This window comes from Mesorhizobium sp. LHD-90, assembly GCF_030929505.1.
Lineage (GTDB): Bacteria > Pseudomonadota > Alphaproteobacteria > Rhizobiales > Rhizobiaceae > Kumtagia.
This window is the reverse complement of sequence record NZ_JAVFVV010000010.1, coordinates 169,404-254,664: the sequence shown is the minus strand read 5'-3', so window position 1 is coordinate 254,664 and position 85,261 is coordinate 169,404. Positions and strand designations below refer to the sequence as shown.

72 protein-coding genes and 1 pseudogene (1 of these 73 running past the window's edge) are annotated in these 85,261 nt (G+C 65.0%); 39 read left to right on the top strand and 34 right to left on the bottom strand.

The window, feature by feature from the left end:
• Positions 1 to 215: 215 nt before the first annotated feature.
• On the bottom strand, positions 216 to 1,298 hold the full coding sequence (locus RB623_RS16445) for a calcium-binding protein (protein ID WP_308057975.1): 1,083 nt from the start codon (positions 1,296 to 1,298) through the stop codon (positions 216 to 218).
• 115 nt (positions 1,299 to 1,413) lie between these two features.
• Complete coding sequence (locus tag RB623_RS16440) at positions 1,414 to 1,710, bottom strand: hypothetical protein (RefSeq protein ID WP_308057974.1); 297 nt, start codon at positions 1,708 to 1,710, stop codon at positions 1,414 to 1,416.
• 155 nt (positions 1,711 to 1,865) lie between these two features.
• Here RB623_RS16440 and RB623_RS16435 point away from each other — a divergent pair, with 155 nt between their 5' ends.
• The 3 genes from RB623_RS16435 to RB623_RS16425 all read left to right on the top strand — a co-directional run bounded on the left by RB623_RS16435 (position 1,866) and on the right by RB623_RS16425 (position 6,809).
• Positions 1,866 to 3,815, top strand: a complete 1,950-nt coding sequence (locus RB623_RS16435) for a PrkA family serine protein kinase (RefSeq protein WP_308057973.1) — start codon at positions 1,866 to 1,868, stop codon at positions 3,813 to 3,815.
• Positions 3,816 to 3,939: 124 nt separating this feature from the next.
• Entirely contained in the window at positions 3,940 to 5,247 is a 1,308-nt protein-coding gene (locus RB623_RS16430; protein WP_308057972.1) for a YeaH/YhbH family protein, read from the top strand.
• Positions 5,244 to 6,809: a SpoVR family protein gene (locus tag RB623_RS16425; RefSeq protein WP_308057971.1), complete on the top strand. Its 1,566-nt coding sequence runs from the start codon at positions 5,244 to 5,246 to the stop codon at positions 6,807 to 6,809. Before RB623_RS16430 ends, RB623_RS16425 begins: the two co-directional genes overlap by 4 nt.
• Positions 6,810 to 6,905: 96 nt before the next feature.
• On the opposite strand, the gene RB623_RS16420 is transcribed toward RB623_RS16425, so the two are convergent.
• From RB623_RS16420 to RB623_RS16410, 3 genes are all read right to left on the bottom strand, one after another.
• Complete coding sequence (locus RB623_RS16420) at positions 6,906 to 8,021, bottom strand: alkene reductase (RefSeq protein ID WP_308057970.1); 1,116 nt, start codon at positions 8,019 to 8,021, stop codon at positions 6,906 to 6,908.
• 39 nt (positions 8,022 to 8,060) lie between these two features.
• Positions 8,061 to 8,351, bottom strand: a complete 291-nt coding sequence (locus RB623_RS16415; RefSeq protein ID WP_308057969.1) for a metalloregulator ArsR/SmtB family transcription factor — start codon at positions 8,349 to 8,351, stop codon at positions 8,061 to 8,063.
• Positions 8,352 to 8,556: 205 nt separating this feature from the next.
• On the bottom strand, positions 8,557 to 9,177 hold the full coding sequence (locus RB623_RS16410; protein WP_308057968.1) for a TetR/AcrR family transcriptional regulator: 621 nt from the start codon (positions 9,175 to 9,177) through the stop codon (positions 8,557 to 8,559).
• Between the two features lie 99 nt (positions 9,178 to 9,276).
• Between RB623_RS16410 and RB623_RS16405 the strand changes: the two genes are divergently transcribed.
• On the top strand, positions 9,277 to 10,488 hold the full coding sequence (locus RB623_RS16405) for a Rid family hydrolase (RefSeq protein ID WP_308057967.1): 1,212 nt from the start codon (positions 9,277 to 9,279) through the stop codon (positions 10,486 to 10,488).
• A complete protein-coding gene (locus tag RB623_RS16400) occupies positions 10,488 to 11,645 on the top strand; it encodes a Xaa-Pro peptidase family protein (protein ID WP_308057966.1) in 1,158 nt (385 codons plus the stop codon). Before RB623_RS16405 ends, RB623_RS16400 begins: the two co-directional genes overlap by 1 nt.
• Before the next feature lie 27 nt (positions 11,646 to 11,672).
• Here the strand turns inward: RB623_RS16400 and RB623_RS16395 are convergent, their stop codons facing one another.
• Entirely contained in the window at positions 11,673 to 12,434 is a 762-nt protein-coding gene (locus RB623_RS16395; protein ID WP_308057965.1) for an IclR family transcriptional regulator, read from the bottom strand.
• Between the two features lie 119 nt (positions 12,435 to 12,553).
• Here RB623_RS16395 and RB623_RS16390 point away from each other — a divergent pair, with 119 nt between their 5' ends.
• The 6 genes from RB623_RS16390 (at position 12,554) to RB623_RS16365 (ending at position 17,435) form a co-directional block, all read left to right on the top strand.
• A complete protein-coding gene (locus RB623_RS16390) occupies positions 12,554 to 13,225 on the top strand; it encodes an amino acid ABC transporter permease (protein WP_308057964.1) in 672 nt (223 codons plus the stop codon).
• A complete protein-coding gene (locus tag RB623_RS16385; protein WP_308057993.1) occupies positions 13,225 to 13,872 on the top strand; it encodes an amino acid ABC transporter permease in 648 nt (215 codons plus the stop codon). Before RB623_RS16390 ends, RB623_RS16385 begins: the two co-directional genes overlap by 1 nt.
• Positions 13,859 to 14,590 (top strand): amino acid ABC transporter ATP-binding protein, encoded by a 732-nt coding sequence (locus RB623_RS16380; RefSeq protein WP_308057963.1) that lies wholly within the window; start codon positions 13,859 to 13,861, stop codon positions 14,588 to 14,590. The genes RB623_RS16385 and RB623_RS16380 overlap by 14 nt, the downstream gene beginning before the upstream one ends.
• Positions 14,591 to 14,628: 38 nt before the next feature.
• Positions 14,629 to 15,420, top strand: a complete 792-nt coding sequence (locus RB623_RS16375; RefSeq protein WP_308057962.1) for a transporter substrate-binding domain-containing protein — start codon at positions 14,629 to 14,631, stop codon at positions 15,418 to 15,420.
• A 69-nt stretch (positions 15,421 to 15,489) separates the two neighbouring features.
• Positions 15,490 to 16,497 carry a succinylglutamate desuccinylase/aspartoacylase family protein gene (locus RB623_RS16370; RefSeq protein ID WP_308057961.1) on the top strand — a complete coding sequence of 336 codons (1,008 nt, stop codon included), beginning with the start codon at positions 15,490 to 15,492 and terminating at the stop codon, positions 16,495 to 16,497.
• Positions 16,494 to 17,435 (top strand): threonine/serine dehydratase, encoded by a 942-nt coding sequence (locus RB623_RS16365; RefSeq protein ID WP_308057960.1) that lies wholly within the window; start codon positions 16,494 to 16,496, stop codon positions 17,433 to 17,435. The genes RB623_RS16370 and RB623_RS16365 overlap by 4 nt, the downstream gene beginning before the upstream one ends.
• A gap of 85 nt (positions 17,436 to 17,520) precedes the next feature.
• Here RB623_RS16365 and RB623_RS16360 read toward each other — a convergent pair whose 3' ends face one another.
• On the bottom strand, positions 17,521 to 18,360 hold the full coding sequence (locus RB623_RS16360; RefSeq protein ID WP_308057959.1) for a hypothetical protein: 840 nt from the start codon (positions 18,358 to 18,360) through the stop codon (positions 17,521 to 17,523).
• A 565-nt stretch (positions 18,361 to 18,925) separates the two neighbouring features.
• Between RB623_RS16360 and nanR the strand changes: the two genes are divergently transcribed.
• From nanR to RB623_RS16305, 11 genes are all read left to right on the top strand, one after another.
• Positions 18,926 to 19,636, top strand: coding sequence for a transcriptional regulator NanR (gene nanR, locus RB623_RS16355; RefSeq protein ID WP_308057958.1), 711 nt, complete (start codon positions 18,926 to 18,928; stop codon positions 19,634 to 19,636).
• Positions 19,633 to 19,932 carry a putative quinol monooxygenase gene (locus tag RB623_RS16350; protein WP_308057957.1) on the top strand — a complete coding sequence of 100 codons (300 nt, stop codon included), beginning with the start codon at positions 19,633 to 19,635 and terminating at the stop codon, positions 19,930 to 19,932. Before nanR ends, RB623_RS16350 begins: the two co-directional genes overlap by 4 nt.
• Positions 19,933 to 19,982: 50 nt before the next feature.
• Positions 19,983 to 20,774 (top strand): aldolase/citrate lyase family protein, encoded by a 792-nt coding sequence (locus RB623_RS16345; protein WP_308057956.1) that lies wholly within the window; start codon positions 19,983 to 19,985, stop codon positions 20,772 to 20,774.
• A complete protein-coding gene (locus RB623_RS16340; protein ID WP_308057955.1) occupies positions 20,774 to 21,826 on the top strand; it encodes an NAD(P)-dependent oxidoreductase in 1,053 nt (350 codons plus the stop codon). The genes RB623_RS16345 and RB623_RS16340 overlap by 1 nt, the downstream gene beginning before the upstream one ends.
• A 133-nt stretch (positions 21,827 to 21,959) precedes the next feature.
• A complete protein-coding gene (locus RB623_RS16335; protein ID WP_308057954.1) occupies positions 21,960 to 23,615 on the top strand; it encodes an extracellular solute-binding protein in 1,656 nt (551 codons plus the stop codon).
• Positions 23,616 to 23,728: 113 nt separating this feature from the next.
• The gene (locus RB623_RS16330; RefSeq protein WP_308057953.1) at positions 23,729 to 24,670 is read left to right on the top strand and encodes a sugar ABC transporter permease; all 942 of its coding nucleotides are present in this window, start codon (positions 23,729 to 23,731) and stop codon (positions 24,668 to 24,670) included.
• Positions 24,670 to 25,518, top strand: a complete 849-nt coding sequence (locus RB623_RS16325; RefSeq protein ID WP_308057952.1) for a carbohydrate ABC transporter permease — start codon at positions 24,670 to 24,672, stop codon at positions 25,516 to 25,518. The genes RB623_RS16330 and RB623_RS16325 overlap by 1 nt, the downstream gene beginning before the upstream one ends.
• A 13-nt stretch (positions 25,519 to 25,531) precedes the next feature.
• Entirely contained in the window at positions 25,532 to 26,626 is a 1,095-nt protein-coding gene (locus tag RB623_RS16320) for a sn-glycerol-3-phosphate ABC transporter ATP-binding protein UgpC (RefSeq protein ID WP_308057951.1), read from the top strand.
• A 213-nt stretch (positions 26,627 to 26,839) separates the two neighbouring features.
• Positions 26,840 to 27,688: a MetQ/NlpA family lipoprotein gene (locus RB623_RS16315; protein ID WP_308057950.1), complete on the top strand. Its 849-nt coding sequence runs from the start codon at positions 26,840 to 26,842 to the stop codon at positions 27,686 to 27,688.
• A gap of 77 nt (positions 27,689 to 27,765) precedes the next feature.
• Positions 27,766 to 28,845: a methionine ABC transporter ATP-binding protein gene (locus RB623_RS16310; RefSeq protein WP_308057949.1), complete on the top strand. Its 1,080-nt coding sequence runs from the start codon at positions 27,766 to 27,768 to the stop codon at positions 28,843 to 28,845.
• Positions 28,826 to 29,482, top strand: coding sequence for a methionine ABC transporter permease (locus RB623_RS16305; protein WP_308057948.1), 657 nt, complete (start codon positions 28,826 to 28,828; stop codon positions 29,480 to 29,482). The genes RB623_RS16310 and RB623_RS16305 overlap by 20 nt, the downstream gene beginning before the upstream one ends.
• A 53-nt stretch (positions 29,483 to 29,535) precedes the next feature.
• On the opposite strand, the gene RB623_RS16300 is transcribed toward RB623_RS16305, so the two are convergent.
• Positions 29,536 to 30,561, bottom strand: a complete 1,026-nt coding sequence (locus tag RB623_RS16300) for a LacI family DNA-binding transcriptional regulator (RefSeq protein WP_308057947.1) — start codon at positions 30,559 to 30,561, stop codon at positions 29,536 to 29,538.
• 450 nt (positions 30,562 to 31,011) lie between these two features.
• On the opposite strand from RB623_RS16300, the gene RB623_RS16295 reads away from it, so the two are divergent.
• The 5 genes from RB623_RS16295 (at position 31,012) to RB623_RS16275 (ending at position 35,813) form a co-directional block, all read left to right on the top strand.
• Entirely contained in the window at positions 31,012 to 32,118 is a 1,107-nt protein-coding gene (locus RB623_RS16295; protein WP_308057946.1) for a fatty acid desaturase family protein, read from the top strand.
• 79 nt (positions 32,119 to 32,197) lie between these two features.
• Positions 32,198 to 32,512: a MocE family 2Fe-2S type ferredoxin gene (locus RB623_RS16290; protein ID WP_308057945.1), complete on the top strand. Its 315-nt coding sequence runs from the start codon at positions 32,198 to 32,200 to the stop codon at positions 32,510 to 32,512.
• A gap of 40 nt (positions 32,513 to 32,552) precedes the next feature.
• Positions 32,553 to 33,773, top strand: coding sequence for an FAD-dependent oxidoreductase (locus RB623_RS16285; protein ID WP_308057992.1), 1,221 nt, complete (start codon positions 32,553 to 32,555; stop codon positions 33,771 to 33,773).
• Between the two features lie 23 nt (positions 33,774 to 33,796).
• A complete protein-coding gene (locus RB623_RS16280; RefSeq protein WP_308057944.1) occupies positions 33,797 to 34,597 on the top strand; it encodes a 3-methyl-2-oxobutanoate hydroxymethyltransferase in 801 nt (266 codons plus the stop codon).
• A 760-nt stretch (positions 34,598 to 35,357) separates the two neighbouring features.
• On the top strand, positions 35,358 to 35,813 hold the full coding sequence (locus tag RB623_RS16275) for a MucR family transcriptional regulator (RefSeq protein WP_308057943.1): 456 nt from the start codon (positions 35,358 to 35,360) through the stop codon (positions 35,811 to 35,813).
• Between the two features lie 235 nt (positions 35,814 to 36,048).
• On the opposite strand, the gene RB623_RS16270 is transcribed toward RB623_RS16275, so the two are convergent.
• The 12 genes from RB623_RS16270 to RB623_RS16215 form a co-directional block, all read right to left on the bottom strand.
• Positions 36,049 to 37,884, bottom strand: coding sequence for a heavy metal translocating P-type ATPase (locus tag RB623_RS16270; RefSeq protein WP_308057942.1), 1,836 nt, complete (start codon positions 37,882 to 37,884; stop codon positions 36,049 to 36,051).
• A gap of 373 nt (positions 37,885 to 38,257) precedes the next feature.
• Positions 38,258 to 39,043, bottom strand: coding sequence for an ATP-binding cassette domain-containing protein (locus RB623_RS16265; RefSeq protein WP_308057941.1), 786 nt, complete (start codon positions 39,041 to 39,043; stop codon positions 38,258 to 38,260).
• Positions 39,037 to 40,023, bottom strand: a complete 987-nt coding sequence (locus tag RB623_RS16260) for an ABC transporter ATP-binding protein (protein WP_308057940.1) — start codon at positions 40,021 to 40,023, stop codon at positions 39,037 to 39,039. Before RB623_RS16260 ends, RB623_RS16265 begins: the two co-directional genes overlap by 7 nt.
• On the bottom strand, positions 40,020 to 41,042 hold the full coding sequence (locus RB623_RS16255; protein WP_308057939.1) for an ABC transporter permease: 1,023 nt from the start codon (positions 41,040 to 41,042) through the stop codon (positions 40,020 to 40,022). Before RB623_RS16255 ends, RB623_RS16260 begins: the two co-directional genes overlap by 4 nt.
• Positions 41,039 to 41,872 carry an ABC transporter permease gene (locus RB623_RS16250; protein WP_308057938.1) on the bottom strand — a complete coding sequence of 278 codons (834 nt, stop codon included), beginning with the start codon at positions 41,870 to 41,872 and terminating at the stop codon, positions 41,039 to 41,041. The genes RB623_RS16255 and RB623_RS16250 overlap by 4 nt, the downstream gene beginning before the upstream one ends.
• Positions 41,873 to 41,931: 59 nt before the next feature.
• Complete coding sequence (locus RB623_RS16245; protein ID WP_308057937.1) at positions 41,932 to 43,503, bottom strand: ABC transporter substrate-binding protein; 1,572 nt, start codon at positions 43,501 to 43,503, stop codon at positions 41,932 to 41,934.
• Between the two features lie 38 nt (positions 43,504 to 43,541).
• The gene (locus tag RB623_RS16240; protein WP_308057936.1) at positions 43,542 to 45,287 is read right to left on the bottom strand and encodes a hydantoinase B/oxoprolinase family protein; all 1,746 of its coding nucleotides are present in this window, start codon (positions 45,285 to 45,287) and stop codon (positions 43,542 to 43,544) included.
• Complete coding sequence (locus RB623_RS16235) at positions 45,274 to 46,731, bottom strand: hydantoinase B/oxoprolinase family protein (protein ID WP_308057935.1); 1,458 nt, start codon at positions 46,729 to 46,731, stop codon at positions 45,274 to 45,276. The genes RB623_RS16240 and RB623_RS16235 overlap by 14 nt, the downstream gene beginning before the upstream one ends.
• Complete coding sequence (locus RB623_RS16230) at positions 46,728 to 48,818, bottom strand: hydantoinase/oxoprolinase family protein (protein ID WP_308057934.1); 2,091 nt, start codon at positions 48,816 to 48,818, stop codon at positions 46,728 to 46,730. The genes RB623_RS16235 and RB623_RS16230 overlap by 4 nt, the downstream gene beginning before the upstream one ends.
• Before the next feature lies 1 nt (position 48,819).
• Positions 48,820 to 49,182 carry an OsmC family protein gene (locus RB623_RS16225; protein WP_308057933.1) on the bottom strand — a complete coding sequence of 121 codons (363 nt, stop codon included), beginning with the start codon at positions 49,180 to 49,182 and terminating at the stop codon, positions 48,820 to 48,822.
• 109 nt (positions 49,183 to 49,291) lie between these two features.
• Positions 49,292 to 51,208 carry a LuxR C-terminal-related transcriptional regulator gene (locus RB623_RS16220; RefSeq protein WP_308057932.1) on the bottom strand — a complete coding sequence of 639 codons (1,917 nt, stop codon included), beginning with the start codon at positions 51,206 to 51,208 and terminating at the stop codon, positions 49,292 to 49,294.
• On the bottom strand, positions 51,205 to 51,675 hold the full coding sequence (locus RB623_RS16215; RefSeq protein WP_374121690.1) for an Lrp/AsnC family transcriptional regulator: 471 nt from the start codon (positions 51,673 to 51,675) through the stop codon (positions 51,205 to 51,207). Before RB623_RS16215 ends, RB623_RS16220 begins: the two co-directional genes overlap by 4 nt.
• Before the next feature lie 111 nt (positions 51,676 to 51,786).
• Here RB623_RS16215 and RB623_RS16210 point away from each other — a divergent pair, with 111 nt between their 5' ends.
• Entirely contained in the window at positions 51,787 to 53,235 is a 1,449-nt protein-coding gene (locus RB623_RS16210) for an aminotransferase class V-fold PLP-dependent enzyme (RefSeq protein WP_308057930.1), read from the top strand.
• 184 nt (positions 53,236 to 53,419) lie between these two features.
• Here RB623_RS16210 and RB623_RS16205 read toward each other — a convergent pair.
• Positions 53,420 to 53,626, bottom strand: a pseudogene (locus RB623_RS16205) (transposase); the annotation flags it as partial.
• A 289-nt stretch (positions 53,627 to 53,915) separates the two neighbouring features.
• Here RB623_RS16205 and RB623_RS16200 point away from each other — a divergent pair.
• Both RB623_RS16200 and RB623_RS16195 read left to right on the top strand, forming a co-directional pair.
• Positions 53,916 to 55,037: a hypothetical protein gene (locus tag RB623_RS16200; protein ID WP_308057929.1), complete on the top strand. Its 1,122-nt coding sequence runs from the start codon at positions 53,916 to 53,918 to the stop codon at positions 55,035 to 55,037.
• A 420-nt stretch (positions 55,038 to 55,457) separates the two neighbouring features.
• A complete protein-coding gene (locus RB623_RS16195; protein ID WP_308057928.1) occupies positions 55,458 to 57,839 on the top strand; it encodes a phosphoketolase family protein in 2,382 nt (793 codons plus the stop codon).
• 183 nt (positions 57,840 to 58,022) lie between these two features.
• Here the strand turns inward: RB623_RS16195 and RB623_RS16190 are convergent, their stop codons facing one another.
• Positions 58,023 to 58,403 (bottom strand): hypothetical protein, encoded by a 381-nt coding sequence (locus tag RB623_RS16190; protein WP_308057927.1) that lies wholly within the window; start codon positions 58,401 to 58,403, stop codon positions 58,023 to 58,025.
• Positions 58,404 to 58,425: 22 nt separating this feature from the next.
• On the opposite strand from RB623_RS16190, the gene RB623_RS16185 reads away from it, so the two are divergent.
• Positions 58,426 to 60,033, top strand: a complete 1,608-nt coding sequence (locus tag RB623_RS16185) for a LuxR C-terminal-related transcriptional regulator (protein WP_308057926.1) — start codon at positions 58,426 to 58,428, stop codon at positions 60,031 to 60,033.
• A 162-nt stretch (positions 60,034 to 60,195) separates the two neighbouring features.
• Here the strand turns inward: RB623_RS16185 and adhP are convergent, their stop codons facing one another.
• The 7 genes from adhP to RB623_RS16150 all read right to left on the bottom strand — a co-directional run bounded on the left by adhP (position 60,196) and on the right by RB623_RS16150 (position 71,993).
• Entirely contained in the window at positions 60,196 to 61,236 is a 1,041-nt protein-coding gene (gene adhP / locus RB623_RS16180; RefSeq protein ID WP_308057925.1) for an alcohol dehydrogenase AdhP, read from the bottom strand.
• A 79-nt stretch (positions 61,237 to 61,315) separates the two neighbouring features.
• Positions 61,316 to 64,048 carry a cation-transporting P-type ATPase gene (locus RB623_RS16175; RefSeq protein ID WP_308057924.1) on the bottom strand — a complete coding sequence of 911 codons (2,733 nt, stop codon included), beginning with the start codon at positions 64,046 to 64,048 and terminating at the stop codon, positions 61,316 to 61,318.
• 73 nt (positions 64,049 to 64,121) lie between these two features.
• Entirely contained in the window at positions 64,122 to 65,306 is a 1,185-nt protein-coding gene (locus RB623_RS16170) for an acetate/propionate family kinase (protein WP_308057923.1), read from the bottom strand.
• Positions 65,303 to 66,703: a bifunctional enoyl-CoA hydratase/phosphate acetyltransferase gene (locus tag RB623_RS16165; RefSeq protein WP_308057922.1), complete on the bottom strand. Its 1,401-nt coding sequence runs from the start codon at positions 66,701 to 66,703 to the stop codon at positions 65,303 to 65,305. The genes RB623_RS16170 and RB623_RS16165 overlap by 4 nt, the downstream gene beginning before the upstream one ends.
• Positions 66,704 to 67,033: 330 nt before the next feature.
• A complete protein-coding gene (locus RB623_RS16160; protein ID WP_308057921.1) occupies positions 67,034 to 68,146 on the bottom strand; it encodes an ABC transporter permease in 1,113 nt (370 codons plus the stop codon).
• A gap of 2 nt (positions 68,147 to 68,148) precedes the next feature.
• Complete coding sequence (rbbA, locus tag RB623_RS16155; protein ID WP_308057920.1) at positions 68,149 to 70,962, bottom strand: ribosome-associated ATPase/putative transporter RbbA; 2,814 nt, start codon at positions 70,960 to 70,962, stop codon at positions 68,149 to 68,151.
• The gene (locus RB623_RS16150) at positions 70,926 to 71,993 is read right to left on the bottom strand and encodes an HlyD family efflux transporter periplasmic adaptor subunit (RefSeq protein WP_308057919.1); all 1,068 of its coding nucleotides are present in this window, start codon (positions 71,991 to 71,993) and stop codon (positions 70,926 to 70,928) included. The genes rbbA and RB623_RS16150 overlap by 37 nt, the downstream gene beginning before the upstream one ends.
• A 289-nt stretch (positions 71,994 to 72,282) precedes the next feature.
• Here RB623_RS16150 and RB623_RS16145 point away from each other — a divergent pair, with 289 nt between their 5' ends.
• Both RB623_RS16145 and RB623_RS16140 read left to right on the top strand, forming a co-directional pair.
• The gene (locus RB623_RS16145) at positions 72,283 to 72,423 is read left to right on the top strand and encodes a hypothetical protein (RefSeq protein WP_308057918.1); all 141 of its coding nucleotides are present in this window, start codon (positions 72,283 to 72,285) and stop codon (positions 72,421 to 72,423) included.
• A 159-nt stretch (positions 72,424 to 72,582) separates the two neighbouring features.
• Positions 72,583 to 73,938, top strand: a complete 1,356-nt coding sequence (locus RB623_RS16140; RefSeq protein ID WP_308057917.1) for a ferric reductase-like transmembrane domain-containing protein — start codon at positions 72,583 to 72,585, stop codon at positions 73,936 to 73,938.
• 27 nt (positions 73,939 to 73,965) lie between these two features.
• Here the strand turns inward: RB623_RS16140 and RB623_RS16135 are convergent, their stop codons facing one another.
• Positions 73,966 to 74,184, bottom strand: a complete 219-nt coding sequence (locus RB623_RS16135) for a winged helix-turn-helix domain-containing protein (protein ID WP_308057916.1) — start codon at positions 74,182 to 74,184, stop codon at positions 73,966 to 73,968.
• 5 nt (positions 74,185 to 74,189) lie between these two features.
• Complete coding sequence (locus RB623_RS16130) at positions 74,190 to 74,345, bottom strand: hypothetical protein (protein ID WP_308057915.1); 156 nt, start codon at positions 74,343 to 74,345, stop codon at positions 74,190 to 74,192.
• Positions 74,346 to 74,449: 104 nt separating this feature from the next.
• Here RB623_RS16130 and RB623_RS16125 point away from each other — a divergent pair, with 104 nt between their 5' ends.
• Positions 74,450 to 75,649 carry a GGDEF domain-containing protein gene (locus RB623_RS16125; RefSeq protein WP_308057914.1) on the top strand — a complete coding sequence of 400 codons (1,200 nt, stop codon included), beginning with the start codon at positions 74,450 to 74,452 and terminating at the stop codon, positions 75,647 to 75,649.
• A 39-nt stretch (positions 75,650 to 75,688) separates the two neighbouring features.
• Here RB623_RS16125 and RB623_RS16120 read toward each other — a convergent pair whose 3' ends face one another.
• Both RB623_RS16120 and RB623_RS16115 read right to left on the bottom strand, forming a co-directional pair.
• The gene (locus tag RB623_RS16120) at positions 75,689 to 76,606 is read right to left on the bottom strand and encodes an SMP-30/gluconolactonase/LRE family protein (protein WP_308057913.1); all 918 of its coding nucleotides are present in this window, start codon (positions 76,604 to 76,606) and stop codon (positions 75,689 to 75,691) included.
• A 175-nt stretch (positions 76,607 to 76,781) separates the two neighbouring features.
• Positions 76,782 to 76,931: a hypothetical protein gene (locus RB623_RS16115; protein ID WP_308057912.1), complete on the bottom strand. Its 150-nt coding sequence runs from the start codon at positions 76,929 to 76,931 to the stop codon at positions 76,782 to 76,784.
• Between the two features lie 226 nt (positions 76,932 to 77,157).
• On the opposite strand from RB623_RS16115, the gene RB623_RS16110 reads away from it, so the two are divergent.
• From RB623_RS16110 to RB623_RS16100, 3 genes are read left to right on the top strand one after another with little or no spacing between them, the layout of a single operon-like run.
• A complete protein-coding gene (locus RB623_RS16110) occupies positions 77,158 to 78,396 on the top strand; it encodes a phosphopentomutase (protein ID WP_308057911.1) in 1,239 nt (412 codons plus the stop codon).
• Positions 78,389 to 79,282 (top strand): bifunctional DNA-formamidopyrimidine glycosylase/DNA-(apurinic or apyrimidinic site) lyase, encoded by an 894-nt coding sequence (gene mutM, locus RB623_RS16105; RefSeq protein ID WP_308057910.1) that lies wholly within the window; start codon positions 78,389 to 78,391, stop codon positions 79,280 to 79,282. The genes RB623_RS16110 and mutM overlap by 8 nt, the downstream gene beginning before the upstream one ends.
• Positions 79,283 to 79,313: 31 nt before the next feature.
• Positions 79,314 to 80,087, top strand: a complete 774-nt coding sequence (locus RB623_RS16100; RefSeq protein ID WP_308057909.1) for an enoyl-CoA hydratase — start codon at positions 79,314 to 79,316, stop codon at positions 80,085 to 80,087.
• 63 nt (positions 80,088 to 80,150) lie between these two features.
• On the opposite strand, the gene RB623_RS16095 is transcribed toward RB623_RS16100, so the two are convergent.
• Positions 80,151 to 82,202: a calcium-binding protein gene (locus RB623_RS16095; RefSeq protein WP_308057908.1), complete on the bottom strand. Its 2,052-nt coding sequence runs from the start codon at positions 82,200 to 82,202 to the stop codon at positions 80,151 to 80,153.
• A gap of 463 nt (positions 82,203 to 82,665) precedes the next feature.
• Between RB623_RS16095 and rpsT the strand changes: the two genes are divergently transcribed.
• Together rpsT and dnaA are read left to right on the top strand one after the other, a co-directional pair.
• The gene (gene rpsT / locus RB623_RS16090) at positions 82,666 to 82,932 is read left to right on the top strand and encodes a 30S ribosomal protein S20 (protein WP_308057907.1); all 267 of its coding nucleotides are present in this window, start codon (positions 82,666 to 82,668) and stop codon (positions 82,930 to 82,932) included.
• A 793-nt stretch (positions 82,933 to 83,725) separates the two neighbouring features.
• A protein-coding gene (dnaA, locus tag RB623_RS16085; RefSeq protein WP_374121689.1) for a chromosomal replication initiator protein DnaA crosses the window boundary here: on the top strand, positions 83,726 to 85,261 show its 5' portion. It continues 3 nt past the right edge of the window; only the first 1,536 of its 1,539 coding nucleotides appear in the window; it begins with the start codon at positions 83,726 to 83,728; the stop codon falls past the right edge of the window.

Genomic DNA, 85,261 nt, shown 5'->3' with positions numbered 1-85,261 from the left:
CGGCCACGCAACCGACCGGCACCCTCCAGCCAAAACATCCCGACGACGAAATCTCCAGCGTACTCAAACGCGTAAAACAAAACCCCGCCAAAAATGACGGGGTTTGTCAGCAGTCTGAGCCCGCCACCTGAGTGGCGGGCTCCGGTGACCGCGGCCGCGACGAAGGGAGAAGCTGACCGCGATCCCCTGCTCGATCATGCGGACGAGTGGCCAGGTCAGATCACGGTGAAGTCGGCGGCGCTGAGACCGAGCCCCGGTGTCAGCGTCGCGATTTTCACCGCTGCGGTCCCGCCGACGCCGTCGGCGTCGTAGAACAGCGAACCGGTATCGGAGTTGTAGATTATCCTGTCGTCGGCATCTCTCGGCGCGGAGGCGTTGTCCTTGAACCTCGCGGCATCCAGCGCCCCGAGGTCCAGCGTGGTGAAGATCGCTCCGTCCAGCTCGATCTGGTCATCCACAACTCTGAAATCAACAATCCGATCGACGTTGCCGGTGCCGAGCGCGGTCGAGAAGCGGAACGTATCTTGCCCGCCCATGCCGTACAACATGTCGTTTCCGCGCCCTCCGTCAATCACGTTTGCACCGTCGTTGCCGCGTATCGACTGAGCGATCTCGTTGCCCGTCAGGTTCATCGCGTAGGTTGCGCGCAGGGATGTCGTGTTGAGGAGTTCGACGTTGGCGCCGATTCCGAGCTTGTAGTCGACGCCGGCGGAGACGCGGTCGGTTCCGCCGCTAGCGCTCTCGATGACGACGTCCCCGGTATTGTAGACGAGGTAGGTATCGTTGCCGTCGCCTCCGATCAGCGTGTCCGCAACGCCGACGCCGCCATCGTGCAGGATGTCGTTGCCTCCCTGGCCTTCCAACGTATTCGCCGCATTCGCGCTGCCAGTCAGGGTGTCGTGGGTGTTCGAACCTCGCAGATTGTTGATCCCGACGAGGTAGTCGCCCTGGGCGTCCCCGCCGAAGCCTTGAGAAGCCCCGGTAAGTTGGACATTGAGTCCCAGGATGGGCAGGACAAGGTTGACGATCGTCGAGAGATCGATCGTCACGCCGGCGGCGGAGTTCGTGTAGTCGGCGGTGTCGTCGCCCGACGCAGTGATCACCCCGGCCACGTTGAGAAGTCCGCCGATGATCACGTCGGCGCCGGAGCCTCCACGAACCACGTCGTCTCCTGACCAGCCAATCGCGATGTCGTTTCCGCCAAGAGCATCGACGAAGTCGTTCCCGGTGGCTTGAACTGGACCGAGGAGCAGACTGGGAAGGATTTCGGCGTCGTTGGTGCCTGTAAAGGTTGCCATTTGACTTCTCCCTTTGGTTAAGACCATCGGGAGTCTGTCTTGTCATCCGTCACCAATCCGGAATCCGAAATCTCTCTCTGCGGTTGCATAAGGTTGTTACGGCCGCGCGGTTTGCTCAGACAGCGATCTGCGCGGTCGTCAGTTCCTCGTTGGCTAGTCGCTCAAACTGCACGACAAGGTGATTGTTCAGGTCGGTGAGGCGTTCTTCGCAACCGGCCTTCCCGCACACAAACCGTGGATGAACGTCGGCGCGATCATCACGTTCGCGTGCGCTTCGCCGGACGGGCTGATTCCGCAATGCATGAAAGTAGGGGAAAGAGCGACGGCACTTGTCGGCGTCGGTGTCAACTGCCGGTATCATACCTATATAGGTAGAGAAGGGATCGCAGGCGGAAGGCTTGATGATGACCACAAGGACCGTTCGACGGACCTGTTCGGTAACCCGAAGCGAGCCGGAGGCTCGGACCACGCGCCCCGCCAGTTTCGCCCGGTTCTCCGAATACCCTTCCCAGGCGTTCCACTGTCGCCAACCAGCATTCCGTTCGATTCCCCTTTAGCGAGGTCAAAATGCAATCGCACGAGTCTGACGTCTTCCGTCTCTTTTCGGAAATCTACGGCAGCGAGAAGCGGGAGGAGATCAGCCTTCAGCAGTATCTCCTCGCCTGTCGCGAGAATCCGTCGATGTATGCCACGGCGGCCGAAAGGATGGTCGAGGCCATAGGCGAGCCGGCCTTGATCGATACCAGCGCCGATGCTCGTCTTGGCCGTATTTTCTCCAACAGGACGGTCAAGATCTATCCGGCTTTCGCCGACTTCTACGGGATGGAAGAGACGGTCGAGCGGATCGTCGGCTATTTTCGCTATGCCGCCCAAGGCCTGGAGGAGCGCAAGCAGATCCTCTATTTGCTGGGGCCGGTCGGAGGCGGCAAGTCGTCGCTAGCCGAACGGCTGAAGAAGCTGATGGAACAGCAGCCGATCTACACCTTGAAGGTCGGCGACCAGGTCAGCCCGGTCTTCGAATCACCACTCGGGCTCTTCCATCCCGAGCGCATGGCCGACCTCCTGGAGGACAAATATGGCATTGCGCGCCGCCGGCTGAACGGCCTCATCTCGCCGTGGGCGTCCAAGCGGCTCGATGAACTCGGCGGCGACATTTCAAAATTCAGCGTGGTCAAGCTGACGCCGTCGCGGCTTCGTCAGATCGGCATCGCCAAGACCGAGCCTGGCGACGAAAACAATCAGGACGTCTCCGCGCTTGTCGGCAAGGTCGATATCCGCCAGCTCGAACATTTCAGCCAGTCCGATCCGGACGCCTATTCGTTCAGCGGCGGGCTGAACCGGACGACGCAGGGGCTGCTGGAATTCGTCGAAATGTTCAAGGCGCCGATCAAGGTTCTGCACCCCTTGCTGACGGCCACCCAGGAGGGAAGCTACAACGGCACCGAGAATTTCGGCGCGTTCCCCTACCAAGGCATCGTCCTTGCACACTCAAACGAATCCGAGTGGCTGCAATTCAAGAACAACAAGAACAACGAGGCATTTCTCGACCGCATCCTCGTGGTCAAGGTGCCGTATTGCCTGCGCGTGACGGAAGAGCGCCTAATCTACGAGAAGCTGCTGCGTGAGAGCGAGCTGACCAACAGCCCCTGCGCGCCGGAGGTGCTGGAAATCCTGAGCCGCTTCACCGTGTCGACGCGGCTCGCGATCCACGAGAACTCGCCTCTCTACACCAAGATGCGGGTCTATGACGGCGAGAACCTCAAGGACGTCGATCCCAAGGCGAAATCCGTGCAGGAGTATCGTGACGCCGCGGGCGTCGACGAAGGCATGACCGGCGTCAGCACCCGATTTGCCTTCAAGGTTCTGTCGCAGACCTTCAACTACGACACCAAGGAGGTGGCCGCCGATCCTGTGCATCTGATGTATGTTATGGAGCAGGCGATACGACGCGAGCAGTTTGCGCCGGAGGTCGAGGCGCGGTTCCTCGATTTCATCAAGTCCGAACTGGCGACCCGTTACGCCGAGTTTATCGGCCATGAAATCCAGAAGGCCTATCTCGAATCCTACAGCGAATACGGGCAGAACCTGTTCGACCGCTACATCGCCTATGCGGACGCCTGGATCGAGGATCAGGACTTCAAGGACCCCGATACGGGGCAGATCCTCAATCGTGAAGTGATCGACCGCGAATTGTCGCAGATCGAAAAACCGGCCGGCATCGCCAATCCCAAGGATTTCCGCAACGAGGTGGTGAAATTCACCTTGCGCGCCCGCGCCAAGAACAATGGCCGCAACCCGTCATGGACGAGTTACGAAAAGCTGCGCGAGGTGATCGAGAAGCGCATGTTCGGCCAGGTCGAGGACCTGCTGCCCGTGATCAGCTTCGGGTCCAAGAAAGACAGCACCACGGAGAAGCAGCACACCGAGTTCGTCCAGCGGATGACCGAGCGCGGTTACACGGAGCGGCAGGTCCGGCGGTTGGTCGAATGGTATATGCGGGTCAACAAGGCCGGTTAGTGTCTTCTGATATTCAGCTCAAGGCGCGGTGCAGATTGCGGGGTTTTCGCGGCTTGGGTACTCATGTACCTTGGACCTGGATATCGGCACGCCCTGAGACGAACGTCGGAGAGCGGATCGCAGAATGCCGAACTTCATCGATCGCCGTCTGAACCCGAAAGACAAGAGCCTTGGCAACCGCCAGCGGTTCCTGGGCCGGGCGCGCGAAGAACTCAAGCGCGCCGTCAACGAACAGATCAAGGCCGGCAAGATTGCGGATGTCGATGGCCAGCATGCGGTGCCGGTGCCGGTGCGGGGTACCGGCGAGCCGAGCTTCCGGGTCGCCGGCGGTTCGGGCCGGCGGGAGCATGTGCTGCCCGGCAACAAGGAATTCTCGGCGGGTGACCGTGTGCCGAAACCATCGGGCGGAAGCGGAAATTCCGACCGCGGTTCGGCAGGCCGCGATGAAACGGAGGACGACTTTCGCTTCGCACTATCACGGGAGGAATTTCTGGACCTGTTCTTCGAGGATCTTGAGTTGCCCGACCTGGTCAAGCTCGACCTCAAGGAAGTGGTGTCCTTCCGGCCCCGCCGCGCCGGCTACGCGGTGACGGGGGCTCCGACAAATATCAATGTCGGACGCAGCATGCGCAACAGCTTCGGCCGTCGCCTCGCGCTCAGGCGGCCAAAACAGGCGGAACTGGACGCGATCGCCGCCGAGATCGACGCGCTCGGGGCGAAGCCGGATCCCGATCCGGAAACCGCTAAGCGCATCGAGACATTGCGGGTCGAACTCGACAAGCTGGCGCGCCGGCGCAAGCTTGTGGGTTATGTCGATCCCGTCGACATCCGCTTCAACCGCTTTGAGCCACAACCCATTCCCAGCGCCAATGCGGTCATGTTTTGCCTCATGGACGTTTCCGCCTCTATGGGCGAGCGCGAGAAGGATCTGGCCAAACGCTTTTTCGTGCTGCTCCACCTCTTCCTGAAGCGACGCTACGAGCGGACCGACGTGGTTTTCATCCGCCACACCCACGAAGCGCGGGAGGTGGATGAGGAAACGTTCTTCTACAGCACACAAAGCGGCGGCACCGTCGTGTCCACCGCGTTGGGCGAGATGCGCCGTATCATCCACGAGCGCTATTCCAGCAGCCGCTGGAACATCTACGCAGCCCAGGCATCCGACGGAGACAACGACGCCACGGACTCCGATTACTGCGTCGGGCTCCTAAACGACGAATTGATAAAGCTCTGTCAGTATTACGCTTATGTCGAGATCATCGACGAGCGCGAGAGCCACATCTTTCGCTCGGTCGACAACGGCACTGCGCTGTGGCGTGCATATCGCCTCGTCAGCCAGAAGTGGCCCAACTTTCAGATGACGCGGATCGCTAAGCCGGCAGACATCTTCCCGGTGTTCAAGCAACTTTTCTCCAGGCAGCCGGCCAAATGAAAGCAACCGGATGGCAGCGGACCACAAGCGAGGGCGCCACGAGGCCAGGCTTGCTGTTCGAAGGCTCGGACTGGAATTTCAAGACGCTGTCGCGAACCTATGACGCCATCGAGGCTGTGGCGCTCGAAGACCTCCATCTCGATGTGTACCCCAATCAGATGGAGATCATCTCGTCGGAGCAGATGCTCGACGCCTATTCGTCGATCGGCATGCCGCTGATGTATCGCCATTGGTCGTTCGGCAAGCATTTCGTCCAGGAGCAGCAGCTTTACCGCAAGGGCCGCATGGGCCTGGCCTATGAGCTGGTGATCAATTCTGACCCTTGCATCAGCTATCTGATGGAAGAGAACACCATGGCCATGCAGGCCCTGGTCACCGCACACGCCGCCTTCGGCCACAACCATTTCTTCAAGAACAACTACCTGTTCCGGCAGTGGACGGACGCGGCCGCCATCCTCGACTACATGGAGTTCGCCAAGGCCTACATCGCCCGCTGTGAGGAAAAGCACGGCCTCGCAGCCGTCGAGGAGATCCTCGACGCCGCCCACGCGCTGATGGAACAGGCGGTGTTCCGCTACCGCCGCCCGCCCCGACTGTCTTCCCTGAAGGAGCGCGAACGGATCCGCGACCGGCTGGACTATGAGGAGCGCGTCTTCAGCGATCTGTGGCGCACCCTGCCGCCGTCCAAGGACGGTCGGGATGCCGGCGACGACGAACGCGACGCGCAGGAGCGCAAGAAGAAGCTCAACCTCCCCGAAGAGAACCTGCTTTATTTCCTGGAGAAGAACAGCCTCGTGCTTGAGGCGTGGCAGCGCGAAATCCTGCGCATCGTGCGCGTCATAGCGCAATACTTCTATCCGCAGCGCCAGACCAAGGTGATGAACGAGGGCTGCGCCACCTTCGTGCACTACACGATCATGAACACGCTGTTTGACCGGGGCAGGATAAACGAAGGCGCGATGCTGGAAATCCTGCAGAGCCACTCCAACGTCGTGTTCCAGCCCTCCTTCGACGACCCTCGCTTCTCGTCCCTCAACCCCTATGCCCTGGGCTTCGCGATGATGCAGGACATCCAGCGCATCTGTACCGACCCCACCTCGGAAGATCGCGACTGGTTCCCCGATATCGCCGGCAACGGCGACTGGCGGGCGACGCTGCTCGACGCCTGGGCCAACCATCGCGACGAGTCGTTCGTGCTGCAATATCTCAGTCCGGCGCTGATGCGGAAATTTCGGCTGTTCGTCCTGGCCGACGATGCGAAGGAGAGCCATTACCGCGTAGCCTCGATTCACGACGAGCGCGGCTACAACAAGATACGGGCCGCACTCGCCCGCAGCCTGGACGTCGGCGCCAACCGGCCCGACATCCAGGTGATCGATGTCGATCTTCTCGGCGATCGGCAATTGCGCCTGCAGCATACGCTGCAGGATGGTGTGGTGCTGGTGGAAAGCAGCCGTGATGCCACCCTGCGCCACATTCGGCGTCTGTGGGGTTACGACGTCAGCCTTGTCGGCGTAGATCAGGCTGGCGTGATGGCCTACGAAACCTCCGCGACGGAATAGCGGCCTGACCGCGGCTTGATGCCGGCGATGTGTCGGGCACGACGGCGCGGATGGCACGCCTCGCCGGCTGCCGCGCCATCCGCCGGAAAATGCCGACTATGCCGCTGTCGGATAGTCGGTATAACCCTTCGCGCCGCCGCCATAGAAGGTCGCCTTGTCCGGCGTGTTCAGCTCGGAATTGCGCTTCAGCCGGCTGACCAGGTCGGGATTGGCGATGAACAGCTTGCCGAACGCCACCAGGTCCGCATAGCCATCCGCCACGGCCTTTTCCGTCATTTCCTTGTCGTAGCCGTTGTTGACCAGCCAGGCGCCACGACCGCCGGCGTCACGATAAGCTGCCTTGAGTTCCGCATAGTCGAAGGGCTTGTCCCCCTGCAGGAAGTCCCGCGCGCCGCCCGTCGCCCCTTCGACGATATGGACGTAAGCCAGGCCGCGACTGCCGAGGCCCGCCGCCACATGGTTGAAAAGCGGCTGCGGATCGGCATCCGATGCGTCGTTGGCGGGGGTGACCGGCGACAGCCTGATGCCGGTGCGGCCGGCGCCGACGGCTGCCGTTACCGCGTCGACCACCTCGAACAGGAAGCGCGACCGGTTCTCGATCGAGCCGCCATAGTCGTCCGTGCGACGGTTGGTGCCCGAGCGCAGGAACTGGTCGACCAGATAACCGTTGGCGCCGTGGATCTCGACGCCGTCGAAGCCGGCTACCTCGATCGCCGCTTTCGCGGCGCGGCGGAAATCATCGACGATGCCGGGGATTTCGCCCGCATCGAGCGCGCGCGGCTCGGACGTGTCGGCGAACTCACCGCTGCCGTCCGGCTTGACCAGAAACGTCTTGGATTTCGCCCTTATTGCGGAAGGCGCCACGGGCCTGCCGCCGCCGGGCTGCAGCGTGTCGTGCGAGATGCGCCCGACATGCCAGAGTTGCACCACGATCTTGCCGCCGGCCGCATGGACCGCGTCGGTCACGCGCTTCCAGCCGGCGAGCTGGTCGGCTCCATAGAGGCCTGGCACGTCGGCATAACCCTGGCCCTGATGGCTGATGGCGGTGGCCTCCGTCACGATGAGGCCGGCACTGGCACGCTGCCCGTAATAGGTGACGGCAAGATCGCCAGGCACCGCATCGGGCGAGCGGTTGCGCGTCAGCGGCGCCATGACGATGCGGTTCGACAGCGTGAGGTCGCCGACTTTAATGGGATCGAAAAGCGTGGCCACGAAAAATACCTTTCAAGCGTTGGGAGCGGGGGAGGATGGTCAGAGATCGGACAGGGCGGCGCGGAAAGCGGCGATGGTTTCTTCGTTGCGTTTGTAGAACACCCATTGGCCAACCCGCCGCGTGGTGACGAGGCCGGCAGAAGCCAATGTGGCGAGATGCGCCGAAACGCTGGATTGCGCCAGGCCGCAGCGCTCGAACTGGCTGGCGCAGACGCCCATCTCGAGCGGGTGCTCCTGGGCGGCGAAATGCTTTTCCGGCTCCTTCAGCCAGGCCAGCACGTCGCGCCGGACCGGGTGCGCCAGTGCTTTCAGGATGACATCGCGATCCATTCAATCCTCATATCGGACGTTCCCGATATATGGATCGATCATCATCGATATCCAAGGCAATCCGTTCCATCCTGGCCGCTTGGCCGGAGAATTCTGCTGCCGTGCAGGGCGCAAAAATTGAAATTTGCTGTCAGGCTCGACAGCGGCAGCGCCGCCGCGTTCCGGGTGAACGATTTTCGAGCGGTATCGGCGATCGGTGGCAAGCTCAAGTGGTTCGCCGCTCGATCAGGCCCTGGATGCTCCTGTAGATCGCCTCCAGGCGTTCGAAGCCGCCTTCCGCAAGTGTGATCGGCGCGGCATTGTCGGCAATCGCAGCGAGAAGCAAGGCGGCGTCGTTGGCATCGACGTTCGCGCCGAGTTCGCCGCGCTGGCTGGCGGCCGACAGTGCGCCGGCGAAGATCGCCGACAGTTCGCTGCCGAAATGATCCACGGTTCGACGGCCTTGCGGGCTGAGCAGATCGGCATCCTGCCGCAGGCGGGAGATCAGGCTCCACGAGCCGCCCTGCCCGTCCGGATTGAAATGCAGATAGCGTGCCCGGCTATAGTCGACCATCGCCTCCACCTTGGCGCCAAGAGGGGTGTCTTGCGCGGACCAGATTTGACGCAGGGCCGCGAGCGTGATGTCGACGTAGTTCCGCAGCACCTCTTCCACCAGTGTCTGCTTGTTGCCGAAATGATAGTGGATGTTGGCGCGCGTTGTGCCGAGCGTCGCCGCGATGTCGCCGAAACTGACGCCGCGATAGCCATGGCGCACCAGCAATTCCAGCGCGGTATCCTTGATCGCCTGCCGTGTATGCGTCTCGCCCATGACGGCCAGTATAATCATTTCTCGCCGGCATCCGGCCGGCGAACCCACGCATCCCCAGAATTTGACGAGTTCCTGACTTACAGGTAAGTAAGCCATAAAAATGCAATGGGAGGGCTTATGGAAAAGCGAGTGACCGGCGGCGCTCATGGTGGAGCCCCGCAAGCCGTCCGGGCGGGGGACCTGATCTTCGTCGGCGGCCTGATGGCGATAGACCAAAGTGGAAACATCGCCGGAGAAGACGTCGCCACGCAGGCCCGCCTGATTTTCCAGCGGCTGGAGGCCGTGTTGCGACAGGCGGGCGCAGGCCTCGCCGACGTGGTGAAGCACAACATCTACTTCACCTGCGGTGACGGCCAGGCCGCGGTGTCGCATTTTCTCGACGATCTCGATGCCGTGCGCACCCGGTATTTCACGGCGCCCGGCCCGACGACGACGGAAATCCGCTGCGGTCTCGACAGGCAGGGCGCCCTGCTGATGGTCGACGCCTGGGCCGTGGTCGGCGGCAAGCGCGAACGCCTCGATCCACCGGGCCACTGGCGCTGGAGAAAGGAACTCCCCTTCGTCCAGGGCTGGAAGGTCGGCGACATGCTGTTCATCGGCGGCCAGCGTTCGCTCGACCGGGACGGCAAGATCCTGGGCCTCGACGACATCGAGATCCAGACCGACGAGGCGTTCCGCAACCTCGACACCATGCTCAGGGCCGGCGGCGGCGACCGCAACAGCCTGATGCGCCAGAACACCTATTTCCGCTTCTTCGGCGAAGGCCGCGAAGTCACAAACTATTGGGAGAAGATGACCAATGTCCGGCGGCGCTATATGTCGGTGCCGTCTGCCGCCGGCGCCGGACTGCGCATCCAGGGCATGGGCGATACCGACGAACTCATCCAGGTCGAGGGCATCGGCGTGCTGGGTGACGACAAGCAGCGCCTGCAACCGGAAAACCACTGGGATTGGAGCATTCCGAACACCCAGTTCACGCAAGGCTGGAAGATCGGCAGGCTCGGCTTCATCGGCGGCCAGATCTCGGCCGACGACAAGGCGCGCGCCGTCGGTGACGACATGGAGACGCAGACCCGCAACGTTTTCAACTTCATCCGCAGCACGCTTGCTGAGGGCGGCCTCGACGAAAGCCATGTGGCGAAGCTCTACATCTATTATCACGCCGAAGGCGACTGGGCCGAGATCGAGGCGACGCGCGCGGTGATCGCGAGGGTGCAGCGCGAGTTCTATCCGGAACCGGGGCCAGCGGTAACCGCGATACGCGTCGCCGGCTTCGCCTTCGAGGGTCTGCTGATCGAGATCGAAGCCCTGGCCGTGTCGCCTGACTGATGTCCAGAAGCGATTTCACGACCGAGGAGTTCGCCGGACGACTGGTGCGGGTTCGGGCGGAAATGCGCGCGCGGGAGCTTGATTGGCTGGTGGCCGTGCATCCGGTTTCCATCCATTGGCTCACCGGCAGCGATGCAAAGAGCTACCAGGAGTTTCAGTGCCTGCTGGTCGGCGCAAAAGACGAGCCTCTGGTCGTACTGACGCGACACGGCGAAAAGCACGAGTTCGAAACCGACTCGCTGGCCGACGAAGTGCATGGTTTCGGCGGCGGCGAAAACGAAGACCCCATCCTGGCTTTTGCCGCACTGGCGCGACGCCACGGCCTGCTGGGCAAACGAGTCGGCCTGGAGGTGCCCGCCTTCTATCTGCACCCGCACCACTATCTCGCGCTCCGCGATGTACTAGGCGAGACGCTGGTCGCGGAAACCACCGACCTCATCCCCAGGCTGAAGCTGGTAAAATCACCGGCCGAACTTGACTGCATCCGCCACGCCGCCGCGATCGCGGATCTCGGCATGGAACGTTTTACGCGCGATCTCGCTGCCGGTGTGACCGAACTGGCGCTGGCCGGCGGCGTCTATGAAACACTGCTTTCGAGCGGCAGCGGCATCGCCGCCAGCCCGATCAATCTCGTGTCGGGGCCGCGTTCGGCCTACAGCCACGGCGCGCCGACCGAGCGGATTCTGCGGCGCGGCGACTATGGCAGCATCGAATTCGGGGCGACGTACCGGCGCTACACGGCGACCATCGGCCGTCAGTTCGCGGTGGGGCAACCGACGCCGCGCATGATCGAACTCTACGATGTGGTGCGCCGCGCCTCCGATGCGATGATCGCGGCCATCGGCGACGGCGTGCCGGCGACACTGCCGCATGAGGCGGCACGCGCCGTCATCGGCGAGGCCGGTCTCGAACGCTACCGCGTGCATCTTTCCGGCTACGGCCTGGCCCCCGGCTTCCCGCCAAGCTGGGCCGAGCCGCTGCATATGATCGGCGATAGTCCGTACGTCCTCGAGGCCGGCATGGTGGTGACCGTAGAGCCGCCGGTGTTCATCGGCGCGGAAGGGCTGGGCGCGCGCATCATCGACACCGTGCTGGTGACGCCGACGGGAGCCGAGCGTCTCGGCCGTTTCCCGCGCGATCTGATCGTCGTCGGCTGAACGCCCGAGCTGCCCTCCGGCGGCGGCTCAGCCGCCGAGTTCGGTGGCGATCTCCGTGCAGGCGAGTTTGAGCCGTGCCAGCATTGCCTCGAAATTGGGCGGGGAACTGCGCCGGCTGACGGCGGCGACCGTGACGCATGCGACCGCGCGGCCGTCGCCGACAAGGATGGGGCAGACGACGTCGGTGACGCCGATGATGTCGCGGCTCTCATGGATGATGGCACCTCGTCCGCGCACCTCCTCCAGTTCCGCCGCGAGCGCGGTCGGGTCGGGCGGCTCGCGCATCAGCATCAGGCATTCGGTGATCATGCGCTCGCGCACCGCCTTCGGCTGGAACGCCATCAGCACCAGGCCGGAATGCGCGTCCGCCAAAGGCCGGCGGTAGCCGAGCTTCAGCGAAAAGTTCATGTCGGCGCCCCCCGAGGCGGCTGCGATGATCACCGTCTCGCCGCGATGCGCGACGACGAGGTGCGCGGCCTGATGCACTTCCTCGGCGAAGCGCTCGACGATCGGCGCCGCTATGCTGACGAGATCGCGGGCGCGCGCCGTCTGCATGCCGAGCCCGAACAGCTTGTTGGAGAGCATCAGCCCCTCGCCGCTCTCGTCGCGCTGGATGTAGCCGCGCCCAAGCAGGACATGCACCATGCGGAATATTTCGTTCTTGGATCGCCCCAGTTCCTCGGCGATCTGGCGGGTCCCCATCGGATGCCCGGCGCCGGCCAGCAGTTCCAGTATGTCGAGCCCTTTTTCGAGGGCCGGGGCGCTATAGCTCAGTCTGTCGTCGCTCATTTCGCTCGCTTCATGGATGACGCTTGACGCCACATATAAAGCGACGATAGCGTAGGGTCCAACAAACTGGATACAGAATTAGCGATTTCCGGTCGATTGCAGAAGGGGGTTCTGCATTCATGAGCTACAACTTCAAATTTGGAGCTCTCCTTCGCTATCAGGACGAGATCGTCCAGGGCGTCCTGCTGACGCTGCAACTGTCGATCGTTACCATGATCTGCGGCCTCGTCATCGGGCTTGTGGTCGCCATGGCCGCCGGCAGCCCGCTCAAGGCACTGCGCGTGCCGGCGCGCATCTATGTCGAGGCTATCCGCAACACGCCGCTGCTGGTGCAGCTTTTCATCGTCTTCTTCGGGTTTCCCTCGATCGGCATCAGGCTGGATGCCAACACCGCGGCGTTGATCGCGCTGTCCATCAACATGGGGGCATATGGCGCCGAAATCCTGCGGGCCGGTTTCGAATCGGTGCGCCGCAGCCAGATCGAGGCCGGCCGGTCGCTTGGCCTGACGGCGAGCCAGACCTTCCGCCATGTGGTGATGTTCCAGGCGATCAAGGCCATATACCCGGCGCTGGCAAGCCAGTTCGTGCTGATCATGCTGGCCACCTGCGTGGTCTCGTCGATCGGCGTCACCGAGCTGTTCCATCAGGCCGCCTTCATCGATTCGCGCACCTACCGGTCGTTCGAGGCCTACACGCTGATCACGCTTTCCTACCTGGTGCTCACGCTCGGCTTCCGCGCCTTCTTCTCGGCGGTCTATTGGGCCGTCTTCGTCAGGAGACCGCGCCGATGATCCGCGAATTCAGCGAAGCCGACATCGCCTATCTGCTGTTGGCGACGCGCTGGACCGTCCTGCTCGCACTGGTCGCGATGATCGGCGGCGGCCTGCTCGGGATCGTCGTGGCCGTCCTGCGCGTCGTGCAGTTCCGGCCGGCGAACTGGCTCGCGATCGGCTACATCAACCTGATCCAGGGCACGCCGCTGCTCGGCCAGTTGTTCGTCTTCTTCTTCGGCCTGCCGCTGTTCGGCCTGTCGGTCGACGCCTGGACGGCGGCGGCGCTGTCGCTGTCGATCTACGCCTCCGCCTTCTTCGGCGAGATCTGGCGCGGCAGCCTGCAGTCGGTGTCGCCACGGCAGTGGGAAGCCGGCGCGTCGCTCGGCCTCACTTATGCGCAGCGGCTTTTCTACGTGGTGCTGCCGCAGGCTGTCCGCATCAGCGTGGCGCCAACGGTCGGATTCCTGGTGCAACTGGTCAAGAACACCTCTCTCACCGCGCTGATCGGCTTTGTCGAACTGACTCGGGCCAGCCAGATCATCAGCGGGGCGACCTTCGCCCCCCTGCCCGTCTATCTCACCGCGGCGGCAATCTATTTCGTCATCTGCTTTTCCCTCTCCCAGCTCAGTCACATGCTGGAAAGGAGACTCCATGCCGCTCATTGAGATCACCGACATCCACAAGCGGTTTGGCGCGGTCGAGGTACTGAAGGGCGTGTCGCTCGCCCTCGAAAAAGGCGAGATCGTCGCGGTCATCGGGCGTTCCGGATCGGGCAAGTCCACGCTGCTGCGCTGCGTCAACGGCCTGGAAAAGGTGCAGTCCGGCCGTATCGTGGTCGATGGCATCCATGTCACTGCGCCGGGGGCCGACCTCAACCTGCTCAGGCAGCGCGCCGGCATGGTGTTCCAGAGCTACAACCTGTTTCCGCACCTGACGGTGGAACGCAATGTGACGCTGGCGCTCAAGCTTGTGCGCAAGATGGAGCCGTCCGCCGCGCGGGAAGTAGCGCGGCAGGTGGTCGCCAGGGTCGGGCTGGCGGACAAGCTCCTGGCCTATCCCGACGAGCTTTCGGGCGGTCAGCAGCAGCGCGTCGCCATTGCCCGCTCGCTGGCCATGCAGCCGACGCTGATGCTTTTCGACGAGATCACCTCGGCGCTCGACCCCGAACTCGTGGGCGAGGTGCTGCGCGTGCTCGAGGGCGTCGCCGGCGAGGGCATGACGATGATGCTCGTCACACACGAGATGAACTTTGCAAAGAACGTCGCCGACCGGGTGATCTTCATGCATGAGGGCCGCATCCACGAGGATGGCCCGGCACGCGAGATCCTGCTCGAGCCGCGTACGGCCGAACTCAGGAGCTTCCTGAACGCCGTCCTTCACTAGCCTCGAAAAGAAGTGCAACCATCCACAGGGGAAGTTCCATGTTGAAGCATCTATCCAGGATAGTCCTGGCCGCGTTCGTGGCCAGCGCGGTTTCCGTGATTCCGGCCGGGGCGGCCGACCTGCAGGAGATCGTCTCCGCGGGGAAAGTCCGCATCGGCGTGCCTGTCGACGTGCCCCCCTTCGGGTCAGTCGACGCCAGCAATCAGCCGGTCGGCCTCGACGTCGACATGGCCAACAACATCGCCAAGGCGCTCGGCGTCACACTGGAGATGCAGCAGATCACTGGCGCCAACCGCGTGCCGTACCTCGCCACCGACCGGCTGGACATCGTCATCGCCGCCATGGGTGCCACGCCCGAACGCGCCCTGCAGATCGCCTTCACCTCGCCCTATGCGGCGCTTTCGATCGGCGTCTTCGGCCCGGACAGCATCGCCGTATCGTCGCCGTCCGAGCTGACCGACCAGACCATCGCCGTGGCGCGCGGCACGACGCAGGACCTCGAACTGACCAAGGCCGCGCCCAACGCCAAGATCCTGCGCTTCGACGACGACGCTACGGCCGCAGCCGCCTTCACCTCCGGCCAGGCGCAACTGCTCGCCACCGCCGACGTGGTCGCCAAGGACATGATGGATAAGGATCCGAAGATCCAGTTGAAGCCGAAATTTATCCTTCAGTTCTCGCCCTGCTACATCGGCATCCAGCAGGGGAGCCCGGAACTGCTGCGCTGGCTCGACACCTATATCCACCTCGGCGTGCTCGATGGTTCGCTGTCGGCGCTCTCGGCCAAATGGATCGGCACGCCCCTGCCGCCCAACTTCCCGAACATCTGACTGAACGAGCGGTGGCGGGGCCAGCCCTGCCACCACTCCCAGCCTTTCCACACAAGAAGCACGGTCCGCATGTCCACCGCCCGCACCGCCATCGATTTCGACCGCTCCGGCAAGCAGATCGGCTTCGTCGACATTCCGCATTCGCCGCATGAAGACGCCTGGGGGGCGACGCGCATCCCGCTCGCCGTCGTGAAGAATGGTGACGGCCCGACAGTGATCCTGCAGGCCGGCAACCATGGCGACGAGTATGAGGGACCGATCACGCTCGGCGAACTCATCCGGGAACTCGACCCCGGCCTGGTCAACGGCCGCATCATTTTCCTGCCGGCGGTCAACGTGCCCGCGGTGCTCGCGGGCCGGCGCACCTCACCGGTCGACGGGCTCAACCTCAACCGGACGTTTCCGGGCGACACAAACGGCACCATCACCCAGCAGATCTCCGCCTATGTGACGAATGTCATCATGCCTCTGGGCGACGCCTATATCGATCTCCATTCCGGCGGCTCGTCGCTCAACATCCTGCCGAGCGCCATCATCGAGCCGGCGCCGGACCCCGGACATCGCAAGCGCAACATCGCCGCGGCGCTGGCCTTCGACGCCCCGCTGACCGTGGTGATCGACAATCTGGGCGAGCCCCGCACCTCCACCGCCACGTCGGTTCGGGCCGGACTCACGACGGTCGGCACGGAGATGGCGGGAGCCGGCACCGTCTCTCTCGAAGCGCTCGGCATCTGCCGGCGCGGCGTGCGCAATGTGCTCGCCCATCTCGGCGTCCTGCCGCCCACGGACAAGCCGCCGCAGGCAAAGCCGGAGAACATCCTGCGCATCCCCGGCCATGACGGCTACGTGCTGGCGACGACGAATGGCGTGTTCGAGCCGTTCCACGCGCTCGGCACGCTGGTTCGCGCCGGACAGGAGGCCGGGCGCATCCACAATCTCGGCGATCCGTCGCGTGAGCCGGAAACGCTTCGTTATGCGGCGGACGGAATCGTGTACGGAAACCGTCAGCCCGGCCGTGTCGAGTGCGGCAATTGCTGCGTCACGGTTGCTGCCCGATACGATGGAGACCTGAGGTGATCACGCTCGACCATATCCGCGCCGCCGCGGCCCGCATCGACGGCAACGTGCGGCATACGCCGATGATCGCCGCCGCCAACCTGAAGGCCCCCATCGCCGACGCCGAGGTGAAGCTCAAGCTGGAACTCTTGCAGGTCACCGGGTCGTTCAAGGCGCGCGGAGCGACCAACCGCCTGCTGACCACCGACAAGGCCGAGTTGCAGCGCGGCATCGTCACCGCGTCGGGCGGAAACCACGGCATAGCGACGGCGCGCGCGGGGCATATGGCGGGTGTGGCGACGACGATCTTCCTGCCCTCCAACGCATCGCCGGCGAAAATCGCCAAGCTGGAGGCTTGGGGCGCCGCGACGCGCATCGTCGGTTCGGCATGGCACGAATCGAACGAAGCCGCGCAGGCATTCGTACGCGAAACCGGCGCGGTCTATTTCCATCCCTTCGCCGACCCCGCCGTTGTCGCCGGCCAGGGAACCGTCGGCCTCGAAATCCTGGAACAGATGCCGGACGTGACGACCGTGCTTGTCGCCATGGGCGGCGGCGGGCTGATCAGCGGCGTGGCGACCGCCGTCAAGGCGCTCGCGCCGCAGGTGCGGGTGATCGGCATCGAGGCGGAGGGGTCGCCGGTGCTTTTGCGCTCGCTCGAAGCCGGCAGGAATGTCGCGCTGGACAAGGTCACGACATCCGTCGCCACAATGGCGTGCGCAAAGACGGACGACCGCATTTTCGAGACGGTCAGCCGCCATGTCGACGAGATCGTGCTGGTCGACGATGCCGAGATGCTGCGCGCCGCGAAAAGCCTGTGGTTCGAGATGGGGCTTGCCGCCGATCTCAGCGGAGCGGCGGCTATCGCCGCGCTCATGCAGGGACGGGTCAAGGTCGGAAAGGGCGACCGCGTCTGCGCGATCGTGTGCGGCGCGGGACCGGAGGCCGTGGAGAAATAGGCCGCAAGACGCCCCGTCGCCGCGCGGCGGAAAATCCGCCGTGGCCATTGATCCTTCTCGCTTGAGTCCGGCAAGGCTGGCCGCGTCAGGACGTGTCGGGAGATTCCAGCGCGTAGACGGCCAGCGCGTGAGCGTGTGCAAGAATCTCGTCGATCTCGCGGATGTTGCGCGGATGGATCGCGGTCGGGTCGTAGCGGGACAGCCGCCCGCCGGGCGGACGCCCGCGCCGCAGCGGCGAGATGCGCCGGAAGCGGACCGCGCCAGCAGCTTGTTTGTTCTGTGCGAGTGCGGCTCGGGCTTCCCTGTCCCGGGCACGCGCGGCGTCGTGGCGTGCCTTCCAGCGGGCAAAACGGTTTGCCTGTCCGGGCAGATCGTCGAGTGCGGCAGCCAGTGCTTCCAGCCGCAAGGCGAGCCGCGATGCATTGACCGGATCGTCGGGCGACGGCGGGGAAGGCAGTGGACGGAGCTGCGCGCCGAAATCGAGCCCAGAGATGCGCGGCATGGTGCGTGCCGGCACATGGCGGCGGTGGATGCGGAACGGATTTTTGAGCGGATCGAGCAGTGACAGGTTTAGGACGCGCGGACGGGCGGCGCGTAGCGCAGCGGCCTTCTTCGCCGCTTCGGCGCGCGCAAAATCGGCATTCGACATGGTGACGGCGATGCCGAGGCTGCGCAGGATCGGCTCGACGGATTTGGGTTTCGGTTTTCGCGGTCGCACCGGCAGCAGGGTCACGACGAGACCGCGCGCTGCCGCGATGATCAGCCGCCGCGCCGCGGATTCGGCCGGACGCAGCAGTTTGAGGATTGCGCGGTGGAGATGGCGGGGAAGGGTGACCCCATCGCCCATCTCGGCCATGCCGACAAGCATGGCCAGCAAGCGCTTCAGCGCCTCCCAGTTCTTGTCGATAGCCGGACTTCTTTCCATCCCACCGCCTCCTTTCCAACACAAGGCGACGAGGATTATCGGTCCATCCGGGAGGGAGGGGGATAACTGGTGGGAAAATAATCCTGACAGATGGTGACAGGCACGCCCAAGGCGTAGGGGAAAAACGACATCCAAACTATCAAAGCCCCTCTCTTGCGATTTCTAACACTTAACCTCGCTTTCCCCTCGCCCTTCGGGCTCGGCGCTCGGTTAAGATGTTGAAATCGCTTTCTCCCCCGCAAGGGGGAGATAAGCGCTGCCGCGACCTTGCCGCCAATCGCCCACGTCCGAGACTGGCGGAAACGGCGGAGCGCGTTCTATCTCTCCCCTTGCGGGAGAGAAAGCGATTTCAACATCTTAGCTGGAGCAGCCCGAAGGGCGTCAGCGGAAGCTAAGTGTTAGAAATCGCAAGTGAGGGGCAACAAAGGTTGAATCACGCCCCAGGCGGCCGGCCTGCCCAACAGCGGAAAACTTCAAGCGATTGCGCCGGTTCAGGCGTGAAGCGGCTTGACACGGTGGGCCGCCGCGATACGCTGGTCCAATGGTATAATAGGTATGCCAGCCGGTGGACGAGTTCCCCCTAAAACAGCGAAAACTGTCGGAAGAGGTGGCCGAACGCCTCGAGCGGCTTATTCGCCGCGGAGAGCTGGTCGAAGCCGACCGTCTGCCTTCCGAGCGGGACCTGATGCGGCAGTTCGGCGTCGGCCGTCCCTCCATCCGCGAGGCCCTGCATCAGCTCAGCAAGATGGGCCTGGTCGAGGTGCGGTCTGGCGAGCGCGCCCGGATAACCCGTCCGACGCCGCAATTCGTCATCGAGGCCCTGTCCGTCCCGGCCCGCCACATGATGAGCGCGCCGGGCGGCGTCCAGAACTTCCAGAACGCGCGCCTGTTCTTCGAGGTCGGGCTGGCCCGGAACGCGGCAGTGGCCGCGACCGACGACGATATCGTCCAACTGAAGGATGCGCTGGAGGCCAATCGCGAGTCGATCGGCGATCTCGAGCGGTTCCAGCAGACCGACGTGGACTTCCACTATGTGCTGGCGGTGATCACCCGCAACCCGATCTTCACGGCCATTCATGCCGCGCTGGCGGACTGGCTGCTGGAGCAGCGGCGAACGACGTTGGCGGCCGGCGAGGACCGGCGCGCCTACGAGGCGCACAAGCTGATCTTCGAGGCGGTGGCGGCGCGCGACCCGGACCGGGCCGAACGCGCCATGCGCGACCATCTCGAATATGTGGCGCGCCGCTACAACACCGTGGTGGAGACACGTGCGTGAGCGGCTTCGTGATCGTCGTCGACTTCCGCCTCGTGCCAGGCGCGCGCGCGGCCTTTCGTCCGATGATGGACGCCAACGCCCACGCCTCGATGCGCGACGAACCGGGCTGCCGCCGTTTCGACGTCGTCGAGCCGGAGGGCGATGCGGAGCGCATCCTGCTCTACGAGATCTACGACGACGCGGCCGCCTTCGACGCGCATTGCCGCACGCCGCACTTTCTCGCTTTCGACGCCGAGAGCGCGCCGCTGGTGAGGGAAAAACACGTCATCCGCGGAGCGCTTGTCTGCGAGGGATAGGAATGGGCTGACGCCGGAGGAGCGGCAGGGCCAAGGGAGGGATCGAACTAATGGCTGAAAACGCTTTGCGAGAGATGATGGGGCACCGCAAGGTGAAGCTCGGCCATCTCGTCGCCGAATTCGCAACGCCGGGCATAGGGCACATCTTGAAGGCCGCCGGCTGCGACTTCGTCTTCTTCGACATGGAGCATTCCGGCTTCGGCATGGAAACCTTGAAGAGCGCCATCCGCTATTTCGAGGCCGCCGACCTTCCGGCCATGGTGCGTGTCCCGTCGCATGACACCCATTTCATCGCGCGCGCCATGGACATGGGCGTCGAGGGCTTGATCGTCCCCATGGTCGGCAATGCCGATCAGGTGCGCCGCATCGTCAGCGCCATGAAATACCACCCGGCCGGCGGCCGCGGCGTCGCCCTGCAGATCGCGCATGACCGGTATCGGCCGGGCGGCGTCGCCGACAAGTTCACCGCGGCGAACCGGCGGACCGCCTTCATCGCGCTGGTCGAGACGGCGGAAGGCGTGGACAATGTCGACTCGATCGCCACGGCCGAGGGTGTCGACTGCCTGTGGGTCGGCCATTTCGATCTCTCCGTGTCGCTCGGCATACCGGGCGAGTTCGGGCATCCGACGTTCACCGCCGCGATGGACAAGGTGGTCGCCGCCGCGAAACGCCACGGAAAGTCGCTCGGCCGGCTGGTCGGCAACGTCCAGCAAGGCATCGAAGTCCATGACCAGGGCTTCGACTTCGTCTGCTACCAGGGTGACATCTGGCTGCTCTATGAGGCGCTCGCGGACGCGGTGGGCAAGCTGCGCGAGGGCTGCGCCAAGGCCGGAGCGCGGTGATGGCCGGCGATACGTTCAGGGTGGCACTGTCCGGGGATTTCCTGAAGCCCGACGGCTCGCCGACCTATTCCGACTTCGACCTGGCCCCGCTCTATCAGGCGCCCGGCGTCGAAGTGGCGTTTCTCGAGTCGCGCAATCCGCTCAGCGCCGAACAACTCGAAGGTTTCGACGCCCTCATCCTGCTTGCGCACCGGTTCACCGCCGGCAGCGTGCCGAAAGGCGGCCGTCTCTCCGTCGTCGCCCGGTTCGGCGTCGGCTACGACACGGTCGACGTTCCGGCCTGTACCGAGGCAGGCATCGCGCTCGTCATCACACCGGACGGCGTGCGCCGGCCGGTGGCGGTCTCGGTCATAACGCTGATGCTGGCGCTCACCGGCAAGCTGATGGCCAAGGACCGGCTCACGCGCATGGCCGCGCCGGGCTTCGCGCAGAGGTCGAACCATATGGGCGTCGGCCTGGTGGGCCGCACGCTGGGCTCGCTCGGCATCGGCAATATCGGTGCGGAAGTGTTCCGCATGGCAAGACCGTTCGAAATGAAGTTCCTCGCGCACGATCCCTACGCCGATGCCGGCGTGGCGCGGGATCTCGGCATCGAACTGGTCGGCATCGAGGAGCTGTTCCGCCGGTCCGACGTGCTGTCGGTGAGCTGTCCGCTAACCGAGGACACGAGGCACATCGTCAATGCCGAGCGGATCGCGCTGATGAAGCCGACGGCCTATCTGATCAACACCGCCCGAGGCCCGATCGTCGACCAGAAGGCGCTGACAAGCGCGTTGCAGCAGAACCGCATCGCCGGCGCGGGCCTCGACGTGCTCGAACAGGAACCGCCGGACGCCGACGATCCGATCCTGGAACTCGACAACGTCATTCTGGCGCCGCACGCGCTCTGCTGGACGGACCAATGTTTCGCCGGCAACGGCGCCGCGGACGTGAAGGCCGTGCTCGACGTCATGCATGGGCGCGAGCCGCGGGGCGTGGTGAACAGGGAGGTTCTGGCTTCCGAGCAGTGGAAGCGGCGTCTGGCCGACTACGCCAGCCGCTTCGGCAAGTGAGGGGGAACGCGACGAACTGAGGCGCTGGCCCGCGGGCCAAGTCTTGAGATTGACCGGCCGCAGCGCCCGCGACCGAGTTGGAGGCGAACGCCGCAGCCGAAACGGCTCGGCAATCCTGGGAGGAGTGAAAGGCATGAACGATCGAGAGAGACGCGACTTCGAGGCCGGCCTGGCCGGCGAGGTGGATGCATTCATGCGTGGCGAAAGCACGCGCCGGACCTTCATCACCCGGTTCGGGCAGATGACCGGCCTGCTGGCCGCCTCGGGGCCGATGCTCAGCATGATGACCGACTGGGCGCTGGCGCAGCAGGCCAGCGAACTGGCGGACCCGTCGACCCCCCTCGGCCAGGCGCAGGCCGCCGCGCTGAAGGCCTCGAGCGAGGGCCCGGCAGACGGCTCGGCCTTCCGCGCGATCGAGGCGGCCAAGCAATATTCCGGCGTGACCCTCAACATGACCTCGGAAGCCGGCTTGCAGGCGCTCGATCCGCGCAATTTCTCGGGGCCGATGCTGGAGAAACTCACCGGCATCAAGACCAACGTCGTCGAACTGGCATGGCCGGATCTCTATTCGAAAGCGGTGGCCGAACATATCGCCACGTCCGGCGCCTACGACATCCTGGACGTCGCGCCGATGTGGACTCCCTCGCTCGCCGACGGCGGCGTCATCCAGCCGCTCGACGACTATATCGCCAAATACATGAACAAGGCTGACCTCGAGGATTACCATCCGCTCTACAAGGCGCTGCCAACCTACAAGGGCAAGATCTGGGGCCTGTTCGACGACGGCGACATCTTCGCCCTCTATTACCGCAAGGACATCTTCGAGGATCCGAAGCTGGTCGAGGCCTACAAGGCGAAGTTCAACGCCAAGCTGGAGCCCCCGAAGACCTGGGAGGAATATGCGCAGGTGGCGCAGTTCATCACCGACCAGCTCGCGCCGAACGTCTATGGCGCCGGCCATTTCCGCAAGGCGGGCAGCCCCGGCAACCAGTTCGACTTCCTGCAGCAGTTCCGCGCCAATGGCGGCCAGTTGTTCGACGGCGACATGAAGGCGGCGCTCGCCTCCGACGCCGGCGTGAAGACCCTGCAGAACATGATCGCCGCGAACAACGCGTCCATCCCCGGCAACAACGAACTCGACGCGGTGTCGCTGTGGGCGGCGTTCCTGACCGGCAAGGTGGCGATGATCTATTCCTGGCCGCCGTCCGGGCGCATGGCCGCAAACTACTCGCAGTCGGCGGCGGCCATCAACTTCATCCCGCAGTCGCAGATCGCCGGCAAGGTCGGCTACGCCGTCGTTCCCGGCAATCCGGAGCACGCGACGGGCTTCAACAAGGCACTGTCGGCGGATTCGGCGAACCCGGACGCCGCCTTCCTGGCCATGCAGTGGATGACCTCGCCGCCGGTGTCGCTCGCCCGCGTCATGCTGCCCTACGCGCTGCGCGACCCGTATCGCCTGTCGCACTTCAGGTCGGAGCTTTATGCCGGCCTGTTCCCGAGCGCCAAGGAATATCTCGCCAACCTGAACGCCTCGGCCAATGTCGGCCTTCTCGACCCGATCATGCCCGGCGCGCAGGACTACTTCCTGTCGATCGACCGCATGTGCACGGCGGTCTGGGCGGGCGCCGACCCGAAGGCTTCGCTGGAGACCGCGGCCAAGGAGTTCGACGAGACGACGGACCGCCTCGGCGTCGATTCCCAAAAGGCCTTCTACGCGGAGTTCCTGAAGCTGCCGGGCGCGACGGCCGACAACACCGTCGAGAAGCTTGGCCTGGCGGTCACGCTGTGAGGGGGACCGGCCGGCGTCGGGGGGCGCCGGCCGGTTTTTTTGCTTGAGACCGGAAGAGCGCGCCGGCCGCGCGGCTTGCCGGGCATGAAGGGCGAAACGGAATAGAAGCGACGATGCCGCAGACTGCAGCCATTACGCGCATGACGGGGGCCGGGGCGCCGCCGCGCCTTTCAAGCTTCGCCAACTGGGCCGACCGCCATTTCAAGTGGCTGCTGGTCGCCCCCGCGGTGCTGCTGATCCTGGCGCTGTCGATCTATCCGCTGCTGTTCTCGCTGGTCGTCTCGTTCATCAACTACGACTTCCAGGTGCCCGGCCATGCCTTCGTCGGCCTGAAGAATTTCGAACGCGTCGTCTTCGATCCGGTGGCGCGCTGGTCGCTACTGCTCACCGCGCTTCTGTCGGGCATCAGCGTGGCGATCGAGTTCGTGCTAGGCCTCGCGGTGGCGCTCGCCATGGTGAGAAGTTTTCCAGGCCGCGGCGTGGTGATGTCGATCCTGATCGTGCCGCTGTTCATCAGCCCGGTGATCGTCGGCCAGGCCTGGACGCTGCTGCTGCAACGTCCGTTCGGGCCGACAAACTACATTCTCGGCGCGCTGCTCGGGCAGGAGGTAACCATCGGCTGGCTCACCGAGAGCCCGTGGCTCTACATCTCGCTGGTGGTCGCCGACGTCTGGCAGTGGACGCCGTTCATGTTCGTCATCCTGCTCGCCGGGCTGACCTCGATCCCGCCGAACCTCTACGAGGCGGCGGAACTCGACGGCGTCAACGCCTGGCAGGCGTTCTGGGCGATCACAGTGCCGCATCTGGCACCGATGATGCTACTGGCGCTCACCTTCCGGCTGCTCGACGCCATCCGCATGTTCGACACGATCTTCATCATGACCGGCGGCGGGCCGGGCACCAGCACCTATACGGCAAGCTACTATCTCTACACGGTCGGCTTCACGCAGTTCCACCTGTCGCAGGCGACGGCGGGAAGCTGGCTGTTCCTGATCTTCACGGCGCTGGTGGTGACGCTGCTCGTGCGCCGTCTGCTCAAGGTGGAGACCGCCTGATGGCCGCCGTCCGTTCCGCCCGCCGTCCGCGCCGCGGTGGCGCCCCGGTCGCCCGCTTCGTGCTGCTCGGCTTCTTCCTGATCTTCGTGCTGTGGCCGCTCTACTGGATGTTCAACACGTCGGTGAAACCCAGCGACGACTATCTGGCAACCCCGCCCGTCTGGTTTCCGACGGAGCCGACCCTGCTGCACTACGAGGTGGCGCTGTTCACCTATCGAGGGCTGGAGGGGCTGATCAACAGCCTGATCATCTCGCTGTCGGCCACCGCGCTTTCGGCGCTGCTCGGCACCACCATGGCCTATAGCCTGGCGCGATACAACACGGGCGGCCAGCACCTCTCCTTCTGGGTGCTGTCGCAGCGTTTCCTGCCGCCGATCGGCATCGTGCTGCCGGTATTTCTCATCTACCGCCAGGTCGGCCTCTACGACACACATGTCGGGCTGATCGTCGCCTACACGGTGTTCACGCTGCCGGTCTCGGTCTGGATGATGTTCGCCTATTTCCGCGGCATGCCGCGCTCCATGGAGGAGGCAGCACTTGTCGACGGCTGCACGCGCTGGGAAGCGTTCTGGCGCGTCGCCGTGCCGCTCGCCGCACCCGGCATCGTCGCGGCGGCCGTGTTCGCCTTCATCGCCTGCTGGACCGAGTTCTTCTTCGCGCTGCTCTTGACCAGCCGCACCGCCTTCACGCTGCCGACTGTGTTCCGCGCCTTCATCGGCTTCCAGGGCGCGCAGTATGGCGAGGCGGCGGCACTCGCCATCGTCTCCCTGGTGCCGTCGATCGCGCTGGGAGTTCTCGCTCAACGACACCTGGTGCGCGGGCTGACGCTCGGCGCCGTCCGCGGATAGGAAATTTTCGGAAATGGCGAATGTCAGGATAAGCGGGCTGCACAAGCGCTACGGAGCGTTCCACGCGGTCCGGGGCATCGACCTGGACATCCCCGACGGCGAATTCACCGTGCTGGTCGGGCCGTCCGGCTGCGGCAAGAGCACGCTCCTGCGCACGATCGCTGGGCTGGAGGAGATTTCCGAAGGCACGATCGAAATCGGCGGCGAGGTGGTCAACGACCTGCGGCCGCGCGACCGCGACGTCGCCATGGTGTTCCAGGACTACGCACTCTATCCGCATATGAGCGTGGCCAGAAATATCGGCTTCGGGCTGAAGGCGCGCAAGATGCCGCAGCCGGAAATCGACCGGCGGGTCGATACCGCGGCGCGCATGCTTGGCATCACCCAACTTCTCGGCCGGCTGCCGCGGCAGCTCTCGGGCGGCCAGCGGCAGCGCGTCGCCATCGGCCGCGCCATCGTCCGCAACCCCCGCATCTTCCTGTTCGACGAACCGCTCTCCAATCTGGACGCCCAGCTTCGCGACGAGATGCGCGGCGAGATCAAGCGTCTCCACCAGGGCATCTCCACCACCATGATCTACGTCACGCACGACCAGATCGAGGCGATGACCTTGGCCGACCGCATCGTGCTGATGCGCGACGGCCTGATCGAGCAGCAGGGCGCGCCGCTCGACCTGTTCGAGCGGCCGGCGACCACCTTCGTCGCCGGTTTTCTCGGATCGCCGAAGATGAGTTTTCTGCCGGGCCGTCTGGAGAGCCGCGCCGGATCGGAGGGCATCGCCTTCGGCGACCAGTTCCTGCCCTTGCCGAACGGCCGGATGGCGCCGAGGACATCCGGCGACGGATCGGTGCTGCTGGGCCTACGGCCGGAGCACCTCAGCCGCGCGCCGGCGGGCGCCCCGCCACCGGGCTGCGTCCGCTACGATGCGCTCGTCGACCTGGTGCAGCCGACCGGATCGCGCAGTTACGCCACTTTCCGGCTCGCCGGCGAGCCGGTGATCGCGGAACTGCAGGCACATGACGTCAGCCGCCCCGGCGAAACGCTGCCGATCGACGTCAACATGAACCGGGCCTCGGTGTTCGACGCCGCGACGGGCAAGGCGATATGATGCGGGCGCGCCACTATCCCAGATAACCTAACGCTGGCCCGGAGCCACGCGTCCCACTTCGCCTTCGCAGATGCGAAGGCGAAGACTCTCATTTCACCTGGGCTTTTGAGACGATATTCCTGCCCGGCGTTCAGCCGAGGAACGTGTTGCTTTGTGCAATGCTGCTGCATCGCTCATGATTCAGCATCAAGAGCAACATCCCAAGGAAAAATCATGTCCGACCAGAACAATCGATTCCCGTTTTCCGGGCCAGTGACCCGCCGTACCGGGCTTGCCCTGGCGCTTGCGACCGCCGCGGCGCTCACCACTTTCGCGTTCACGGCTCCGGCCTTCTCCCAGGACAAGAAGGAGATCAAGGTCGGCATCATCAGCGGCGAAGACGAGGATGTGTGGCGCGTCGTCGTCCAGGAAGGCGCCAAGCGCGGGCTGACGATCGAAACCGTGGTCTTCAACGACTATACCCAGCCGAACGAGGCGCTGGAGCGCGGCGAGATCGACGCGAACGCCTTCCAGCACCAGCCCTATCTCGACAACCAGATCAAGACGCAGGGCTACCACATCGTTCCGGTCGGCTATACCGCCGTGTGGCCGATCGGCCTTTACTCGAAGAAGCACAAAACCGTCGCCGAACTGCCTGAAGGCGCCGTGGTCGGCGTGCCCAACGATCCGTCCAACGAAGGCCGCGCGCTTCGCGTGCTTCAGAACGAAGGGTTGATCAAACTCAAGGACGGCACGGGAATCCTCGCCACGGTGATCGACATCAGCGAGAACCCGAAGAACCTGAACATCAAGGAACTTGACGCCGGCATCGTCGGGCGCTCGGTGGACGACCTGGATGCGGCGGTGGTGAACACCGACTGGGCGCTGAAGAGCGGCCTGACCCCCGACGACCGTATCGCCCAGGAACCGGTAGCCGACAATCCGTACCGCAACTTCATCGCCGTCAAGGCCGGCTCCGAGAACGAGCCCTGGGTGAAAACCCTGGTCGAATCTTACCAGAACGAAACGGTGAAGGCCGAATTCGACCGTGTGTACAAGGGAACGGGCATCAGCGCCTACTGAGCGCCTATATCGCACCCTGCGGCGGCCTGCGTTCCACGCGGGCCGCCGACCTGTTTTTGCACGGGCCCATACGTATAATGAACGTACATATTTCGGCAGGAGTGCCGGTGGAACACGCCGAACTGAGACAAGACGTCGTCCGCCTGACCGACCTGCGCCGCCGGTTCGGAAAGACGCCGGCGCTCGACGGCGTCTCGCTGACCGTCCACAAGGGCGAGATTCTTGGCATCATCGGTCGCAGCGGTGCCGGCAAATCGACGCTCATCCGCTGCCTCAACGGCCTGGAGCGGCCCGATTCCGGCGAGGTGTTTATCGAGGGCCGGGAGATCAGCCGGCTCGGCGAGTCCGACCTGCAGCCGCTGCGGCGACGCATCGGCATGATCTTCCAGCATTTCAACCTGCTCTCGGCCAAGACCGTGGCGGAGAACGTCGCCCTGCCGTTGAAGATCGCTGGAGTTGGCAAGGCGGAGCGCACCCGCCGCGCCGCCGAGCTTCTCGACCTCGTCGGGCTGCCGGAGAAAGCAAGAAGCTATCCGGCGCAGCTTTCCGGCGGCCAGAAGCAGCGTGTCGGCATCGCCCGCGCGCTCGCCGCCAATCCGGCCCTGCTGCTTTCGGACGAGGCGACGTCGGCGCTGGACCCCGAGACGACACGCTCGATCCTGGCGCTCTTGAAGGACATCAACCGCCGGTTCGGCCTCACCATCCTGCTCATCACCCACGAGATGGAGGTGGTCCGATCGATCGCCGACCGCGTCGCGGTCATCGATCAGGGGCGCATCGTCGAGGAAGGACCGGTCTGGTCGGTCTTCGCCGAACCCAAATCCGAGATCACCCGGAGTCTGCTGGCAGGCATGCGTCCCCAGTTGCCGCAGGAGATCGCAGACAGGCTTTCACCAGAGCCTGTCGGTGACGCCGTGCTCAGGATCGATGTCTTCGGCGACGCGGCGCGCCAGGCGCTGCTCTCCGATCTTGCCGGGACGCTGAAGGTACCCTTCCGCCTGATCCATGGCGGCATCGAGACCATCCAGGGCGAGCCGGTCGGCACGCTGTTCCTAGCGATCCGGGGTTCCGGCGAAGACGTGGCCAGGGTCAGCCAGTTTCTCGAAGCGCGCGGTGCGCGAACGGAGGTGCTCGGCCATGTCGCCGGTGATGCTTGAACTGCTTGTCCGCTCGACCTGGGAAACCATTCTGATGACGGCGGCCTCCGGCCTGATCTCGCTGGTCGCGGGCCTGCCGCTCGGCCTGGCCATGGTCGCCACCGATCGCGGCGGCATCGCCGAAAATCTTTGGTTCAACCGTATCCTCGGCGCCGTCATCAACGGTTTTCGCTCGGTGCCTTTCATCATCCTGCTGGTCGCCTTGATCCCGCTGACGCGGCTTATCGTCGGCACCTCCATCGGCACCTGGGCGGCGATCGTGCCCCTGTCGATCGCCGCCACGCCCTATTATGCGCGCATCGCGGAAGTATCCCTGCGCGAGGTCGACCACGGGCTGGTCGAGGCGGCACGGGCCATGGGCGGCAACCGCTGGACGATCATCCGCGAGGTGCTGGTGCCCGAAGCGCTGCCCGGCCTGGTGGCCGGCTTCACCGTGACCCTGATCACGCTTGTCGGCGCATCGGCGATGGCGGGCGCGATCGGTGCGGGCGGGCTGGGGGATCTCGCCATCCGTTATGGCTACCAGCGTTTCGAGACCGTGGTGATGGTGGCGGTGGTTGCTGTGCTGATCGTGCTGGTATGCCTCATCCAGTACGCCGGCGACCGTCTCGTTGCGCGGCTCGACCACCGGGCCTGAAGCCTGTCACGCAGGACAGGCCGGATACCCGTCTTCGGCGGCGCGGGAAGCGCTCAGACGCTCTCCGGCAGGTAGATGTTGAACGGCAGAAAGATCTGCGCCGGCGCATTGCCGCCCGGCTTCAACGCCTCCGCCATCAACGGCACGATCTCGCGGCAGATGAGGTCGCGCGGCGTGGCGATCACCATGGTCAGCAGACCCTCCGCCAGGGCGGCGCGCCTGTCCGCGGTCAACTCGTTGCAGACAGCGACCGGACGCCGGCCCGGATCCATCTCGCGAAGGGCTGTGACCAGCCCGCCGGAACCGCCGCCGGCGACGTAGACACCGGCTAGGTCGGGATGCTGGCGCTGGAGGTCGAGCATGGCCTCGTGCGTGAGTTCGTGGGCTTCCAGGTTGACGATGGTGTCGAGGACGGTGAAGTCCGGCGCCTCCTCGCGGAAGAAGGCGCGAAAACCGATCTCGCGCAATTCGTGGCCGTGGAACCGGTGGCTGCCGACAAAAAGCGCCACCTTGCCGGGGCGCGCGCAGCGCGCGATCATCCAGGCCGCGGTGCGCCCGACCTTGCCGTTGTGCACGCCGACATAGGCTTGGCGCGCCGCCGGCGCGAAGTCCGACAGCAGCGCGAACACCGGCACGCCGCGCTCCTTCAGCCGCTCCACCGCGGCGGCGAGCGTGGGATGCTCGGGGGCGACCATCGCGACCGCGTCGCAGGCTACCGCCATGGCCTCCAGGCTGGCAACGGCCTCAGCAGGTTCCTGAGGGGAAATGAAATCGATCTTGCAGGAAGCCCGCAACCCTTGCGCAGCGGCGACGGCGTCGGCGATGTCCTGCGCGAAGGCGCCGTAGAACGGCTGGTCGGTTTTCAAAAGCAGAAAGCCCAGCCGCACCGTGGGCTGGTCCTCGCGCAGCCGCTGGCCGATCAGCCCGGCGGCATGGAAGCCGATCCGCACCGCGGCCTCGTAGACCCGGCTAGCGGTTTCGGTGCGGACGGGGAGCCGCCGGTTCAGCACGCGGTCGACGGTAGCGACGCTGACGCCGGATTCGCGCGCGAGCTGCTCGATCGTCGGGCGCTTGGCCATGGCAGAGGAACTCCGTTGCGGCAACCCTAGAGCGTGTCGCGCCCAATCGGGTTCATTCTGTTTCTCGTTTGGCGAGGCGATCCACAAGGAAGGTCGCGAAGGTCGATGTGGTTCATCGGCCGAGCGACCTGACGAAGTGGGCGCCCGCCAACCGGAAACCCGAAGGGCCGGGCCGGTTTGGGCCAAATCCATCGGGCTTCGTCTTGTCCGGGCCGCCAGCCCGGCCTGCGACGAAGCCCTCGACCTTGACCCAAACCGTCGCCGGCAGAATGAATCCGATTGGGTGCGACACACTCTAATACCCCCGGCGAGACTGTCAGGCAATGATAGAAATGATATGAAATATAGCATGCCGATTGAGGGTTTTTGCGGCTCCCTCTATGATGCCTGCCAGAATGCGTTGACGCCGCCCCGCGATCCGGCCGGGACAGCTCTCACGCCGGGGAGGTCATGACAGTGGCTGCAGCCGAGTTGGTCAAAAGCAAGCGCGACTACAGCCTTGTCGGCGAAAGCTCGAAGCGGGCCATCGAGACGGGGTTGGCCTCGGCCGAATGGTATCACACCGAAGTGCCGCGCAAGGTGATGAAGGAGCTGATGCAGCGCTCCGACGGGCCGGCGATCCGCGACACGATCATCTGGATCGCGGCCATTCTCGGCTCGGCCGCCGGCGCGGTTCTGTTCTGGGGCACCTGGTGGTGCGTGCCGTTCTTCCTGGTCTACGGCGTGCTCTACGCCTCCTCCAGCGACTCGCGCTGGCACGAATGCGGCCATGGCACGGCTTTCAAGACGCAGTGGATGAACGACGCCGTCTACCAGATCGCCAGCTTCATGCAGATGCGCAACCCGGTGACCTGGCGCTGGAGTCACGCGCGCCACCACACCGACACGATCATCGTCGGCCGCGACGCCGAGATCGCGGTGATGCGGCCGCCGGACCTGCTCAGGGCGGCGCTGGCCTTCACCGGGCTGCTAGACTTCCGCTTCTCGCTGCCGATCCTGGTGCGCAACGCCTTCGGATATCTCTCGCCGGACGAGAAGGATTTCATCCCCGAGTCCGAGCAGCCCAAGGCGGTTGCCGCCGCGCGCTGGCATATGGCGATCTATGCCGCGACGATCGCCCTTGCACTCTACATGTGGTCGTTCCTGCCGCTGATGCTGATCGGCCTGCCGCGCCTCTTCGGCACTTGGCACATGGTGCTGACCGGCCTGCTGCAGCATATCGGGCTGGCCGACAACGTGACCGACCACCGGCTCAACACCCGCACCGTGTACATGAACCCGATAAGCCGGTTCATCTACTGGAACATGAACTATCATGTGGAGCACCACATGTTCCCGATGGTGCCGTATCATGCGCTGCCTAAGCTGCATGAGATCATTAGACACGACCTGCCGGCGCCCAGCCCGTCCATGTGGCATGCCTACAAGGAAGTCTGGCCGGTGCTGATGAAGCAGCTCAGATACGAGGATCATTTCCTCAAGCGCGACCTGCCGCCGACGGCAAAACCTTATCGCGGCGAGTTCCACGACCTGACCATTGCGGCGGCGGCCGAATAGACCGCGCCCCGACGACGGAACGACCGGACCGCGGCGCAGGGGCGCGTGGGACCGGCGGCACTCAAGCGGAAAGACGACCATGGCTGAATGGATAGAGGCTTGCGCGGCGGACGACATCGATGAGGAGGATGTGATCCGCTTCGACCATGGCGGCCGCACCTTCGCGATCTACCGCTCGCCCGACGACGAATATTTCGCCACCGACGGGTTGTGCACGCATGAGAAGGTGCATCTGGCCGACGGGCTGGTGATGGACGACATCATCGAATGCCCGAAGCACAATGGCCGTTTCAACTACAAGACCGGCGAGGCGAAACGCCCACCGGTCTGCGTCGACCTCAGGACCTATCCGGTCAGGGTCGAAGCCGGCAAGGTTTTGATTCAGGTCGGCTGACGGCGCGGGGAGGAGAGGTTCCGTGGGATCGGAAGCGGGAATGGTCATCGTCGGCGCCGGCGAATGCGGCGCCAGCGCCGCGCTGGCGCTGCGGGAGCAAGGTTATGCCGGACCTGTCACGCTGATCGGCGCCGAGCCGCATCCGCCCTATGAGCGGCCGCCGCTGTCGAAGGACGCCATGGCCGACGAGGCCGAGCCCATGCCGAAACATGCGGCGAGCCCGCAGCGCCTCACCGAGGCCGGGGTGACCCATCTCGCCGCGACCGAGGTCCGCGTCATCGACCGGCAGGCCAAGACGGTCGCTACGGCCGACGGGGCGTCGCTCGGCTACGACAGGCTGCTGATCGCCACAGGTTCCTCGCCGCGCCGGCTGCCGCTGGCCGAGGGGAGCCGGCGCTGCGTCACGCTGCGCACCTTCGACGACGCGCTGGCGATCCGCGCGCATCTGCGCGCCGGTGTCCGCGTGCTGATCGTCGGCGGCGGCTTCATCGGGCTGGAACTCGCCGCTTCCGCCCGGAAACTCGGCTGCCCGGTGACCGTCATCGAGGCGCAGCCGCGCATCCTGATGCGCGGTGTTCCCGCCGAGATCGCAGAGACCATCCATGCCGCCCATGGGTCCGCGGGCGTCCACGTCCTCTGCGGCAAAGGCATCGTGGCCGTCGAAGACATCACTGGCGGCGTGCGCATCCGGTTGGCAGACGGCCATGCGGTCGAAGGCGATCTCTGCGTGATCGGCATCGGCGCCGTGCCGAACGTCGCCCTGGCCGCGGCCGCCGGCCTGGCGATCGACAATGGCGTCGCGGTCGACGGGAATCTGCGCACCGGCGATCCCGATATCTTCGCGGCCGGCGACTGCTGTTCGTTCCCGCTGGCGCTCTATGGCGGACGGCGGGTGCGGCTGGAAGCGTGGCGCAATGCCCAGGAGCAGGGCGCGCTCGCCGCCAAAAACATGCTCGGCGCGGGCGAGGCCCACGATGCGGTCCCGTGGTTCTGGTCGGATCAGTACGATCTCGGCTTGCAGATCGCCGGGCTGCCGGACGAAGGCGTTGAGACCGTGTGCCGCGATCTGGGGGCGGATGCCTTCATCCTTTTCCATCTCGCCGCCGATGGCCGGCTGGTGGCGGCCAGCGGCATCGGACCCGGGAATGCCGTCGCGCGCGACATCCGCCTCGCCGAGATGCTTATCGCCAGACGTGCCGCGCCGTCGCCCGAAAAACTCTCGGCGGCGGATACCAAGCTCAAATCCTTGCTCGCCGCCTGACCGGAAAATTGAGGGAACCGACCATGGCCAGAACCAGACCGACCATACACGACCTGCGCGCGATGAAGGGAAAGCGCCAGCTCACCATGCTGCGCGTGATGACGCTCGACGAAGCGGAAGCCGCCGAGCGGGCCGGCGTCGACATCGTCTCCATCCCGCCGGACCTGCTGCTCAACCCGCAATACCGCGACGCAGCACCCAGCCTGTTTTCCATGCCTGGCGAGAATTTCTACGAGATAGGCACCGCCGACGATTTCGTGCGCTGGGCCTTCCGCATGTACAAGGCCGGCGCCGACGCGGTCTATTGCAGCGCGAGCTACGCCACCGTGAAGCGCATGGCCGACGAGGCCATCCCGGTGATCGGCCATGTCGGGCTGATCCCTTCACGCGCCACCTGGACGGGCGGTTTCAGGGCAGTCGGCAAGACCGCCGGCACGGCGCTGGAGATTTTCGACGCCATCAGGAAATACGAGGCCGCAGGCGCCTTCGGCGCCGAGATCGAGGTCGTACCGGCCGAGGTCGCCGAAGCCATCTCGAAGCGCACCTCGCTGTTCCTGCTTTCCATGGGGGCCGGCGCCGGCTGCGACGCACAGTATCTGTTCGCCGAGGACGTGCTCGGCCAGAACCGCGGCCACATGCCCCGTCATTCCAAGGTCTACCGCAACTTTGCCGCCGAATACGACCGGCTGCAGGCCGAACGCATCGCCGCCTTCTCCGAGTTTGTCGCCGACGTGAACGGCAAGACCTTTCCCGAGGACCGGCATGTCGTCAGGATGGACCCCGCGGAATTGCAGAAATTCCTGCGGGAGATAGACCGCCTGTGACGAGGCGGCCCCGGCCGACGAGCAGGCCGCGGCGGCGAGCTTTGCCGGCCCTGCCCTGTCGGTCGCCGCACCGACCGTTGATGGCTTGAAGGACCTCTCGCGCGCGAAACTCCCGCCGGCCGTTCGCTTGTTCTCGACAAAGCCCTCGACCCAAACCGTCGCCGGCAGAATGACCGGGGATCATCTCATCTCGCTCTGAGCGGAGGGCTGATTCGATCCAATCCGCACCCTGCTCCCGAATCCCCAACATTCCAGTTGCCGCCGGATGAAATCAGGATCACAGTTTCCCAGGGCAGAAGGGGTAGTAACATGTGGATTCAGCTTACCTCCACCGATGGCAGGACAATCAGCCTCAATTCGAAGCATCTCGTTGCGTTGCGCGACCACGGGGACTGCACAATGGTCACGCATTGCTACGGCGAGGCCTTGGTAAAGGAGAGCCAGCCGGCGATCCTGTCGGCGCTTCGCTTGCACGCGATTGATCGTACGGGCGCAAAAAGCGAGCGCGGCCATACGGTTCAGTAAACCGAATCGGATCGCGCGACGTATCAAAAATACTGGCAGCGGGAACGCGGACCGCAGCCTGCGCTGCTGCCTTTTTTCTCAAGGAAGTTGTGGAAATTCACCTTTTTGCGCCGGGTTTGGCCCAAAAGAACAAAATATTTTACTATACTCATGATTAAAATCATTGCCTCCAGGGAAAATTGCCGTCTAAAAACATCTATCTGAAATGTCGATGCGCAAGAAGGCAAGGCATAACATGACAAACGCAATGGATCGCGACTCGATCGTCGCCCTGACGGCCGAACTCGTTTCGGCCTATGTTTCCAACAATGCGGTGCCGCAGGCCTCGCTGCCCGACCTGATCGCCAGCGTCCATCGTTCGCTGATCGACGTGGGAGGCGAACCTTCGAAGCCCGAGCCGGAACCGGCCAAGCCGGCAGTGCCGATCAAGAAGTCCATTTTCCCGGACTATCTGATCTGCCTGGAGGACGGCAAGAAGTTCAAGTCGCTGAAGCGGCATCTCGGCGCGCATTACGGCCTGTCGCCGGACCAGTACCGCCAGAAGTGGGGCTTGCCGCCCGACTATCCGATGGTCGCGCCGAACTACGCGGCAAGGCGCTCGGAACTGGCCAAGGGCATCGGTCTCGGCCGCAAGCCGGAACCGGAGCCTGTCGCCCCGGCCAAGCGCGGGCGCAAGCCCGCGGCAAAGTAGCGGACGCGGGCCCGGCCGCACCGGTTCGGATGTTTCGCTACGGAATCTCGCAAGCTTCGCGGCGAATGCCGCGAGCGCGGCGTCACGTGTGGCATACGGCTGGCGCTAGATGTGAGCTTTCAGAAGGTCGTCCTTGATCAATCGGCTGAGCAGCCGGATGGTCATTCGCTTCGAACAGGGTAAGCGCGGCAAGGACCGCCGCGTAGCGGCACCGCAGAAGCCATGAGCGGCGGTGCTACTTCAGCGCGCGCAGCGCGTTGAGAATGACGGCGACATCGATCGCTTCCTGGACCAGGGCGCCGGCCACCGGCGGCAGATAGCCGAAGGCTGCCACGATCATCGCCACGATGGACAACCCCAATCCGACGAAGACGCTTTCCAGCGCGATGCGACGCGTGCGATGGGCAACATCAAGGGCCTTGGTCAGGTTCTGGAGCAGGTCGACCAGAAGAACGACGTCCGCGGTTTCAGACGATGCAGCCGAACCGCGAGCCCCCATCGCAACACCCACATCGGCACTCGCCAGAGCCGGGGCATCGTTGACGCCGTCGCCCAGCATCATGGTGGGCGCGCGACTGCATTCGCGCCGGACGATTTCGACCTTGTCTTCAGGTGACAACTCGCCGAAAGCGTCGTCGATCTGCAGTTGCCGGGCGACCGCGGCGACCACCTCCTTCCGGTCGCCGGAAGCCAGGACCAGCCTGTCGATGCCGGCGCGTCGGAATGCGTCCAGCAGGGAGGCGGCGTCCGGGCGAACCTGGTCGGCGAGGACGATTAGGCCGGCCACTTCTCCGTCGATCGAAACAGCAACGACTGCGGTCCCCTCGGGAACGCCTTCGCGGAGCGCGTAGGGGTCGCCCTTTTGACTCCGAGCACGAACGAATCTGCTTCCGCCGACGACGACACGACGTCCGTCGACAGCACCCACGATTCCGGCGCCAGCGTCTTCGCTGACCTCGGTGGGCAAGGACAGTTTCAGACCACGCTGCTGGGCAGCGGCGATAAGTGCTTCGGCAACAACGTGGTTGGATGCCTGGTCGAGCGAAGCCGCCAGTCGCAGCACCTCGTCCGCGTTCCATTTCCCGGAGGTCTTGATGTCGCTGATCGTTGCCTGGCCGAAGGTCAGGGTCCCCGTCTTGTCGAGGATCGCGGTGCGTATCTTTGCGAGCATCTCGAGCGCCCCGCCGCTCTTGACCAGCACGCCTGATTTGGCCGCGCGCGACATGCCCGAGATGATGGCAACAGGCAGCGCAAGGATCAGGGGGCAAGGCGTCGCCACCACCAGAACCGCGAGGGCCCGGACGCGGTCCCCCGAGATCCACCATGCCGCGCCCGCGATCACAAGCGTCAGCAGCAGGAACCAGATGGCGAAGCGGTCGGCAATGCGGACGCTCGGCGCCTTGCTTTCCTGGGCCTGCCGAACCAGGCGGACGATGTTGGCGTAGGTGCTCTCGGCGGCAGGCCTGGCGACGGTGAGGTCGAAGGCGTTGCCGACATTGGTGGCGCCGCTCGGAACCTCCTCGCCTGCGCGTTTTTCGACCGGCACACCTTCGCCGGTCATCGCCGATTCATCGACCAGCGCGCCGTCGGACGAGAGATCGCCGTCGACCGGGATCACCTCGCCGTGGCGCACGAGAATCCGGTCGCCGGCGGCAAGCGCCTCGATCGGGACCTCTTCCAGCCCGCGCGCCGCATACCGCATCGCGGTATGTGCGACCCGGCCGAGCAATGCCGTCATTTCACGGCGGGCTCTCCCTTCCGCATAGCTTTCAAGAAACTGCCCGCCGGCATACATCAGCGCGACGACGTTGCCTGCCAGGGGTTCCCCGAATGCCAGGGCGGCCGACATCGATAGGGCAGCGACGATGTCGAGGCCGACATCCCCGCGCCGCAGGCTTGTGATGATCTCCGCGATCAGCGCCGCAAGAACGGGAACGGTGCCGGCGATCCAGGCCCAGGTCGACCACCCCTCCTTCCCCGCCAGCCAAGCTACGATGCCGACAACCAAACCGGCCGTCGCCACGGCGACGAGAAGTGATCTCAGTTTGAAAATCGCGATCGGGGCAAACACTTCTGTTCTCTATGATATTGTTTCAGCGATATCGTAGACTCAATCCCGATCTATCTGCCAGATCGAAAACGCCAGCGGACAAGACTAGATAGTGCCCACTCCCGCGCAGCCATGCGTGAGATAGCGCGTGTCGCTTCCTTGGCGGCGGCATAGGTGACCGGCGTTGCCTGCCCCTGAAGGCCCGCTCCCAACGCGAAATTCACGATGGCGCCACCCCTTCTCGGCACATGAAAAGATGCTCGCGATGCCGGAGGTTCAGCCCGACGCCCGAAGCTCGACACCAATGCGGATTGGCTGCTGCGCCTGAGCAACCTCTTATGTTGGCCACAATGCGCATTTGTATGCGGTTGGACATGGACTATTCCGAAACAGGTCAGCCGCGGTGGTCGGACCACCGCGATGCCTCCAGCAGCCCCTTCGTGTAGGCATTGTCCGGCGATCCGACGATCTGGTCGGCGGGACCCCGCTCCACCAGCCGTCCACGTTCCAGCACGGCGATTTCGTCGCACATGAAACGCGCCACCGCGAGGTCGTGCCCAATGAACAGATAGGACAGGCCCCGCGCCTGCTGGATGTCCTTCAGGAGGTTCAGGATCTGCGCTTGGACCGAAACGTCGAGCGCCGACACCGGTTCGTCCAGGATCAGCACCTTGGGCTCGGTGATCAGCGCCCGCGCGATCCCGATCCGCTGGCGCTGCCCGCCCGACAAGGTGCGCGGCAACCGCGTGGTGAAGTCGGCGGGCAGTTCGACGGCGCGCAACGCCGCCGCGACACGGTCCTCCCGCTCGCTGCGGGCCATCCCGCCGGCGATGACCAGCGGCTGCTCGAGCAGCGCCGCTACCCGCATGCGCGGGTCGAGCGCACCCGAAGCGCTCTGGAACACGGGTTGGACCTCGCGCCGGAACGCCATCAGCCGCGACGGCGCGTGGCCCGTGATGTCCTCGCCGCGGTACAGGACGGTGCCGGACGTCGGATCGACCAGGCGCAGCGCGATGCGCGCCAGCGTCGACTTTCCCGAGCCGGACTCACCGATGAGGCCGAAGGTGCGGCCGCCTTGCAGCGAGAACGACACGTCGTCGACGACGCGCGCCGGCTCGCCACCCCTGCCGAACAAGCCCTTGCGCGGATAAGATTTGGTGATGTTGATGAGGTTCAGCATGACGCCGCAACCTCGCTTTCGGCACCCGCGAGATGGCAGGCGACACGGTCGCCCGACCGGTTAGCGAGCAACAGCGGCCGTTCGTTCCGGCAGATGGCGACGCCCCGGCCCAGCGCGCAGCGCGGCTCGAAGGCGCAGCCGCCTCCCGCTGCGCCGGCCCGCGGCAAAACTCCGCCGATGGTGCGCAGCCTCGCCGGCTTCTCGTCAAGCCGCGGCCGAGCATCGAGCAGCCCCCGGGTGTAGGGATGGACGGGGTTCGCCATGGCGCGGGCGACCGTCGTCAGGCTCACCAGATTGCCGCAATAGAGCACTGCGAGATCGCCGCAGAAACGGCCGACCACGCCGAGATCGTGGGTGATCAGGATAACGGCCATGCCGCGCGCCGAGGCGATGCGGTCGAGCAGGCGCAACACATTGGCCTGCGTGGTCGCGTCGAGAGCTGTCGTCGGCTCGTCGGCGATCAGCAGTTGCGGGTTGCCGGCAAGTGCCGAGGCGATCATGATCCGCTGCAGCATGCCGCCGCTGAATTGGTGCGGATAGTCGTCGAGGCGGGCGGCCGAGTCGCGTATCTCGACCTCGGCCAGCAGCGCAGCCGCCCGCTCCCGCGCAGCCCTTCTGGAAATGTCCGGCTCGGCCGCGGCGATTGCGTGATGCATGTGGCGGCCGACGGTGTGGATCGGGCTGAAGCCACCCATCGGGTCCTGGTAGACAAAGCCGATGCGGCCGCCGCGAATGGCGCTCATGGCACGGTCGTCGCCGATCGGCAGCGCAGCGCCGGCAAACCGTATCGTCCCGGAGACGCTCGCCGTGTCGACGAGCAGGCCGAGGATGGCAAGGCCGAGGGTCGACTTGCCGCTGCCGGACTCGCCGACCAGGCCGAGCCGATCACCAGGAGCCAGCTTCAGGTCGATGTCGTCGAGGACGCGCAGCCCGCCGAAGGAGACGCTCAGCCGTTCGATTTCGAGCAGGGATCCGGTCATCCGGCGGTGTCCTTGCGGGCGATCCGCGGATCGATGGCGGCGACGAGAACATCGACGCACAGATTGGCGACGATGTAGACGACGGCGCTGAGCAAGATGAAGGTCTGCACCACGGAATAGTCCTGCTGCAGGATGCCCTGGGTGACCAGCGCGCCGGCGCCCGGCCAGTTGAAGACGCGCTCGACCAGCACGCTGCCCGCCAGCATCTGCCCGAGGACGAGGCCCGAGGCCGTCAGCGTCGGCACGATCGCGTTGGGCACGACGTACCGCCTGAACACCTGCCACCGCGTCATGCCCCGGCTGCGGCCGACCAGCACGAACGGCTCGTTGGCGACGTCGTCGAGATTGGCCCAGAACAGCCTGAGCAGGAAGCCGAACGGCAGCAGTCCGAGCGTCACGGCCGGCAACAGCAGGTGGCGGCAAGCGTCGGCAAAAGTTGCCAGATCCCCCGCCAGCAGCGCATCGACCGTGTACAGCCCGGTGACGGACGGTGGCGGCGGGACACCGAAACCCAGCCGGCCGACCGGACCCGGGAAGAGGCCGAGGCACTCGAACCCGACCATCAGCAGGATAAGGCCGAACCAAAACTGCGGCACCCCGATGGAGAAGCTGGCAAGGGTGCGCAGCAGGCGCGTGATCCAGTCGCGCCGGGCATAGCTGCCAACCATGCCGCAGAGCAGCGCCATGGCGACGGCGATCACGAAAGCACAGAGACCGAGCTCGATGGTCGCGGGAAACCGGTCGGCAAGCAGGCTGCGCACCGGCTCGCCCATCGCGTAGGACTTGCCCCAGTCGCCGGTGACGAAATCCGCGATGTAGTGGACGAACTGCACGACATAAGGCTTGTCCAGGCCCATCTCCGCCCGCAGCGCCGCGACCGCCTCGTCGCTGGCGAAGGCGCCCAGCACGAGCCTTGCCGGATCTCCCGGACCGACACGCAAGGTGAGGAAGGCGAACAGCGCGGCGCCCAGCGCGGCGGTGAGCGACAGTCCGAGACGGGCGAGGACCGTCCGGATCACGGGCGCACCTCCTCGCCGTCGCCGCGCAGCAGGCCCGACAGCCGGTCGGCCAGCATGTTGGCTGCGCTGACCGCGAGCAGGATGCCAAGGCCGGGAAACACCGCGATCCACCACTGGCCGGTCAGCGCGTAGGGCATGCCGTCGGTGATCATCACGCCCCATTCGGCGGTGGGAATCGGCGCGCCGAGGCCAACGAAACCGAGCCCGGCCAGCGTGGCGATGCCGTAGCCGAAGACCGCGGCCGACTGTACAAGCATCGTCGAGGCCGAGTGGGGCAGAACGTGGCGCATGACGATGAGGGCCGGGCTGGCGCCCATCGCCCGCGCCGCCTCGATGAAGGGCATCGCCAGGATACGTCTGGTCTCGCTGCGCATCAGCCTGGCGAAGAACGGCAAGGTCGACAGGATGACGCCCAGCACCGCCGTCGCGAGGCCGCCGCCGAGGCCGATCGCCACCGCCATGGCGAGCAGGATCGGCGGAAAAGCGGCAATCGAATCCGACATGCGCATGACGAACGCGTCGACGACCCCGCCGAGCCGAGCCGCCAGGATGCCGAGCAGCGCGCCCGGCACCAGGCCGCCGACCATGACGACCACACCGACGAGCAGCGACAGCCGCCCGCCGTCGAGGAAGCGGGCAAGCACGTCGCGCCCGTTGGCATCGGTCCCCATCGGATGGTCCCAGGAAGGTGGCGCAAGCACCGCCGCGAAGTCCATGTCGTAGGCGTTGTGCGGCCAGGCCATCGGCCCGATCAGCGTCAGCAGCACCAGCAGCGCGAACATGGCGAGCGGCGGGGCCAGGATTCCGTAACGGTTGCGCGCTGTCATCATGTTCGGGCGGCTCCGGTTGCACCCGACGGCGGCGCTCGGCGCCGTCGGGTGGTCATGCCTCAGCGACCCCAGAGTTGCAGCTCGAACGGCCCGTCCTGGGAGAAGTCCCAGTGCTTCACGTCGGCAGACAATACGGCGGTATAGCGGTCGGCATAAAGCGGGATTCGCGGTGCGTCCTCGATCCACAGGGCCGCGATCTTGTCCCAGATCTCTTGACGCTTGGCAGCGTCGGCGAGCGGCAGCGCCTCGTCGAGCAGCGCTTCAGCGTCGGCGCTGCAATAGTTGGCTGTGTTGTAGGGAGAAGCGCAGCGCAGGTCGTAGTTGAGCAGCCACGCCGGATCCTGGATCGACGGGCCGTCGAAGCGGATCAGTGCACCAGCCTTCTGCGGCACGACGACCGCCTCGGCGAAGGCCGATGCCGACAGCTTGGTGATCCTGACGTCGACGCCGATCTGTTTCCACGCACCTTGCAGGATCGTGGCGATCTGCTCGTGCGCCGGCAGGCCTTCGCGGATCGCGAGGTCGAGCACGATCGGCTGCGGCACGCCGCTTTCGGCGATCAGCGCCTTCGCCTTCTCCAGGTCGTAGGGACGCGCCGCACCGAGTTCTTCCTTGAAGGTCGCAAAGGCCGGCGGAAACGGTCCGTAGAAGCTGTCGCCGTAACCGAACAGCACACTCTTGAGGATCGCCTCGTAGGGCGTGGCGTAGCTCAGCGCCTGGCGCACCTTCACATTGTCGAACGGCGCCTGCTTGTTGGGCAGGCTTGCCAGCAGCCAGCGCGACGCCGGAACCGAGACGATCTTCAGGTCAGGCGCGCCGGCGAGGCTCTGCAGCGCCTGCTGCGGCATTCCGAGCGTGACGTTGGCGCCGCCGTTGCGCGCCTGCAGCAGCAGCGCCGACGGGTCGGAGATGAAGTTGACGGTGATTTCGGTCTCGAGCGGCGCGGCGCCGCTCCAGTTCGGGTTGGCGACGAATTCGGCACGCACGCCGGGCTGGTATGATTTCAGCATGTATGGACCGGAGCCGGCGGCGTTGGTGGCGAGCCAGTCCTTGCCGCCATTGGCGTCGACGGTCTTGACGTCGACCATGCCGAGATTGGGCTGAGTCAGCGCGTCGACGACCAGCGGCTCCGGCTTCTTCAGGGTGATCACCACGGTCCCCGCGTCCGGCGCAGCGATCGACTGCGTGTTGCCGGTCTGCGCGGCCTCCATGTAGTAGCTGCCGCAGCCGCCGCTCTTTAGCGCGCGATTGAGCGAGGCGGCCGCGGCAGGCCCGTCGAGCGGGTTGCCGGAAGCAAACTTGAGGCCGGGCTTCAGCTTGATCGTGATGGTGAGCCCGTCTTTCGAGACTGTGTAGCTTTCGGCCAGGTTGCCGACGATCTTGCCGGAATCCTCCGCGGTGACCGTGACGCCGTCCGGACCGGCAACGCTCTTGCGGGCATAGGTCAGCAGCGGCGCGTAGAGCGGGCTGACATAACCATTGTCGGCGATGTCGCAGACATAGGCCGGATCGATGGTGGCCGGCGCCTGCCCGGTGTTTACGACGAATGGAGCGGCGGCTGCCGCTCCGGATTGCGCGACGGCGAGCAGCGCCGCGGCGGCAAGCAGTTTCACGTCAGTTCTTGGTGTCATTTGTGCTCTCCCATTGTTGTCCGCTGGTTCGCCATCCTCTATTGCGCGGCTGCCGGCACCGGGCTGCGCAATCGCGCGGTGGTATCCTCGTCCACCGTCATCGTTTCGAGGTTGATGGCGACGCCGTAGACGGAATGTGCCGCCTCCGGCGAAACATAGTCGTTGAGCACGTCGGCAAGAACCGACGTCTCAGGCCGACCGAACGGCTGGCCCCAGCCGCCACCGCCGCCGCGCAGGAACTCGATGGTGCTGTCGCTGGCGAGCCGATGATTGTAGACGACCTCGGTGACCGCCGTTCGGATGCCCTCGGAGGTGAGGGCGAGCGCATTGGGCGGGCCGTCGTGGCCGCCGCAGAAACCGCGCGTCGGATGGCGCACGCCGGCGAGCATCGCGTTGGTGATGTTCTCGGCCAGGAAGCGGATCCGCGTGCCGACGCCTGGCGCGCCGCGCCACAGCCCCGCGCCCTCGGTGTCGCGCACATATTCGTGGCGCTCGATGCGCATCGGATACTGCATCTCGTTCATCTCGATCGAGGGCAGGATCACGCCGGTCATCAACGGTGGATAGAGACCCCAGCCGTCGGTGCCGTAAGCGGCGCCGGCGCCACCCGTATAACCATGGAAGTTCAGGCTGATCCACGGCTTGCCGTCGGCGTAGTGTCCGCTGGTGTAGGCCAGCGGCAGCTTGTGGCAGTTCACGCCGACGCGCTCAGGCGCGCATTGCGAGAGCGCGAGCAAGGCCACCTCTGCGATCTCGGCGCCGCAAATGCAGGTGCAGTTGCCGACCGGTTTTGGCCAGCGCGGGTTGATCACCGTGCCTTCGGGCGCGACCACCTTGACAGGATTAATGTAGCCCTCGTTGATCGGCACGTCCTCGTCGACGCAGGACGCGATGGCGACGAACACGAAGGACAGCGTGTTGGCGAGCGTCGAATTGACAAAACCGTCGACCTGCGGCGCCGAACCGGTGAAGTCGAAGGTGATGTCGGAGCCGCGCACGCGCGCCGTGCAGGCGACGCGGATGTCGTGCGCGCCCTGGTAGTCGTGGTCGATGAAGGTCTCGGCGAAATAGTCGCCGTCCGGCCAGGCCGCGATCTCGGCGCGCACCCGCCGCTCGGTGTAGGCGATGTTGTGGTCGATCGCCTGGCGGACATCGGCGAGACCGAAACGCTCGACGACGCGCTCGATACCGCGCGCCGCCGTCAGGCAGGCGCCGCGCATGGCGTCGAGGTCGCCCTTCAGCCAGCTCTCGGCACGATTGTTGGCGAGGATCAGGTCGAACACGTCGCCGCGCCGCTCGCCCTTCTCGTAGAGCTTCAGCGGCGGCACCACGACGCCATCCTGCCAGATGTCGCGCGACGCCGGATTGTAGCCGCCGGCGACGGGTCCGCCGCTGTCGGCGAAATGGGCGCGCACCACCGGGAAGAACACCGGCTTGCGGTCGGCGAAGACCGGCAGGATCACCACATGGTCGGGGATGTGCGTGCCGCCATGGCCGGGATCGGAAGCGAGGATGATGTCGCCCGGATGGAGGTCGTTCTTGAACACGTCCAGTGCCGCCTGCACCGCCGAGCAGATGGCGTAGAGGTGGAGCGTGCAGCCCGGCGCCTGGGCGATCAGCCGCGTCTTGCCTTCGTGCAGCTCGAAGATCCCGGTGGTGAAGTCGTGCGCCTCGTTGAAGATCGGCGAGCGCGCGGTGCGCGTCACGGTCGCGCTCATCTCCTCGGCGGCGGTGTCGAAAGCGCCGGCGACAACGCGGGCGCGGATCATATCAGCGGACTGCATCGGAGCCTCCGAGGTCGCGGCGCGCGTAGGCGAAGGTAACCAGCGCGCCGGCATCGAGGTCGAGGACGTTCGAACGCTCTCTGGTGAGCCGCCGGCGCTGGCGCACGACGGGCCGGTTGACGTCCCCCGTCGGAGGAATGATGGCCTCCAGGCCGTCGCGCGCGATCTCGACCTCGGCGACGATGCCGCCGTGATCGTCGAATTCGCGAGAGAGCAGCCGGAATGTGCCGGCGGTCTCGAGCTCCTCGGCGGATGGCGTGACCCGCATGCCGTCCAGCGTGTTGCCGCCGGCGGCTCCCGCCGCCGGGCGATAGGCCGGCGACAGTTGCACCGGCTCGGTCTGGTCGCGTGACCCGACCGTGTCGAAGACGACCATGGTCGGGGCAGCAGCGGAAAGCACGGCGGTCCCGCCGGTGGCTTCGGCGAGCGCGGCCGAAACCAGCGGCGCCACCAGCCGCCAGCCGAGGCTCACCGCCGCGGGATAGGCGGGGTTCACGCAGCGATCCTCGCCGACGGCGATCGTCACCGCATCGAGCAAGCCCTCGTTGACGACGATCTCGTCGAGCAGCCCGGCAAAGAGCTGCGCCACCACGGCCGCCCGCGTCGCCGACGGCGTCAGGTTGGCGGAACGGTTGTGCGTCGGTGAACTGGCGCCGAGGTCGACGCGGATCGCGTCGCCTTCCTGCTCGAAGCGGGCGACGACCTCGATCGCGCCGAACCCGTCCTCGACCAGGCTCGCCTTGCCCTGGCCACTGGCCGCTATCCCCCCAAGGCTGCGAATGGCGCGGGAGCGGGCATAAGCGATGCCGTATTCGGCGGCGGCGGTGAGCGCGGCCAGGCCGTGCGCGTCGATCGTTGCGCCGATCTTGTCAGCGACACGGGAGGTTGCGGCGAAGGCTGCGGCGAGGTCGCCGCGCAGGCAATCCGGCGCCCGGGTGTTGCGCAGCACGTAGCGGAGCACGTCCTTCTGCGGATTGCCGCCGCGGTTGAGCTTAACTGGCGTGACACGCAGGCTCTCCTGCCAGACTTCATGCGCGTCCGGCTGCAGCAGCCCCGGCACGTTGCCGGCGAGATCGACCGCGGCGAACCGAACCGCGGCAAAGAAGGCGATGTCGCCGCCCGCCTGAACCGGCCGCACCACCGTCAGGTAGCCGCCCGAGGTGCCGCCGAAATACGGGTCGCCGACCAGCAGCATGTCGCCGTCGGCGATGTTGAAGGAAAAATAGTCGACGAGGCGGCGCACCGTGTCGCGCACCGCCGCGAGCTGGCTCGGCTCGCCCTGTTCCTGGGCGAGCAGGCGGCCGTTGGCGTCGAGCACGGCGCAGGCGTGCTGCCCTTCATGAATGACCAGCGCCGAGCGCGCCATCCGGCGGAAGGTGTCGGCACCCTCGCGGCACAGTGCCACCAGCCGGTTTTGCAGGATCTGGGAGGCCGGGGCCGTCATTGCAGGCTCCCCGCACGGCCGTTCTCGATGATGCAGTTGCCGTAGGAATCGATCAGCGCTTCCTGATCGGGATAGACGATGATCGTCGTTCCCCAGTTCTCGATCGCCGCCGGACCGGTGATGAAGTGACCTGGCCTCAGCTTTTCGCCGTCGTAGACCGTAGCGTCGGCGCGGCCGCCCGAAAACCAGATCGGCCGGGTGTTCTTTACCGCCTCGGCGGCGTTCTCGCTGCCGAAGCTCGCGCCGCACAGCCGGATTGTGTCGCGCACGCCCACCACGTCGACGCGCAGCGTCAGCAACTCCACCGGGTGGTTCACATCCTTGTGCGCGAAGAGCTGCTCGTGCTGGTCGTGGAAGGCACGCACCGTGGCGTCGATGTTGAGCGCCGTCACTCGCCGCGTGCGCGTGCGCAGCGGAACTGTAAGCTCGTGCACCTCGCCTTCATAGCGCAGGTCGAGGCCGCGGCGCAGCTCGAAGTCGTCGGTCACGTTCTGGCCAGCCAGCCGGCGCCGCGCCACCGCTTCCATCTCGTCGAAACGGGCGTTGAGGTCAGCGATGTCGAGCGTGGCGAGCTTGCCGAAATGGGTGCGCGACTCGCTGACCTTCAGGTTGGCTACGGTGTCGCCAAGGGCGCAGAAGACCGGCCCGGCAGCCGGTACCAGCACGGAGGTCATGCCCAGCAGCTCGGCCTGTCGCCCGGCATGCAGCGCGCCGGCGCCGCCGACCGCGACCAGCGCGAAATCGCGCGGGTCGAGGCCGCGGCGCGTGGTCACGAGATGGCTGGCGTCGGCCATGTTGTTGTTGACGATCTCGGAGATCGCCTGCGCCGCCTCGATCACCCCGATGCCGAGCGGTTCGGCGACGTGGACACGCACCGCCTCCGTCGCCGCCTTTATGTCCAGCTTCATCTCGCCGCCGAGGAAGAAGTCGGGGTTGAGCAGGCCGAGGATCAGGTTGACATCGGTGGTGGTCGGCCGGGTGCCGCCGCGCCCGTAGCAGGCCGGTCCCGGCAGCGAGCCGGCGCTTTCCGGCCCGACACGCAACGCGCCGCCATTGTCGATCCAGGCGATAGAGCCGCCACCGGCGCCGATCGTGTGGATGTCGAGCATCGGCAAGGCGATGCGGTAGCGCGCGAGCCAGCTCTCAGTGGTCATGCCGGGGGTGAGATTGGCGATGACCGAGATGTCGTAGCTGGTGCCGCCCATGTCGACCGTCATCAGGTTCTTGTAGCCGGCAAGTTCGCCGATCATCGCCGCGGCGGTGACGCCGCCGGCTGGGCCGGACAAAAGGGTGCCCACCGCGTGACGCGTCGTCTCCGCCGCAGTCAGCATGCCGCCGTTCGACTGCATGATGAACAGCTCGCCGGCGAAGCCTTCGGCGCGCAGCTTGTCGTCGAGATGCGAGATGTAGGACTTGATCGCCGGCCCGACATAGGCGTTCACCACCGTCGTGGAGACGCGCTCGAACTCCCGGATCTCCGGCAGTACCTCATGCGACAGGCTGACATAGAGGCCCGGGCATTCCTCCTCGATGAGCTCGCGGGTGCGGCGCTCATGGTCGGGGCGGATGAAGCTGAACAGGTAGCAGACCGAGATCGCCTGGACGCCCTCTGCGGCCAGAAACCGGGCGGCCTTGCGCACGGCAGTTTCGTCGAGGGCGGTAAGTACGGCGCCCTTGCTGTCGACCCGCTCCGGGACGCCAATGCGCAGCCGGCGCGGACAGATGGCATGCGGTGCCTCGAGACGCGGGTTGAAGGTGCTCTCCTTGTAGGAGCGGCGGAACTCCAACTCGTCACGAAAGCCTTCGGTGGTGATCAGGCCGACCTTCGCGCCGCGATATTCCAGCAGCGCATTGGTGGCCACCGTGGTGCCGTGCACGATGATCGAAACGTCTGACAGCAGGCTCGCGAGGGTCAGGCCGATCTGGCCGGCGATCTTGCCAATGCCGGCGAGCACGCCGTCAGACTGGTCCTTGGTCGACGGGGTCTTGGTCGTATGGACTTCGCCATCGGCTCCGCTGAGCACGATGTCGGTGAACGTCCCGCCGACGTCGATGCCCAGGCTCCATTTGCGGCTTGCAACGGCCATGTCAGTTCACCAGTTCGAATTCGCAGTTGAGGGAATTTGTGACAGTGCAGATGCGCTTGGCGTCCTTGGCGATCCGCGCCGCTTTGTCGGCGCTCGCCACGCCAATGGCATAATGGATGGAAACCGTCCCCACCCGGCTCGGCTTCGCCTCGGCCTTGCGGGCGACCACATGTGCCTCCACGGCACTGGCCGGTTCGCCGAGGGCATGCTGGACCATCTGACAGCTCTTCGCGAAACAGCCGGCCACCGCGCCGACGAGATGATCGACCGGCCCCCATGCCGACGCCGGCGCGTCGTCGACGGCCCCGCCATCGTCGAGCCGAACCAGATGCAGTTCGCCCTGCGGCGAAAGCTGCGCGCGCATCCTCCATTGCATCGCGGTCGACCTCCCTGTTCCCGTTCGTCGTACCCTACGGAAAGCCGTCGGCTCCAAGTACGGAAATTGGGATAGGTTTTTCTGTTTTTGGGATAGGTTATTCGCTGAGCAGGCGTCGCTCGAACGCCATCGCCATGGCGGAGTCGCGGTCCGCCGCGCCGAGCTTGCGGTAGATGTTCCTGAGATGGAACTTCACCGTCGGCACCGACACGCCCAAGCGGCGGGCGATGGTCTTGTTCGGAACATGCTCGGCCAGCAGGAACAGGATACGCTCCTCCTGCCGCGTCATGCCGGAGCCGTTCTCCCCGCGGCGCCTCGGCACATCGGGCAGTTCGCGCAGGAAGCGCGCCAGCCGCGGTGACCGCAGCAGCCCGGAACGCGCAGCCTTGTTTCCGGCAACGCGTTCGAGCAGGCCGCGGTTCTCGTCGATCAGCGCCACAAGGCGGCCGTCGCGCTGCAACTCGAAGAATCCTGTCAAGGCATCGCGCCGGCCGGGCTCGTTGCCGGTCGCGAGGCAGGCCACACCCCGCCAGAGAAACGCCTGCGCCCGCTGCCGCGGCGTCGCCTGCGGCGCGTCGGCGAGGCTCGCGAGCGCCGCATCGGCAGCCACGTCGTGCGGGTCGGCCTCGACAGCGCTGCGCAGCGCGGCAAGTGCGAGATCGATGTCGTCTTGCTGCGTACAGAGCGCCCGCCTGGCGGCGCCCAGGTCGCCTGCTGCCGCCAGGTTGCGCTCGGCCGAGACGCGAAGCAGCAGCTCGTCCGCCTCCTGCCAGCGCCGATGCGCCTGCAGGACGGTGAGTTCATGCACATTGACGATGCGCACGAAACGGTCGGATCGCCATTCCTGCAGCCGCCAGCGGTCGAGGAACGAGCGTGCCGCGGCCAGCGTCACGTGGGTCGAGAGCGCCAGGCAGCCATAAGCAATGATCGGTTCGGCCACCGACGGCCAGATCTCGCCGAAGCGTGTCTCCGGGTCGTCTGAAAGCGCAAAACCGATCAGCGGCTGCGCATCTCCAGCCTCGTAGGCGGCGATGAGGTTGAAGGCGGATAGCAGCCGGTGGTCGTTCGGCGAAGCATCGCTGAACTCGGCGAGCCGCTGGCTGCCGCGCTCGAGTTGCCGGTTGCCTTCCACCAGCCGGCCGCGCACCAGGTTGATCAGGGCCAGATAGAGGTCGATATAGAAGGCAAGCAGGATAGCATTCGCGCTCTCGTAATGGTGGCGCGAGCGCAGCCCGGCTTCCGCGGCCGTGTCCCAGTTGTGCTGGCGCACAAACACGTCGAGCGCGACGTTGTAGAGCAGGCCGCGCTGGATCGAGCTGTCCAGCGGCAGCCGGCCCAACAGATCGAACAGACGCTCCAGGTCGCGCTTGCCGATCGGCTCTTCCATGTAGATCGCATAGATGAAGCGGAAACACTGGAAGTCGGTGCCGTACGCCTCGACAGGGAGCCGGCCGGCGAACAGGCGTTCGCCGGATGCGCCGAAGCGTTCCTGCACGATGAACTCGGCGCGGCTGAGATTGCCGGCCTTCAGCGCGTTGACGGCCGCAGCCAGCACCAGCGTCTCGTCGTTGCCGCGCAAGGTTTCCGGGAAAAGCTCGAGCAGAGATGTCGCGGCGTGCAGGCCGTGAACCATCGAAAAGAAGGCGCCGCCCTCGCGCCGGAACATGACCAGCGCTTCCTCAAGCGCACCCGCTGCGATCAAGCCGTTGATGCGCGGGACCGCCGCCTGCTCCCGCCCCGGCCCTTGCCGCATGCGCGCCGCGACCGCGGCAACGAGGTCAGCCATCGCCGGCTGGCGGAAGCGAACGTATCCGCGTTCGCGGTCGACGACCAGAACGGACGGCAGCCGAAGCTGCAGGTCGAGACGCAGTTCCGGCGCGATCGTGTCGAGCCTCAGGCCCTCACGCGTGGCTGCGATCTCGGTCAGCAAGTCGACCATCTCCGGGGTGATCGCACCGAGCAGATCCCGTGCAAGATCGGCCGCCAGACCGCGATCGCACGGATCGGCCGTCATTTCAGCCTGCCTAGATCCACGGCGCGGTTGTTCAGGATAGCTTCCATGGAGAAGAAGCCGGTGACAGTGGCTAGGTCGAAGTTGGTGATCAGCTTTTGGTAGAAGGCATCGTAGCCGGACATGCCGCGCGTCGTGACCTTGATCAGATAGTCCCAGTCGCCGCCGATCCGGTAGAAATCGGTTACCTCCGGCAATCGCTCGACATGCGCGCGGAACTGGTCGGCCCACTCCTTCGAATGGTGGCGCGTGCGCACCATCACGAAAACGATGAGGTCGAAACCCAGCGCCGTGAGGTCGATCGCGGTGCTGGTCCCACGGATGACGCCGCTGGCGTTCAGCCGCTGCAGCCGGCGCCAGCATGCGTTCTGCGACAGGCCGATCTGGTCGGCCAGATCGCGCTGGGAGATGCTGCCGTCCTTTTGCAGACAGGTCAGTATCTTCAGATCAATCGCATCGATTTTTTCCATTTTCTCGATCAAACGACACAGGCGTCGCCTGAAATGGCACGAAATCGATAAGGTTTCAACGGGCGATCGTCGCTACGCTTGTCGGCGACGGTTTTCCTTGGAGCATCCGCCGTGAACGCCCAACGTCCCGAACTTCCCGCAGGATTGCTTTCCGGCTTCCGCCACGGCCTCGAGCAGGGCAACGTCCTCGCCGCGCTGGCCGACGGTCTCGTCGGCAAGGACACCGTGATCGACGGACCGTTCGGTCCAAAGCCGCTGGTCTATGCCGACTACGTCGCCTCCGGGCGTGCGCTCATGCAGGTCGAGCGGTTCGTGCTCGAACAGGTGCTGCCTTACTACGCCAACAGCCACACCGAGGCGTCCTGGTGCGGCGGCTTCATGACGAGGCTGCGCCGCGAGGCCCGCGCCGCGATCGCCGCGTGCTGCGGCGCGAATGCCGAGCATGCGGTCATCTTCACCGGGTCAGGCGCAACCGCCGGCATCAATCGGCTCGCTACGCTGTTCGGGGTCGGGCCCGGCACGCTGGTTGTCATCGGGCCTTACGAACATCATTCCAACATCCTGCCCTGGCGCGAAAGCGGCGCCGAGGTGATCGAGGTCCCGGAAGCCGCCGAAGGCGGCCCCGACCTCGCGTTGCTCGCCGATGCCCTGGCGGAAGCCGGCGAGGACCGCCGCATCGTCTGCGCCTTCTCGGCGGCATCCAACGTGACCGGAATCGTCACCGACGTCGCGGCTGTCACCCGCTGCGCCAAGGCGGCCGGGGCGCTGATGATCTGGGACTATGCCGGCGCCGGCCCCTACCTGCCAATCGCCATGGCGCCCGAAGCCGGCGTCGAGATCGACGCGGTCGTCGTCTCGCCGCACAAGTTTATCGGCGGACCCGGCGCGTCGGGCGTGCTGATCGTCCGCTGCGACGCCGTCGTGTCGGAGCGGCCGACCTGGCCAGGCGGCGGCACCGTGCGTTTCGTCTCGCCGACCGCGCATGACTACAGCGAAAACCTCGAGGCGCGAGAGGAAGCCGGCACACCCAATGTCGTCGGCGACATCCGCGCGGCGCTGGCGTTCCTGGTCAAGGACGTGATCGGCGTGGAGACGATGCGCAGCCGCAACCGCGAGATGACACGCCGGGCGATCGCCTCCTGGTCCGGCATCGAGCGCCTGAAACTGCTTGGCCTGCTCGACGCCGAGCGGCTGCCGATCTTCTCCTTCCGGGTGCGCGACGGCAAAGGCGGCCATGTCCACCAGCAACTGATAACACGCATGCTGAGCGACCGCTTCGGCATCCAGGCGCGCGGCGGCTGCGCCTGCGCCGGTCCGTACGTGCACCGTCTGCTCGGCATCGGTCCGGCCCAGTCCGAATCCATGCGGCAGGCGATCCTTGCGGGCGACGAGATCGCCAAGCCCGGCTTCACGCGGCTGAATTTCAGCGTGCTGCTGTCGGATGCGAAGGTCGCTTTCATTCTGGACAGCGTCATCAAGCTCGCTGTGGAGGCCCCGCAGCATGCCGGGCGATACGACTTCGACGGATCGCGGGCGATCTTCTTCCCGCGCGCTGCCTGACCGTCGGTCGCCCTCACCTCCGCTGCCGCTCCAAGGAGATGCGTTTATTGTGATATTATCGCGGCCGGCGAGGTCCCGCGCACCAGCCGTGGCAGTTGGCGGCTTAGAGTCGCTTGATCTTTATGTTGAACTCCGGGCGAACTTAGAAATCGAAAACTACGCTGGAAATCTTATAGTTGCTTGTGGTTCTGGCGGCGGCCTTTCGCAGGAGGGCCTTGAGTTTGGAGAAGGCCATCTCGATCGGATTGAAGTCGGGCGAGCATGGCGGCAGGAACAGGAGCCGGGCGCCGGTCTTTTCGATCGCCTCGCGCACGACGCCGATCCTGTGGGCTGGCAGATTGTCCATGACCACGATGTTGCCGGGGCGAAGCTTGGCTGCGAGAACCTGCTCGGCGTTGGCATCGAGCGAAAGAGGGACGTGCAAGCAGGCGGCCTCGACAACCACGGAATTCGCGCACTTGTCGGGATCGAGCGCGAGCCAATATTTGGCGCTTGTTTGGTAGATTGCGTAGAGGATCAGACGCTCCGGCTTCCGTAACATCGAGCAGCGTATCCGCAGGACGCCATCGTGCTGGATGCGGACACGGCGGATTGTCTGTGGTATTCGTACGACGCCCTCACGGCCGCCGAAATCAACCGGCTACATCGATACCCTCGCGATCGTCAGGAGAAATGCGCCAATGCTTTACGTCGATGTACCCACCCTTCCCGAGCTCAAGGAACTCATCAGTTCACGTGCGGACGCGTGCTTGTCAATCTGCTTGCCTACCACACCAGAGACTCAACACATCACGGGCAGCAAGATAGCGTTCGGCAACCTGGTCAAGACTGGACTGGAGCAACTGGAAGCACGCGGCTTGGACAAACGCCGAAGAGATTTGATCGAAGCCCAGTTGACCCATTTGGCGGATGACGAGGATTTTTGGAGGGTGCAGGCCAACAGTCTGGTTGTCCTTGCCACGGCCACCAGTATTCGGACGTATCGGCTCGCCACCGTCGTTTCCCCCTTGGTGCAGGTTGCCGATCGTTTCTATTTGAAGCCGCTGCTTCGTAGCGTGGCGTTTCCCCAGACGGCGTTCGTCCTGGCGCTGTCAGAGAATGCGGTCCGCCTGATCGAGATTTTCGCCGACTCGCCCCCGTCCGTCGTGCAGGTAGCGGATTTGCCGAAAAGCGCGGCTGACGCCGCGGGCCGGGCTTCGGTGAACAACCTCACCCAGAACACGCGATTAGCGAACGCCGAGGGCCAAACGGTCCTGCTGCGGCAGTTCGCGAGGAAGGTTGATGCCGCCATACGCACGGTTCTTGCGGGCCGGAGCACACCTCTCATCGTGGCCGCAACCGAACCGCTAGGGCCGATTTTTCGTAGCTTGTGCAGCTACCCCGCGCTTCTCGGTCAAGGCATTGCGGGGAGCCCCGACCGCTTGACGGAGTTGGAATTGGCGACGGAGGCGCGTTCGCTGCTGGACATTTTTTACAGGGAGCAGATCGACGACGTCAAGGCATTGTACGAAGCGCGCTTCAACAGCCGCCGCGCCACCACGGATATAGTCGAGGCGGCGCGTGCCGCGACCAACGGCGCGATCGAATCCTTGATGGTTGATATCGATGGCATGGTGTACGGAACCGTCGACGAAACCGATGGCGCCGTCGTCTTCGCCGATACGCCCGAGGCTGGGGCTTATGATATCGTGGAAGAAATAGCCGGCAGAGCAATATTGGCAGGCGCTGGGTTTCTCGCGGTTCGAAACGAAGACGTTCCCGGAAATGCTCCGCTGGCAGTTACCCTGCGCTACCCAATATAGGTGCGAGGACATGTCGATACGGCGTCTGGACATCGTCGCATGTTTGAGCTGTATCCGGCGAAGGTCGTGTTCCGACCCATTCGGACGTACGAGCACGAAAGCAGGCGCAAGCGAGGTCCTTGCCGGCATCGAATGATGCACATGATGCGCAAACGGCAGGCGGTTTACCCTTGTTCACTGCGACCCCCAATCGCCGAACAGATCGAAATCCTTACCGCATGATCATCGTTACGAAGCGCTCGATTGTATCCAAAAGCACGGTTTGCAACGGAGCGGCCGTCCTTCATATTCGTCGAGCCACGATGGTGGTCCTGGCAGCGGCTCGCCGGCAGGCATGCCGCTTCGACAGCGGTGCGGCGGGTAATACATCTAGCCTTTGCCCTATATCCCAATATGTTGTCAGGTGCGGGGAGACGACAGATGCCGGAGAAACCCATGGCTATGGACAAGCAGACTCTTGAGCAGATGAACCGATACTGGCGCGCGGCGAATTACCTCTCCGTCGGCCAGATCTACCTCATGGACAATCCGCTGCTGCGCGAGCCGCTGAAGGCCGAGCATGTGAAGCCGCGTCTGCTCGGACATTGGGGCACAACGCCCGGCCTCAACTTCATCTATGTGCATCTCAACCGCATCATCCGGGAACGCGATTCGGACGTGCTCTACATCTGCGGCCCCGGCCATGGCGGCCCGGCCATGGTCGCCAACACATGGCTCGAAGGGACTTACAGCGAGATCTATCCCGAGATCAGCGAGGACGTCGGCGGCATGCGCCGGCTGTTCAAGCAGTTCTCGTTCCCCGGCGGGGTGCCGTCCCACGTGGCGCCGGAAACGCCGGGCTCAATCCATGAGGGCGGCGAGCTGGGCTACGCGCTGGTGCATGCCTTCGGCGCGGCGTTCGACAATCCGGATCTCGTCGTCGCCTGCGTCGTCGGCGACGGTGAGGCCGAGACCGGCCCGCTTGCGGCCGCGTGGCAATCGAACAAGTTCATCAATCCCCGGACCGATGGCGCAGTGCTGCCGATCCTGCACCTCAACGGCTACAAGATCGCCAATCCGACCTTTTTGGCGCGCATGGCCGACGACGAGTTGCGCAACCTGTTCACCGGGCTGGGCTATGACCCGATATTCGTCGAAGGCCACGACCCGACGCCCATGCACAAGGCGATGGCGGCTGCCCTGGACACGGCGTTCGACAGCATCGGCAAGATCCAGCGGAAGGCGCGCGCCTCCAAGGGCGACGTCGAGCGGCCACGCTGGCCGATGATCGTGCTGCGCAGCCCCAAGGGCTGGACCGGCCCGAAGGAGGTGGACGGCCTGAAGGTCGAGGACTTCTGGCGTTCGCACCAGGTCCCGGTCGCCAATGCGCGCGGCAACGAGGCGCATCGGCGCATCCTCGAGGAGTGGATGCGCAGCTACCGCGCCGAGGAGCTGTTCGACGAGAATGGAAAGCTCGTCCCCGAACTCAGGGCGCTGGCGCCGGACGGCAGGAAGCGCATGGGTGCGACCCACTACGCCAATGGCGGCCTGCTCAAGCGCGACCTCGTGCTGCCCGACTGGAAGTCGTTCGCGCTGGCGGTCGAAGAGCCGGGCGCGACGGTCGGCGAGGCGACCCGGGCGATGGGCGTCTATCTGCGCGACGTCATGCGCGACAATGCCGAGGCGCGCAACTTCCGTCTGATGGGGCCGGACGAGACGGCTTCCAACCGGCTCGACGCCGTGTTCGAGGTTACCGACCGCGTGTGGATGGAGAAGATCGAGCCTTACGACGTCCACCTCGCGCAGGAGGGACGCGTCATGGAGGTGCTGTCGGAGCATCTGTGCCAGGGCTGGCTGGAGGGTTATCTGCTCACCGGCCGGCACGGCCTGTTCTCCAGTTACGAGGCGTTCATCCATGTCGTCGATTCGATGGTGAACCAGCACGCGAAATGGCTGAAGACGACTTCGGAACTGCCCTGGCGCGCGCCGATCGCCTCGCTCAACTATCTGCTGACCTCGCATGTATGGCGGCAGGACCATAACGGCTTCAGCCATCAGGATCCGGGATTTGCCGATTTCATTGCCAACAAGAAGGCCGAAATCGTGCGTCTTTACTTCCCGCCCGACGCCAACACGCTCCTGTGGGTGACCGACCACTGCCTGCGGACCTGGAACCGCATCAACGTCATCACCGCCGGCAAGCAGCCGCAGCCGCAGTGGCTGACCGCGCAGGAGGCCGAGCGCCACTGCCTGGCCGGCGCCGGCATATGGGAATGGGCCTGCACATGCCCGGCCGGCGAGGAACCGGACGTGGTGATGGGCTGCGCCGGCGACGTGCCGACGATGGAGACGCTGGCTGCCGTCGACCTTTTGCGCACCAGCCTCCCCGACCTCAAGATAAGGGTCGTCAACGTCGTCGACCTGATGACGCTGCAGCCGCACATCACCCATCCGCACGGCTTCACCGACGCCGAGTTCGACCATCTGTTCACCAGGAGCAAGCCGGTCATCTTCGCCTATCACGGCTATCCCTATCTCATCCACCGGCTGACTTATAAGCGCAACAACCACGACAACTTCCACGTGCACGGCTTCCAGGAAGAGGGCACGACCACGACGCCGTTCGACATGGCGGTGATGAACGAGCTCGACCGCTTCCATCTCGCGCTTGCCGTCATCAAGCGGGTGCCCGGCCTTGCCGGCAAGGCGCGTGCGCTGGCGGCCGAGATCGAAGGCAAGCTCGCCGCGCATCACGACTACGTGCGCGAGCACGGCGAGGACATGCCGGAAATCCGCGACTGGCGCTGGCGGCTCGCGCCATAGCGCCGAGAGCCGGCCGCCGGCCCAAGGCGCGGGCGGCCGGATTCCGCCAGGTAATCGGTGTGCTCGCCATTTTGTAGATAGGGCCTTTCAATATGAACTTCGCACGCCATGGGGGCGGCGGTTCTGCTGCGAGCGCGGACCGAACGGGTCTTGGCTACCCTCGATACGACCGGGTGCCTGCGTCTATTCGCCAAGCCAGTACGGGCGAGAACACTCAAGTGGGGGCGATGAGCGCTCCGGACCGTGGGCGACAACGAGCAACCCTGAGCAAGGTCGGATCGCTTTACCAGCCGTCACATCGGAGGTGATCCTGTAACCCTGCGAAATCAGCTGCAATTTCGTCTCCTCGAAGTGCCGCTTGAAACCATTTTCAATTTGGCTGCGTGGATACCGCCACCCGTTCCTGCATGCTCGTATGAGGATGTCGAAGTATTGTCGTGCGCTGGCAACGCGCACCTCATTCTCCGAGATTGATCCCGCGTCTTTTTGTATCTCTCCCGAGATGCCTGGACCCACCAGCAGCGCGAACGCCAGCAACCCTGACAACACCGATAGCTTACGCATACCTCGCTCCTGTGAAATGTGGTTGCCAGCGCATGACTGGCGAACCGTGCACAGAGGCTATGATTGTTCGGGCCTGCGCGGCATCGTGCAGATGCTGTGTTTTCTTGTCGGCATTTGTAGTATTTTTGAACGGCCGCCTGCCCTGAGCTTCTCTCTGCAACGTTCAAGCTCAAACGGAGGTGACGTGGCGCTAAATGAGGAAAGCGGTCCGCTGACCGGCCTGTCAGGCCGCGAGCGAGTCATTGCGGCGAAGTTTGCGGAAGGCATGACCTATCGCGAAATAGGTGAGGCGCTTTTCATAGCACCTTCAACGGTCCGAACTCATCTGGCCGCGATTTACCGAAAGCTCGACATTCGCAGTAAAGTAGCGCTTGCCACCTTGCTCGGCGATCATCGCGACGCAACGCACCCACCTTCTCAAACCGAGCAGCCGTCGGCAGACAGGTCCGGACCACCAATCCTCGCTGTCCTGCCTGTCAACATTCTGAGTTCGGGTGAGCATTGGAACCGCTTCGCGGACGGTATGGCGGCGGACCTTATCGCCGACTTGGCCCGTTATCCCGACATTGCGGTAATCGCCCGCCAGACCATGAACTCGTACAAAGGTCGAGGAGAGGACGCCCGTTCCATAGGGCGAGAACTGAATGCCGACTACTTGCTGGAGGCAACCTTGCAGGCGAGAGAGCAGCGGCTTCGCATTTGCGTGCAACTGGTCGACGCACACACCGGGATCGACTTGTGGACATCGCGGTACGATCGGTCGGCCGAAGACCTCTTCGCAGTGCAGGACATGGTCACCGAGAACGTCGTCAATGTCCTTGCGAGCTGTTGTGGGAGGCTCGCAAGACTTCGACGCGATGTGGTCCGGCGCAAACCTCCGGCCAGCCTGCGCGCATATGACTATTACCTTCTGGGCGTTGAGCAGCATAACTTGTATACACGCTCTTCCCACGCGGAGGCCGTCCGGCTTTTGTCCCGTGCCGTCGAACTCGACCCCAGCCTTGCAAGGGCTTGGACCGTTTTGGGGCTGGCGCATGCAGTGGCCGTGATTAACGCATTCACCACTGACCCTTCCGCAGCCAAGGAGAAGTGGAGGTCATGTCTCGAGCGAGCATTGGCGCTCGACACGGGTGACACTCACGCGCGCATTTGCCTTGCTGAAGTGAGGGCATTGCAAGGTGACCTTGATGCCACGGAAAGGGAATATGATCTTGCACTGGCCGCCGCCCCGAACGATTCCGACACGCTCGCCTTGCTTGCGGGCGGGAGGACGTTCGTCACGGGCGATCCGAGAAATGGGTATGAACTGGCGAAACGGGCGATTCGTCTCAATCCCTACGTGCCTTGGTACTATAGCATGTTAGGCCGCTCCAGCTTTGTCGTGGGCCTGCAGAGGGAGAGTTTGGCCGCGTTTGCTCAGGCTCCGTCGGACTCACCGGCCACGCTGCTGTTTCAAGCGATGGCACATGCCATGCTCGGCGAAGCACCTCAGGCGATAGAGATTGCAGACCGGTTGGCGAGAGAATTTCCGGACCTTTCGGCCGAGGGGTTTATCACCTCGTATCCAGTCACCAATCCTCCTGCCGTTGCCGCGATACGCGAGGGTGCCCGCCGCGCAGGGCTGAGCTAGCTAGCCCCCCTCACCCGCACGGCAAGCCTTGCCAGGCCCTAGCCGCGCTGACGACCTCCATCGCGGTTGCCGGCTCGATCGGTGACACGTCCAGACTGTCCCTGACTAGGGGACGACGTCCGTGAGTGGCGATGAAAGCCGATCGGACGGCCGGGTTTTTCGCTATGAGGTGAAGTCGAGGACCATCCGGCCCTCGATCTTGCCTTTCCTCAGCTTAGTCAAGATCGCGTTGATGTCCTCCAGCGGAGCCTTTTGGATCTCCGCCTTGACCTGGCCGCGGGCGGCGAAGGCGATCGCCTCGTCGAGGTCGCGGCGGGTCCCCACGATCGACCCGCGCACCGTGATGCGCTTGAGCACGACGTCGAAGATCGGCGTCGGGAAGTCGCCGGGCGGCAGGCCGACCAGGCTGACCGTGCCCCTTCTCCGTACGATGCCCAGCGCCTGCGAGAAGGCCGGCGGCGACACCGCCGTGACCAGCACGCCATGGGCGCCGCCGCCGGTCGCCTCGATCACCTCGGAAACCGCGTCGCCAGAGCGCGCATCGACGGCCGCGTCGGCGCCCGATTGCCGCGCCAGTTCCAGCTTCTCGGGCGCGATGTCGAGGGCCACGACGTTCAGCCCCATCGCCTTGGCGTACTGGATCGCGACATGGCCGAGCCCGCCGACGCCGGAGATGGCGACCCACTCGCCCGGCCGCGCCTCGGTCTCCTTCAGGCCCTTATAGGTCGTGACGCCCGCGCACAGGATCGGCGCGATCTCGGCGGTGTCTACGCCTTCCGGTATGCGTCCGACGAACGGGGCGGCGGCCACGACATACTCCGCAAATCCCCCGTCGCAGCTATAGCCGGTGTTGTGCTGTTGCTCGCAGAGCGTCTCCCAACCGGTCTCGCAATATTCGCAGCGCATGCAGGCGTCGTGCAACCAGGCCACGCCGACGCGTTCGCCCAACGCCAGTTCGCTGACGCCGGCGCCGAGCGCAACCACGATGCCGACTGCTTCATGGCCGGGAATGAACGGCGGGCTCGGCTTGACCGGCCAGTCGCCGTCGGCCGCGTGAAGGTCGGTATGGCAGACGCCGCAGGCCAGCACCTTGACCAGAACCTCGCCCCGGCCCGGCGCCGGCACCGGAACTTCTTGCACGACAAGCGGCTTGCCGAATTCATGCACGACGGCGGCTTTCATCATCTTGGGAATCTTGGACATCGGGGTGCTCCTTTTGCTTGGCCTAAACTTCAGATTCACTGCCCCCAGGAATCCGCACTTTCGTTCCGGTTCGAACCGCTCAGGCTGCCCGCCACGCCGACGGCCATAGCCGTCGCATGATGACCTTCTCGGCCTCCAGTATGATCATCGTCACGATGCCTATGCCGATAATCAGCAGGCCGTCCGCGAGCCCAACCGGGGCGCTGTCGAAAAGCGCGTGCATGAACGGCGCGTATGTGAATGCGAACTGCGCCACGACGACAACGGCGATCGCTGTCATAACGGCCGGCGTGCCCGCCGCGCCGATCAGGCTGAACGACGTCATGTGCAGGTAGCGCACGTTGAACAGGTAGAAGATCTCCATCACCACGATGGTGTTGACGACCATCGTGCGGGCAGTCTCCACGTTGTAGCCCCGCCTCGTCGCGTACTCGAATATGCCCAGGACGGCGATGGTGAAGAGCAATGACACGAAGGCCAGCCGCCAGAGCAGAAAAGGGGAAAGGATCGGGGTATCACGGCGCCGAGGCGGACGCTGCATGACGTTCGGCTCGGCGGGCTCGAAGGCCAGCACGAGGCCGAGCGTGACGGACAGGATCATGTTGATCCAGAGTATCTGGACCGGCGTCATCGGCAGGACCAGGCCGAAAATGATGGCGAAGACGACGACCAGAGTCTCGCCGCCATTGGTCGGCAGCGTCCAGCCGATCACCTTGCGGATGTTGTCGTAAACGGTTCGCCCTTCATGGACGGCGGCGACGATCGAGGCGAAATTGTCGTCGAGAAGCACCATTTGCGCCGCTTCCTTGGCGGCCTCGGTGCCTTTTCTTCCCATGGCGACACCGACGTCCGCCTGCTTGACGGCCGGGGCGTCGTTGACGCCGTCGCCGGTCATGGCGACGATATGGCCGTTCGTCTGGAGAGCCCGCACGATCCTGAGCTTGTGCTCTGGCGTGGCGCGGGCGAAGACGCTCGCCTCTTCAGCCACCTTGCGCAACTCGTCGTCCGATATGCCGTCCAGTTCGGTCCCTTCGATCGCCCTCGGATCGTCGGCGATGGCGAGCTGCCTGGCAATGGCGACGGCCGTGCCCGCATGGTCTCCGGTGATCATCTTGACCGCGATGCCGGCCGAGCGGCATTCGGCCACGGCGCGGATCGCCTCGTCGCGCGGGGGATCGATGAAGCCGACGACGCCGAGGAAGGTCAGTTCCGTCTCGACCAGGCCGAATTCCAGGCGCTCGACGCCGGGGCCGGCCGGCTTCACCGCGAAGCCCAGCAGGCGCTCGCCCTTTGCCGCTGCGTCGTCGATGCGCTGTTGCCAGTATTGCGTGTTTACCGGGCCGCCGCCGGCCTCTTGCGCGCACATCGACATCACGCGTTCCGGCGCGCCCTTCACGAAGATGCGGGCGCCGCCCCCTGGCTCGCGGTTCAGCGTCGCCATGAAGCGGTGTTGGGCGTCGAACGGGATCTCGTCGACCCGGGGCCATGCCTCGCGTTCGGCGTCGGGAAGCAGGCTCGCCTTGGCGGCCAGCGCGACAAGCGCCCCTTCCATGGGATCGCCCCGCACGCTCCAGGCGCTGTCAAGCTCGACGAGGTCGGCGTCGTTGCAAAGCAGACCGGCGCGGATCAGGTCGTCCCGAACCGGATCGTCTGCCGGCTTGCCGCCCTTCGGATCGGCGAGCGCACCGTCGGGCGCATAGCCCGAACCGCTCGCCTCGGTCAGTCCGGCCGGCGTCGCGACATGGCGCGCCGTCATTTCGTTCTTCGTCAGCGTGCCGGTCTTGTCCGAGCAGATAACGGACGTGGCGCCGAGCGTTTCCACGGCAGGCAGCCGCCGCACCACAGCGTTACGGGCAGCCATGCGGCGGACGCCGATCGCCAGCGTGATTGTGATGACCGCGGGCAAGCCTTCAGGCACGGCACCAACCGCCAGCGCCACCACGACCATCAGCGCATCGACCGCATCGTAGCCGCGGAAGAGCATGGCGAAGGCAAACAGCGCAGCCGCCACCATAATGGCGAACCCGGTGAACCATCTGCCAAACTGGTTGATCTGCGCGAGCAGCGGCGTCGTCAGCGTCGCGACTTCGCTGATGAGGTTCGAGATGCGGCCGATCTCGGTCGACGCGCCGGTGGCAACCACGACGCCCATCGCTTGCCCGGTCGGGACGAGCGTTCCCGAAAAGAGCATCGAGTGGCGGTCGCCAAGGGGGGCGTCGTCGCGGACCGGCTCCTCGGTCTTGTCGGCCGGCACCGATTCGCCCGTCAGTATCGCCTCGTCCGCCGTCAGGCCGCGCGCGCGCAGGATGCGGATATCGGCCGGCGTTTTGTCGCCCGCCTCCACGACGACGACATCGCCCGGAACGATGTCGCGGGCGTCGATCTTGTGGCGTTCGCCGCCGCGCACGACGACCGCGTGCGGCGCGATCATGTCGCGGATCGCGTTGAGCGCCTGCTCGGCCTTGCCCTCCTGGACGAAGCCGACGATCGCGTTGACCAGCACCACCGCGAGGATGACGCCGCCGTCGACCACATGCCCCAGCGCCGTCGCCGCGACGGCGGCCGCCAGCAGGAAATAGATCAGCGCATTGTTGAACTGCGCCAGGAAGCGCAGCACCGGATGCTGGCGCGCTGTCGCCGGCAACTGGTTCGGGCCACCCGCCCGCAGCCGGCGCGCCGCCTCGTCCTGCGTCAGCCCCTCGGCGCTCGTCTCCAGCGCGGCCAGCACGTCGTCAGCGGCCGCCGCATGCCACGCCTTCGGCTCCGCACCTGCCTGCCTGGGACCGGTGCTGACATCCGCTATTGCCGCCATCGCGCTTCCATCCTTGCCTGCATCGGCGACGCACTTCCCGCCTGCGAAAGGACCAGCACGCTCTCGCCTGTCGTCACGCGGCTTTCGCCTTCACGACGGAAAAGGCTTCCTCGGCGATGACCTGCTCCTCGTCGGTGGGAATGACCAGGACTGCCACGCGGCTCGCCTTGCTGCTTACGACCGCCGCATTGCGCTCATTCGCAGCCGCATCCAGCTCAACGCCGAGCCAGTCCAGCCGCGTGCAGACGCCGGCCCGGACGGAAGGCTGGTTCTCGCCGATGCCGGCGGTGAAAACGAGCGTGTCGAGGCCGCCGAGCGTGGCGGTCAGCCGCGCCACCTCGCCAGCGATGCGCAGGGTGAAGAGATCGATCGCTTCCCGCGCCCGCGGGTCCTTGCTCTCCAGCAGCACGCGGCTGTCGGCGCTGATGCCGGAGACACCGAGCAGACCCGAGCGATGGTAGAGAATGGCCTCCACCTCCGCGAGCGCGAGCCCGCCGGCGCCAAACAGATGCAGCAGCACGCCAGGATCGAGCGCGCCGCAGCGCGTCGCCATGGGAACGCCGTCGAGCGTGGAGAACCCCATGCTGGTGTCCCGGCTCGCGCCATCCTCCATGGCGCAAAGGCTCGCACCGCTGCCGAGATGGGCGGCGACGACCTTGCCCCGGACCGCCTGCGGCGTCCTGCGAGCCAGCTCCCCGGCGATGTATTTATAGGACAGGCCATGGAAGCCGTAGCGCTTGACGCCGCGGTCGTGAAACTCGCGCGGGATCGCGAAGCGCCGGACGATCTCGGCGTTCGTGCGATGGAACGCCGTATCGAACGAGGCGACCTGTACGAGTTTCGGCCCGAAGTCGCTGATCGCGCGAATCAGGCGCAGATTCTGTGGCTGGTGCAGCGGCGCCAGCGGCGTCAGCGCCGCGATGGCGTCGATCGTGCCGGCGTCGAGGCGCACCGGCCCAGCGAAGCGGTCGCCGCCATGCACGACGCGGTGCCCGGCAGCGACGATCTCGCCAATGTCGAAATGCCTGGCCAGGCCGGCGAAGGTTTCGGACACGACTTCGGTCAGGTCCTCTCCCGGCCGGGCGTCCAGTTTCGTCTGGCGCACCTCCTTCCCTTCGCCGACGCTCAAGGTCAGCGGATCGTGACGAAAGTCGATCACCGCACGCGTTAGCCGGTGCGGGCGGTCAGCGGCGACATCGAAGACGCCGATCTTGACCGTCGAAGAACCGGCGTTGAACGTGACCAGCGATTTGCTCATGCCGACGCTCCCTTCGGGAGACGCGCAACCGAAACCAGCTTGGCGAGTGCTGCCGAAGCTATGCGCGCCGAGAGTGGATCGGAGCGGCTTGTCAGCACGATCGGAACCCGCGCGCCGAGCACCAGCCCCGCCGCCTTGGCCCCGGCGAAGTAGATCAGTTGCTTGGCCAGCATGTTGCCGGCTTCGAGATCCGGAACGAGCAGGATGTCCGCCGCGCCGGCAACGGACGAGACGATGCCCTTGGTGCGGGCGGCGTCGGGGCTGATGGCATTGTCGAAGGCCAGCGGTCCATCCACCCTGGCGCCAGTGATCTGGCCGCGCTGGGCCATCACGGTCAGCGCCGCGGCATCGAGCGTGGCGGACATCTTGGGATTGACGGTCTCGACCGCGGCCAACACCGCAACCCGCGGCTCATCCCAGCCAAGGGCGCGCAACAGATCGACGGCGTTCTGGCAGATGTCGCGCTTGTGCTCGAGCGACGGCTGGATGTTGATCGCGGCGTCGGTGACGATGATCGGTTTTGTGTATGCGGGCACGTCCATTGCATAGATATGGCTGATGCGCCGCTCGGTCCTGAGGCCCGAATCCGGCGCCACGATCGCGCCCAGCAATTCGTCCGTGTGCAGGCTTCCCTTGACGAGCACGGAAACCTCGCCCGTGACCGCAAGCTCGGCAGCGCGCGCCGCGGCGGCATGGCTGTGCTCGACCGGATAGATCGCGATCCCGTCCAGCGAGACCTGCGCGGCCTCCGCCGCCGCACGGATCTTCTTCTCCGGTCCCACAAGGACAGGTTCGAGCAGGCCCTCGTCGCGCGCTTCGATGGCGCCGGCGATCGAAGCGGCCGAACAGGGATGAACGATCGCGGCCCGGACGGGCGGCGTTTCCTTCGCGCGCCTGACCAGCGATTCGTAGCGGTCGTGCCGCCTCAGCGACACATCGGGCAGCCGCGTGCGCGGCCATTCGATGCTGTGTTCCGGAGCGATCACGGTCGCCGTTCCGGTCAGCACCTCCTCGCCCTCATGATTGGTGCAGACCGTGGCAAGCGTCACGATGCGCTTGTCCGTACGCTTGTCCTTGACCGTAACGGTCGCCGTGATCGTGTCGCCTGGAGCCACCGGCTTGAGAAAGCTGAGTTCCTGGCCGAGATAGATCGTACCCGGGCCGGGCAGTTTCGTGCCGAGCACCGCCGAGACGAGCGCGGCCGTCCACATGCCATGCGCGACGATGTGGCCGAAGTGGCCCGTTGCCGCGAATGCGGCATCCAGATGCGCCGGGTTCACGTCGCCGGAAACGGTGGCGAAAAGGTCGATGTCGTCGCGTCCGACGATGCGCACCACCGAGGCTGTGTCGCCTGCGCGCAGTTCGTCGAAAGTCCGGTTGCGGAGGAAATCATCCATCAGCCTCCGCCTCCCGGAAGGCACACAAGGAGGCTGGCATCCATCCCCTTCGTCGTCCGCATATCGCGCTGCGCCCTGTCGCGAGGGTTTTCCCGACCGACGAAGCGCTCTGTGTCCGGGAAGCGTGGCGTCTCAGTTGGCATAAGCTTTCCTTGCCGATCCGTGCTCGAAGAAGCTACGTTCGAGACCCCCCTTCAGCAGGCTACTTTTACGTTCTGGCCGGGTCAACGCTTTGTCCGCGCTCAAGACATTTGAGACGGGTCATCCTTTTCATCGGCAGCGGCGATTGCTCGGACAGAGCCGTTGCCTTCGTGGAGCGACGTACCCGTTTCACCGCAGTGATTTGCGGAAGCGGCCGAGAGCGAAGGCGAACAGGACCGCTCCGATGACTATCAGCGCAAGGAATTGAGGCCACACCACTTCGATTCCGGCGCCGCGGAACAGGATGGCCTGGCCGAGGATGACGAAATGCGTGTTCGGCGCGGCGAGCATGATGGTCTGGATGAATTCGGGCATGCTTTCCCGCGGCGTGGTGGCTCCGGACAACACCTGGAGAGGCAGCAGCACTAGCATCAACAGCAGCCCGAACTGCGCCATGGAACCGGCGACGGTGGCGAGAAAAATCCCCAGCGACGTGGTGGCGAAGAGGTGCAGCGCCGTGCCGACCAGGAAAAGCGCGATCGACCCCTCGATAGGCACGCCGAGCGCGCCGCGGACGATAAAGATGATCGACGCCGCCGACGCGACCAGCACGACGAGCGCCATCGAGAGTACCTTGCTCAGCATGATCTCGGCCGGCGTCACCGGCATCACCAGAAGATGCTCGATCGTCCCGTGCTCGCGCTCGCGGATGAGGGCGGCTCCCGTCAGCACGATCGACAGCATGGTGATCGACGAAATCACGTTGGAAAGCGCGCCGAACCAGCCCTTGTTGAGTTCCTGGTTGAAGCGCGCACGCAAGGCAAGGTCGACAGGAACGCTGCTCGTTCCCCTGTACCGGTTCATGAACTCGTTCACGTCGGCCGACACGATGGTCTGGACGTAGCCGCCGCCGGTGAAGGCCTGGCTCATGCGCGTCGCGTCGACATTGAGCTGGATGGTCGGGCTGCGCCCGGCCAGAAGGTCGCGCTGGAAGTTCGGCGGAATGTTGAGCGCGAAGGTGTCGAGGCCGGCATCCATGCGCGCATCCATCTCCGACTGGTCGATGATGCGCGGAACCGTGAAATAGGGGGGATAGAAGGCGGTTATGATGCGCGAGGACACGGGCGACTGGTCTTCGTCGACGATGGCGATGGCGGCGCGGTTCAGCGTCTCGGGCTGCGCGGTGGCCGCCGTATAGATCGCCAGGGTGAAGGCGTAGACGATCAGGATGAGCAGCATGTAGTCACGGCCGAGGCCGCGCAGTTCCTTGACGCCCAGATTGTAGACGTTGGCGACGCGCATGATCAGGACGCCTGCTTCTTCAACAGCGCCGTCCCGAGGAGAAACAGCACCGGCACTGCGATGATAAGCGGGACGAATGAACCGGCAAGGTCGTGGAAATCCAGGCCCTTGGAGAAGGTTCCGCGCGAGATGGTCATGAAATAGGTGGTGGGGTAGATCTTGCCGACAAACGCGCCGAACCCCTCAAGCGAGGAAACCGGGTCGATCATCCCGGAATACTGCACGGCGGGGATAAGGGTGATCAGGGCCGTGGCGAAGATGGCTGCTATCTGGCTGGCGATGAAGCTGGAGATCACCAGCCCCATGCCGGTGGTGAAGATCACGTAGAGGAAGGCAGCGGCGGCAAGGGCGGGGAAGCTGCCGGTGAACGGCACGCCGAACACGGTGACGGCGAAAGCCCAGAGCATGAGGAAGTTCAGCATGCCAAGCACGACGTAGGGCGCCTGCTTGCCAACCAGGAATTCCATGCGTGTGGACGGCGTCACGTAGAAATTCACGATCGAGCCGAGTTCCTTCTCGCGCACGACGCTGAGCACCGCCAGCATGGCAGGGATCATCAGGAGAAGCAGGGGAATCACCGCCGGCACCATCGCGACCAGGCTCTGGACGTCAGGATTGTAGCGATACCGGATCTCGAGCTGGAAATTGCCGACGGTGGCGGCGTCGCCATAGAGTTCTCGCGCCTTCTGCGTGAGCCAGGTCTGGTGCATGCCTTGCACGTAGCCCCTGACGGTCTCGGCCCGCGACGGCATAGAGCCATCAATCCACGCGCCGACTTCGACGTTCGTCCCGCGCGCGACGTTGCGTCCGAAGTTCGGCGGGATCTCGATGGCCAGGCTGATCTCTCCATCTTTCATGCGCCGGTCGAGATCCTGATAGTCGGTGATCGGATCCTTCTCGATGAAATAGCGCGAGCCCGCGATCTGCTGCACATAGTCCCGGCTGATGGTGGTGTCGTCGCGGTCGAGCACGGCGAAGGTCAGGTCCTCGACATCCAGGCTGATGCCGAACCCGATGACGAACAGCAGCAGGACAGACCCGACAAGCGCCAGGCTCGCACGGATCGGATCGCGCTGCAGCTCGAGCGTCTCGCGGCGCGCATAGGCGAACATGCGCCTGAAGCTGAACGCGCTGCTTCCGGGTTGGTGCGCCGTGGCAATTGCCTCCGGCACGGGCTTCGCCGGAACCGGAGATGGCGCCGCGGGCGGCTGACCTTCCTCGATAGCCTCCTCGAGATAGGTGACGAACGCATCCTCGAGGGTCTTTGCCTTCTTGTGCGCGACGATCGCGGCTGGGGTGTCGCTGACGAGCACCTTTCCAGCGTGCATGAGGGAGATGCGATCGCAAAACGCCGCCTCGTTCATGAAGTGCGTCGACACGAAGATGGTCACGCCGTCCTTGCGCGAGAGGTCCGCCAGGATCTGCCAGAAACTGTCGCGGGCGACCGGATCGACGCCGGATGTCGGCTCGTCGAGGATCAGGATCTCGGGCGAGTGGATCATCGCAACGGCCAGCGAAAGGCGCTGGCGGATGCCGAGCGGCAGCGCTTCCGGCAGGGAGTCCATGATGTCTTCCAGATCGAAGCGCTGCGCCATCTCCTCGATCCGGCCGGGAATGGACGCCGCCGGCATGGAAAACAGGCGCGCATGAAGATCGAGGTTCTGCCGGACCGTCAGCTCGGTGTAGAGCGAGAAGGCCTGGCTCATGTAGCCGACGCGGCGGCGCACGGCCATGTCGCGTGGATCGACCTCGCGGCCAAACAGCGTGGCCGTCCCTTCGCTGGCGGGCAGCAGTCCGGTCAGCACCTTCATCGTCGTCGTCTTGCCGCAGCCATTGGAGCCGAGGAATCCGAAGATCTCGCCGCGCGGAATCTCGAAGCTGACATTGTTGACGGCGGTGAAATCGCCGAAGCGCACGGTCACGTTCTTTGCGGCGATGGCGATTTCCTCGTTCGTTTGTCCGGTTCTCGGCGGGATGACGACCTCGCTGTGTCCGCGCCGTTTCGCTTCGGGAAGGAGGGCGACGAAGGCGGCGTCGAGGTTGTCCGTTCCGGTTTTCGCCAGCAGCTCGGCTGGCGTGCCTGTTGCGAGGATTCGTCCCTCGTCCATCGCCACCAGCCAGTCGAACCCCGCAGCCTCCTCCATGTAGGCGGTCGCCACGATGACGCTCATGCCGGGACTGTCGCCCCGGATATCGTCGATCAGCTCCCAGAACTGGCGGCGCGAGAGCGGGTCCACTCCGGTGGTCGGCTCGTCCAGGATCAGCAGGTCCGGATCGTGGATCAGCGAACAGCAGAGGCTGGTCTTCTGCTTCATGCCGCCCGAGAGCTTGCCCGCGGGCCGGTCGGCGAACGGCGACATGCCGGTCCGCTCGAGCAGCATGGCGATGCGCCGTTGCCGTTCACTGCCGTCCTGGCCGAACAGGCGGCCGAAGAAATCGATGTTCTCGAAGACCGAGAGGGTCGGATAGAGATTGCGACCCAAGCCTTGCGGCATGTAGGCAATGCGATTGTAGGCCGAGCGGCGATGATTGCCGTCGGCTATGTCGCCATCCAGGACCTCGACGCGGCCCTCCTGGATGACATGCGCGCCGGCGATCAGCGACAGCAGGCTTGACTTGCCCACGCCGTCGGGGCCGATCAGCCCCACCATGCAGCCGCTGGGAATGTCCAGCGTGATCCCGTCGAGGGCGCGCCGCTTTCCATAAGAAAGGCCGACGCCCTTCAGTCGGGCGACCGGCGCCTTGTCGGTCGAGGTTCCGCTGGCCTGCGGGTCGCCTGTCACGGCGCCACCACCTCTTGCAGGAAGGCGGGCCATTCCGCTTCCGGATCGATCTTGACATAGGCCACACCCGGCAGGCCGGTCTTGACGTACTGGATGTACTTCTTGAGCAACTCAGGAGAAATCTGCGCCTTGATCCGGAACATCAGCTTCAGCCGTTCCTCCTCGGTCTCGACGGTCTTCGGCGTGAACTGCGCGACGTCGGCGACGAAACCAGCCTTGGCCGGGATGACATACTGGGGCACTGCGTCGAGGACGAGCCTGACGTCGGAGCCGATGGCGACGCGTCCCGCCTGCGCCGTCGGCAGGAAGAACGTCATGTAGACATCGCCGAGATCGACGAGGTTGAGGACGCGCCCGCCGGCGGCGAGAACCTCCCCCGGCTCGGCGACGCGGTACTGAACCCGGCCTGCGCGCGGCGAGCGCAGCACGGCATCGTTGATGTCCGCGGTTATGCTTTCTATCGCCGCCTGCGCGGCGTCAACGGCGGCCTTGGCGTCGATCACCTGCGCCTCGGACGCGCTGACAGCGGCGTCCGCCGCCGCGAGCTGCGCCTGAGCCGCACTGACGGCCGCCTTCGCCTCCAATGCCGCGGCACGGTCATTGTCGAGGATCTGCTGGGACACGTTGTCGGTGCGCCTCAGTTGTTGGGAACGCACGAGCTTCTTGTCGGCGTTCTCCTGCTGCGCCTCGCGCTGGGCGACGACGGCCTCGGCGGCCGAGCGCTCCGCCTGCCGCTGCGTCACCACGCTATTTGCGGTTTTGATGCCGATCGTCGCGCGCTTCAGTTCGGCCTCGGCCTGCCGCCGCTGGGCCTCCAACTGATCGGTGTCCATCCGAGCCAGGATCTGGCCCGCCTCGACGAAATCGCCCTCATTGGCCAGGATCTCCCTGATGCGGCCCGGGATGCGGGCGGAAATATCGATTTCGGTCGCCTCGATCCGGCCGTTGCCTGAGGCGATGCCCTCGGGCAGACCGGGATTGGAGTATTGCTGCCACGCATAGTAGCCGCCCGCGAGCAGGCCGAGAGCGAGGACTATCCAAACCCAATTGTTCTTGATGTTCATCGGGAGCGCCTCATCCTGGTTCCAGTCGGGGATTGAACTTCGGGACGCATCGCCTGCTCACGATTCATCGCGACGAGGCCGTTCGACCGCCGAAAAAGCTTCGAGACTTGCGTCATCGGGAGGGGCGCCTTCCGTACTGGGCATCGATCGAGGTCCGGGGAGACAGGGTTGCTTAAAAGCGCGAGGTGATCAAGCGTTGACCGCGCTTAGACAGAAATGAGACTCTTGCGTTGAAGGAGAGGTTCTCCGTAACTCGGGTTGTCGAAGCTCGAAATCACAGGAGAACCCCGTGCAGGTTTCCGGTCTGCCCGATCATGTTATACGCAACGCCGACGCGGTGGCGCGCGAGCGGGATGTCTGGACGCTGGCCAGGCGGCCGTCGCTGTCGGCCGCATCCTCGAGCGCCTGGTCGAGCGCGGCGGGGTATTGACGCGCCGCTCTCAGGCTTCATGGAAAGGTTCGCTTGCCTTTCCCGACCCGCATATCGCCGCGCGCGTTGTGCCGCCTGCCAATATTTCATTACGTCAATGTTTCACCGCTCTGTATAAGATTTGTGGCGATGTTTCAGCCGAACTGAGGTGGAGCCTGCATGAGCCACATCAAGATTGCATTCTGGAGCACGCTGGCTCTGCTCACCGTTCTCTGGTTCGCGGCCGACCCGTTCGCCCTGCAAGCTTCAGGGGTCTTTGGGCTGCGCGGGCCGATGGTCCAGTTCAGCGGCCTGCTCGCGATGACCTGTATGAGCGTCGCCATGATCCTCGCGCTCCGGCCGCGGTGGCCGGAGCGCTGGATCGGCGGGCTCGACAAGATGTACCGCCTCCACAAGTGGCTGGGCATCGGCGCACTCGTGCTGGCCATCGCCCATTGGCTCTGGGTGGAGGCGCCGAGATGGGCCGTCGGCTTGGGTTGGCTCACTCGCCCGGAGCGAGCCGCGCGGCCGGCTGCCTCCGGCGAGATAGAGGCGACTCTGCGATCATGGCGTGGGACCGCCGAGGGCGTCGGCGAATGGGCCTTCTACGCCGCCGTGCTGCTGATCGCAGTGGCTCTCATCCAACGCATTCCCTATCGCCTCTTCTACAAGACCCACCGTCTTCTGGCTGCTGTCTACCTGGTCCTGGTCTTCCACACTGTGGTGCTGCTCAACTTCCGCTACTGGACTTCGCCGCTGGGCGTGGTCATGGCGGTTCTCCTGGCCTGCGGGACATGGGCCGCGATTGTGGTGCTCGCGCGCCGTGTCGGCGCCAGCCGGAAGGTGGACGGCACGGTCAGCCGGCTGCATTACTTTCCCGGCCTTCGCGTAATCGAAGGCGAGATTGACGCGCCACAAAATTGGCCGGGCCACAAACCCGGACAATTCGCCTTCGTCACCTGGGACGAAGCCGAGGAGGCGCACCCATGCACGATTGCCTCCACCTGGAACCCTTCCGAGCACCGGCTGACCTTCATCACCAAGGAACTTGGCGACTTCACGCGGCGGCTTCCCGAGGCCCTGCATATCGGGCAGCCGGTGAAGGTGGAGGGCCCCTATGGCTGCTTCACCTTCGACGACGGCCGCCCACGACAAATCTGGATCGGCGGCGGCATCGGCATCACCCCCTTCATTGCCCGCATGAAGCAGCTCGCGATGGATCGACAGGCCTATTCCGGCCGACAGCACGCACAGGAAATCGATCTCTTCCATGCCACCTCCGATTACAGCGAGGAGGCAATCGACAAGCTCACGGCCGACGCGGAGGGCGCAGGCGTGCGCCTGCACGTATTCTATGACAAGCGCGATGGCAGGCTCGCTGGTGACCGGCTCCGCGCGGCCGTCCCTGGCTGGCGCGACGCCAGTGTCTGGTTCTGCGGTCCCGTTGGCTTCGGAGCGGCGCTGCGTGACGATCTCGCTCGCCACGGTCTGCCGGTGGACGAGCGCTTCCACCAAGAACTGTTCGCGATGCGGTGAATGAGACAACGACTGGCGACAGGACGTCTAACCAGGTTCGTAGACGTAGCCTTCGCCCCTGACCGTCACCAGGACCTTGGGTTCGTCGGGATCCACTTCGATCTTGTTGCGCAGCCGCGTGATGCGGATGTCGATGCTGCGGTCGCCGGGCTCGAGGTCGCGGTTGTGCGCCAGCATGCTCAGCCGTTCCCGCGACAGGATCTGCCTGGGATGGCGCAGGAGCACCGCGATCAGTTCGTATTCCATCGCCGTCAGGGCACGTCGGCGCCCTCGACGGTAACGATCCGGCGTTCGTCGGGATGCAGCACGCAGCGGCCGAACCGTATCAGTTCCTCGTGCTCGGCATCGTCGGTCACCAGCCGCCTGAGCACGCTGCAAGCCAGACCTCGCCGAATCCCTGATGCCACGTCGCGTCCGCAGCACACTAAATAGGCTGTGGCTGGCCCGGCAATGCAACCGTTTCTTCCCCAGCGTTAAGCGGATGTAAATCGAAGCGGTATAGCGCGGATACGTGCAGCTCGATCTCTACACCGTTCTGATCGTTTCGCAGTTCGTCATCAGCCTATGCGGACTGTTCTTTCTCGCGGAGTATCTGCGCGAACAATCGATCCCCAGCCGCTGGTTCGCCTGCGCGTTCATCCTCGCTCCGAGCGCTCCGATCTTCTACTTCGCGGCAATCGCCAACAGCGAATGGCAATGGGGATATCCGGTCGGCAACGGTGTCGCGACCATGGCGGTTGCTTTCACCTGGATTGGCGCCCGCAGTTTCAACGGCCGCAGCACGCCATGGTGGATCGCCATCGCCGCACCATGGGCCATGGTGCTTTCGGTCCTGCTCGTAGTACGCGACCTCGGCCCCTGGAGCGGCGTGATCCCGTTCCTGCTCACCTTCAGCCTGTTCAGCTTCCTCTCGGCCAGTGAATTCTGGCGGGGTGCCGATGGCGAACCGCGGTTGCGCAACTCGATCATCCTGACCGCGACCTGTGCGGTCAACGGGCTGTTCTATCTCTGCCGCGCGCTCGCCTACTGGCAGCTCGGCCCGGAGGACAGCCTTTTCCTTGCCGTCTTCGGCGCGGAAACCGCCACGCTGGTGCTGATGCTGCTGGTGATAGCGTCGAGCTTCAGCCTGATCCTGCTCGGCAAGGAACGCGCGCAACTGACGATCCGGCACGCGGCGACGCATGACGGCCTCACCAACGTCCTCAACCGGGGCGAGTTTATCCGCCAGGCCTCCGCCCTGATGCGGCAGATGTCGGCGCGGCCCGTGCCCGTCGCGGCGCTGCTGGTCGACCTCGATCACTTCAAGAAGATCAATGACCGCTTTGGGCATTCGGCCGGCGATCAGGTTCTCACCGCCTTCGCCGGCATCGCCAAGGCCAGCCTGCGATCCGGGGACATATTGTGCCGCTACGGCGGAGAGGAATTCGCCGTGTTCCTGCCGCATGCGGACGCCGATGCCGCCATGACGGTCGCCGAACGCATTCGCATGAATTTCTGCGCCGGCACGGCGCCCATCCTCAAATCGGTGCAGCCGACGGCCAGCATCGGCCTGGCGGCGTCGCGCTCCGCCGCCGACTTTCCGTCGCTTATCGCCCGTGCCGACAAGGCGCTCTACCTGGCCAAATCCACCGGCCGCAACCGCACCGTCGCGAGCGGCGAGATCGAGGAAAGCAGGCCGGAGCCGGACACCCATGCCAAGGCGGCCGGCTGACTTTCGGCCCGCTGCCTCGCAGCCTCCCCGACGTCAGGCTCAATAGGTCTTGGCGCCGTTCACCATCAGGCGCACCCTGTAGAGCGAGGTCGTGCCGCAGATATAGAGCATGTTGCGCTTGGGGCCGCCGAAGACACAATTGGCGACGACTTCCGGCACCTTGACCTTGCCGATCAGCGTGCCATCCGGATCGTAGCAATGCACGCCGTCCGCCGCACTCGTCCAGATGCGGCCGTCGGCGTCCAGCCGGAAACCGTCGAACAGGCCGGCGGTGCATTCGGCGAAGACGCGCCCGCCGGAAACCTTGCCTTTCTCGTCGACGTCGAAAACCCGCATGTGGGCGGGGTGATGCGCGCCGTGCGTGCGGCCGGTGTCGACGACGTAGAGCTGCCGCTCGTCGAGCGAAAAGGCGATGCCGTTCGGCCGCACCATGTCGGTGATCACGGCTTCCACCGCGCCGCTTTGCGGATCCACCCGGTAGACATGGCAGGCGCCGATCTCGCTCTCGGCCTTGTCTCCCTCGTAATCACTGTCGATGCCGTAGGATGGATCGGTGAACCAGATCGAGCCGTCGGAGCGCACCACCGCGTCGTTGGGCGAGTTCAGCCGCTTGCCGTTCCAGCGGTCGGCGATGGTGGTGATCGAGCCGTCGAACTCGGTGCGGCTCACCCGCCGGCCGCTGTGTTCGCAACTCACCAGCCGGCCCTGGCGGTCCGTGGTGTTGCCGTTGGAATTGCCGCACGGCTCGCGGAAGACGCTGACGCCGCCGTCGGTCTCGTCGTAGCGCAGCATGCGGTTGTTGGGGATGTCCGACCAGATCAGGTAGCGGCCGGCGGCGAAATAAGCCGGGCCTTCCGCCCAGCGGCATCCGGTGTACAGTTTTTCCACCTGTCCGGTGCCGTTGAACAGGCGCGCGAAGCGCGGGTCGAGAACGTCGTAATAGTCGGCGGCGGCCATGTTTCCCCCTCGTCATCTTGGTTCGCCGGGCTCGAAAAATCCTCCGCCATTCTTCCGCATGATCGCGGCAGACGGCCAACCCGGCTTGCACGCGGCAAACTAGCGGCGGGGGATTTCAAAATCGAGCCCTGTCGCGCCGGAAAAAGCAGGTGCGGTTTGGCAGAGCAGTTTGCCTTCACGGGCACGGCCGCCGGCCGCCGGAATCACAGAGGTTCATGGCCGATCGCGTCTGCATCGGATCGACGTCGTTCCTGACGATTTCCGCCAGGGCGACGCCGAAGCCGGCGGCGAGCATCAGGACCACGACAAGACGCAGAACAGACATGTGGCACTCCCTCCAATCGGACATGCTCACTATGCGCCGGCTTTCCTGAACCGTGGCTGGCCGGCTTGTTCAGGGTCGGTTCAAACACCTTTATGAAGGATTAATTCTTATCCCGACGGCCGATCGCCCCGCACGGGAAGCAGTCGGACGTGTTTTCCGCGCCGTTTGCCAACCGGCGCGGCCCGGCCTATGTCTTGGGGCCGTCAACCCTCCGAGCTCAGCAACCATGGCGCGCGCCTTCCTCTTCGTTCTGGATTCCTTCGGTGTCGGCGGCGCTCCCGACGGGATGCGCTTCGGCGACCAGGGATCGGACACGCTCGGCCACATCGCGCGGGCAGCAGCCTCCGGCGGCGCCGACCGCGACGGCCTGCGGCAAGGGCCGCTGGCGCTTCCGGTCATGGCCTCGCTCGGCCTCGGCGAGGCGGCGCGCGTCGCCACCGGCGTGGATCCGCTGGCTCCCGCGAAACTGGCCGGCGGCGCCTTCCACGGCGCGGCCCAGGAGATTTCCAACGGCAAGGACACCATCACCGGCCATTGGGAGATCGCCGGCGTGCCTGTCCCCTTCGACTGGGGCTATTTTCCCGACACGGTTCCCGCCTTCCCGGCGGAACTGCTCGACGCCATCGTCCGGCAAGCCGGCCTTCCCGGCACGCTGGCCAACCGCCATGCCTCCGGCACCGAGGTGATCGAAGTCTACGGAGAGGAACATCTGCGCACCGGCAAGCCGATCGTCTACACCTCGGTCGATTCCGTCATCCAGATCGCCGCCCACGAAAAGCATTTCGGGCTGGCGCGGCTTTACGATCTGTGCAAGACGGCGCGCAAACTGGTCGATCCGCTCAACATCGGCCGCGTCATCGCCCGCCCCTTCGTCGGCGACACCGCCAAGACCTTCGAGCGCACGCCCAACCGGAAAGATTTCGCCGTGCCGCCGCCCGAGCCGACCATTTTGGACCGTGTCGTCGCGGCAGGCGGAAGGACGCTGTGCATGGGCAAGATCGGCGATATTTTTACCCACCGCGGCGTCAGCGAGGTCCGCAAGGCCGCCGGCAACCTGCCGCTGTTCGACAAGACGCTGGCCGCAATCGACGACGCGCGAGACGGCGACCTCGTCTTCGCGAATTTCGTCGACTTCGACACCGAATTCGGCCACCGCCGCGACGTCGCCGGTTATGCAGCCGCGCTCGAAGCTTTCGACCGACGCCTGCCCGAGGCCGTCGCAAAACTCCAGACCGGCGACCTGCTGCTGCTGACCGCCGACCACGGCTGCGACCCGACCTGGCACGGCACCGACCACACGCGCGAGCGGGTGCCGATCTTCGGCATCGCGCCCGGTGCTCCCGGCGGCTCGGTCGGACTGCGCAATTCCTATGCCGATATCGGCGAGACCGTGGCCGCGCATCTCGGCCTGGAAAAGGGCGCGCACGGCGTCTCCTTCGTTAACAAGATCGCCGGCCATGCCTGAACTGCCCGAGGTAGAGACCGTCCGGCGCGGGCTGCAGCCGGTGATGGAGGGCGCGCGCATCGAGCGCATCGAGTTGCGCCGCAAGGATCTGCGCTTCCCATTTCCCGCGCGTTTCGCCCAGCGGCTGGAAGGCCGCACCATCCGCGGGCTGGGGCGGCGCGCCAAATATCTGCTGGTCGACGTCGCCGAGGCGCCGGCGCTGATCTGCCATCTCGGCATGTCCGGCTCCTTCCGCATCGAGCGCGACGAGGTCCCCGGCGCCCTGCCCGGCCAATTCCATCACGAACGGTCGAAGGCGGCGGCGCACGATCATGTCGTCTTCCACCTGGCGCCCCCAAGCGGCGCGCCGGCGCGCGTCGTCTTCAACGATCCGCGACGCTTCGGCTTCATGCTGTTCGCCGAGGACGGCATCGACAAGCATCCGATGCTCTCCGGCCTCGGGCCGGAGCCGACAGGCAACGCGCTGGACGGCGCGCTGCTGCGCGAACTGCTCGACGGACGCGTCGCGCCGCTGAAAGCCGCCCTACTCGACCAGCGGACGATCGCCGGCCTCGGCAACATCTATGTCTGCGAGGCGCTGTGGCGGGCGAAACTGTCGCCGACCCGCGCCGCCGGCAGCATCGCCGGCAAGGGAAAGCAGCAGATAGCGCGCAGCGATGCGCTGGCCGAGGCCATCCGCGCGGTGATCGCCGAGGCCATCCAGGCCGGCGGCTCGTCGCTGCGCGACCATATCCAGGCGGACGGTTCGCTCGGCTATTTCCAGCATTCCTTTTCCGTCTACGACCGCGAGGGCGAGCCCTGCCCGCGCCTGGCCTGCACCGGCCAGGTCGAGCGGGTCGTGCAGTCCGGCCGCTCGACCTTCTATTGCCGGGCCTGCCAGAAGTAGGCTACTCGCTCCAGCAAACGGGAGAAGCGCCATGGCTTACGAAACCATCATCGTCGAAACCCGCGGCAAGGTCGGGCTGATCACGCTCGACCGGCCCAAGGCGCTCAATGCGCTGAACACCCAGGTGCTTTCGGAACTGCTGGCCGCCGTCGAGGCGTTCGAGGCGGACCAGAAGATCGGCGCCATCGTGCTGACCGGCTCGGAAAAGGCCTTTGCCGCCGGCGCCGACATCAAGGAGATGCAGTCGCGCAGCTACGCGGAAATGTATCTCGCCGACTTCTTCAGCGGATGGGAGCAGTTCACCCGGCTGCGCAAGCCGATCATTGCCGCGGTTTCAGGCTATGCGCTCGGCGGCGGTTGCGAGCTCGCCATGATGTGCGACTTCATCATCGCCGCAGACACCGCGAAATTCGGCCAGCCGGAGATCACGCTTGGCGTCATGCCCGGCATGGGCGGCTCGCAACGCCTCACCCGCTTCGTCGGCAAGTCGAAGGCGATGGACATGTGCCTCACCGGCCGCATGATGGATGCGGCCGAAGCCGAGCGTTCAGGTTTGGTGTCGCGCGTGGTACCAGCCGGCGAGTTGATCGAGGAAGCGCTGAAGGCCGCGGCGAAGATCGCCGATTTCTCGCTACCGGCGGTGATGATGACCAAGGAGGCGGTCAACCGCGCCTACGAGACGACGCTCGGCGAGGGCCTGCGCTTCGAGCGGCGGCTGTTCCACTCGCTGTTTGCCTTCGAGGACCAGAAGGAAGGCATGGCGGCCTTCGCCGAAAAGCGCTCGGCCAATTTCCAGAACCGGTAATGTCCGCCGCAGCACCAGGCGGGCGTTCGAACGATTTCGGACCGCTCCGTTCGGCTTGCGCGGCTAAAACACGATGAAATCCGCGTTGGTCAGCGCCAGGCCGATCGAGAGCGTCGCGAATTTGACGGCCCCGTTGCCGCCGGCGCCATCGGCGTCGTAGCTCAGCGCTCCGGTCACGTCGTTGTAGATGATGCGGTGATCCGCCGTTGTCGGCGCAGCGCCGATGTGGAAGGCATTTGCTGCGAGTGTCCCCGGTGCCCCGGCAGCCGCAAATATCCGGGCGTCCAGCCGCACCGTATCGTCGGCAACGTTGAAGTCGGTGATCGTGTCGGTATTCGTCGCCGAATTTGGACTGGAGCTGAACACAAAACTGTCCGCGCCGGCGCCGCCTGTCAGCTTGTCGTTGCCGCCGTAGCCCCTCAGCGTGTCGTTGCCGCGGCCGCCGTCGATGGAATTTTGCAGTGAATTGCCGGAAAGGCTGTCGCCGGCAACCGAACCGAGAAGATGCTCGATAGAGACAAAGGTGTCGCCAAGCGCATCGCCGGTGTTATTGGCGACGTTTGCGAAGCTGACGACCACACGGGCGGCAGCGTCGGCATAGGACGCGGTGTCCTCGCCCGATCCTCCGTTCAACTTGTCCGCGCCTGCGCCGCCGCTCAGAATGTCGTCGGAGTAGCCGCTGGAAAGGTCGTCGACGCCGTCCCCGCCGCTCAGCGTGTCTCTCCCATCCGCCGACGTGAGCCTGTCGTTCCCGGCGCCGCCGATCAACGTGTTCGTTTCGCCGTAGGCGAAGGATACCTGGTCGCTGATCACGTCGTCGCCCGCGCCGCCGTCCAGTACGTCGTTGCCATAATACCCGTCGAGCGAGTCATTGCCCTCGCCGCCGTAAAGCGTGTCGTCGCCGCGCACGCCCTCCAGCCGGTCTTTGCCCGTGCCACCGTGGAGGATGTCGTTCCCCTCCGAACCGAACAGGTAGTTGTCGTTGTTGTCGCCAAAAAGTTCGTCGTCGTGGGTGCTGCCCACCAGGCCGACGATACCGAAGTAGGTGTCGCCGGCCGCGTCGCCGGTATTGATCGTGGGATCTGCCAGCGAGGCAATGATGGCGGTTGTCGCGCCGTCATAGACTGCATCGTCATCGCCGCCGGCGCCGATCAGCTTGTCCGCGCCCGCGCCTCCCACCATGAAATCGTGGCCCGCCCCGCCCCTGAGCTCGTCGTTGCCGGCTTCTCCGTAAAGCTCGCTCGTTCCATCTCCGGCTTCCAGCCGGTCATTGCCGGCGCCACCGTACAGGACGTCGCGGCCCTCTCCGCCGATGAGCACATTGGCGCCGGAGTTGCCGTAGAGCACGTCGTTGTTTTTCGACCCGATCAGCCCTTCGATGGAATTGTAGGTGTCGCCCTTGGCGTCCGAACTGTTGACCGACGGATCCTGAAGGCTGGCGTGCAACCAGGAGTACTCGACGAATGGGGCGGCCGAATAGTCCGCGAAATCGAATCCCGTGCCGCCGCTCAAATAATCGCCGCCGGCGCCGCCTTGCAGCGTGTCGTTGCCATCGCCGCCGTATAGGTTGTCGTTTGCCCCGCCGCCCGTCAGAAGATCGTCTCCACCGTAGCCCCTCAGTGAATCCGCCTTGCTTCCCCCGTCAAAACGGTCCGCACCGCCGGCACCGTTATAAGTCCATGAAAGCCCATTAAAATAAGTGGTCAGGGGCGCGATGTTGCCCGCCAGCGTCTGTTGAATCAGGCTGCCGTTCGTGGCCGCGTTGATCGACAGCCCCGAAATCTCCAGCACCAGCGGCCCGGACGGCGGATAACTGCCGCCGAATACGACCCCCTCCAGAACGACAAGCATCGAGGTGATGGTGCCGCCATTCGGTAACCCGCCTCCATAGGTTAGCCCGGCTCCCTCGAAGACCAGGCTGAGGGGGCGCAGCGTGAACTGGCCGGGACTGCCTTGCGTCGAGGCGCCCCAGACGAAGCCGGTTGTGGTCGCATGAATGAGGCTGCTTCCGCCGATCTCGGCTGCGTGGTCGATCTGCTCGAGCGGCGAGAACGCACTCCATCCATAGCCGGACGGAATGCTGTCGGCGGACGCATGCTGGACAGCCAGGACCATCTGGTCTCCTCCTCACCAAAACAGAGAGCCGGTTTATTCTTTAGGATTTCTCCAGAAGAGCATAGCCACATGACACTTTCAACGCAGAATTGCAGTTTCTTTTCACCCCTCCAAAATGACTTCTTTGCAATCGACGGGCCTAATACTTTCAATGTCACTCGTTGCATGACCGCAAGACGCTGGCACTGTTCTCACCCTGCCCTGCCGGCCGCGCCGGGCGGGCCGTGCGGGAACCTGCCCCGCCGGCCGGTGGCAACCGGGATCTGCCTGCGATGAACGCAAGAAACGCTCGACGAAACCGGCGCCGCCCGCGACTTACGAGAGATATCCGAAACAGCGTTGACGGAATTGGAAAGCTCGACTATAAGCCGCGCCAGTCAGGGCGGCCTTTGGCTGCCCGATATTTTTTTGCGCTCCGGACGACCGCGTTCGAGCGTTTACCACTAAGATCGAGAGAGGCAACATGGCCAACACGTCCTCGGCCAAAAAAGCTACGCGCAAGATCGCCCGCCGCGCCGCGATCAACAAGAACCGGCGCTCGCGCGTCCGCACCTTCGTACGCAAGGTCGAGGAGGCGCTGGCCGCCGGCGACAAGGCCGCAGCAACCGCCGCCTTCCAGGCCGCACAGCCCGAATTGATGCGCGCCGCCACCAAGGGCGTCCTGCACCAGAACACCGCGTCGCGGAAGGTTTCGCGCCTCGCGCAGCGTGTCAAGGCCCTCTCTGCCTGACCGCCAACAAGCAACCGAACGCATCTGTGAAACCCGGCCCTTGCGGCCGGGTTTTTGTTTGCCGCGAAAGACGGGCGCATGCTAGCGTCGCCAGCGTCCGACATGACGTTACGGCATAGGTAAAACCTCCCGCGAGGTATATCGAAAATCTAATATTATATCTCCGCTAGCTCATGTTCATAAATATGCCTCAATCGCTTTTCTCCATCTGTTTCAGTACGTTAACCATAGTTTATCCACAGGCCGTCCACAGCCGGAAGCGCCGCCTCCGGGCTGCCGTTATTGTCAAGCGGTTTATTTCAAAATATTTCGTCGGCGCGGTTGTTTGCGGGCCTTTGCGGATAAGGTTTTGAATCACAAGGCATCGGGATTGGCGTTCGGCCAGATGACCCCCGAAATCGGCATTTTCGTTGCCGGCAAACCTTAAAAAACAGTTATTGCCTCTCTTGCGAGGACGGCCTTGGGTTCGGTAAGGTCCGCCCATCGATAAGACGGGCTGACAGCCAATCAATCCTGAAGAAGCGGCGGGATGCGTATCGCGGAGCTTGCTCCGTGCTCGGAGAAGGTTTGCGTCTTTTCGAGTAGCGTATGGGGTTGCACGAGCGTTGTAACGCGTTCACTCCGGTTCCGGCCGGAGGGTGGTGTTTATTGTCATGAGGCGGGCGCCGTCGCGGCTTCGTGCAGTGGCGGTTTGGGGAAACGGTTTGCGCCCAGGCGCTGACGAAACAGGGTCTGTCTCTCCGGGTTGAGCGGCACCGGAGAGGACAGCGAAAGGATGACGGAGGTGGACGAAATGCGCAGCAGCGTAGAGGGGGAAGCAAGAACGAGCTTTCCTTTCCCAATGAATCCGATCGAGGGGACGACTATGGCGATGGCGGCATCCAGCGGCGTTGACGGCGTGTTCGAGCGAGTCAAGACGCAGTTGAAGGCCCGGCTCGGCAGCGAGGTTTATTCGAGCTGGTTCGCCCGCATGAAGGTCGCTGAAGCGTCGAAGGGGCTTGTACGCATCTCCGTGCCCACCGCGTTCCTGCGCTCCTGGATCAACGGCCACTATCTCGATCTGGTGCTGGACCTCTGGCGGCAGGAGGAGCCGGCCGTGCTGAAGGTCGAGTTCGTCGTCCGGTCGGCGACGCGGCCCGCGCCGGTCGCGCCCGACGCCGAGACGCACGGCCCGCGCAAGCCGGTCCGTCAGGCCCACACCACGCTGTCGACGAGCGCAACTCCGCTCGGCGGCATGGACCGCGATGCGGGCAAACGCGCGCTGCCCGCCGATGCCGACGCCAAGTCGAGCGTGCTCGGCTCGCCGCTCGACCCGCGCTACACTTTCGAGTCCTTTGTGGAAGGCCCCTCGAACCGCGTCGCGCTGGCGGCGGCCAAGGCCGTGGCGGAGTCCGCCTCGCGCTTCAACCCGCTGTTCCTGCATGCCTCGGTCGGCCTGGGCAAGACGCATCTGTTGCAGGCGATCGCCGCCGAAGCGGTGCGCCAGAACGGCAAGTCGCGCGTCGTCTATCTGACGGCCGAATATTTCATGTGGCGCTTCGCCACCGCGATCCGCGACAACAACGCACTGACGCTCAAGGAGCAGTTGCGCGACATCGACCTGCTGATCATCGACGACATGCAGTTCCTGCAGGGCAAGTCGATCCAGAACGAGTTCTGCCACTTGATCAACATGCTGCTCGACAGCGCCAGGCAGGTCGTGGTGGCCGCCGACCGGCCGCCGGCGGAGCTTGAATCGCTGGAGCCGCGCGTGCGCTCGCGGTTGATTGGCGGCGTCGCGCTGGAAATGTCGGCGCCGGACTACGCCATGCGTCTCGGCATGCTGAAGATGCGGCTCGCCGCATCAAAGGCCGACGACCCGGCAGTCGCAATTGCCGACGACGTGCTCGACCACATCGCCCGCACCGTCACCGGCAGCGGCCGCGAGCTGGAAGGCGCGTTCAACCAGTTGCTGTTCCGCCAGAGTTTCGAGCCGAACATCTCGATCGACCAGATCGACGACATTCTGCGCCACATGTACCGGTCGAGCGAGCCGAAGCGACCGCGCATCGAGGACATCCAGCGCATCGTGGCGCGCCATTACAATGTGTCGAAGACCGAACTCCTGTCGAACCGGCGCACCCGCACCATCGTCAAGCCGCGGCAGGTCGCCATGTACCTCGCCAAGGTGATGACGCCGCGTTCGTTGCCGGAAATCGGCAGGCGGTTCGGGGGCAGAGACCACACGACGGTCTTGCACGCCGTGCGCAAGATCGAGGATCTGTCCGGCAACGACAATTCGCTGGCGCAGGAGTTGGAACTGCTGCGCCGCCTGATCAGCGACCAGGCT

Bases quoted from the DNA above. Each gene is read 5' to 3' on its own strand.
- RB623_RS16110 (WP_308057911.1), top strand. From the start codon at position 77,158: ATGGCGCGCGCCTTCCTCTTCGTTCTGGATTCCTTCGGTGTCGGCGGC.
- RB623_RS16345 (WP_308057956.1), top strand. From the start codon at position 19,983: ATGGCTGAAAACGCTTTGCGAGAGATGATGGGGCACCGCAAGGTGAAG.
- RB623_RS16400 (WP_308057966.1), top strand. From the start codon at position 10,488: ATGTCCAGAAGCGATTTCACGACCGAGGAGTTCGCCGGACGACTGGTG.
- RB623_RS16175 (WP_308057924.1), bottom strand. From the start codon at position 64,048: ATGGCGGCAATAGCGGATGTCAGCACCGGTCCCAGGCAGGCAGGTGCG.
- RB623_RS16410 (WP_308057968.1), bottom strand. From the start codon at position 9,177: ATGATTATACTGGCCGTCATGGGCGAGACGCATACACGGCAGGCGATC.
- mutM (WP_308057910.1), top strand. From the start codon at position 78,389: ATGCCTGAACTGCCCGAGGTAGAGACCGTCCGGCGCGGGCTGCAGCCG.
- adhP (WP_308057925.1), bottom strand. From the start codon at position 61,236: ATGTCCAAGATTCCCAAGATGATGAAAGCCGCCGTCGTGCATGAATTC.
- RB623_RS16405 (WP_308057967.1), top strand. From the start codon at position 9,277: ATGGAAAAGCGAGTGACCGGCGGCGCTCATGGTGGAGCCCCGCAAGCC.
- RB623_RS16220 (WP_308057932.1), bottom strand. From the start codon at position 51,208: ATGACGGCCGATCCGTGCGATCGCGGTCTGGCGGCCGATCTTGCACGG.
- RB623_RS16310 (WP_308057949.1), top strand. From the start codon at position 27,766: ATGAACGTACATATTTCGGCAGGAGTGCCGGTGGAACACGCCGAACTG.
- RB623_RS16195 (WP_308057928.1), top strand. From the start codon at position 55,458: ATGCCGGAGAAACCCATGGCTATGGACAAGCAGACTCTTGAGCAGATG.
- RB623_RS16140 (WP_308057917.1), top strand. From the start codon at position 72,583: ATGAGCCACATCAAGATTGCATTCTGGAGCACGCTGGCTCTGCTCACC.
- RB623_RS16120 (WP_308057913.1), bottom strand. From the start codon at position 76,606: ATGGCCGCCGCCGACTATTACGACGTTCTCGACCCGCGCTTCGCGCGC.
- RB623_RS16115 (WP_308057912.1), bottom strand. From the start codon at position 76,931: ATGTCTGTTCTGCGTCTTGTCGTGGTCCTGATGCTCGCCGCCGGCTTC.
- RB623_RS16330 (WP_308057953.1), top strand. From the start codon at position 23,729: ATGCCGCAGACTGCAGCCATTACGCGCATGACGGGGGCCGGGGCGCCG.
- RB623_RS16240 (WP_308057936.1), bottom strand. From the start codon at position 45,287: ATGCAGTCCGCTGATATGATCCGCGCCCGCGTTGTCGCCGGCGCTTTC.
- RB623_RS16315 (WP_308057950.1), top strand. From the start codon at position 26,840: ATGTCCGACCAGAACAATCGATTCCCGTTTTCCGGGCCAGTGACCCGC.
- RB623_RS16225 (WP_308057933.1), bottom strand. From the start codon at position 49,182: ATGCGCGCGCAGCTTTCGCCGCAGGGCGAACTGCATCTGGTTCGGCTC.
- RB623_RS16190 (WP_308057927.1), bottom strand. From the start codon at position 58,403: ATGCGTAAGCTATCGGTGTTGTCAGGGTTGCTGGCGTTCGCGCTGCTG.
- RB623_RS16435 (WP_308057973.1), top strand. From the start codon at position 1,866: ATGCAATCGCACGAGTCTGACGTCTTCCGTCTCTTTTCGGAAATCTAC.
- RB623_RS16095 (WP_308057908.1), bottom strand. From the start codon at position 82,202: ATGGTCCTGGCTGTCCAGCATGCGTCCGCCGACAGCATTCCGTCCGGC.
- RB623_RS16325 (WP_308057952.1), top strand. From the start codon at position 24,670: ATGGCCGCCGTCCGTTCCGCCCGCCGTCCGCGCCGCGGTGGCGCCCCG.
- RB623_RS16230 (WP_308057934.1), bottom strand. From the start codon at position 48,818: ATGGCCGTTGCAAGCCGCAAATGGAGCCTGGGCATCGACGTCGGCGGG.
- RB623_RS16425 (WP_308057971.1), top strand. From the start codon at position 5,244: ATGAAAGCAACCGGATGGCAGCGGACCACAAGCGAGGGCGCCACGAGG.
- RB623_RS16215 (WP_374121690.1), bottom strand. From the start codon at position 51,675: ATGGAAAAAATCGATGCGATTGATCTGAAGATACTGACCTGTCTGCAA.
- rbbA (WP_308057920.1), bottom strand. From the start codon at position 70,962: ATGGCCCGCCTTCCTGCAAGAGGTGGTGGCGCCGTGACAGGCGACCCG.
- rpsT (WP_308057907.1), top strand. From the start codon at position 82,666: ATGGCCAACACGTCCTCGGCCAAAAAAGCTACGCGCAAGATCGCCCGC.
- RB623_RS16265 (WP_308057941.1), bottom strand. From the start codon at position 39,043: ATGCTGAACCTCATCAACATCACCAAATCTTATCCGCGCAAGGGCTTG.
- RB623_RS16360 (WP_308057959.1), bottom strand. From the start codon at position 18,360: ATGGAAAGAAGTCCGGCTATCGACAAGAACTGGGAGGCGCTGAAGCGC.
- RB623_RS16280 (WP_308057944.1), top strand. From the start codon at position 33,797: ATGGCCAGAACCAGACCGACCATACACGACCTGCGCGCGATGAAGGGA.
- RB623_RS16200 (WP_308057929.1), top strand. From the start codon at position 53,916: ATGCTTTACGTCGATGTACCCACCCTTCCCGAGCTCAAGGAACTCATC.
- RB623_RS16100 (WP_308057909.1), top strand. From the start codon at position 79,314: ATGGCTTACGAAACCATCATCGTCGAAACCCGCGGCAAGGTCGGGCTG.
- RB623_RS16150 (WP_308057919.1), bottom strand. From the start codon at position 71,993: ATGAACATCAAGAACAATTGGGTTTGGATAGTCCTCGCTCTCGGCCTG.
- RB623_RS16285 (WP_308057992.1), top strand. From the start codon at position 32,553: ATGGTCATCGTCGGCGCCGGCGAATGCGGCGCCAGCGCCGCGCTGGCG.
- RB623_RS16320 (WP_308057951.1), top strand. From the start codon at position 25,532: ATGGCGAATGTCAGGATAAGCGGGCTGCACAAGCGCTACGGAGCGTTC.
- RB623_RS16250 (WP_308057938.1), bottom strand. From the start codon at position 41,872: ATGATGACAGCGCGCAACCGTTACGGAATCCTGGCCCCGCCGCTCGCC.
- RB623_RS16260 (WP_308057940.1), bottom strand. From the start codon at position 40,023: ATGACCGGATCCCTGCTCGAAATCGAACGGCTGAGCGTCTCCTTCGGC.
- RB623_RS16430 (WP_308057972.1), top strand. From the start codon at position 3,940: ATGCCGAACTTCATCGATCGCCGTCTGAACCCGAAAGACAAGAGCCTT.
- RB623_RS16390 (WP_308057964.1), top strand. From the start codon at position 12,554: ATGAGCTACAACTTCAAATTTGGAGCTCTCCTTCGCTATCAGGACGAG.
- RB623_RS16340 (WP_308057955.1), top strand. From the start codon at position 20,774: ATGGCCGGCGATACGTTCAGGGTGGCACTGTCCGGGGATTTCCTGAAG.
- RB623_RS16165 (WP_308057922.1), bottom strand. From the start codon at position 66,703: ATGGATGATTTCCTCCGCAACCGGACTTTCGACGAACTGCGCGCAGGC.
- RB623_RS16395 (WP_308057965.1), bottom strand. From the start codon at position 12,434: ATGAGCGACGACAGACTGAGCTATAGCGCCCCGGCCCTCGAAAAAGGG.
- RB623_RS16445 (WP_308057975.1), bottom strand. From the start codon at position 1,298: ATGGCAACCTTTACAGGCACCAACGACGCCGAAATCCTTCCCAGTCTG.
- RB623_RS16135 (WP_308057916.1), bottom strand. From the start codon at position 74,184: ATGGAATACGAACTGATCGCGGTGCTCCTGCGCCATCCCAGGCAGATC.
- RB623_RS16375 (WP_308057962.1), top strand. From the start codon at position 14,629: ATGTTGAAGCATCTATCCAGGATAGTCCTGGCCGCGTTCGTGGCCAGC.
- RB623_RS16300 (WP_308057947.1), bottom strand. From the start codon at position 30,561: ATGGCCAAGCGCCCGACGATCGAGCAGCTCGCGCGCGAATCCGGCGTC.
- RB623_RS16160 (WP_308057921.1), bottom strand. From the start codon at position 68,146: ATGCGCGTCGCCAACGTCTACAATCTGGGCGTCAAGGAACTGCGCGGC.
- RB623_RS16235 (WP_308057935.1), bottom strand. From the start codon at position 46,731: ATGACGGCCCCGGCCTCCCAGATCCTGCAAAACCGGCTGGTGGCACTG.
- RB623_RS16370 (WP_308057961.1), top strand. From the start codon at position 15,490: ATGTCCACCGCCCGCACCGCCATCGATTTCGACCGCTCCGGCAAGCAG.
- RB623_RS16245 (WP_308057937.1), bottom strand. From the start codon at position 43,503: ATGACACCAAGAACTGACGTGAAACTGCTTGCCGCCGCGGCGCTGCTC.
- RB623_RS16295 (WP_308057946.1), top strand. From the start codon at position 31,012: ATGACAGTGGCTGCAGCCGAGTTGGTCAAAAGCAAGCGCGACTACAGC.
- RB623_RS16170 (WP_308057923.1), bottom strand. From the start codon at position 65,306: ATGAGCAAATCGCTGGTCACGTTCAACGCCGGTTCTTCGACGGTCAAG.
- RB623_RS16290 (WP_308057945.1), top strand. From the start codon at position 32,198: ATGGCTGAATGGATAGAGGCTTGCGCGGCGGACGACATCGATGAGGAG.
- RB623_RS16305 (WP_308057948.1), top strand. From the start codon at position 28,826: ATGTCGCCGGTGATGCTTGAACTGCTTGTCCGCTCGACCTGGGAAACC.
- RB623_RS16275 (WP_308057943.1), top strand. From the start codon at position 35,358: ATGACAAACGCAATGGATCGCGACTCGATCGTCGCCCTGACGGCCGAA.
- RB623_RS16335 (WP_308057954.1), top strand. From the start codon at position 21,960: ATGAACGATCGAGAGAGACGCGACTTCGAGGCCGGCCTGGCCGGCGAG.
- RB623_RS16415 (WP_308057969.1), bottom strand. From the start codon at position 8,351: ATGGATCGCGATGTCATCCTGAAAGCACTGGCGCACCCGGTCCGGCGC.
- RB623_RS16380 (WP_308057963.1), top strand. From the start codon at position 13,859: ATGCCGCTCATTGAGATCACCGACATCCACAAGCGGTTTGGCGCGGTC.